Origin of the sequence: Brucella sp. NBRC 12953 (assembly GCF_040369775.1) — a bacterium.
GTDB lineage: Bacteria > Pseudomonadota > Alphaproteobacteria > Rhizobiales > Rhizobiaceae > Brucella > Brucella pseudogrignonensis.
This window is the reverse complement of sequence record NZ_BAABSV010000013.1, coordinates 1-86457: the sequence shown is the minus strand read 5'-3', so window position 1 is coordinate 86457 and position 86457 is coordinate 1. Positions and strand designations below refer to the sequence as shown.

Genomic DNA, 86457 nt, shown 5'->3' with positions numbered 1-86457 from the left:
ACCAGATCACCGGCGCCATTCTTGATGATGCCGCCGCTGCCGGAGATCACGCCGGAATAATCGCCATGCAGATCCTGATTGAGCGTGAGGGTTCCTGCACCAAGCGTGATATTGCCGTCCTGGCCATTGCCATCGACCGGGTTGAGGCCATCAAGGCCACCGATGGTCTGGTTGAGATCGGCCAGATCAAGCGTTGCCCCACTGGCAATCTTCACACGGCCCGACCCAAAGGCATGATCGGCAATGCCGGCCTTTGCGGTGCCTGCTTCAACATTCAACCCGCCCGAGAAACTGTTATCGCCCGAAAAGGTCGTGGTTCCTGCGCCACGCTTGAACACTTCGCCGACGCCAGAGATGGTGTGCGAAAAGCCGATATCGTCGGAGCGATCAAAAATGAGAGCGGCGTCGTCAAAATGGGTGCCGGCGAGAACAACATCGGTGTCGATCGATCCGGCCGCATGACCATCGCCAAGCTGCAGGGTCCCGGCGGCGATCGTCGTCAGACCGCTATATTGCGCATCCCTGGTCAGGATCAGCGTGCCGTTGCCGGTCTTGTGCAGTCCGTCCTGACCGGTCAGAACCGTGTCGATTGTCGCACTCCAGGCCTTGCTGTCGTCGTTGAAATCGCCGACCTGAATGACCGGTGCATTGCCATCGACCTTATCAAGCGCGATGGTGTCTCCGGTGAGATGATAGCCGTCCGACATGAAAATCAGGCCGGTGGTCTTCAGGCTGCCGCCATTTGCAATGGTCACGGTTCCCGCGGTGCCTTCGAAGATCGCCAATCGGTCATTGGTCCAGATCGACACGATGCTGCCGTCTTCATTGGTCCAATTGTTGGTGGTGGTGTTCCAGGTTCCGTCACCGCCATTGATCGTGCCATTGGGTGCGGTATTGGAGCCATTCCAGAAGTTGAACTCCATTCCGGGCGCATGCAGCAGGTTGACCTGATGCGGGGCGGCGGTCTGAACCGACCAGTCGGGATTGCCCGAAACCCCGTCGACGGTGCCAAGCAACAGGCCGTTGCCGTGCAACTGGCCATCATATTGAAAGATGCGATAAAGACCGGGGGTGGGTTGTTGGGGCGTATCGACATTGATGACGCCATTTAACGTCAGGTCACCATTGACATGAAACATTTCATGGGTATCGGGGGCGGCCGCGAGGGTCACATGGATGCTGGAGCCTGCCTGAAGATCAAGATCGGAGCCGAATGTCAGGGTTTTGCCTGAGGCACCGGCAAGGGTGCCACCGCTCTTGACGGTTGTCTTGCCGAGAATGCTGCCTTCGCCACCGAGCACGGACTGGTTGTTGACCAGCACTGCGCCGCCCAGCGTACCGTTGACGATCAGCGTTCCCTGGTTAACCGCCATGTCGCCCGAAAATGTACCGGAGTTTCCGCTCAGGATCAGCCGATCACTGCCGGTCTTTGCCAGGGTGCCGCTGCCGCTGATCGCACCGGCAAGGGTGATGTCCTGGTCGGTCTGGATGGTGCCACCGGCAGTGTCGACAATGATCGGACGGGCAATGGAGAAGGGATTGTTTGCGTCGGCAAGCAGGGTGCCACCGGCAAAGCGCAAGGCGCCGCTGATGGCGCCGAGATCGTCATCGGCGGTCAAGAACAGCGTCCCGCCTGTCAGGGTGGTGCCGCCCGTATAGCTATTCTTGCCGGTCAGAGTGAGGGTGCCTGCGCCGGCCTTGATCAGCGTGCCACTGCCATCGATCGGTCCAGAAAACGTGCTGTTGAAGCCATTGGTGTCGAGGGTTCCGGCAGCGCCGTTCAAATGAACGGCGCGCGGGCTATCCATGGCAGCGAGCAACCGGAGCGTCGACGGGCCGGTGAAGTAAATATCGCTTTTTGGGCCGCCGAGATTGTTGTTGGAACTGATCTGCAGGATACCGCGCTCGATATAGGTGCCACCGGAATATTCATTGTTGCCGGAAAGCGTTGTCATCAGGCCGTTTTGAACCACCTTGCCGGTGCCGGAAATAATCCCGCTTACGACAATATTCTGTCCGGAAAACTGGAGGGTGCCGTGGTTGGTGATCGGGCCATTGATGCTGCCGGTGGCAGAATCGTTTTCGCCGATCTGCAATGTACCGGCATTGATGGTTGTGCCCCCGGTCATTTCGTTGGATCCGGTCAGGATCAGCGTGCCGGTGCCATTCTTGATCAGTTGCCCGCTGCCATAGTGGCGGCCGGCATAGCGCGATGTGTCGCTGCGGTTGAAGGTCAGGGTGCCCAAATTCTGCACGTTACCGACAATGCTGCCCGACGTTCCACCATTGCCGATCTGAACATTGCCGGAAATGCTTGTAAGACCGGTATAGGTGTTGTTGCCGGTCAGCGTGATCTTCCCGCCGCCCTGAGTATACAAGGTGAGCGATCCGCCGCCATCGATCACCCCGGACAGCGTGGTGTTCATATTATCCTGGCTTTGTTGAAATCTGCCGCTCCCCAGCAGATGAATCGAGCGCGCCATATCAAAGGAGGTGCCAAGGACGATCTGGCCGCCGCCTGAGAAAGTGAGATCACCGCTGGCGGCACCGAGATTGGCATTGGCAGTGATATAGACCGCAGAGGTGAGCCTGGTGCCGCCGGTGTAGCTGTTGTTGCCGCTCAGCTGCATCTGATTGCGAATGCTGACCGACCCGGTTCCGCTGATCTGGCCTTTGAAATTGACCGCATCATCGGTGATCGCCAGAGTGCCGGCGGGTGCCGGTGCTGGGGCGGTGTCGGCTTTTCGGTATTGATAAAAATCGAGCACGCCATTATTGACCACATCGCCAGCAATTGCGCCGTAATAGGTGGTTGAATCGCCGGAGCCGGTTCCTGTCAGGTCACCCAATTGCAGCGTACCGCCATTGATATAGGTGGTGCCGGTATAGGTATTCTGCCCCCAGAGTTCGAGGCGGTTGCTGCCATTCTTGATCAATCCGCCGGTGCCGCTGATCACATTCTTATATTCCATGTTGACGGTCTGGCTGAAAGCCACGGCGCCACCATTGTTGACGGTCATATCGTCGGCGACGATCAAACCGGAAAAGTCAAGAATGCCGGCATTCACCACCACACTGCCGACATCAATCCCGTTCTTGATCTTGAGCGTACCCGCACCATCCTTGACCAAGGTGCCGGTGCCGCTGGCGCTGCCAATCTGATCGGTGAGACCGGCGCCCACCGTCAATGTGCCGGTTGAACCGGCAGCAAAGCGGAAGTTGCGGTCGGAGACAAAGCTGGCGGTAAAATTGACAGTGCCGCCGCTACCGGTAAAATTCACCGGGCCTGCCGCGCCAAAATCACTGTCCTGGTTGACGGTGAGCGTGCTGCCATTGGTGATATCAACAGCCTGTGCTGCACCGGTTCCAAGCAGCATCGCCGTCGAGGCGATTGCTATCATCAGCGATGATGCCGAATTACGACAATGATCGCGATGGCGCCTCATCATTCGAACGCAAATCTCGCCCTGGATTGCTGACAGCTGTACCGGCATCACGGCTCCTGTGAGAACGCATGGCGCTTTCAGACCGCGCTAATCGGCTGTTCGTTGAATGCGATCAGGCATTGAGCGACGCGGGTGATGATGTGCAATGCGTTACTTAAGTCATTTGTAATATAAATAATAACAGTTAATTGCTTAGCTTCTTTATAGGGGCAAATCAACAGTAGAAAGCAGTTGTCGTTTCGCTTTAGTAAAGAAGTGTGTGTATAGAGCATCAGATAATATTAGATAAATATAATATAATATTCGCGTTATTGAGCGTCAGGCAGATATGGCGGATGGCGATCGACGGCACCGGCGTTGCGACGGAAGTCCGATTGATGCCAGCGGCTGCTCAACGGGCGCGCAAAGCGCTTGCAACAAGCCGAGAGACCAGGATGATGCGGGCGCGCTGTAGCCGCTCAATCGACGATGAAGTTTATCTGCGGTCGCCGCGCGTCGGCTCGGATGTTTTCGCGGCGGGAGGGGCTGGAAGTGCGAACGGTTTTGCGGCCGCTCTCTGCCGAGAAGCCAAGGCTCGACGGCTGGATGACGCGCCCGTTCGCGCATGGTTCAGCAATCCCGGGGTGACAGGCCCGGCAAGTCTGAACCTTGCCAGCACCATTGTCTGCGGTGTCGGTGTGACAAGCCGGCTGTGCAAAGCGATGGCGCGAAGAGCGACCGGCCGATGTCCGTGCCTTGAGCGGCTTGAGCGGCTTGCGCTGGCAAAGCGCGGTTTGCTCGCCGTTACTTTTTCATCAGATTGGTGCCGCCAAACAGCAGCGCAGTATATTTCAGGGAGATGGGACTGCGTTTGCCATAGACTTGATAAAAGCGATCCTGGCGGCAGCGTCGTTCGATGGTGTCACAAAAGATGCCATTGGAGAAGGTAAATTCGGTGCGCACGAACTGGCCTTGCGCGATGAGGCGTGCGGCGGCTGCCTTGCCGAGATAGTGTGCGGTCAGGCCGTTGGAAATGCCAAGCTTGTCGGCGCAAAAATACTGATCGCAGACAACGCCGCGGGCGGGAGAATGAACCGCGCCTGCTTTTTGCGGCGCGGCGCAGGCTGCGGCGGCCAGCGACGCAATCACAGCAACACCCAATATGCAAAGCACCGCAGCGAGCGTACCGGAAAAGATCGACTTCATCTGACAATTCGCCTTTCAACAGTTTTTTCGCAATGCGTTCTTATCGCCTCAAGCAATGGGCTTGGCGGCCCGCGCTTGGGAAAAGGCTACCATTTGACCCTGAAACCGGCATTGCCCTTCAACACATAGCTATCCCCAAAATGCGTCAGGCCGGTATTGATCGATCCCTCGCCATAAAGCGCATAGGTGTTGTCGGCCCAGCCATAGCTGGTTCCCATGCCGATCCCGCCCCAGCTGCGGTCGTTGTTGGTGTCAAAATCGACGCCGGAGAGACTGACCGTGCTGCCGCCTAACAATTCCTGATAGAGATTGGCAATGCCATAGGCGGAGGCGGTGCTTGTGCGCCCGTTATCATCCTTCCAGGCGGTGGCATATTGCGCGGCCAGGCCAAGACGGCCGAGCAGGCTCGCCCCATCATCGACACTGACCCGCGCATTCCACGCGTCGCGAAACGCATTGGCACTGATCGAAGACCAGGACAGCTGGGCTTGCGGGGTCAGCGACCAGTTTCCATCAAGGGCTATCCGTTTTCCCGTTTCCAGGCTTACGGCATAGCCGGTGGCCGTGCGGCCATGGGCGAGGCTTTGATTGGCGGTCCAGGAATCGAGATCATTGTCAAACCAGCTGACCTGACCCTGGCCATCGAGATAGAATCCGTCATTGCCATACCAGGTGGCAGTCGCTCCCAGGCTCCAGGCGTCGGTTGAAATCGATCCATCCCCATGCAGCGAGGAGACATCGCCTTTGGCGTGTCCATATTGGCCGGTGATCCCGGCGATCAGACGGCCGTTTTCGTTTTCATAAAACTGCCCGTCAATGCCACTTTGCAATTGCAGCGTATTGATGTCCTGTTTCATCCGTGACGTCGAGGTTGCGGGTTCCAGCCGGTTATGCGCGCCTTCGACGCGGGCCCATACGCCCTGAGAGGTAACGCTTGCGCCTTCGCCACGTCCGCCATCCTGCAAGCTCTCGCCGCTTGTGTCAGCGAAGTAACGATTGCCGACACGCTGCTGCAGGCTCGGCAGCTTGTTGAGCATCAGCATGTTCTGCACATAGCCTTCATAGAGCGGCGCCCCGGCGCTGTAGCGCGGGGTCGGCGCACAAGAGTTGCCGTCCGAGCAATCTGGATCGGCCATATGGCTGATCAGATACCAGTCGCCATCATCGGGTGTTTTCACGCCGCCCTGTTGCAGCGTATAGGCAAAGGCGCCACCGACCACGGCCTGCTGGCCATCCTTGGTCTGGTAGCCATTGGCAAGCGTGAAGGTGCCGGCCGCAGTGCCGCCGATATCGACGAGCTTGATGCCATTGACCGTCTGTGCGCCGGAGCCGCCCTGATTGATCACGGTGAGCCGGGTGGCACCGGCGGTGTCTCCCTCGACCTTCAACTGGTCGGTGATGGAATCATCGCCCGCAAGCTCAGTGTTGAGGGTGATAGAACCGCCGCCGCTGTAATTGCCGGTGATCGCCAGTCGGGCGCCGCCGCTGCCGCCAAAACGGATGTCACCCTGATTGTCGAGTGCGGCCATGGTGGTGTTGAAGCCGCCAAGTTGAAGTGTGCCTGAGGCTGCGACCGTATAGATTGATGCCGCACTCAACGCGCCCGCTGCGCCCTGGCGCAGCGTTCCGCCATTGACGGCGGTGGCGCCCAGATAATTGTTTGCGCCCGAAAGCGTGAGAGCCCCACTGCCATTCTTTGCAAGGCCGCCACTGCCCGCAATGGTGCCGGAGAAAACGGTGTCGACGGATTGCGCGAGCGTCAGGCTGCCCGAACCAAGCGCAACGCTACCGGCGCCCGACAGGCCGCCCGTGGTGGTGTTGAAATTGGCAAGATCAGCGGTGGCGCCCGCACTGACACTCAGAATGCCCGAGCCAAAGGCATGATCGATGATACCCGCTTTTGCGGTTCCGGCTTCGACGGAAAGTCCGCCGGAAAAGCTGTTGTCGCCTCTCAGAACCAATGTGCCAGCGCCGCGCTTCCAGAGCCGTCCTGTGCCGCTCATCGGCTGGGTTACGGTGAATGTGTTGCTCAAATCCGCAATGTCGAAGCCACCGCCATTTTCTCCCAGCGTCATGCTGCGATCGGTTTGCTGATAGAGGGTGCCGGTGACCTGCAGCGTGCCGCCATCAAGGGTGAGGCCACCCGAGGCCAGGCCGAGCTTGTCGTCGGCGGCCACCGAAACCGTTCCCGCAGTGATCCGCGTGCCGCCGGAATAGCTGTTGCTGCCGGTGAGCACCAGTGTGCCATTGCCCAGTTTCCAGATCCCGCCCTGGCCGGTCAGGTCCTGGGAAACCGTGAAGCGATTGCCGGCATCGACAATGTCAAAGCCGCCACCGTGACTGCCAATGATCAGATCCCGGCTGGTCTGCGTGTAGGCCGTGCCGGTCACCTGCAGGGTGCCGCCATCGAGGGTGATGCCGCCTGAGGCGAGGCCGAGATTGGCGTCAGCGGCAACCGACAGCGTGCCGGCGCTGATCAAGGTGCCGCCGGAATAGCTGTTTTCGCCGCTCAGCACCGTGGTGCCACTGCCCATCTGCAGCACCGAACCGGTGCCGGAAATCACGGTGTTGAAGGTGACAATGTCCGAGCGGTTGAAGGCCAGGGTGCCGTGATGGCTGGCGTCCGTGCCTGTCGACACATCGACTGCGAGATTGCCGCTTGTGCCGCCATCGCCCAATTGCAAGGTGCCACCGCTGATGGCGACAGCGCCCGCAAACAGGGAATTGTTGCCTGTCAGAACCGTTGTGCCGGCGATCTGGTTGATGGTGCCAATGCCGATGATGCGGGCATGCACGCTGACCGTGTCGGTGGTGTTGAAACTCAGGACGCCGTTGCTGCCGCCCCCGTGACGGTTGAACTCGATCCGATCGACATTGATGATGCCGCCCGCTTGCGCGGCTTGCCCGACACCGCCACCGATGTTCACAATACCGGTGGTTCCCTGGTGATCAGCAATCTCGAGCGCGGAATCGTTGATGGCGCCGCCATTGGAAAGATTGAGCGTCCCGGCGCCCGCCTGTCCGACCCAGATGCCGTCCTCGCCGTTCCAGGCCGAGCCTTGTCCGGTGATGGTGACTGTCCCTGAACCGGATCCGGTATTGCCCAGATAGAGCTGGTCGCCGCTGACCTGACCGCCATCGGCTATTGTCAGGGTGCCGGTCCCGGCACTGCCGACAACGATGATCCCATTGCTTCCGATGCTCGATCCCGGCCCGGTGACCGTGGCCTGCCCATGCGTGCCTTGATCCGATCCAATGGTGAGACCAATAAAACCCGATGTTGAATCGGCCTGGACATGCCCGCCATCACTGACGATCAGCGTGCCGTCGCTGTGTCTGCCGACATAGAGCATGCTGGCCGTTGACACCGTGGTGCCTTGGCCGGCAACAGTCATGGTGCCTGCGCCCCTGGCGCCGATGAGGAGAAATCCGCCGGTCAGTGTGGCGCCGTCATTGACCGAGAGTGAGCCCGCAGCGTTCTGGCCCACCGACATCTGCCGGTCGCTGAAATCATAGATCGGCGCATCGGCCGGCGGCGCGGGATAGACACTGCCACTCACCACATAATAGGGGTCCGCAACCGACGGTGTGCTAGCGGCCGTCTGCGCGAGAACAAGCACCGAGACCGATGCGAGCAGTTTCAAGTGATCAGAGCATTTTCCAGAACTGCGCGCCATCAAGACCTCGGCTTGTCGATCAGGGATCGTGGGTGACGATCCCATGACGAGATTGTAGATTTATGTATTAAGCATGTCTTATATAAGTAAAGCTTAATGAAAGACATGGATTCTGCAGTAGAATACTCGTATAAAATGGTTAATACTATCGTTAGGACTTTGTCAAAATCCCAATATAGCGGGGACTGGACCTCTGGTATCGGAACGGTTGCGATGCTCTGGTTTCCTGGGGCTTGTCCGCAACGGGGAAGCGGATGATTTTCCGGGGGGCAATCGGCTACGCAATGACCACGCGGTCGCCTGGCGGCCCTGTCCGACCCTGCAGCGCGTGATCATCAGAGGACCGGCGATTGGCTGCGACCTGCGACCTGCGACCTGCGACCTGCAAGGGGTGCTCGAAGTCCGCTCTTTGATCATGGAGATCGCGCGCGCCAAAACCAGGGTTTGACCCCCGGCCTTGCCTTTGACGCTGTCTGTCGCTGTTGCATAGTGCCATGAACAGCCGCTATGAACAGGTGCTATGAACAGGCGCCCTGCCGATCCTTTGACATTTGGCTTTGACATTTGGCTTTGCGGCGGCCCGCGACCCTCAATGCAGGGTCTTAAAGACGTCTGAGGGCCTGTATAGCTCTCCGTCAAACACCAGCGCATGATGGGTGACCGAATGCGACGAGCGGTCCGAACACCGATCGCCGCTTTTGATCTGCCAGGTCCCGCTTTCAGAAACAGCAACATCGATATCGTGATAGCCATGGTGATAGGGCTTCAACATCGATAGTTCGGTTTCTTTGGTCGTGCTTTGATCCGTGCACCCGCCATAGCCCATATAGGCCTGACCGCGCACGGTTTCCAGGCGATCGAGCCGGGTTCGGATGTCATGATTCATCACTTCAAACAGCGAAAGCGATTGGACAGTCAGCGGATTGACGCTGGAATTGTTGTCACGTCGAATACGCAGCGCGAAAGCCAGTCGATCGGGGGCAAGTCGATAATTGGCAGTATCAATGCCGATATGCGCGATGCGCAAGTCATCATCCGATACCCAGCCCGGCAGCATTTGGCGGGCTTCAATGGCAAGGTTTCCGCTGTCGAGAACCAAAAGTTCGATATCGCCTTCGCTTGGTTCACCATCCTCGCTGCGGATCAAAGGAACGGCAGCCAGCGTGTATTGGGGATGGGCGGGCCAGACACGACAGACCACCGTCTTGCCGCCGAAGCCGTCGGTCACGGGGATGCTGACATCGCCCATTGCGTAGCCATCGCTGACTGCACGAGCCATTGGATAGACATGCTCGATGATTGCGCCTGCGCGATCGCCGCAATCATATATGTCATTGTCGGCGAGCGCCGCGCCTGCGCTGCAAATCATAAATGTGAGTGCGAGAAAGCTCGCCTTGAGAACGGGTGTGGAAAGCATGAAAGACCTGTTTGAAATGCACTAAGAAAGTTTCTGGACGGGGTTTCGCCAAAAGCGATCGCCCCGGATGGATCATCGCGGCGCGCGGGCCTGCAGGTTCATGCCAAGGCTTTCAATGCCTTCGGGGACCTGCGTGCCATAAAATGTCAGTTAACAGTTCTTTGTGGGGTCCCGCCGCGCCAAGCGGGTGACTGAGCTTCGCCTGATCAAGGAGAGGCGCCATTGGCAGTGCAGGCCCAGAGGGTGGTTGCCAGCAATGCGATGTGCAGGAAGGGTCGACGATGCATGAAGCCAACGATGCCGATGAGTAAGGGACTGCGAAACGGCGGCAAACTACACCCAGCTCTCTCTGAGGGATACTCGCGCATTGTTGGGAGCAGCATTGTAGCGATCCCCCGCCCTCTGCAGCGAACTTCGGAGCGCACACCCGCTGCTTGGCTCTTTCTTTGCGCCATGAGAGAAGGGCGAGGATGAAAAGTAAAACCCGAATGAACGCAAATTAGAAAAGCCAAATATACTTATAGCAGCTTTCCATTCATACTTGCTAATACATACGCGTTAAAACTAAATTAACTATAATCATTAACAGTGCCGCAATGATTTCTTATTCAGGCAGGTTGCAATGCGGCACGATATGATCAATGACAGTTCTGTTCAGAAATTCTCCGAAAAGCGTGCGCGACGCAAACTTGCCGCCACGACGGCGCTTCTGCTGCTCAGCTGCAACCTGTTGCCATTGACGACTGCTCCCGTATTGGCCAATGATTGGACGGGTGCCAATTCCCCCGACTGGTTCGACCCGGCCAATTGGGCGGATGGATCGGTCCCGGTGCCGGGCGAAGACGCGAAGATTTCAGGTTTGCCTCCGTTTTCCTATCCGGTGATTGAGGCCGGTTCCACCCAGATCCGCAATCTGTTTGTCGGTGCGGCAGGCCGCATGGGGACCTTGTCTGTTGAAAATGGCGGACAACTCGAGGTCACCGGTGACAAATTCGAGGTTGCCGGCGACGCAGCCATGCTCACGGTTACCGGAGCCGGCTCGATCCTCACCGCGGAAAATGCTGAACTGTTGCTGGGCGATTACCGCATTCCCGGTTCAAGTGGGTCGTTGCAGGTGCTTGACGGCGGTCAGGCGACCTTGAAGCGGCTTTATACCGATGATGATGCGAGCCGGGTGCTGGTCAGCGGGCAGGGGTCGATCCTGACGCTCAACGAGGTTCTTTCGGCCGGCACCAATGGCAACAATGAGGGGATGACGGTGTCCGAGGGCGGCACTGTGATCGTGCATGGCAGTGCGGATGTGGGTGGAGCGACCGAGATCACCGGCAGTGGCAGCAGGCTCGTTGTCGACAGCGAGAATGGCAGGCGGGGAAGCCTGACGATCACCTCGTTTGACAATGCGGCATCGCCATCGGTTGTCCGGGTGGTCGATGGTGGTGCAATTGCCGTTTCAACGCAAAGCCAGACTTTGGACGCCAGCATCCGGATCGCGGCCACCCATGGCGTTGACACAGCGGAATTGCTGGTTGACGGAGCCGGTTCAACGGTGACGGCCAACAACCGCATCATCGTGGGCGACGGAGGCGACGGCATTCTGACAGTATCGCGGGGCGGGACGGTCACTACGGCGGACGAATTACAGATCGGTCAATTGGACGATGCGATCGGCACGCTCAATATCGGGGCCGCTGAAGGCGATGCGCCCGTGGCTGTCGGAACGGTGACGGCCAAGCAAATTGTGGTGGCAAAGGGATCGCAGATCAATTTCAACCATGACAGCGACAATTTCGAGTTTTCCCAGCTGATCACCGGTGAGGGCAATCTCAATCAGCGTGCCGGAACCACCATTCTTCTCGCCGATAACAGTCTTTCGGGAACTGCGACCATCAGCGGTGGCGTGCTGCGACTGGGCAATGGCGGCGAAACCGGAACTCTGCAGGCGAGCATTGTCAACAATGCCACGCTGGTGTTTGATCATTCCAACCACTTGACCTATGCGCAACAGATCTCCGGCACCGGCCAGCTCCTGCAATACGGAACCGGGATGCTGACCCTGACGGGCGATAACAGCTATCTGGGCGGCACCGTCATTCGCAACACGATCCTGCAGCTTGGTGATGGCGGAACGACCGGCAGCATCATGGGCGATGTCGACAATGACGGCATGCTTTTCCTCAATCGCTCCAACACGCTGCAGCTGGACGGCACCATTTCCGGCACCGGTGGGCTCGTTCAGCAGGGAAGTGGAACGAGCGTTTTGACTGCCGATAACAGCTATAGCGGCGGCACACGGATTGATGCAGGCGCGCTGCAACTGGGCAATGGCGGCAATACCGGCAGCGTGCTGGGTCCCATCGAGAACAATGGCAGCCTGATCTTTGATCGCAGCGATACAGCCTTGCGGATGGACGGCGTCATTGCGGGCAATGGCCGGCTGGTGCAGCAGGGAACCGGCACCACAACATTGACAGCCGAAAACAGTTTCAGCGGCGGCACCGAGATTTCCCGGGGAACCCTGCAGATTGGCAATGGCGGCAACACCGGGAGCATCACCGGCAATGTCACCAACAACGGCACGCTGGTGTTTGATCGCGCGGGTACCGTTGTCCTGTCCGGCGCGATGGACGGCAGCGGTACACTCATTCAGGCGGGCGAGGGCGGACTGGTCCTTTCAGGCGATTCCAGCAGCTTTGTTGGCGAGACCAATGTCAACAGCGGCACCTTGCTGGTGAATGGCGTTCTGGGTGGCGCTGTTCACGTCGGCGGAGGGGCAAGCCTGGGCGGGCAAGGGTCGATTTTGGGCAATACGGATCTCAATGATGGTGCAAGCCTGGTCGGACGCGAGGGCTATAGCCTTAGCTTTGATCACAATCTGAGGCTTGGCGCGCAAAACAACATCAATGTCTATCTCGGCGCCCCCACCACTGATGGCCTGTTTCACGTCAAGGGCGATCTGACCCTGGCGGGAACGGTCAATGTCTATAATCTGGGCAATTTCGGGCCGGGGCTCTATCGGTTGTTCGACTATGACGGCCAGCTTGATGATCAGGGCGTGACCCTCGGCGATGTACCCGGCGGCGATCGCTCTCAAATGCATATTCAGACCGCCGTCGATCATCAGGTCAATCTGATCAACAGCGCCGGCATGACCCTGAATTTCTGGGATGGCGCCCGCCCTGGCGACAAGAACAACGGCCATGTTGATGGCGGCGATGGCGTTTGGGATGCGGTCGCCGAAAACTGGACCGATGCCGATGGCGCGCTCAACAATCGCTGGGACGCCAACCAGTTTGCGGTGTTCTCGGGAGCGCCCGGCACGGTGACGGTTGACAAGAGCAAAGGCGATGTTGTGGCGGCTGGCCTGCAATTTGCGACCGATGGCTATCAGATCGAGGGCGACGCCCTGACGCTTGTGGGTTCGGCCGGTGCCGCGCCGATCATCCGGGTTGGCGCCGATGCGCGCGCAACCATTGCCAATCCACTCAACGGAAGCGAAGGGATCGACAAAACCGATTTCGGGACGCTCATTCTGACCGCCGACAATACCTATACCGGCGGCACCAATGTTCGCGAGGGCACGCTGCAGCTCGGCAATGGCGGCACCACGGGCAGCGTGAAGGGTGATATTACCTTGTCAAAGACCGATTATGACAAAGGCACCCTGGCGCTCGATCGCAGCGATGATGTGGTGCTTGAAAACCGGATCAGCGGGGCGGGCGAGGTGCGCAAGCTTGGCGCAGGCACCACCACCTTTTCCGGGGACAATAGCTTTTCAGGCGGCCTTTCGGTGGAAAGCGGCACAGCGAAGGCTGGTATTGAGCGCAGTGCCTTTGGCAGTGGCCGACTGGCCATTGCAGCGGGCGCAAAGGTCGAGCTCAACAATTTTGACATCACAACCGGCGGCTTGCTCGGCGAGGGTGATGTTGCGCTCGGCAGCGGCTCGCTCACGCTCGATCAGTCGTTTGACAGTCGTTTTGCCGGCGTCATCTCGGGCAGCGGCGGCGTGACCAAGACAGGTACGGGCAGCCTGGAGCTTTCGGGGCGCAACGACTATAGTGGACCAACCATCGTCGATGGCGGCACTGTGCAACAGGTCAGCCAGGACAGTTTGAGCAGCAGTTCTGACTACAGGATCGGTGATAGCGGCCGCATTGATCTGGGTGGCTTTGACACCAGCATGGCTTCGCTTTCCAACGCCGGCACGATCGACTTCGCCTCGCAGGGCGGGACCAAGCTGACGGTGAATGGCAATTACAGTTCGCAGAACGGCACCCTCCTTCTCAATGCGGTGCTTGCCGGCGATGATTCGGTGACGGATCAGCTCAAGGTGACGGGCGATACCAGTGGAAACACCAATCTCAAGATGGTCAATCATGGTGGCAGTGGTGACCAGACGGTCAATGGGATCAAGGTTGTCTCGGTGGAGGGGCAGTCGGGTGCTAGCTTCAATCTGCAGGGCGATTACACAACGCGTCAGGGCGAACAGGCAGTTGTCGCGGGAGCCTATGCCTATACCCTGCATCAGGGTGGTGTCGAAACCCCCAATGATGGCGACTGGTATTTGCGCAGCGACAAGCTGGTCAATCCGGGCGTCCCGGTCTATCAGGCTTATATCGGCAATCTCCGGACATTGAACCGGTTGTCATCCTACCATGATCGCACCGGCAATCGTGATTTTAGCGACGACAGCGCCCAGCCGGTAACCGCCGCACAGGCCACGCCCCAATATATCTGGGCGCGGGTCGAGGGAGCCTATGATCGCCTGCAGCCCAAGACAACGAGCGGTGCCATCAATCAGAACATCAACCGCTACGCGATGCAGGCTGGTATTGACGGGGTATTTTCCGATACGGAAAGCGGTCGGGTCTTCGCTGGCATTGCGGCGCAATATGGACAGGCGCATTCGGCGATCGCATCGCAGAGTGGCGACGGGAAAATTGATACTGCCGCCTGGAGCCTGCGGTCAACCATGACCTGGTCCGGCAACAACGGGCTTTACGTCGATGGTCAGGCGCAGATGAGCTGGTTTGACAGTGATTTACATTCGGATACGGCCAATGAAGATCTGGTCAAGGCTTTGCATGCCAGAGGCTATGCATTGAGTGTCGAGAGCGGCAGAAAGATTGCATTGAACGATCGCTGGTCGTTGACCCCGCAGGCGCAACTTCAGTGGTCGGCGCTGGGTGGCGACAGTTTCAACGATGTCTTCAATGCCGATATTGCCCTCCGTCACACCGACAGTCTGATGGCGCGCCTTGGTCTGGCGGTTAATTATAGCAGCGGCTGGCTGAAAGATGATGGTCGTGCAGCAAGAACCGATCTTTATGGCGTCGCCAATCTCTATCAGGAGTTTCTCGGCGGCACTGCGATCCGGGTATCCGGGGTCGATTTTGACACCGATGATGACCGAACCTGGGCTGGGATCGGGGCGGGTGGCAGCTATAGCTGGGCCGATGACCGTTACGCCATTTACGGATTGGTCAGTGTGAATACCGGCTTGCAGCATTTTGGCGACAGCTTCAGCGTGGCGGCGAATATTGGCTACCGTCAGTATTTCTAATTAAGCCTGTCGTGGCGCATGTCTGTCTTTTTGATGATGCACAGAGATTTGGGTGATAAGAGCGCAGGGTGCGTGCATCGGCAACACAAGCCGGTCCCAGATGGCCCAGTTGATTCAAGCCTGTCGCAGACCACCCCGAATGGATGCGGAAGTCGTGAAGATTTCAAGGGCGGGCGGCAGGTAATGTTCGGGAATTATTGGTTTCCTTGGCCTTCTTTTCCGCCGCAGGCCGGGGCATGCCAGCCAAATCGGGGATCGACGTCCGAGGCGCAGTTGCAGCCAATCTGCCTTTACGCCACAGGCCGCGATGATTTCCGCTGCCTGAGGCAAGGCGCGATGCGCGGCATTGCTCGGTGCAGTCGCCTCGCTTTCGCTCAAGCGGGCTCCAGGATCGACGCATCGCCCTGTTTGGCGTTGTGGTCGCCGAGTCTTGCATTGAACAGGATTAACCGATCAAACGCCTCGAGGGAGAGATGGACGACTTTTCCACCGCGCAGAATGGCTTCGGCGGTCATGGCTTTGATGCGCGCGGCCTGTTCGCTGCTGCGGCCGTGGCAACTGACACTGTCAGGATGGCGTGCATAGGCAAAATGGACTCCGAACCGGTCGAAAGCCACATAGACACCGGGTTGTTCAATCATGTGTCCTCAACAGATAGAATAATACTCAGCAATAAATATTACATTTTAGAGATATGACTGAGAACTCTCTGCCGATTATCTGGCCGCTGCTCCCAAGCTCCAAATTAACTCGCCGGCCTTTATAGAAAAAATTTGACATGAGCAAGTTAAGAGAGGCGATTTTATCAGAAAATACGCGCAATTACTCTCGGTATCGGACTTTACGAACAGATTTAAAGACGCGTTCTGCCGAGCGCGTCTGTTGAATTATTCCAAAAAGTAAAAACTTGCTGGTCGCGCACACAGACGCTTCGGACCAAGTGTTGCAAACGGACATGGGGAATTCAGCGCGCCGTGACGCGGCAGAGGGGGGGCGCGCAACATGGCGAGATTGCCTATTGAGCTGCCCCGGTTTCGAGCAAAGCAGCCGGGCGCGCGGGACCGCATCGGTCAAGCCTGACCCGGTCAGCCGGGCATAACAATCCCGGTGGCAACAGGCGGCAAGTCTGCTTGCCGCCTGTTGTGCTTAAGCCTTGAACCGTTCGACGCCGCCCATCCAGGTTTCGCTGACCTTGATCTGGCCAATCTTGACGTCCGGGGTGGTCGGATCTTGCTCGAGGATTGCAAAATCGGCGAATTTTCCTGCTTCCAGCGATCCGATCTGATCCTCCATATGGCATTGCCAGGCAGCATCAATGGTGACGGCACGCAGGGCCGCGTCGACCGGGATGCATTCTTCAGGAAAGAACACGTCGCCGCCTTCATTCATCACCCGGGTTACCGCATCCTCGACATAGCGCAATGGTTCAATTGGCGTGACATTCCAGTCCGAATGCAGCGAGATCTTGAGTCCGGCTGCCAGAGCGGATGCGCAAGGGTCGTAATGACGGGCACGTTCAGGTCCCAGGATCCGGTCGCGGAATGCCTTACCCCACCACCGGACATGTCCAATCAGGAAGGATGGGGAGATGCCCATTTCTTTCATCCGCTGCATCTGGTCGGGATGCAGGACGCTGCAATGTTCGATGCGGTGGCGCAACGGGCTGTCTGCTGTCTTGCCCAGAACCGCTTGATAGGCGTCGAGCACCATGTCGATGGCGGCATCACCATTGGCATGCACGCCAACCTGCCAGCCACCGGCATTGGCGCGGCGAATGACTTCCGTGACCTGCTCGAGGCTGAAATTGAGCGCGCCGCGGGTGTTGGTGTTGAGATAGTTCTCGCGTTGAAAGCCGGTTTCAGCCTGATTGGAGCCGTCGGCCCAGGCCTTGATACCATCCACCCGAAAGATATCGTCGCCTCGCCCCGGGAGGATGCCCTCTTTCTCCCATTCGTCCATGATGGTGGAGACCAGCATGCCGCGATAGCGCACCGGCGACTGCCCGTCGGCAAACACCGCATCGAGAATCTGCAGATCCTGGGCGCCGGCCATAATGCCGATGCCGCAGTCATGCAGCATGGTGCAACCGACCGAGCTTGCCTGCTTGAGGAAGCGTTGCACGCGATCAACCATATCCTCGCCGCTCGGTGATGGCATGGCCCCGAGAAATTCCTGCTGTGCGGCCATTTCCTCCAGTCGGCCGGTCAGGGCGCCGTCGCTGCTGCGCACGAAACGCGCGCCGGCCGGATTGGAGACATCGCGGTTGATGCCTGCTGCCTTGAAGGCTGCGGAGTTGGCATAGGCAATGTGGCCATTGCTTTCCTGCATGAAAAAGGGATTGTCTGGGGCGAGCGCGTCGAGGTCGGCGAGGGTTGGAATCTTGGCGCCTGCGGTAATGCTGGCGTCGAATTGCTGCGCCCGTACCCATTCGCCGGGCTTTGCCTTCGCAACCCCGTCCTTGAGCTTTGCCCAGACACTGGCAAAGTCTGGCGTGGTGATCGGGCTGACATCGATCCAGTCTTCAAAGGCGGTGAACACGAAATGCATATGCGGATCGATCAGCCCCGGCATCAATGTCCGGCCCTCTAGATCAATCACCCTGGCTCCGGACTGGACCGCCGCTTGAACTTCAGCGCTCGATCCGACCGCGAGAATGCGATTGCCACGCACCGCGACCGCCTCGGCGCGCGCATTGGCGCCGTTCATGGTCAAGATGGGACCACCCTTGAAGATCAAATCACCGGCATCGGCGCTCGGCGCCTGCTGTGCCAGCGCCATACCCGGCGTGGTGCAGGCAAAGGCCGATGTGGCTGCTGCTGCCCCGAGGAACTTCAGGAAATCCCGGCGTGACGCCATCGATTTGAGGTAGGAAACCATACCCGGATTACAGGCTATACACATTCAAACACCCTTTGCGTTCAAAATGCCTCGACGCCGTCGCCGGGCCGCCTAAGCTTCCCGCAAATATATACTTTAATGTTATTATTGAAAGCTGAATATTTTCTATGGTAAATCAATATATATATTAGATGTAACTACTATATTGCATCTTCTCTATCAGTATTATCTGATATTAAGCGGCTTTGCTTGCCCGGCGATCGTCTGCGTTTTGCGTGGGAACGTCAAATGCGTGCCGGACAGGCCAGCCGGGTGGATTAAATCCCGCCTTTTCCAGCCTTTCTACCTCGCAAGGAATTGGTGTTGAAGCCATTCGCTGCGACGTGGATGCTGGCGGCCACCGCTCTTGATCAACATGGGAATGGCCGATCGGCGCCGCCGTTGATCGATTTTCAGAAAGTGATGATGTGAAAATCAAAATCTTAATGGGCCTGTCCTTTTCCGCGTTCTTGTCCACATGTCTGCTGGGCGCGGCTGCCGTGTCGAGTTCGGCGGCGACCTATCATGTCGAGCGCGCGCAGCCGGATCGCTTGCGCATTGCAACTGACCGCGGAAGCGATGCACCGGCCACCATCTTGGCGCTCCGCAGCCGCGACAATGGGATCCGCTCGCAGGTTGAGGATGTGGACTGCGACGGCAGGCAGCTCGCCTTAAAGCGCGCGGGAGAATGGCTGGTTCCTGCGGGTTGTCGTCACCTGAGCTGGGGCGTGCCGTTGGAAGCGTCAGGGACAAGTGATCCCAATGCGCAACGCAGTCAAATGCTTGAGAGTGGAATATTGCTGTCTGAAGCCTCGTCCTTGCCGCGTCTTGCCGATGCGGCCGCACCCGAATATCTGCAGTTTCCGGCCGGTCGAGTTTTCCCCTATGCGGTGGCGGGCAAACTTGCACTCCCGGACAAAGGGCAACCGTTCTTGTTTGCGCTGATGGGAGAGGTGCCGATGCGCGAGACTGCCGATCATGGGATCGGGCTGTTTTACTTTGTCGATCAGCAGGCCGCAAAGGACAAGGTCGCGGATATGAGACAGCACATGGCGGGGCTCAAATGGCTGGCGGCCCGGCTTCACAAGACCGGACCACAGAATTTTTCCGTTCTGTGGCTGGGCGTGTCCGCGGACAGGCTTGCGCTGTCCGGACAGACGGGAGCAGGCTTGTTGCTGGTTAATTACAGCGCGGGCAATGACCAGGAAATGTGGGGCTCGTCGATGCGGCTTTATGTGCCCCTGCACGAAGCGGTGCATCAGATGGCGACTTCAAGCAACCGACGGCCGGTCTGGTATGATGAGAGCCTGGCGAGTTATTTGGCGACGCGTGCAACCCTGTTCGTCACCAACAATGACCCTGGCGCCCTGGCGATGTTTGAGCGCTTCAAATCGGATGGCAAGCATTTTGACAGCGGTCTGATCCCGACTGACCGTCATGTCAGCGAGACGGGCGATGTCAGTGGTGTCGGCGCCTTTTATACCAAGGGCGTTGCTTTCTGGGATGCTGTCAACACTGCGCTGGTTGCGCGCGGCGACAGTCTTGAGAATTATTATGCGGCGCTCGCTCTGACAAGGGAGAGTGACGATGAGAAGCTGCCAGACTTTATTCAGGCCACGCTTCATTTGCCGGTCGCAGTCTGGGAAAGCTTGGAGAAGACCTATCTTCTCTAGGGGCGTGCCGGGTTGCGGGCGGTCGATGTCTTGATCAACGCGCAGACAGCGGCTTCAAGCATCCCCTGACCTTGGCAAGTGCGACCTGGTAAGCAAGACCCTGGTACAAAGACCTGGTACCAAGACCGGGCAGCGCGGCGCGGGACGCGACCCTGCACTGCCGCGGATCACGATGAATGCGCGGCGGGGTCCCTGCGCACGCGCCCCGAACGCGCCCAGGAGGAACAGGGGCATGCAAAGTGCGCTTGGGTCGGCAGGAAAGCGGCGCATGGCAAGGTGCTGCGCGCAGCGGTTGGGAGACTCTGTGAAACGGGATCGGCGGCCAATGCCGGCTTCGGTCAGCTCCGGAAAATGCCGAGCGTTTCATTTGAGGCAGAGTTGAAACGGCGAAACGCCCGGCAAACGTGCTCTGGAAAAAAGCAACCCTGGTGTTTCAGCACGCCGGCTTCATTGCTGCAACTCCAAGGATGAGGGGTGCTCATTAGCAATGACGCCTTCGCCAATGGGCAAGCCGCATTCTGCATCAATTTGCCGATCAATGCACCGACGCGCTCTTATGGCGTAGCCAGCGGCACAGGCTGAGATAGGGGACCAGTGACGTGATCAGCAAGGCCAGGAATGAGGCGAGCACCATGTGAAGCTCGCCAATCCGCACGGTGATTTCCCCGGGCATATCGACATGCGGCAGCATTGTTCGCACATCAATCGCACTGCTCAAGGCGGCGAGCATGATAAGGCCGGCCACCGTCCACAAGGCTGTGAGCCGGTGTCGGATCGACAAGAACACTGCCGACCAGCCAAACAGCATCGGCATGCCGAGATTGCAGAGGAATGTCACCATGCGGCCGATTTGATCGGGGTCGCCGGGTTCGGCCAGGCGCACGACCATGAGCGCTGCCGCAACAAGGCCGAGGATTGCGAGGTGGAGCAAGGCGAGCGGGGCAAGCAGCAGCGTCGTCTTCGGGTATGAGGCAGGCAGCGACCGCAATTTGGGCTGCGAGATCATCGCCTGTAAAAGGTCGCGTGGATGCCCGATGCGCTCAAATGCCAATGTCTCGGCCCGCGACGGACTGTTGCCCTGGTCCTCGAGATGATCGCGAAGATCGTGAAAATGTTGCGTCAATTCGCAAAGATAGCGTTTGACGTAACCGGGCTTGATGCCGGCGGTGAGCAGTTCTTCGCGCAGGGCTTCAAAAGGCGTGATCATTGTTTCCCCCTTGATAGATGGTTGTTTTCGCGGTTCGAATGCGGCGCCCGCCCAGCAATGCGGTCTTTCCGCAGGCTGAAGCTGGATCGGCAGGCACGGTCGGGCGCGGGAGAGGGCGGGCGCGGGAGAGGGCGGGCGATCGCCGGCGCCGGAAACGGTTGTGGACCCAAGATCATTCGCTCGCCTTTCTGGTTTCTCAACACCCGCCTGCACAGGGTTCGACGGCTGCCTGTCATGCAGGGCAAGGCTTGCCATCGGCGTTGCCCTGTGTGCCGCCACGCAGGATGGGACGAAGCATAGGCGCTGAGTGTGAAGCCATGCTGAGCCGATCCTGAAGCGAAACTGATGCCGGCCAGCGGCGATCAAACGGACGCAAAGACGGCATGCGGGCAAATTCTGCCGCCGGTTCTCCCGATAAAGATACCCCCAAGTTGATAGGAGCAACAAAGTTGTGGCCCAAAGTTGCGATGGCTTCCATGGCGGAAACCGTTCATCCTTGTTGGAGTGGCATGAATGTGTCGATGGGGTGGCCTTATAAATGGCTGCGCCCCGCACCAATGCCGCTCGGGATCACGGCGAACCGCGCGATAGACAGGGGTGGCAGGCCTGTCGACCTGGTCGCAACCGCGGCACGCATCAGCTCATTCAAGCCGGCGGCTTGCTGTCTTCCTGCGCAACCGCAGTCTCGCGCCGACGATGGGGTCGGGATCTGGAAATCGGGATATGAAAAGACGTGCGAATATTGCTTGTTGAAGATGACCTGGTGCTCGGTCAGGCCTTATCGACGGCGCTGGAAAAGCGCTCCTATGGCATTGACTGGATGCAGGATGGGGAATCGGCGCTGCAAGCCATGCAGGTGCTGGATTTCAGCCTGGTCATCCTCGATGTGAACCTGCCCGATATTGATGGCATTGCGGTGCTGCGCAGCCTGCGTCTCACCGGGCGCAATATACCGGTCTTGCTGTTGACGGCGCGGGATCTCGCCGCGCAACGCGTTGAGGGGCTCGATGCAGGCGCAGACGACTATCTGGTCAAGCCGTTTGATCTGGAGGAATTGCTGGCCCGCATCCGAGCGCTTCTGCGACGCCAGGAGGGACGGATCGAAACCATTCTGAGATGCCAGAGCCTCGAAGTCGATACCGGCGCGATGATCGCGCGGCTTGGCAACCAGACCGTCGCCCTGCCCGCCAAGGAGTTTCGGGTTCTCAAACTGCTGATGGAGCGTGCCGGGCGTTTTGTCACCAAAAGAGACATTGAATATGCGCTTTACAGCGCCGATGCCGGCGTGGAGAGCAATACGACCGAGGTCATCATCTATAATTTGCGCAAGAAACTGGGTGCTGAGCGCATCACCACGATGCGCGGTGTCGGCTACATGATCGAGCGATGAAGAAGCCGACGCTCGCCTGGTCGCTGATCATCCGGGTTGCCCCGACGATCCTTCTGGCTCTGCTTGCCATTGGACATCTGGCATTCCAAAGCGCCACCTATGAAATCAACCGTATCTATGACGCGCAGCTGATCACCGATGCAAACACGCTGTGGAGCATCCTGCAAAATTACATTCGCAAGAACGACTTTGATCCGCCACGCCAGTTCAATGATCCGGATCTGACCATGGGCGATCAGATGGCCCTCAACAGCAATCTGAAGGATTTCGAGGATGCGCGGATGTTCCGGGTGTGGAAATCCGATCATCTTGCGATCATCTCCGCCAGCGCGTTCAAGCCGGATCAGTCGATGTCCGTGCTCGGGCTGTCAACGGTGATCTATGATGGCAAGCCTTGGCGTGTCTATACGCTCAAGATTGCCACGGCACCGGTGATCATCGAAGTGGCCGAGAAGACGATGCTGCGCCGTCATCTCGTCGCCAAGATCCTGCTCAATCTGATCCTGCCGCTGATCGTGCTGATCCCGATCATCACCCTGCTGATCTGGATCGGAATCCAGAAAGGGCTGGGTACGGTGCATGGCTTTGTCCGGCAAATCCGCAACCGTTCGCCCGATGACCTGTCGCGGATAACCACCGAGACATTGCCGCGCGATCTGTTGCCATTTGGGGAATCGGTCAATGTGCTTTTAAGCAAGCTTGATCGCTCATTGACCGCCGAACGCCAGTTTGCCGATCATGTCGCCCATCAGCTGCGGACGCCTCAGGCCAGCCTGCGGCTGCTGCTTCAGATGCTTCAGCAAGCGGAGCATGAAACGGAGCGGACGATGATTATCACCAATCTTGTCCGCAGCAATGACAAGGCGCTCCGTCTTATCGAGCAGTTGTTGCAGTCCGGGCGCGTGAACCACCAGGACCTGTCGATCAGCACGGTCAATCTCTATGACGTTGCCGCGTCGATCCTTGCGGATCTCGGTGAGACGATCAGGACCAAGGCGCAGGATGTGGTGCTGTCGGGCTGCGAGAAGGCCTGGGTGGAAACCGATGAATCGCTGTTACGCCTGCTGCTGGAGAATATATTTGAAAATGCCGTCAAATATTCCCCCACTTCCGGCCAGATCCAGGTGATGATCAGTCGCGACAGCGCCGACACTTGGTTGGTACGGGTCTGCGATACCGGGCCCGGCATCCCCGCTCAGCATGCCGAGGCGGTGTTTCAGCGGTTCTTCCGCATCCCGGGATCGAACCGGCCCGATGGCACCGGCCTTGGGCTGGCGATTGCGGCGGATGCTGCAGGACGGCTCGCGGCCGCGATCACCTTTGGAGTTCCCCCTTATGGGAGTGGTCTGCAGGCCGATATTCGGCTGGCGCGTCTGGTGAGTCTCAAAGACATCTGATCGACTTCAGCAGGCAAAGCCGGATCGATCAAAATGCTTTTGCTTTGATAACGCTCAAAAGCGCGCCTTTGTGCAACAGGCTTAAACGGTGCTTTCTTCGCTATCGGCTTGTTAATGCGGCGCTGTCCACGCAACAGGAACAGCGCGCGCTGCAGCCAGCAAAGCATGTCGCTTGTCTTGGAGTTTAAAAGCGCAGCTATTGGGCGCTGGTTTGCATCCCCGGCGGCACAACAAGGGAATATTGCTTGAACTTTAGGCGTGCAAGCAGTATCAAGTCTCTATATTTATAATATTAGGTCTTCATAATGTTTTATTCTATTAGAATTGCAGCGTCGCGCGCCGTTGTTTTCTCCTATTACCAGAATATCCAATCCTGGCCCGTCTGGGACAAGGAATGCGCGGCGGTATCTTTGCCGGATGGTCTTCGCTTGGGCTCGGAGGGCTGGCTGAAGCCAAGCAAGGGTCCGAAGGCCAAAATCCGCATCAGCGAATATGAGAAGAATAGTGCCTTCGTGGTTGAAAGCAAGTTGCCCTTCTGCACGATGTATTTCGGGCATCGTCTGGAAAAAGCCGGCACCGCAACCATTGCCAACCATTGGGTTCAGTTCAAGGGACCGTGTGCGTTTCTGTTTAAGCTATTGATCGGCAGAAAGATCAATGCCGGCTTGCCCGATACGATGCAGGGGCTGAAGGCGATCTGCGAAGCGCCGGCTGCCACCTGAAACTTGATGAGTAAAGAAGCTGATCGCTTGTTGGAAGCGGTGTTATAAGCAAATGTGACGGTGTTATCGTTTGCGTCCTGCTGCGTCGGATGTCATTGGCCGTAGGGCGCGATCGGTAGACATGGGTGAGCTGCGGCATAGTCCGACTTTCATGACAACGGCGCGCTGCCAGCCGCGACGGATAGGCATTTGAGCGGCCGGCGTAAAGGATAGTCTGACCAAGTCAAGCGACCGTTGCCACGGTAACGTCGCAATGCTGCACCCATTGGCAAGAAAGCGCAGCTCAAGCGCGTTTCGATCTGATTGGATCAGATCGGCGCTCTAATGATCTGTTTTCACGCGCATCGTTGTCCGAAAACCGTTTCACACTTTTCGGGATGCGAAGGCTCATGCCTTATCGATTGGACTGATCGCCCGCACGATCATTTTTTCCAACCGCGTATTCTCGGCCCGCAGCTTCTTTGCCAACAATTGTTTGAGGTGGTTATTCTCGCTTTCAAGCGCTGCAAGATCATCTGGCCCCGGCGCGGGTCGGTGATAAAAAAGCCTGTCGGGCGCGTTGGACCGCGGCGCCGGCTGTGGCTTTGAAGAATGCAGATGGGTTGCAGCAGGCAATTTGCCGGCGCGCGCAGGCTTCATGCGTCGCGGGAGCGAGGTTGCAGCGGGTTGGGTTGCACGGCCTTCATGGGACGGCGCCGGCGCAGGACCTGATCCATGCGACGGTGTTTGCGCGACGGCTGCGGCTTGTTGCAGGATCGAAGGCTCGACCAGTGCCTTCCGAGCACGACCCTCGTGCTTGGTTGCAACGGGCGCCGAGGTCGGCGCATCGGCAGCGGCTTGAGAAGGCTCAAGCGCAAAAGGCTTCAGCGTTTCAGGGCTTGGCGTTGGCTCTGTCGGCTTGTTGCTCGGCTCAGAGCCTTTCGGATTCTGTGAAGCTTTCGGGCGTTGTAAAACCGGCGCTTGCTTTGATTGCGTCGGATGCTGCACTTGACGTGCGGCGTCGGAATTCGGCTCTTGCACCGTCGACAGGATACGACCGCTCGTCCTTGCGGCGGCCGGTTGGTCGCCCGTGACCTTCCCCGTTACCTTATTCGTTGGCGTGTTGTTGGTCTTGTCCGCTGGGCGGGCGGCTTCTGGGAGTTGTGCGGCTGGCAGTTCGGACTTCTGAGCGGCGGGCATCGTCGTGTCATCGTCGACGGCGCGCGCGATTTCCTTGATGTTGATATCCCCCCACAGTGATTTCACATTCTTGCGCGCACGACGATTCTTATACTCGATGATCAAACGTTTGCCGGGGAATTTCATAGGGTCGCTTCAATCCTGCAACAGAAAAGAAAAAGTATTTGCCCTCCCAATTTACGCGCAGTGGGTTTTGGATTCAACCCTGCGGCTTACGGGGTGGGTGTTTGTTGAGGTGTTTGTTGAGATGTTTGTTGAGGTGTTTGTTGAGTCTGGCCGCAGCCATCATGTGCAGAAGCCAAGAAGTGCTGTTGCTATGGGACGGCAAGCAGCGTTTCGGCTCCAATAGGGGAAAGACCAGACTTGACCAAATGGCCCTGAAGTCCAGGCCATAAGCGGCGGCACCGGCTCCGGGCATCGCGTCAAATCCCGATCTGCCGATCAAAACGGGAGTGGCAAGGTTGGAAGGGGAGAGAATTGGGTAATTATCGCTTTCCAACCTTGCCGGAGGAGGGTAGTGCAGTCTGCGCTCCATCCATGAAGAAGTGCGCCAGAACATCATAGAGTATTACTATACATTATTCAATATTGAACATGGATGCATTAAATATGATGAAACAATAATATAAGTGAATACTTGAATTGGCATTTTATCGCCCCTGATTGCTTCTAATAGGGTGTTTTCCTGAAGCAAGGTTTCAGCAACACCACCCTGAGTCAGCCACACCACCGTGCTTTCACTGGCTTGTGCTGGCAGCCTTTGGAAAGAACGCGAAGGCTGCAATCTGTGCATCGATTTTCAGACGATCCATCGCGAGGTGCTCCTGCTCGCGGTTTCTCAGCCATTTGGCAATCTGAACCGGTGTTTCTCCTTGGGCGCCTTCCGCTTTTTGTTGTGCGAACTGCTTGAACAATTCATCGAGGCTTTGCTGCACCTCAAGGGGCGCGGTTCCGCGTAATTCGCACAGGATCGCAATGGCTGCACAAGCGAGTTTTTCGGTCGCCTCCACGCGCGCCACCAGATTGAAGATCATCTGTTGATGCAACTGTTCTGTCGATGTCATCCCTATTCTCTTTTCGGTTTGTATCGGTCCGGTTGAATGATGTCGCAAAGCCGGTCGCCCCAGGGGCGCTGACAGGGGATTGAATCGCTAACCACAACCCTATGAGGGCTGTGGGCGCTGGAGAGGGCCTGACTGCGCCGGCGCCAAAAGGGTGCGCCTGCTGATATCAGTCGAAGCTTTGTTGCCGCCCGTCACCATATTTCACGGAACGCAGGCAGACGCTGGCTTTGACTTGCTTGCGCAGGTGGTAGAGCGTTTCCATCTCGGTAATGGTCGCTTGAAATCCATGGGTCTCGTGCGGTGCAACTGTCAAACCCCGATCAATATAGGAGGAGAACAACATGTCTCCTGCGGCATCTTCGAAGACAATGGATGCGTTCAAAACGGTAATTTTTTGGGCGGCATTGGACTGAATAATCGTGGCGAGACGCGCAGTGTGGGCTCCTGCCGGGACGATTGACCAGTCTTTGACGATGAGAATATCTGTGTTGCAGGCCTGCGCAGATCCCCCTGCAATCAGCACAGAAACGGCTATCGCGGCGGGCAAGGATTTGAGGAAAGAATTCATAAAGCGATCTCTCTGAAATTTGCGGCCACACTATGCCGAGAGCCCGCCGAAAAAACATCCCAACTAATCGCGAGCGAGTTGGAGTGTTCCATGGCGTTTGCAGGGGGAAGGAAAGCCCCTGGTGGCGCTCACAAATACTGTTTGACGCTTGCTGATCAATGGGGTAGCGACACGCCTCGCGTGCTCGGAGAAGCCTGTTGAGCGGGGGTGAGGGCCGCTGTGCACGGCTGTGGTTGGCAAACCACCCCGCCGCAGACCTTCTGCAAACCTGGCAATCTCAACAAGAGACGCAGCACGTTGTCCTGTCTGGCGATGCATCCGCAACAACGGCGAGGTTATGGCCGGTGAACCTGAGAGAAGGGGTTGTTTGCGAAAAGCTCCGATCGTCCAATGCGCACCTGCTCCGAGGGGAAGACGGCGCTGAACAAGTCTCCGGGAAAGCGGGATGCAGACACAGGACATAGCGCAAGAAAGACATATTGAAACCCGAACCGCCAACGCTATCTAGCGCTCAGAGAAAGACAAAAGGTGGCACTATGAAACTCAGACTAATCGCGGTGGCGTCTCTGGTTGCTCTGGTCGGTTGCGCGGGTTACGCCAAGTCGCTGACACGGCAGGCGGGCATAACGCCGGTTCGTCATTTTGATTCCACCCGCTATCTGGGCAAATGGTATGAGCTTGGCCGCATTGAGAACCGCTTTGAACGCGGGATGACCGACACAACAGCCCACTATACGCTCAACCGGGACGGCACGATCAAGGTCGTCAATGCTGGTTACGATCCGGCCAAGGGCAAACATCGTGAAGCGGTAGGGAAGGCGAAATTCGTTGAGGGCAAGGATGTCGGAGCCCTGAAGGTCTCGTTCTTTCCGCCCTTTTATGGCGGCTACAATATTGTTGCGCTCGACGAGGATTATCAATGGGCCATTGTCGTGGGTCCCAATCCCGGCAAGTATTTCTGGGTGTTGTCTCGACAGTCCAAATTAACGCAAAGCCTCAAGAACGAAGCTATCAGGGTCGCGCGCGATTTGAATGTGGACGCAAGCAAGATTCTCTGGGTGCCACAGCAGAGCTCTGGCCGGTCGGCCGCGCATTAGCGGCGCGCCGCAAAACACCGCTTGCCGCTCTGCATCCATGCATGAGCGGCGCTGCTGCTTCATTTTTGTGGGCGTCGAGGGGATTGGTTTGGGGTCATCGCCTCGGCGAGGCCAACATCAGATATTGGAGGTCGAAGCCGGCTCCGGCTTTACAAAGCAAGGGCGGGAAGTCGCGCTTTGGCGCGTGCCTCCCGCCCGCTCAATATGGATAGAAGTTAGTGCCGGTTCTAGCGACGGCATCGACCCAGCAACATGCCCGCCAGAACACCGATAATACCGACGGTGGCGAGGGTGGCGGTTGTCGCGCCGGGATTTTCGCGGGCCGCATTCAGCACCCGTTCACCGTGATAGCGTGCACTCGAAGCGACATCATCAAAGGCGGACGAGGCGGAGGAGAGCGCATTGTCAGCCTTGTCGGTTGCAGTTCCCAGACGATCGGCCAGCTGCGATGACAGACTGCTCAGCTGGCTACGAAGTTCGCTGATTTGATTGGCGACCGTGTTTTCTGGTTCGTTTGCCATTGAGACACTTCCTTGTAAGATTATTGATGTGCAGGCGAAACTGCGATGCACGATGACAACGTATGCGGATGCATTTGGTTTCAAAATGGCGGCAAGAAAAGCAGCGCCAAGCCAGGCAGCGGGGTTGCGTGGAAACCCAGCACGAACCGCTCACTGGTGCTCGGCTGAGCAGTCGGGCTCGAAAGACAATGGTCTGTGGTGGGGAAACGGCCGGGTCGGGTGTCAATGCACGGACGGATGAAGCTGTCAGGCCACAATGAAAAAGCACATGAAAAAGTGACGGAACAAATAACGGAAAAATGGGCGGAGCCTTGAGTCCGCCCAGCAGGGTCTAGCGGCAGCGTGCCGTGTAGATACGACCGTGACGATCACGATATTGGCAGTTGCCATTGCGCAGATTGCGCACGAGAAGCCCTCCGACTGCGCCGGCACCAGCCCCAATCAGCGCGCCGCGGCCGCCACCAGCAATACCGCCAATTGCGGCACCAGCGACTGTTCCCACGCTGAGATCCTTTTCGGTTGATGTACATCCGGAGATTGCCATCAGTGCAATCAAGCACAGTCCAATTTTACGCATATGAAGTCCCTCCAATCCACGGAATGTGAATGACGAGTGAGATAAGGAGGATGATCGCCCTGTCAAGAAACGATCGCCAAAATAAGGCTGGCTATTCGTTCGCCCAACAAGCATTGGCACCGCAACGCTCAAGGGAGCGCCTTGTCAGCCTGCTTGGCCGGGTGGCAACGATTTGCGTGCCATGCCGATCAGAGGGGCGCCGCTCGGCGATGATGGCAGCGATCTTGATCGCGGTTTACACAATTCAGGCGCATCGATAGCGCCATCACGCAAGCAAGCGCAATGGCCGGCTCTCAATTGAACGAATGAGTGTCATTCGCTGTGCGCAAAGATCGCGTTGGCTAGCGCAACGGCTTTTTCATGATCAGAGGACCGTCGGCGCTTTGCTCGGTGTAGCGCAACACCACGCGAATGGTCCGCGACTGGACACGCGTCTGAGCCGCACATTGCACAATCGCATCCTGCGCTGCAACTGCGAACGCTTCCCCTGCCTTGCGCACCGGTTGAAACTCGACCGTAATAATGCGGACAAGTTTGCCGCTTGCGTCGTAGCTCACTTCAAACGTTGCAGAAGCGCGGCGGTAGGTGGGATCCTGCGGTAAGGTGAGGCATTTGCTCGCCAGTTCGGTCACCACTTCGCCATCAGTTGCTGCCGGGGCCGGTGTTGGCAGCATTGCCATCAAAGCAGTTCCTATGAGCAAAAATCTTGGCATTTCTCTCCCGGGTCGCACAAACCTTTTTAAGAGAAGATAGGGATTTCCGCGATAAGCTGCAAACAACAAACGTGATTTCGTCTGGCCGTCCGACGCAAACGGCTGAACTTGCGCGGCCATATAGGCTTTCAAACACCCAGGTTGGCGCTTGATAAAACCGTCTAACGGACTTGGTGATCGAGCGTTCGTTCACAGCTTGCCAGGCGGCAGCGGGCGGCAAGGCCAGAGGGCCATCGCAAGCGTTTGCTGCTTGACGGGTCAACCTGCCATCAATGGGGTAACCACCACAGCAAAAAGCACGCGAGAGCGGTGGCAATAATCGCCCCGGCGACAAGCAAGCTCTGATCTGAGACTGTCACGTCGAAAATCATCATCTACGCCGCTGCTCCGAAATCACCATGAATACAATCAACACGACGAGCGCTGTGGAGAGCGCTGCAATGAACCAACCCATTGTTCCTTCCTCCCGTCAATTAACTCGGAATGCGGGAGAAAGTTTCAAGGACCCTTATAAGGAGAGGCAGGTCACCGCACGGTAAAAATCGCGGGGTAAAAAGGCGCCCGCGATGGTCGGTCCAAGCAAATGCGGTTGTTCTCTTGATGGGGTGTCTTCAGGCACGGAATGCGGGCGGACTTTCCTTTCCGATGATCGTTTGATAAGCCATCAAAGATGGGCAATGCAGCTGGATGTTGAACTTTATGGGACCTTTCCTGAAACGACACATGTCAGGTTTGCTGGCCTTTATTTGTGGTTTGCTGCTGTTGCCGTGGATTTTGGGCGTTCCAGGAAACCCGACGCCCAAAGGTGCAGCCGCATGGAGCTTGGGTCTTGTGGCCATTCTTTCCTATCTGGTGCTGTATCAATGCGTGCGTTCATCGCAAGATCATGCCTTCTTCAAAAAGCCATCGATCCGCAGGCGACTGAATGGCGCGCTGTTGGCTGCCGCAGTTGTTGTGGTTCCAATCCTGGTTGGGGCCTTGCTTTTCCTGGTATTCGGGGCCAGTTGAGCGGCGGTCGTCGTGCTCCCGACCGGTCTCTGGACGTCGAGCGCGAGAGGCATATTGGCGCGGAAACAGGGGCGGGATGGCACATCGAGGAGGCCCTCAGGCACCAGGATGGCAGCAGGATGAGGGGAAGGAGCTGCATTCCGCCAGACGCCGCCGTTTTACCTTTGCTAAGAGCAGGTCTGCGACGGGCCTTTTTCTGCGGGAACAATTTCGAAGATGTTTGGTTAGCGCAGAGAGGGTTGAGAAGAGAGGCTGAGACGATGAAAGCGACCAATTCCGGCTCGATCATGACTGTGATCACCATGGCGACACTTCTTTCCTTTTCTGGCGCAGTTTTCGCCCAGGAATCCGGATCGCCCAATCAATCGGGGGGGCAGGAGCCCGAGGTGCCGGGGACATCGTCCTCCACGCCGCACAAACCCGTGCAGCCCGACAGCGACAGCTCGCCAAAAACGCAACGTGAGAAGGACAAAGAGAGGGAGTTCCGGGCGCAAAAGCAGCGGAAATGCGCGCCCGGCAAGGACGCCAAGGCTTGCCGGGAACACGGTGTGAAGAAAAGACAGAACTAAGCATCGTCCTGTGCACCGCACTGAAACCAAACGCCCTTGCTGAGAAGGATTCAGCGTCAGCAGCTCATTGGCGCTGTTGAGACGCATGCAGGCTTCTCAGCGCCGCTGCCCATTGTTCCTGCAACAACCAGAGAGCCGGCAAGGGCAAGGCTGTCACGAGGCACGCGCATACCCCGCAAGGCAGATCGGTCTGCGCCGCGCCGCGCGGCTCAGGATTTGTGAGCAGGCTTTCCTTTTTGTTTGCTTGAAGCGAGCTCTTTGAGTTGCTTTTCACTCATCGAATCCTCCATCTGTTTGGAGGCCCCGCGCAATTCACGCTTCGGCTTGTCGCCGCGCTTGGCAGCAAGAGCAGCCCCGGCTGCTTGTTGTTGGGCTTTTGATTTTGCGGGCATTTCTGGCTTCCTTCCTGTCCGGGATATGTTGCAAATTGCCTGCAGCTTCAGACCCTGGCTATGCCGATAAGGCCTCGAAGGTATCCGGCGACCAGTTCTTGTGCCAGTTCGTGTGGCAGTTCTGGTGTCTGGCGCGTGCTCGGCAGGCTTTAAACACCCCAACCGCCGCTGAACGGGTTTGTTCCCAGACGTTTTCAGAGCATTGCAGTTGCAAAGCAACAGCGATAGGGTTGGTGCGCTGAATGTCGACAGCCCGATAGCAATGAAGCGATCGCAGCCAGGACTTTGTGTGACGGAAGAAAACCAGAATTTTTTTGACGCTTTTTTCGCACGCGATGCGAGCATCGTGGCTCCGGAGCTGCTTGGATGGCAGCTTTTTATCGATGGGATCGGTGGAACAATAGTCGAAACGGAAGCCTATAACCGGTTTGATCCGGCTTCGCACAGCTTCCGCGGACAGAACCGCCGAAACCGATCGATGTTTGGTCCGCCGGCTTGTGCCTATGTTTACCGAATTTACGGCTTGCACTGGTGCTTGAACGTCGTTTGTTTGGACGGTTCTGCGGTTCTCTTGCGTGCTCTCGCGCCTTTACGCGGCGTTGCGGCGATGCAGCAACGCCGTCGGCGGATCGCCCTTGTGGATCTGTGTTCAGGCCCTGCAAAGCTCGCCCAGGCACTCGCGGTGACCGACCAGCTCGATGGCGCATCGCTGTCTCAAATCCCTTTTGATTTGGTCCGCTCAAAGCCAGCCGATAGCATCGAAGCTGGTCCACGCATCGGGATCAGCCGCGGACAGGATGTCGCCTGGCGGTTTTGGCTTGCCGATAGTCCTTATGTCAGCCGGCTAAAGTCACCGCTATCCTCGCGCAGATAAAGCCGGTGACGTTCGAGCGCTATTGTTGATCTTCGATCGCAGCGGCCCATTTTGCGGCGCGTAGCTGTGCCCCGCCGTTTAGCCTTCGCCATTGCGGTGCCGGAACATCGAAACCCTCGGCCTTACGAAAGCGCGTGCGCTTGTTTGCGCTCTGCGATGACAAAAGCTTGCCGCGCATCGGTCGCCATCGCTTGGTTTCGCATCAAGCCACGGGTGCAAAGCATAGCAAAGCTTAAGACCGCATCCTGGCGCGCAGAAGCGACGGGTCGCAGGGCGAGTGGAAGCCGGGATAGGGTTGCGCGCGCAAAGCAGCTGCAAGATGCACGCAATTGCTCACCAACAATTTGGTGGCGTTCACCACGGCGTCAGGTATTTCTGAAAGATCAACGAAATTGGTTGATTGCATCGCCTCACTGACCCAGTAGGTAACCGCGTTTGCGGGGACGGTGAAGCCGACATCATTGAGGGCCTGAAGCAGCTCGGCCGACACGTGATGTGCCCCGTCTTCGTTACCCACCACCGCGACCGCTGCAACGCGCCCGTAAGAAGGCATCCGATTTTTGCCATCGGTTTCCGATAGGAATGCGTCCATCCGTTCCAAAGCCCGTTTGCAGACCCTGGATGGCTGGCCCAGCCAGATCGGCGTGCCTATCAAAACAATGTCGGCCTCGATAATCTTTTGGCGCAGCTGCGGCCATTCATCGTCGCCAGCTTCATCCGGCTGCACACCGGGCGCGATGTTGAAGGCGGACAGCAGGACATGTTCGGTTAAAACGCCGAACGGACGCAGTTCGCTCTCGACATAAGACAGCAAACGCTTCGTCGAGGACTGCTGCTGAGATGTCTTCAACGTTGCATTAAGCGCCAGTGCTTTGAGCGGCTTTTGCGATGGGCTGGTCATGGTTGATCCTTTGTTGGATATTGGGACACGGCGGCCTTAGCGCGGCATGAATGGCTTCAGCAGGCAAACGACCGAGTCTGATCCTCAGCCGGTGGTGCAGCAATTGCTAGTTCTCTCGCTCCGGCTATGCGTTGACACCGTCGCGGCTTTCCCAACCAGCCAGGCTCAAAAATGTTTCCAAGTCGGTGCTGCAGGCCTGCAACGATGCCCGAGCACCATCAAACCCTGGTCGGAGAGAGAAAAAGACTGGCGGTTTGACTGTGAGAGCCGGGAACTTTGAACCGATCGGCTGGTTAGGCGCGCAGAATCTTCAAGGGAGACGAGCGATGCCAGCCAAAAAAAACCAGCCAGCAACCGCCAGAATTCATGACCAGCAGCTTGCAAGAGGGGCAGGAGGAGAGCTTCATCAAACCGCTGATGACGGAAAGGCGCGCCTAACAACAGCGCAGGGCGTTCCGATCGCAGACGATCAGAACAGTCTCAAGATCGGAGCAAAAGGCCCGGTTCTGATGGAGGATTTTCATTTCAGGGAGAAAATCTTTCACTTTGATCATGAGCGCATTCCAGAGCGTGTGGTTCATGCCCGTGGCTATGGCGCGCATGGCTATTTTGAGAATTATGCGTCGCTGGCAGCCTATACGCGGGCGGACATTTTCCAGCGCGCGGGAGAAAAGACCCCGGTCTTTGTCCGCTTTTCCACTGTTGCCGGCTCAAAAGGCTCGTTTGACCTGGCGCGGGATGTCCGCGGCTTCGCGGTCAAATTTTATACAAAAGAAGGAAACTGGGACCTTGTGGGCAACAATATCCCGGTGTTCTTCATTCAGGATGCCATCAAATTCCCCGACATTATTCACGCGGTGAAGCCGGAACCGGACCGCGGCTTTCCGCAGGCACAGTCGGCGCATGACAATTTTTGGGATTTCATCAGTCTTACGCCGGAAGCCATGCACATGATCATGTGGGTGATGTCGGATCGTGCAATTCCGCGGTCCTTCCGTTTCATGGAAGGATTTGGGGTGCATACGTTCCGCCTGGTCAACGCGAAAGGCGAATCGACATTCGTCAAATTCATCTGGAAGCCAAAGCTTGGCCTGCAATCGGTGATGTGGAATGAGGCGGTCAAGATCAACGGGGCTGATCCGGATTTTCATCGTCGCGACCTGTGGAATGCCATTCAGGCTGGCGATTTCCCGGAATGGGAACTCAATCTGCAAATCTTCGATCAGGAATTTGCCGACAATTTCGATTTCGATGTGCTTGATCCCACCAAGCTTATCCCGGAAGAAGTCCTTGCACCGATACCGGTTGGCCGGCTTGTTCTTGATCGCATGGTGGATAATTTCTTCGCTGAAACCGAGCAGGTTGCATTCATGACCCAGAATGTGCCGCCTGGGATCGATTTTTCCAATGACCCGCTGCTTCAGGGCCGCAATTTCTCCTATCTCGACACCCAACTCAAGCGGTTGGGCAGCACGAATTTCACGCATTTGCCGATCAATGCCCCCAAATGTCCGTTTCATCATTTTCAGCAGGATGGACACATGGCGATGCGCAACCCGGTGGGTCGGGTCAATTATCAGCCCAATTCGTGGCAGGAGGAGCCACGGGAAGATCCACAGACCGGCTTTACCAGCTTTGAAGCCGAGGAAAGCGGTAGCAAGCAGCGTCTTCGGCCGGAAAGTTTTGCTGATCATTACAGTCAGGCGCGCCAGTTTTTCATCAGCCAGACCGAAACGGAACAACATCATATTGCCGCAGCGCTGACATTTGAATTGAGCCGCTGCGAGACCGTGGCGATCCGTGAGCGGATGGTGTCACACCTTTTCAATATTGATGAGGGACTGGCGACCAATGTGGCGGACAAGCTTGGCATGCAGGCTCTGCCGGCCCCGGCGGATGTTGCCATCACGCCGCGGCAGGATCTTCCAGCGTCACCGGCACTCAGCATTTTGCAAAACGGCCCTGCTGACTTCGCCGGCCGCAAACTCGGGGTGCTGGTCGGCCCGGGAAGCGATGGAGATCTGTTGAACGGGCTCAGAGCGCAGTTTGAAGGCATGAGCGCCATGGTTGAGGTCGTCGCGCCGCGGGTTGGCGGGGTTGAGGCCCGCGATGGCGGTTTCATAAGCGCCGATTATATGATTGATGGTGGACCCTCGGTGCTGTTTGACGCGGTGGCCCTTGTGCTTTCGCAACCGGCCGCCGAGCGACTGTGTGGCGAAGCGACGGCGCGCGATTTTGTGGCTGATGCGTTTGCGCATTGCAAATTCATTGGATTTACCAAGGGCGCATTGCCGTTGCTTGAGCGTGCTGGCATCGATCCGGATCTGGATGACGGCCTGATCCTGCTCGAGGATGAGGCGCAGCTCAGCACATTTTATACGGCCTGCGGCAAGCTGCGGCTGTGGGCCCGTGAACGGGCTGTCAAACTGTGAATTGTCGGGCGGGTCGGCCGATTTGCCGGCCGCCCGGCGTCCCCTGCGGGCGAGGCTACAGCGTTTTCGGGTCCGTCGAACCCGCGCGCAAAGCCATAGCGCAACAGACACCCGTCCTTGATCGGCGAACCGTTGAGATCGTGACAATGATCTGCAACAGATTTTGCCTTACCATGGCTGTTGCATCCGTCAGGGGCGAGACTGGCTTTTGCTGAAGTCTTGGCGTGCAAGCGCTTTGTCATTGCGAGGTGTGGCGGCACCATAAAAATATCTCTGGGTAAAAATATCTCTGGAACGAAAAAATTGCAGGAAAACATGTGTTTCCGGCTCAAAAACTTAAACGACAAAACCGAAACCAGCACGCTTGGCATTCGGATAGTCTATAGGCCTTATCTAGCGCTGCGATCTCGGGATGGAGAGAAACGACCGGCATTGCTCATCAAACTCGAAGGCAATCACACCGCCCTCTGCCTCGACCGGCCGTGTATCGAGCTGCTCGACGCGATAAAGCCTTTCGTCGCGAAAGGCAGACATTTGGGTGACAGCTGCCTTTTGGATCTGGCGGGTTTTCTTCTGGGACTCGGATTGCGCGGCCACCAGTCTTGCATCGGCGGCAGATTTTGCGGCAACCAGTCGCCCGCCTGTCAATGGTGCGCGATCCTGCGATTGCGCACCTTCGTGTGGCAGCAGGGCGAACAGAAACATCGTGCTGGATGGATCGGCGGCGACGCCCGGATCGGGCGTTTCGCCCCAGCCATCCGGGGGATTGATATCGCGATAGCGCATGAAGGGACCCTACTGTTTTGCGGATGATCTCGCACACCGAACCCTGCTTTCTGACCCTTGTTCCCAAAGCGAGCACAATTGTCGAACCCGCCAGACTCAAACGAGCAGTTGGCCGTCTCACAGCTCCGGCTGATGAAACATGGCAATGGTAGCGAGGAGGGCCGAGCCTCGGGCTGAAAATCGTGCCGGCGTTCAGCAAACCAATCGTCGCAAGGGACAGACTTACAAAGGCGCTCACCTGGCACGGCACTGGCGATATACGCCGTGAGGAGGTCGACAATCCCATCATTGAAGATGGTGATGCGATCATCAGGGTGACAAGCTGTGCGATTCATGGCTCTGACATGCATCTTTACGGCGGCTTTGTCCCAGTTATGCACGCGGGTGACATGAGGGACCACCAGACCAGGGGTGAGGTGGTGGAGGTCGGTAAGGCAACCCGCAAATTAAAGGACGGCGACCGCATTGTCGTCCCCTTTACCCTTTCCTGCGGCGGTGACGGATGTGCGCCGCTGGTCCTTGATGCGCTTTGTGAGCGCTGCAATCCAAAGGCAAATACCGGCAACGCAAATCGGCTATCCGACGGCGGGATTATTTGAGCATCTGGAGCTTTACCGACGTTTTCATGGTGGCAAGGCGCAATATTTGCGGGTTTCCTTCGTCGATGTCGGCTCAGTTGTGATCCGGGACAGACTGTGGCGTGGTTGGCTGTGGCCCTGTCGGGGTGATGGAGACATTGCAGTCAGGTCTCACCGCGACCGCCCTTGGGGCCGTGATGGGCAAGGATCTGAAAGCCGGACAGACGCTTTTGCAGCGCTATTTAGCCACTGTTGCAACTGATCCTTGGGGAGGGACCCGAAGCCTGTCAACGGCTTCGGGTCATAAGTGACGGCTGCGTCAAACGGGTGATCGGTCCCAATGGTTAAGGGGCGAACGGCTGAGCGCGCAGCACAGATGAGCTATGCAATCCGAGCCGGCTGCGCGAACAAATGTTCCGCGTGCTTTCATGAAGCGCGGCGGCGATCGCAGTCTGCAGCGGTCGCAGAGGGCAGGCCGGACATCGTTGCTCCATGGACCCCCCAGTTCTAGCCCTTCATTTCAACGGGGTGCATTGCGCGGCAACCTTCAGGCGATACCCTTGCCACCGGTTGCGCCATAGATTTCGCCATTGATGAAGCTTGCTTCATTGGAGGCAAGAAACACATAGATAGGGCTGAGCTCGACAGGTTGGCCGGGCCGGCCGAAATCACTGTCTTCACCAAAATGCATGACCTTCTCGTCGGGTTGGCCGCCAGAGGGTTGCAGCACCGTCCACACTGGACCGGGGGCGACGGCATTCACCCGAATGCCCTGCTTTATAAACTGCTTGGCGAGCGCCTTGGTATAGGCGACGATGCCGGCCTTGGTCGTTGCGTAGTCGAGCAGGATTTCCGAGGGCTGATAGGCCTGGATGGATGCGGTGGTGATGACTGAGGCGCCAACAGGGAGCAGCGGGGCCGCGGTTTGCGCGATCCAGTGCAAAGCATAGAGATTGGTCTTCATGGTTTTGTCGAAATCTGCGCTGGACAGCGCCGAAATATCGTCGCGAAACTGCTGTCGACCAGCATTGATGACCAGAATGTCGAGGCCACCGAGCTGTTGGGCTGCCTGTTCGACCATTTCACGGCACCAGGTCTCTTCGCTGATATCGCCGGGCAAGGCAACAGCTTTGCGGCCTTCCGCGCCAATCAGGGCGATGACCGATTCCGCGTCTTCCTCTTCCTCGGGAAGATAGGAAATGGCGACATCGGCGCCTTCGCGGGCAAAAGCGATCGCCGCAGCGCGACCGATGCCGGAATCGCCGCCGGTGATCAAGGCGCGTCGGCCCGCAAGACGATTGTTGCCGCGATAGCTCTCTTCACCATGATCGGGTGGGGGTTGCATCTTTTCGGCAATGCCGGGCCTTGCCTGGCGTTGTTGCGGAAACGGCGGCGCCGGATAAAGCGTACGGGGATCGTGAAGCGTCGGTTTGTCTGACATATGGTCTTCCTTTCGCAACGAGGAAGAAAGGGACATTGAATGCTCTTCTTCCCTTGAGAAAAGAGCGGGCTTTCACCCGCTCTTTTGACTTAGAGGTAACGACTGCGTTCGCGCTCGACTTCCTCGGGAGTATATGGATCGGCATCCGCATCAAAGCGCTGCCAGCCTTCTTCGGTGTAAAGCTTGCGACGGGTAGCCACATCCACTCTGTTGGTGCCAGCTAAAATAGCGTCGGCTTCGGCGTAGCGTTCGTCCTCAACGCGCGCTGTCACCAAGGTGCCGCCACGGCGCACGCTTTCGGCATAGACATGGGCATCTTCTTCCGAAACGCCGCTTTCTGTGAGTGCACCGATCAGGCCACCCGCGACACCGCCAAGAACGGCTCCGCCTACAGCACCGGCCAGCGTGGCTGCAAGCCAACCCGCAGCGACCACCGGACCCACGCCAGGGATCGCCATTACGCCGAGGCCTGTCAGCAGGCCGCCTGCGCCACCCACAGCGGCACCAAGGCCAGCGCCGACACCTGCGCCTGCACCGGCATTGCTTTCCTTTTCATTGTGATGGGAGACGATCGAAATATCGTCAGACGGAAAGCCCGCGCTCTCCAGGCGTGCAACAGCGTCCTGCGCTGCGGAATAACTATCGAAAAGTCCTGTTACAGTGCGCATATTTTTCTCCCTGTTCCTATAATTGATCTGTCAAGACGGCGCAAAAGCCGGATTACATCGCCTTTTTGGTGACGTTGCCCTGATAGTCGAGCTGGACTTCGAGCTTTTCGGTACCCTTCATCGCAGACGCTTCCCAGATGCCATCGTCGCGCAGTTTCAGCGCGGTGACGTCTTTATAACCAGCCTCTTCAATACGGGTTTTGGCCTGATCTTCCGTGAAACTATTGGCACCCTTCACCGGTGCGTCCGGGTTATTGTTGTCAGGGGTTGCGACAGCTGGAGTTTCCGGTGATGTGGCACCACTGTCCTGAGCAAAGGCAATCGAGGGCGCAACAAGGAAAGCGCCAGCAAGCGCTAAAACGCTGATTTTCATGGTTTTTCTCCAGTGATGTAATATCTACACTTACCGAACTCCCGCATGGAGCTTAAGTTCCAAAAAACTTTATCGCAGCAAACAGAATTGTCGCGCCCGGCCTCGGCGAAGCGGGAACCTGTTGCGGTCGTCATGGTTTGAGACATTATCTGCTAGTCTTGATGAGGGTTTAGCCGTGGGTACCACTTCTCGACGTCGTTCCTCCAATATCCACCCCGACTTCTTTACCGGTATCGCGCGCGGTCTGGGCGGTGCCTTGCTGTTTGCACTGCCGATGCTGATGACGATGGAAATGTGGGAATTGGGACTTTATGCCAATCCGCTGCGGCTGTTGTTGCTGTGCGTGTTGAACATCCCTTTGTTGATCGGTCTCGCCTATCGGATCGGCTTCGAGCGGATGACGACCTGGCCGCAGACGCTGCGCGATGCAGCGATTGCCTTTGCGCTCGGCATTGTGCTGAGCGGGATGATCCTCTGGCTTTTTGGTCTTTTGAACCCCGCTTTACCCCTCAGGCACAGCGTTGCGATGATTGCCCTGCAAGCCGTCCCCGCCAGCATTGGCGCGTTGTTGGGGCGCAGTCAGCTCGGCATGCGATCGGAACACAATGATCAAGAGGAGGGCGACTATGATGGAGAGTCCGGCTATTTCAACGAGCTGTTCATGATGGTGGTTGGAGCACTGTTCTTGGGTTTGAATGTTGCGCCCACGGAGGAAATGATTCTGATCGCCTATAAGATTGTACCCGTTCAGACGGTGTTGATCCTGCTTCTATCGATCGCCATCATGCATGGTTTCGTCTACAGCATTCACTTCAAAGGCGGGCATCAGGTGAAGGAAGGGGCACCGTGGTGGAGTTCGCTGATCCGTTTCACCTTGCCAGGTTATATCCTGGCCTTTGCGACCAGTGCTTACACATTGTGGACCTTCGAACGGCTGGATGACGCTTCTTTATTGCAAATGCTGACAACGATTGTTGTGCTGTCGTTTCCGGCGGCGATTGGTGCGGCATCCGCCCGACTGGTTTTATGAGACAAAGCCCGACTGGCTTTAGGAGGCAAAGAATGAACAGGAAAACAAATCCGAAAAAGTCTAACTCCGATATGGCCAGGGTTCACTGGAGCGAGTGGCTTGCTGGTGCTCTCTCGGGTCTGCTCATCCTGGTACTGCTCGGCTGGTTGGCCTATCAAAGTTACCAATATGCTGCAGATGAGGCCGATTTTCGTGTTGAGGTCAGCGAACCCGAAGCAGTGAAGAACGGCTACCGGGTTGCATTCACGGTGTTCAATCTGAGCCAATCAAGCGCGGCGCAGGTCCGCGTGGTTGGGGTGCTGGATGTGGAGCAAGGACAAACGGAACAGGCGACCACGACATTTGACTATGTCGCATCGGAGGCGCGATCTTCGGGTGCGTTGTTCTTTAAAAATGATCCACGCGCGCATGCGTTCAAGCTCAGCGTGGCGAGCTACATTGATCCCTGATCCCTGATCGGGAGAGTTGGGTACCTGCTGCTGCCGAGCGCAAGCTGGTCCGGCTATACACTCTGAGGCTGCGGCGCGGGCGATGCTGATCGGTTCGCGGAACAAAGCGGTTGCTGGCGGGTTGGAAAAGCGATGAACCGAGGAGCCAGTCATGAAAAACCAAGCCGTCGCGCATTCTTTGCCTGAACGTTCTGATTCTTCGACGCCGGGCAAGCCGTCAGAAGTTCCTGATGTCCCGCCGGCCACGGTGCCGGAGCAGCAGCCGGATATTCTTCCAGAGCCGTTGGGTCCTGACATTCCCGATCAGACCGATCCCGCCCCTGATATCCCGCAGCCCGACGAAATTCCCCCGCAACCTGTCAATCCGGGACAATTGTAGGGCGCTCGCGATCAAGCCAACAAAGGGACGATGTCTATCCCTGGCAATAGGCTAGAGGCTGCAGACTGCAGCTTAGCCCGGTGCCGATGCCCGCAAGCGGTTGAAGGCGCGGTGGTTATTTATCTTTGTTGCGCAGCAGTCAGGCTTTGAGCGCGCTACAGAGGTTTTTCATTTCAAACATGCTCCCGCTGTTGAGCAGCATCAAGGGTGGTGGATTGGTAAAGCCTTCTAACGCAGCATGATGAGCTGTGTGTTGCATTGCATGTTTATCTTGCCTCAGTCCGTGACAGTCACCATGCCTCAACGACCTCTCGGGTGGTCGCCAGTTAAAGTTGTTCGGCCAGTCGCTGACGACAGGGGGCGAGGACCGTGTGAATGGGTTTCGTGTCGAGGAGTTTTTGCAGCGCGCCTTGCGTCCACGGCGAGTAAACAGCCTTGTCTAAAACGGTTGCCTGAGGCACGAAACGCTGCAAGGCTTCAACAATCTCAAGCAGATCGGGGTTCAGTTGCTCGAGCGTCACGTTTTGCCATTTGCGGTAATAGCGTTTCCAGGTCCCGCAGGCGTGGTCGGCAGATTGCGGGGGAATGAAGCGTGTGAAGATTGTTTTGTCGGCGCAGCGCTCGCATAACCGCACAATATTGGGCAACACGGCTTCTGAGGACGGGACATGCCAGGCTGCGCCCGGACCAAACAGCCTCTGCATGTCGATGCAAAGATGCATGCTTCCTGCGCGCAGCTTACCCTTGGTGATCCCGATTTCAGGCCGCATCCTGTGACCTCACAATTTCTGTTAGCGCTCCGGCATTGTGCCAGGCCCGGTTTTTCCGGCGACGGCCGGCCGGGTTTCAAACCCCGAACTCTACCCCACCGGCTTCGTTCCTTTTTGAGCCTTGCAATTATCGCGATCATTTTTGAGCCGAAAGGCAGTTCAGTCTGCTGCGCCAGGCGCGTACGCTACCGTACACTTTCGGAGGGTACTGGAACCAAAGCGGCGTTCGCGGCTTGAATCTCTCGCGGGGCAGGAGAGAGACGATGTTATCAAAGCCTAAATTCGACGACGAGTTGATGCGGCTTCTGCCGGCACTCACCCAGTTTGCGCGATCTTTATGTCGCCAGCCCGCTGACGCTGAAGACCTGGTCCAGGAAACCTTAGTCAAGGCACTGAAGAACCGCGACAAATATCAACCTTATGGTTCCCTGAAATCCTGGTTGTTCACAATCATGAAGAACAGCTTTTGCAGTCGATTTAAACGCGCGCGTCGGGAAACACAGCTTGGCGAGGAACCGGGTCCAGTGATTCATGCGCCGCAGGAAATGGCGATCGAACTTCAGGATGTCGGTCGCGCTTATACCAAGCTGTCGGCCAGCCACCGCAATGTTATCGATATGGTGGTATTTCACGGGCTGAGCTATGAGCATGCAGCCACCCAAACCGGCTGTACGATCGGCACGATCAAAAGCCGGCTGTGTCGCGCCCGGATGCAGCTGGAGTCTGATCTGAACCGGGCTTTGTAGCGCTCTGCTTATTTACAGAGACGGTCGGCTGCAGGCGCGCCATTGCAATTTGCTGCGCTTGCATCGCTGGTTTGGCTGCCTTTGCTGGTAAGACGGCTGGCAAGATCCGAGATGGTTGCGGCGTCCCGTAGCCCGCTTTCATAAAGGCGAAGCACGCGCTCGGCCAGCAGGCTCTCCTGGAGCTGCGTGCTGTCGAGTTTTTCAGAAGCGAGCGCAACGCAACGTCGAAGAAAATCAATTTCATCTGGCGCGTATATTCTGCTTGCTTCGTTAAAAAGGGGCACGGCAATCTCCTTTGCGTCGACGATCAGCCTCATGGTGATCAACAAGTAGCATAGCCCATATCGAGCAGCGGTCCGATTTGGTCTGCTAGCGTACGGTTCCTGGTCTTGCGCCTTCAGCCCTTGGCCGCGCGAGCAGGAGAGCGGGAACAAAATCCAGGTCGTTTTGTTTTTGATGGGTGGTGCGCAAAACGAGGCAGAGTTTCGATGACATTTCCCCAGCTCCAGAATATGGAAAACCGGCTTTTGTCGCTGCTGTCGCAGACTGATTATGATGCGATTGCCGGGCATGCGCGCTTTCTCGAACTCCCCCGCGGTCATATTCTGGCGCGAGCGGGCCAGGAAATAGAGACTGTTTACTTTCTGACGGCTGGCATTGGCTCGGTGATTGTGACGACCAGGGAAGGCCACCGCGCGGAGGCCGGGCTTTTTGGCCTTGATGGATATGTGCCGACTTCGGCTGTCGCCGGTGTCGAGACGAGTTCCTATGATGTGACAATGCAGGTGGCGGGGCAGGGATACGCCGTTGCCTATGATCGCTTCCGTGCGCAGATGGAGACAAGCCGCAGCTTCGCAAAGGTGATGATCCGGGCGATTGAAGCGTTCTCGGTTCAGCTGGCCTCGACCGCTGTGACCAATGCCGTTCATGAAATCAATCAGCGTCTGGCGCGCTGGCTTTTGATGTGTGATGACCGCATTGCGGGCTCTGAAATCGCACTGACACACGAATTTCTTTCCGTCATGCTGGCGGTGCGCCGCCCCAGCGTGACCACCTCCCTGCATGTTTTGGAGGGTCTCGGGCTGATCCGCTCCTTGCGCAACAACATCATCATACGCGACCGCAAGGCGCTTGAGGCCTATGCTGGCGGCGCTTATGGGTGGGCGGAACAGGAATATCGCCGGCTGATGCAGGACCTGCGCACGGAAAGCCGCGTTCAGCCTGCATGAGCAATGGGGTAGGAGGCAGACACAGCGCGGGTTTTGTCGATGTTGCCGGGCAAGCGCTGTTGCCCACGCCAGAATGATCGAGCAGAGCCTGACGAGCCAGGTTGACCGCGTTGGCCACGCATGGACGAGGATGGTAAAGCTTGTCTCGCAAGCGCTGCGGTCGAGCCAGCCCGCGAGCTGGCTCAAGGCGCAGCCAAACCGCGTTATCCAAGCAACGCTGTAGGTTTGGCGGAGCCTTTTGCCTCGTGACGTTTACCAAGGCGGAAGGCGGGGCAGAGAGCAGTTGTGCGGGGATGGGGTTTCATTTTCGCGGCGTTCTCGGACAGGCACGCAGCCGCAGGCTTCGCCCACGCCTGCGCTAGAGATGGGTGCCAAAAAGCTGACAATATTCCTCCTCCGGTTTGCCATAGGCTTCACCGGCAAATTCCTCCAAACCCTTTCGATCGCGGATGGTAATACGGCCGCGTTCGGAGCGGATGAGTTTCTTTCCTTCCAGCATATGCAGTCCGGTTGTAATACTGGGCCGTCGGACTCCGAGCATCAGTGCGATAAAATCATGGGTCAGGATGATTTCATCGCCATCGGTCCTGTCATGGGACATCAGCAGCCAGCGGGCCAGCCGTTCGTGGATATTCAGGTTGACATTGGCCCAGACGGTGTAGGAGACCTGCGAAGAAAAACTCTGCAGATAGCGGGCGAGAAGAGTGGCGAACAGGCGGTGTCGTTCGATATGGGTGCGCGCCGCTTTGGCTGTGATGCGATGGCCGTATCCACCAACCTGCATGACAATCTGATGGATGCTTTTGCTGGCACCCACCGCAAGTGATGTCGGACCGAAGCCTTCGCGTCCGACCATGCCGGCTTCCGCCAGCAGTCCGCTTGCGGAGACTGTGATGACAGAGCCGATGCCATTGCACAGAAAATAGAGATAGTCGATCGGCTGGCCTGCGGTAACGAGGACCTGGCCGCGTTCCAGCGTTACGGGTTCCAGAGACGGTAGAATGGCGCTAAATATGTCGGGAGGCAGGCTGTTGAGTATCCGGTTCTGCACGTGTCTGATGCCGTCCATGTATCCTACTTTTGGGCATTGGACGCGCTTCGCACGGCGTCGCCCCCTCGATTCTCTTTGACGAGCAACAATCTATAACACCCTGATCCGCCATTGTTTTTCTGTACGATAGCAGACATAATTGCCGCGAGCACCGCGCCGGGGTGGCGCGAGATAAAAACAAAGCCCGCAAGCGTTGGAAGCGCGGTTGCGGATCGGTGTGAAAATCGGAGATATTGCAGGGTCTACCTGTCGCAGGGAACGTTTATTGGACCCGGTGGCGCTGTCCGAACAAGGCGGTAGCGATTGTTGCCAGATCATCGTCGAGGGCGCTCAGTATAAATCCGGCAAAGCGTTGTCCATCCAGACTTGGATTGCTGGAAACGGCGAAAATAAAAGGGATATCGTGATGCTCGAGCGCCGAGACAACCTGAAGGACGGCCTCCGGTTCGATCGCAACATCGAAGATCACGGCATCGACCGGTTGAGTGCGTACGTAGCGGAGGGCGCGATCTGCGGTACTGACGGGACCGAGAATGTGCGTACCCCATTGCACAAGTTTCTGATGCGCTTCCTCTGACAGGAGGAAGCCATCTTCAAAAATGAGTATTTTTTTGTCGCCAAAAAGATGCGACATGCCACGGATTGAATGAACCATTACAGAGAGTTGGCCATGGTTGGACGAAAATTACAAGGCGCGCACCCATCGTTTTTGCGCAGGGCGCCTTTTTCTAGCGCTCAGCGTCAACGATGGCGTGCAATTTGTGGCGAGCGCGATGCAGCCTGCTCTTCACCGTGCCGATCGAGCATGCGCAGAGTGCGGCAGTTCGTTCATAGGATTTGCCTTCAAACACCACCAGAGCGAGAACGCGCTTGTATTTATCCGGCAAGGTTTCGATCGCCAATCGAACCTCATGTGCTTCGAGCGCGTCGTGCTGTGAAGCCTTGCTGACAAGGTCCTGCGAAACACAGTCCGCCAGACCTGGTGCCTCACGGGTCTGCATGCGGATTCGCGTACAGAACGTGTTGCGCATGATCGTGAACAACCAGGATTTCAATGGCGCGTAGGGCGCGTATTTGCTGCGATTGGCGATCGCCTTGACGAGCGTTTCCTGGACCAGATCCTCGGCGTCCTCCTTTTGGTTGTAAAATCTGCGCGCAAATGCACGCAGGGCTGGGATCATCGCCACGAGATGGTCCGGCTCCAACACATAATCGGGGACGTAATCGGGCGCGATATCGGGTGGGGACCTGCTATCCATTGCTGTAGCCTTTCTGGACATGGCCCGGCTCAGGCAGCCAAAACTGCGCGAGAGAAATCGGTGTATTGTCGGGCATGACAAAAGCTTAACCGCGAGGCTGTTGCGATGTTCCGAACTGACCCCTGTAATATCGTTCACGATTTGTCGGCTTGTCGGAACACCCGCTGTCGGGTGTCGCCATCGCGCCTGCGGGAAAGGGCAGGCTACGGGAAATATGGCGTTGGAATACAAGCGTGTTTGATCTGCGTGCGTTGACCGCGTTGGGCAGCGAACAGGTCCGAGAGCCAACGCATTCCCGCTGCTGCCGCCACTGTGCAGAACGCCTGGGAGATTGATTGCCGCAACTCTGGCTGCGGCGGAAAAAGGCTGAGCGCCGAGGCACGCGGCCGCTGTCTTGTCAGCGTGTTGACGGCTTGAAGGCGGGCTATCCTGCAGGGCGATCTGAGGGCCGATCCTGCCGCTTTGAGTGAACGCATTAAGCCGCTCCTTGCTTGTCCTTTTACGGCCATGCGCTCGACAGCGATGGGTTGAAGCCTGCCAGAACCTTCACAGGGCTCTCGCGTTCTCTATTGACGCCCGGTGGCCGAGGGCGGGGGTTGAGAGGGCGAAGAAGCCGGCGGCTTTTCCGCGTCATCCATCAAACCGCTGCCCGGAAGCATCTGGCCATAGAACGCGACTGCGCCCCAGACGAGCATGGCAAGGATCAGACTGACCACCAGGACGAGCAGAACCGGCCTGCCTCGGGGTCCTTGGCGCGCTTGGTTGGGATCGATCTTTTTCATCAACCAGCTCCTCTGATGCGGCGATCGCGTTCGATCTCTTCGAGGGTGAGGGGTGGCATGGTGCGATCAAAGGCGATCCAGCCCTCGGCAACATAGAGATCGCGGCGTTCGTCAATTTTAACACTGCCCCACTCGTCCAACAGGGCTTCGACCTTCCCGACGGCTTCATTTGAACAGCGAACCTGCAGCAGCGTGCTGCCGCGGCGCAGCGCTTCGCTGTATGTTTCAGCGTCGCGCTCGCTAATGTCGCTTTGTTGCAATGTGGTGGCGAGGCTTAACGGCTGCGAACCACTGCGTGCCGAGCCTGCGACGCCGACCAGGGACGCGGTCACCCAGCCGAGCGCCGCCACCGCGCCAATACCGGGAAGCGTCATGATACCGAGAGCTTCGACCACAGAACTTTCCTGGGGCGCGGAACGCGGATCACCTTGGGCTACCGGCGATGGCTTAGGTGTGGTCGCACAGAGACTGGCCTGGCGGCATGTCTCAAAAACTGTATGGTTGGTGACAAGGCCTACATCCGCAGGGTCAATCCCGGCTTCGCTAAGAGCTGCCATCGCATCGAAGGCCTCGTCATAGCTGTCAAAAAGTCCGCTTACACAAGCCATCTTGCTTTCCTTGCTGCTCTGCCGATCGCGTCGCTGTTTTCAAGGTTTGACCCATTGCCTGCGCGTCCTGTAAAAAATGCGTTCCAACACGCGCGGCGACAATGAAGCACACGACCCGGACGGCAAAGCGCCCGGGTCGAAGCGCTCCCTCAGGCAGCTTGTGCGGTGGCGTTTGCCGAGGTTTCCGCAAGTGAGGTCAGATCCTTGTCGGTCTGGCCTTCCTCCTGCAATGTCGCATCGAGAAGCTTGGCAATGTCCTTGTGGCCCAGCGTCTCCGCCCAGCGTTTGAGGGTGCCGTAGCGGGTGATTTCATAATGCTCAACTGCCTGTGCCGAGGAGATCAGGCCGGCATCAAGGGCTGGACTGTCGGAGAATTCCTCGATGATCTCTTCGCCTTCGGCGATGATGCCTTCAATGGCATCGCAGGTTTTGCCCTGCGCGCGTTTCCCGAGCAGTTCAAAACACTGTTGCAGGCGTTCGACATGGGTTTCTGTCTGATCGCGGTGGGTTTCGAACGCGGCTTTCAGCTTTTGATCGCTGGCAGCGCGCGCCATTTTGGGCAGCGTCTTTAGAATCTTGCGTTCGGCGTAGTAGATATCCTTCAGGGTATCATAAAACAGATCATCGAGATTGCGTTGCTTTGCCTTGGCCATTTGGGGCTCCTCCTTAGAATTCTGTGTCGATGCGGCATGCTTCTTTGCAAGCGCACGGGGACCGAACCTCCAAGGGTGGGCTTTGTTTCATGTCACCTGTGTTTTTTTAAAGAAAGATCGGATGCTTCGGCTTTGCCGAGAACCGAGGGCGTGCAGGAATGAGGTGTTCGCCGGGGACGAGCGGAAATCGCGGCGCTGGTTGGGCGTCATTGATCCGTTAATTTTCACGGGTGGCGAGATCTGTGCGTTTGGCGCTGAACTCCGTCAGGAAATCACCCTTGCACGACTGCGGGAAGAATTGACCGTGTCGCAAAAGCAACTGGCCGCTGCACTCGGCCTTAGCCAGCCTGCTGTCGTGAAGCTGGAAAAGGCTGAGAACGACCCGATAGTCTCCACGTTTAAGCGTTATGTTGCAGCGTCGGGGGCGGTGAGCTTGCGTTAGATGTCACTCTACCAGAGGGCAAGCGTATTGCGATCGATCTGTAATACTGGCTGGTGCCGCTGGGGTGCTGAGTGGCTGAAGGAGGGGCTAGCTGAAAAAATTCGCTTAGAAAGCCCTTTAGGTTTATTAAGAAAAGCCGGGAACCGTTCATATAGCTATCTCTTGCGATTTAAGCCGAGCGAGAGGCCAGCTGCGCTCAGACGGGCGCGGAGCCTTTGGGCGTATTCAGACCCCTGCCTCTGAGATGGATGGGTGGCAGCTGTCTTGATTGAGCAAGTTCCTCGGCGACCAGAATATCATCTTCCGTGATGACTGGAACGGGGTCGGCCAGGATGGCGCGCAATGTCTCGATGTTGACGCTATCGTTCTGAAGTGCGGCCTCCAGCGCGCCACGGGTTTCGCGTTCAGCGCGCAGCAATGCTGCAAGAGCCAGGATCAGACGATCCTTCCTATCGACATTCCTCATCAAAGCCTCCAACTGCCGCAATTTTGTGCCGCGAGTTTTTTCTAAACGACCAGATCACGCCTTCGTTCCCTCGTCTCGCTTGTGTGAGAATAGCACTCGATGGATGCAGCGACCACTCAGGCAAGGGATAGAGCTGTCCAAACAGGGGAGGTCCATGGAGGAAAGGTTTAAAGAGAAAGCAGCCGTTTGACTCGGCAGGCGTCTCAAAACGGCGTCCGCACGATCGCATGGGCTGGGTGTCGCGAGGCGGGCGCCTATGCTTTTTAGTGCGCAAACGGGTCGGGTTTTTTAGTGCGCAAACGGGTCGGGTTTTGCGGCGCATGCGGAACCATTTTTCCGGCAACGGGTTGTTCTGGCAATCACGTCGGCGGGCCTTCATCGGCTGTCGTCTTATCATAGCCTGTCACAGCCAAGGGAGGCGTCGCTATGGGATGGTTATTATTCTGGATCGTGCTGCTCGGTCTGCCGGTGTTGCTGGGCGCTGGATTTGTCCTTGAGCGCGTCTTAAAGCGTATGGGTGGCAGAGCGTCGCACGAGGATGGAGCGTGAAGATGGCTCCGCGGGCAAATTGGAAGGGACAGATCAAGATCGACGAGCTTTTGTGTCCAGTTGCCCTTTATACGGCAGCTTCCACGGCAGAGCGTGTGTCTTTTCACCTGATCAATCGCAAGACCGGCAACCGGCTCAACCGCGAATTTGTTGACAGCGATACGGGCAAGCCGGTGGCGCGCGAGGACCAGGTCAAGGGATATGAAATCGCTTCCGGCAGCTATGTCAGCTTCTCCGACGAGGACATCGCAGCCGCGGTTCCCGAGAGTGACAAGACGCTCAATGTGCTGTGTTTTGTTGCCTGCGATGCCATTGATGACGTCTATCTGGACCGCCCCTATTACCTCGCCCCCACCGATGACGATCAGGAAGCGTTTACCTTGCTGCGCGAGGCGATGAAGTTGCAAAAGGTTGCAGCGATCGCCGAAGCGGTGTTGTTTCGACGCGCCCGCAAGCTACTGATCCGCGCCTATGACGACGGACTTTTGGCCACCACACTGAATTTCGATTACGAAGTGCGCTCGGCAAAGGAGGCTTTCTCTGACATCGGCAATTTCAAATTCGACAAGGAAATGCTGGAGCTTGCCCAACATATCATTACCACCAAGATGGGGAGCTTTGATCCGGCAGGCTTTGATGATCGTTATGATGCGGCACTTGCAGATCTGATCAAGGCGAAAATTGCCGGCAAGCCATTCAAGAAGCCGGCGCAGCCAAAATCGGCGCAGGTGATTGATTTGAAGGAAGCGCTGCGCAAAAGTGCTGGCCTGGATTCCAGCGGCAAGAAATCTGCGCCTCCCAAGGCGGGTGCAAAAAAGCCTGTTGCTAAAAAGGGCAGTGCCAGGAAGGCAAGTTAGAAAGGCCTTCGGAAAAACACGGCGCGCTTGAGGCGATCGCGTTCGGAGGGTCATGGGATCGTCGTCTGCTGGGATTGATGCAGGTCTTATCGCTCAGGCGGCCCCAGTCGATCAGCAAAGCGCGCTTCTGCGGTTTGGTCTGATCGACGGCTGCGGCTTGGCAAGCGCCGGCCGCTTTCAGATGGCTGGCAGCTCCTATTTTCGTGCAAGGCGGGATGATTAATTCTTAAGATCCGCCTTAAGGCTTTTGCGAAGCGCCTCCATAATATCAATCACATTCCCGCTCTCCGGCGTTTTGGTCTGACGCTTGCTTTCGGCTTGGGGTTTGGTCTTCTTTTTCTTGGCAGCGATCATGCGCTTCAAGTTTTTCTGCACCGGATCGGTCAGCAAGTCTTCGTTCCAGTCTTGCGTCTTCTCTTTGATGAGACTGCGCAGCATGGTGAGCGTTTTCGTGTCCGGTTTGGCCGTATCGACTGTGGCGAAGTATTCCTTTTCATCGCGCACTTCATCGCCATAGCGCAGCGTCCAGAGCACAATGCCCTTATCGCGCGGTTCAAGCAGGACGGCGCGCTCACGGCGATACATGACAAGACGTGCAAGGCCGGAGACGGCTGAGCGCGTCATGGCTTCCCGGATGACTGCAAAAGCTTCCGCACCCACTTTGTCGGCGGGGGAGAGAAAATGCGGTTTATCATACCAGATCCAGCCAATGCTGTCCTGCGGCACAAATCGGTCAATATCAATGGTTCGGGTGCTTTCGAGCGCAACCGCTTCCAGCTCCTCGTCCTCAAGCAGGATATAGCCGCCCTCCGCCTTCTCAAACCCTTTTGCCTGGTCTTGGTCGCGCACCGGTTTCTTATTCTGTTGATCGACATACCGACTGACCACCCGATTTCCGGTCTTTTCGTTGAGTGTATGAAAGCGCACGCGCTCGCTGTCGCTGGTGGCCGGGCGCAATTCAACCGCGCAGGTGACGAGCGAGAGTTTGAGATAGCCTTTCCAAAATGCACTGGGCACGGCCTTTTTCCTTGTCGATTGCAGCCCGGCTGAAGGGCCTCGCTTAACACCCTGATTGGAGGATTGAACTCTTTATTCGGGGGTTGGTTCCCCGCGGGCCTGATCGATGGGAACCCAGCTGGCTTGATCCGCGTTAGTGGCTGCAGGTCTTAGCTGTGCCAACCGTGCGAGGTGTTTCTTGCTTACCAGATCGACCGCTTCTGCTCCCGAACAAGCCCCAATGGGCGCGCGCGGCCTGCGTTATGTCAGCGACAGCGACCCCGGCATTGAGCGACTGCGCGTAGAAGAGGGCTTCGCCTATCAGCGCAGCGGCGGCGGCAAGGTTTCCGCAAAGATTGAGCAGCGCATCGCAGCGCTGGCAATTCCGCCCGCCTGGGACGATGTCTGGATATGTCCCTATTCTAATGGCCATATTCAGGCAACGGGCAGGGACGCCCGCGGTCGCAAGCAATATCGTTATCATACCGATTGGTCAGCCCTGCAGGGTGAGACAAAATTCTCCAATCTCGGCGCCTTTGCGAGCGTGTTGAGCAGTCTGCGTCGACAGGTCGATGCGGATATGCGGCGGCGCGCATTTTGCCGCGAGAAAGTGATTGCCACCATCGTCTGGCTGATGGACCGGTTGCTGCTGCGCGTTGGCAGTCCGGACTATGCGCGCTCCAATAAGAGCTTCGGTGTGACGACCCTGCGCAACCGGCACCTGAAGAATGATGGCACGGGACTTCGTTTGATTTTCAAGGGCAAATCCGGAAAAGACTGGAACCTGAAGATTTCCGACAAGCGGATCGCAAAGATCATTCGCTCGCTGCACGAACTCCCCGGTCAGCACCTGTTTCAGTATCTCGATGAAGACGGGCAGCGCCACACGATCACCTCGCAGGATATCAATACCTATCTTCGGGCGGTCACCCAGGCAGATTTTACCTCCAAGCATTTTCGGACCTGGGCGGCAACTGCCTCGGCGCTGAAGGGCTTGGCGGATGTGCCGCGGCCTGAAACTGTGGCTGCGACCAAACGGGCCTTGAATGCCGAAATCGACAGGATCGCGCAACGGCTTTGCAATACCCGTGCGGTCTGTCGCCGTTCCTATATTCATCCGCTTGTTGTCGAGCAATGGCAAGAGGGTGAGCTGGCTGCGACGATCAAAGCGGCCACCCGTCTGCGTGTGGTTGCGCCTCAGCTCGACCCCGATGAGCGGATCGCTTTGAAGTGGTTGCGCCATGTCGGTGCCGAGAGTGCGTGAGGCTGTTGCTCAGACGCTGGTTTTCAGACGAACACGCGCGGGATATTCACGGCTGTTTGTAAATGGCCCGCAAGATCAGGACCCAACGTGAAACGCGCCGGGCGGCAGCACCGTGGTATTTTTTCTGCTACCGCGTCTAGCCGGTTCTGGGTTGAGGGGCGAATGGCGCTCAGCTTTCCGCTTTGAAATTCTTGGCTTCTTCAAGCAATTTTTCCCGATCGCGGCCAAATTTCTCAATCAGTGCCTTGGCCTGAAGCGGTGATAGATCGGAATTTTCAGCCAGAAACTTGATGTCTTCATCCTGGGTGAGGGGATCGGTGTGGTTAGCGGTCATGTTGCTACTCCCGTTGAAATCCTACAGTTTTGCCGGGTAATCGACGCCTGGCTTCCCCGCTTGGCGGACACAGAGCCGTTGGCGCCTTCCAGAGGCCGATAGGCCAACTGCTGCCGCGGCTCTGAAGGGTAACCGTGTCGCGTCCGGATTGTTCCGTGCGCTTTTTCGTCAAGTTGGCGCTGCAGGTCGCTGCCAGCCAGCGGGCAGCGTCACGCGTCAGCGAAAGGCAAACAGCGCTGCGTCCTTGTCTTGTTTTCCGGCAAGCGCCTTGGCAAGGATTTCTGCTGCAATCTTGCTGAAAGTGATGCCATTGCCGCCGTAGCCCATCGCGGCATAGACATTGGGATGGCCTTGGACCGCTCCGATCATCGGCGTACCGGTTGGCGTCGACCCAAAGGCCGCCGACCATTGATAGGCTGGCTTGCCGACATCACAGCCGATCAGCGCGCTGATTTTTCGGGCGATTTTTTGGCTTTTGGCCGCGGCTTTCTCCGGGTCCTCGAACGCATCTGCGGACGCCTCATCCTCACCGCCGGCGATCAGCCTGCCATCACTGGCCGTGCGAAAATAAAGATAGGGATCGGAAGCCTCCCAGACCAGATAGTCCTTGAGCCAGGCAGGAGGAGCCGCCTGCTTGCGACCAGCGATTGCCCAGGTCGAGATGATCTGGTGATTTTTATGCGCCAGGACTTTCAGGAACTGGTAGCCGGTGCAGAACACAACCGCGCCGGCACTGAGCACTGCGCCTTGCGCGGTTGCAAGCGCGACCTGATCGTTGAGACTGAGAAAATCGGTGATCTCGGTGTCGCGAATGATTTCGACCCCACCTTTGACGCAGTGACGCAACAGGCCGGCTGTCAACTGGGCGGGGTTGGCCGAGGCTGACAGATCGCTTTCAATTGCAGCCGTCCTTTCGATCGAAAACCGTTGTTTCAATGTGTGGGCGCCAAGAAATTCCGCACGAAGACCAATCGCCTGCCGCGCTTCGACTTCCTGGCTCAGCGCGCGTGCGCCATAGGTGTCACCCGCCAGATAAAGCGCCTTCTTGCGCTGCATGGAGCAGGAAATACCGAGATCATGGGTCAGTTTGATCAAGGCCTCGACACTGTCCGCCGAGCGCAGCCAGATGCGCTCGGCATGCGCTGCTGGCAAACGCGACTTGAGCTTGAACAGCGGGACATCGATCTCATGCTGCAGCATGGCGGTGCTGGCCATCGTACTGCCGAACACCGGCTGGCGACGGTCAAAGATTGCGATTTTTCGTTTCCCGTCCATCAATGCCTGCGCAATCAATGCACCACTGACGCCGGCGCCGACAATGACCACATCATAGACTTTGCGCGCAGGCTTCTGTCGGGTCGTAACGGTAATTCTGGGAGTCTGTTGCCAATAGGGTTTGGACTGCCGCACTTGGCGGTTCTGCGTTGCTGTCTGCTGCGTCAAATTCAATTTCCTTCGCGCAAGATTCTCAATGCTTCAACGCGCGCCGGGGCAATTGGTTCGATGGGCCTGTGGATTCTGTTGGGCTGCTTTTGACCGCCCAAAAGGCTGGGCGAAGCTGTTCCGGCAGCAGGACTGCCGGAACGAAAGCGGCCGTTACACTTTGGCCGCCTCAGCAAAACGCGGATCAAAGGTCTGTGCGAATGTGATCTTCGAATTGGCCAGTTCCGGATCCAGCGCCTTGAGCATGTTCATCATGCTGTCGAAGCCATCGGCGGCGATGATGCCTTTTTCGGAATACATGGCGCGTGATTTCTCGAAGCCGGTCTTATAGAGCGCGCGGTCGCCGAGCAGATATTCTTCCGGCACTGTATCGGCGACGTCGTCGGCTGATGCCTGATGAATCCAATTGAGCGATTTGACGAAAGCATTGACAACGCGCTGGGTGGTAATGGGGTTGGCGTCGATAAAGCTCTGTTGGACATAGGTGATGGCGGCAGGGTTTGTGCCACCAAACAAAGCGCGGGTTCCGGCTTCGGTTCGCGTATCGAGAAGGATCGAAATGTCGCCGTCCACTTCGAGGCGGGTGATGACCGGATCGAGGTGCACAAGGGCAGCGATTTCCCCCTTCTTGACCGCTGCGACGGCGCTGGCACCACCCCCCACGCCAATGATGGATACGTCGTCGGGTGAAAGGCCGTTCTTGATCAAAGCATATTGCAAAAACAGCGACGTCGATGATCCCGGTGCCGTTACCCCGACATTCTGTCCCTTGAGATCGGCGATGGTTTTAATCTCGCCGGCCAGGTCTTTTCGTACGGCGATGCAGATGCCGGGAAACTGACCAAGCTCGCAGATTGCCTTGATATCCTGCCCGCGATTTTGCATGCGGATGGTGTGTTCATAAGCCCCGGTGACCACATCGACCGAACCGCCGATCAAGGCTTGCAGCGATTTTGCGCCACCGCCAAAATCATTGACGGTGACCGCAAGGCCTTCCTCCTTGAAGAAGCCCTTGCGCTCGGCAATGGTCAGTGGCAGGTAATAAAATAGCGGCTTGCCACCGACCCCAAACATCAGTTCTGGTTTTTCCGGGGTTGCCGACGCGTCCTGGGCATAGGCGGGCAGACGTGCTGCGAGGCCGGCAATCCCCATCGCTGCTGCGCCGAGCAACAGGTCTCTGCGGGTAAAATTCATGGCTTTCCTCCTTGAAATATGTTGTAAGCGCCCGGTTTCAGGCGCCATGCGCGCCTGCCGTTTTGGGACGCCAGATCAGAAGCCGCTCTTCGGCCAGGGAAACCACCCAGTCGATCAACAGCACAAAAGCGGTCAGCACGAACATGCCGGCAAAGACGCCGGTGACATCGAACACGCCTTCCGCCTGATGAATGAGATAGCCGAGACCGGCTGATGAGCCGAGATATTCACCGACCACGGCGCCGACCACAGCAAATCCGACGGCGGTGTGCAGGCTTGAGAACATCCAGGACAAAGCGGATGGCAGATAGACATTGCGCAGCAGCTGACGTTCGTTCATGCCGAGCATGCGGGCGTTCGACAAAACGGTCTGGTTCACTTCCTTGACGCCCTGATAGACATTGAAGAATACGATGAAGAATACCAGCGATACGCCAAGCGCAACCTTGGACCAGATGCCAAGGCCAAGCCACAGGGCAAAAATCGGTGCCAGAACAACGCGGGGCAATGAATTGGCGGCTTTTACGTAGGGATCGAATATTGCGGCCAGAACCGGCTTTCGCGCAAACCAGAAACCAATCAGCACACCACCGGCCGAACCGATAAAGAATGCCAGCATGGCTTCCAGCAGGGTGATGCCGAGATGATACCAGATCGTGCCCTCGACGAACCATTTATAGATGCGCGCGGCCACATCGAGCGGCGTTGAAAAGAAAAACTGGCTTTTGGCCGGATTGCCGAGCAGATGGGTTGCTGTGAACACATGCCAGATCACCAGCAGAACGAGCGCGACGCTGAGCTGCGCCAGAAATAATGCCGGCTTTTTCATGTGGGTGCTCCGCTTGTCTGCTGATAGGCCTTGAGAACTTCCTCTTTCAGAGCGTTCCAGATTTCGCGATGGATTTCATGGAATTTGTCGTGCAGGCGAATTTCTGAAATTTCGCGCGGACGCGCCAATGGGATCGGATATTCAGCGAGGATGCGGGCGCGCGGACCCGCCGACATGATCACCACCCGATCCGCAAGGGCGATCGCTTCTTCGAGATCGTGGGTGACAAACATCACAGCCTTCTTGTCCTGAGACCACAGATCCAGCAGAAGATCGCCCATGATCACCCGGGTTTGCGCATCCAGCGGCCCGAATGGTTCATCCATCAGCAGATATTTTGGATTGCGGATCAGCACCTGGGCCAAGCCGACCCGCTTGCGCTGACCACCGGAAAGCATATGCGGATAGCGATCGCCAAAATTGGCCAGTCCAACCTTGCTGAGCCATTGTTCCGCCTTTCGACGGGCCTCGGCCTTTGCCGTGCCCGCGACCTCGAGGCCGATTGCCACATTCTCGAGCACAGTTTTCCACGGCATCAATGCATCCTGCTGAAACAGATAGCCGGCCTTGCGATTGAGACCACGCAGTGGTTGGCCCTCAATCTCGACACTGCCCTGTGCCGGCACTAACAGACCCGCGACGGCATTGAGCAAGGTCGACTTGCCACAGCCGGTCGGCCCGACAATGGCGACGAATTCATTATCGGCAACCTGCAGATTGCTTTCCGCGACGGCGTCGAAGCGACCGCCATTGGCGAGCGAAAAGGAGATTTGCACGTCTTTGAGATTGATGGCGGGGGCGCTTTGCGTGGGTTGCCTGTGCGCGATCGGGCTCTTATCCATGTCGGCCCTGGCCGGTCTTAAGTTCGAGGGGGATGCGTATTTTTCTCATAAACGTTCCTCCAGGCGCACGAAGCGGGGGGACTGCAGAACCGTCACTGTTCCTTTGCCATCGTCGCGCGCACGGCATTGACTGAAAGCCCTTCCTATACCGATCCGGCAATAAACTGCAATGCGTTGGCGCGAAGGCTTTTCGTTTTTTCTTAAGATCCACGCTGTTGCGACAGGAAATTGCGCAGTAAACGGCGGGGCCGCATGGCGCTGTGCCGCCGGGACCGCCTGCGTTCCGCGCAAAGGTGAGCGCGCAAAGGGCGATATGGATCGGGGAAATGGTGAAGGGTCTGCACGGGGCCGGTGCGCAAACCAGGCGAGGTCCGCGCCGGACATTTCTGGATGCGCGGGAGAAGGCGTGCGATCAAAAGAGTGACTGCAAAAAAATAACCTCGCCCGATGACATCTCATGGGGCGAGGCCTGATGGGATGACTTGGTCCCGGAAGGCTTAGTAGTGCACCGACAAAGCGTCGAGGGAAACGGTTTTTGGTGGCGCGAACTTCGTCAGATCGATGCCTTCGACAGCTGCTTTGTATTCCTCAGCGCTTGGGGTGCGGCCAAGAATGGCCGAGAGAACCACGACTGGTGTGGAAGCGAGCAGCGATTCTCCCTTTTTGTCGGCGGCATCTTCGACAACGCGGCCTTGAAACAGCCGGGTGGATGTCGCCAGAACAGTATCGCCCTTCTCGGCCTTTTCCTGATTGCCCATGCACAGATTGCAGCCTGGACGTTCGAGATAGAGAATATTCTCATATTCGGTGCGCGCCGCAGCTTTTGGCATCAGGTCATCGAATTCGAAGCCTGAATAGCGCTGCAGGATTTCCCAATCGCCTTCCGCTTTCAATTCATCAATGATGTTATAGGTCGGTGCGGCGACGACAAGCGGGGCCTTGAACGAAACCTTGCCTTCGTTTTTCTCAATATTTTTGAGCATTTGTGCGACAATCTTCATGTCGCCCTTATGCACCATGCACGAGCCAACGAAGCCGAGATCGACTTTTTTGGTGCCGCCATAATAAGACACCGGGCGAATGGTGTCATGGGTATAGCGCTTGGAGACATCGGCATTGTTGACGTCGGGATCCGCAATCATCGGTTCATCGATCAGATCGAGATCGACCACCACCTCGGCGAAATAGCGAGCATTGGCATCGGGTGCCAAAGCGGGCTTCTCGCCGGAACGGATTTCGGCAATGCGGGCGTCGGCCTTGGCGATCAGTCCGCGCAGCGTTCCCGCGGCGTTTTCCATGCCTTTTTCGATCATGATCTGAATGCGCGACTTGGCGATCTCGAGTGACTGGATCAGCGTCTCGTCTTCGGAGATGCAGATCGAGGCCTTGGCCTTCATTTCAGCCGTCCAGTCGGTGAAGGTGAACGCCTGGTCGGCAAGCAAGGTGCCGATATGGACTTCGATGATCCGGCCCTGGAAGACATTGTCACCGCATTGCTTGAGCATCTGCGCCTGGGTTGCGTGTACGACGTCACGGAAGTCCATATGCGGCTGCATGCTGCCCTTGAACGTCACCTTGACCGATTGCGGGATTGGCATTGTCGCTTCCCCGGTGGCAAGCGCCAGCGCGACCGTGCCGGAATCTGCACCAAAGGCCACGCCTTTCGACATACGGGTATGGCTGTCGCCGCCGATGATGATGGCCCAGTCGTCGACAGTGATATCGTTGAGCACCTTGTGGATGACGTCGGTCATGGAATGATAGACGCCTTTTGGATCGCGGGCAGTAATGAGCCCGAAATTGTTCATGAAGCTCATCAGCTTTGGGATATTGGCCTGAGCTTTCTTATCCCAGACCGAAGCCGTGTGGCAGCCGGACTGGTAGGCACCGTCAACTAGCGGCGAGATCACGGTCGCTGCCATGGCTTCGAGTTCCTGGGCGGTCATCAGGCCGGTTGTGTCCTGCGAGCCGACGATATTGACCTTGACGCGAACATCCGAGCCCGCATGCAGGATCTTGCCCGGCGTGACTCCGACCGCATTGCGATTGAAGATTTTTTCAACCGCGGTCAGGCCCTGGCCCTCGACCGTGATTTCCTTGTTGGCAGCAAAGACCGGCGTGACATCGACGCCGAGGGTCTGGGCGGCAAATGTCTGAAGCTTCTTGCCGAACACGATGGCGTAGGAACTGCCGGCCTTCATGAATTCCATTTTCTGTGGCGTGAAAGCGGAACTGACATCGACCAGCGCATTGCCCTGTTCGTCACAGAGCGCCTTGTCTTTGACATTGATCTTCAGCACGGTTCCGGTGTCGACCGAGAATTGTTGTTCGAGGATCGGGTTGCCATCATTGTTGAGGATTGGTTTTCCGTCGTCACCGGTCTTTTTGGTCCAGTTTTTCAGATTGATACCGATGCCGCCGGTCACATCGACGGTGGTCGCAAAAATCGGCGAAATACCGTTAGTCCCGGCGACAATCGGTGCAAAATTGACGAAGGGCACGTAGGGGCTTGCCGGCTTGCCGGTCCAAAGCGCAACATTGTTGACGCCGGACATGCGCGATGAGCCGACGCCCATGGTTCCCTTTTCGGCAATCATCATCACACGCTTGTCGGGATGCTGCTTCTGCAGCGCGACGATTTCCTGCTGGGCTTCAGGCGTGATCATGCACTGGCCGTGCAACTGACGATCCGAGCGCGAATGGGCCTGATTACCGGGCGAAAGCAGATCGGTGGAAATATCACCTTCGGCAGCGATGAAGGTCACCACCTTGATCTCGTCATCCACTTCGGGAAGCTTGGTAAAGAATTCGGCCTTGGCGTAGCTCTCAAGGACATCCTTTGCAATGGCGTTGCCGGCTTCAAAAGCGTCGCGCAGGCGGAACATGTCGGCGTCGTAAAGGAAGACCTGTGTCTTGAGGACTTCGCCGGCCCTGACGGCGAGGGCCGCATCATCGCCGAGCGCGATGTCGAGAAGCACGCGGATCGACGGGCCGCCCTTCATGTGGGAGAGAAGTTCGAGCGCGAAGTCTGGCGAAATCTCCGCGACGGTCTTTTCACCCTGAATGATCTGTTTGAGAAACGCGGCCTTGACTGCGGCTGCCGCCGTGGTTCCTGGCAGCGTGTTGTAGATGAAGAATTTCAGGGCATCGGCGCGGAGCGGATTTTCGGTGTCTTCGATCAGAGCAATGATTTCCGCAACGAGCCCGCCATCATCGATCGGCTTTGGATCAAGACCTTGCGGTTGTCTGCTTTTGATCTCAGCCAGGTAATCCATGTAAAGGGTCATTGTGATCTCGACGCTCTATTTGAAGGGGCGCGAAAAGACTGCGCACCGCGTGATTGTTGCAGGTTTGCGGTTTTCATAAGCCTTTGAGCCATGGCAATCAACACTGTTGTTGTGCACAGCCATCGTAGCCACAGCGGTTGTGATGTCGCAGCTGGCACATTACCGGATTTGACGGCCGCCAGTACACCAGACGACGCATGGAGCATGATCGAAGGGAAATCGATGTCCAGATTTAAAGAGGATAGGCTTATCCTGTTGTGCGTCTGGATACGGCACTGCTGTTGCTAGGTGCGGGGGTATTGCGCCATCGCTCTGACTCGAATTTTTGTGCTTTGAGATGGCGTATCACTATAATCTGCCAGATTACACACGAACAAGTTAAGGATATTGTGTCCAGTCTGATTGATGGATCTTCCAATTTAGCTTGTCGATTGACAAGCTAATAGAGCAGGGTCTATATTTATGCCCTGAAAGAAGCACAGGTCGAAGGAAATTGAGGGTGTTCTGCAGGAGCTTGAAAAGCTCGGGTGGAATCTGATCGAGGGAAAAGGGCATTGCTGGGGTATCCTGCGATGCCCTGCCAATGATCTGGATTGTCGCTGTGGTGAGTTTTGCCAGATGTCGGTCTGGTCGACACCAAAAAACCCTCAGCAACACGCGAAGAAGCTCCGTCAGAAGGCTCTTGCCTGCGTGAAACTTAAGGAAAATGACCAAGGTGGTGTCGATGGCTGAAGAATTCGAATTCGAGTTGGTCTTCGCGCTCCCTGACGGGGAGCAGGATCCATTTGTGTTGTCAGATTCCATCTTCGAAGCTGGCTTCGAGGACGCTTTGGTGGGGACTGGTACCGCAGGCTTGCTGGGCGTCGAGTTGGAGGCCGAAGGTGATGACGCAGAGAGCGTGATTCTGAATGCGGCACGGTCGCTGATCAAAACGCTCCCCGAAGGCACCACCCTTCGCGAGGTCCGGCCTGATCTGGTAAGTCTGGCTGACGTTGCTGAAAAGCTTCAAGTGCAGCGGCAGGCGCTCCAGCAGCGGAAAATGCCTTATCCTGTCGCTGGCGGACTCTATCGGATCGATGAGATCGTTGAGGTTGTGACAGAGGCATCAAAGCCTCAGGAGGGGCGTCGGCGCCCGCGTTTCAATATGGCCGCAGCATCGAAGTGGTTCCGCGCTGGCGCGGCGGCGCGGCGAGTGAATGCCCTCCTGACTATGAAAGAGATCGACCCATTTACGATCGAGTTGAGGCCGCGGCAGCAACGCTAAGAGCACAATACGCCGATGAGAAAGACCGACGCTCGGGTCGGTCTATTCGATCGGATCTCTCCGAGACATTAAGTTTCAAGGTGGGCACCGGAGAAGTTTCAAGATCCTGGTTCCGCTAAAGGTCGACGGAGACGACGTGACAGAAGGTCTGAAGGCTCGCTAGAACTCGCGAATATCTGTCTGTACCTATGGCAATGATGAGGCATTGGCACAATCGGCAGCTTCGCGCCCCTATTTCGACCATCCGTCAACCTGTCGAACTCGTCAGGGAGCGGTCTGTGCTCGAGCCCTCCTGCATATGTTGAGTGTTAATCGAAATTGGGAGGGGACGCAGCTCGCAGCGTATTGTCCGACGACCCAATATCGTTGGATCAGATTCCTCGCAGAGCGCGGTTTTAGTATGTATTCCTAGTTAATGAATGCCAGAAACACCAGTGTCAATTGGGCGAGCTTAACGCATCTTGGCAGGCCAGAGATCCTGTGCTGCAGCTGTCAGGTCATCCGGCTTTGGCCCGAGATTTGACGATATTACCTTTATGCTCGTTGGATCAGTCAGCGTTTCTATCCGTGGTATTATTTTAGCATGAGCGCTCAACAGGGACCGCTGATCTATCTCCCCATTGCTTGCAATTGGCCTTGCTCCCTCCAGCCTGTAATTCGGTATCAGAGCAGCGATCCACAGGGCTTTTTGAGGCACAGCGGAGGAATAAAGTTTTTCTAAAGGTTTTGCCGGTTCCGTTGGATGTTGTGCTCGCACAAGGTCGATGCTCGTAAGGCCAGACTGCGTATTGCGTTTGACCGGTACGTGAACGTGGAGGGATGGTGACCACCCAAGCCAGCGGCTAGAAAGATAACCTCCAACAAAGGCAGAAGTTGAGGATTCCAGGAAGAAGTTCTGCGCCGTGGCGGCGATGACATTTTTCGGGGGCTGAATGACTTCGACAGCATAATCAATTTGAGTATCGGCCCTGGAACGCAGAAGGGTGGCCAATGTCGAAGCCTGACAACAACGGATTTCTGGACCAATCATAAATCTTTTTCAAGGAATAAATTTCTCATGCAATCCAAATTCAAACTCGTTCTCCCTTTAGTGTTTGCTTCTGTACTCAGTGGATGCTGGGATTCCTTGCCTGAAATGTCTGACACACAGATTTTGCAGCTTTTCGCTGGCGGGTCTCTCTTCTCATCATCAGACGTCTTACCAACAGTTTCAAAAGGCACAGAAGAATGTGTCCGGCTGATTTCTGGGATAGACAAGGAAATCTACAGGGATATGCCGGAACAAATTGCGGGGCCGATGAAGACGGGGTGCCGAAAGGATATTACCGCGCGGCTATCCGATCCTAAACTGAACCCGATGAAACTCACCCTCCAGCAAGTTGAAACCATTGCGTTTGCGGAGCGGCTCACGAAAATTCGAGCAGACGCTGAAGTAGCGGCAAAGGAAGCAGCGGAAGCGAAGCAGAAGCGCGAGAAAGCCGAGCAGCTGCAAAAAAAGCAAGCGGCATTAGATCAGATAAAGACGAAGCTTGCCCAAACGAAGTCTCGCCTCGAGGGCCTTCTGAACACCGCAGCTACACTATGTGCACAATCGAAAGCAGAAGAAAGCGATCTTGAAAAGTCCAGCAAGCGTGCTGACGTTCCTTCTTTCTGGACGCCTCTTTGCGCCAGCGACTTCACGGATCGTGCACGCCAGGCACTTGCGGGTGTGGAAGAGAACATTTCCAAGATGGAGGTTGATGGAGACAGCTGGCACTTCCCTAGTGATCCATATTACGGAAATGCTGATACTCAGATGATCGACGATGAATTAGCAAAATTGACAGCGCATATCAAAGCTATGGAGGCTTTGTAACATCGCTGCCTCAGCTGGCGGGTATTCGCAGTGCATGCCAACGCTGCCGCCAGCATTGCAACTCGTTGATCCATCGACCAAACCTCCAGATACAAAAATAAAACGCTTTAATAAAGAAAGCGTAGTCGGCACGGGCTCCGCTCTTCACCACTCAATAAGGGACAGGGAACTCCTGTTTGCAAAGTTTTTGAGTGGGTAAAGAGCGGTAAACGGCCATCCTAGAAACGTTAAGCCCGATAGTAACAGCTGCTGTAGTTGCTCCCGGCGACACCCAAATTATGCATTCCTAAGTCATCAACATCTTCGTTTAAAACCTTGTTTGGTCCCATTGATTTCCGTATCTATCGCGGATCTTTTCCTGTCATTAATAGACTTGTTCTCCATGACGCTCACCATCCGCCCCCGCCTATTATGGTTGTGAAATTGTGTTCGAGGCAATGTTGGGATGCGAGAGGACAAGGGATAGCTCCTGTTTTCATTTCGCGTTGTATTGCAACGCGTCACACATTTAAGCTTTTGCCGAAATGCTTGAGTTTTTGTGCGCCAGTCATCTTGCCATACATGATGAGTTGCTCGCTCGCGACTGGCTGGCAGCCAGGTGCAGTGGCGTGGGGTGAAGAATGGAAAAAGCAACTCGGTTCAATTTTAGGTGCGACTTTCTAGGATGGTATCGTCTGAATATTATTGAAAGTACAGGAGCGATGATACGATTTCTATGTGATGCAATTCTCATAGCTTAAAGCATACGGTAAGCCTGGCAGAAACAGGTTCTCCGCTCATTTATTATGCATGCGAGCTCAGAAATGAAATGACTGAAATAATAGTAGAAACATTAGATATAAAGATTGATATGAAGAAATTTGACTATTCAGTTACTGGTGAAGAACACGGCGTAACTATGTGAATTTTACAGACTTATTATTCAAATTTAATTCTTGAGGTCTGCGATAATTGAGCAAGTGCTTCATCGAAATTTGGTCCATCATTCAACAAAGACGCCACGCTGTCGGGCGAAATCAGCGGAGGCTGCGCATAGGTTGACATACCGCCAACACGGTTCTGCCGCAGATTCCTGTGAACGGCACCTGCCGAAATTTGACATTGTGATGATCGTCGGACAGGGTCGACGCGGACGGGTTTCTCTCTGTTTTAAAGAGGCAGGTTATGCAGGTCTCCAGACCAAAATCAGCATTAACAACCTTCATTTTGATCATTATTGCAATTCTGGGCGCGTTTTCTCTCGGTTTCATCGCGCTCAACCGCGACGAGCCAATCAATGCGATGTGGATCGTCATTGCCGCGGTCTGCATCTATTTCATTGCCTACAGGCTTTACGGGATCTTCATCCTCAATTCCGTGCTGCGGGCCGATTCAACCCGCATGACCCCCGCCTTTCGGCACAATGACGGTTTGGATTACGTTCCAACCGACAAGCATATTCTTTACGGGCATCATTTTGCGGCCATTGCCGGCGCCGGTCCGCTGGTTGGTCCGGTCCTGGCGGCGCAGATGGGCTATCTGCCGGGCATGCTGTGGATTTTGGCGGGCTGTGTTCTGGCAGGGGCCGTGCAGGATTTCATGATCCTGTTCATATCCACCCGTCGCGATGGCCGTTCTTTGGGCGAACTGGTGCGTGAAGAAATGGGCAACACGGCGGGGGTGATCGCGCTTGTGGCCTGTTTCATGATCATGATCATCATTCTTGGCGTCCTGGCCATGGTGGTGGTTAAGGCGCTGGCTGAAAGCCCTTGGGGTACCTATACGGTCGGGTTCACGATCCCGCTGGCTTTGTTCATGGGGGTGTATCTGCGCTATATCCGGCCGGGCCACGTCGGTGAGGTTTCGCTGATCGGGGTCGTGCTGCTGTTATTTGCGATCGTGTCGGGCGGATGGATCAAGGACAGCGCCTATGCGTCCTGGTTCACCTTTGAAGCCACCACGCTGACCGGCATTATCATTGTCTATGGCTTTGTGGCGGCGGTGTTGCCGGTTTGGCTGTTGCTGGCGCCGCGTGATTACTTGTCGACTTTTTTGAAGATCGGCACCATCATTGCGCTGGCGATTGGCATTGTCATCCTGCGCCCTGTGCTGGAAATGCCGGCATTGACGCGTTTTACCGACGGCAGCGGACCGGTATGGAGTGGGGATATCTTCCCGTTCCTGTTCATCACGATTGCCTGTGGTGCGGTGTCCGGCTTTCACGCGCTGATTTCGTCTGGGACCACGCCCAAGATGTTGGCGAATGAAGATCAGAGCTGCTACATCGGCTATGGCGGCATGCTGATGGAATCCTTTGTCGCGATCATGGCGCTGATTGGTGCCTGCGTCATCAATCCGGGCATTTATTTTGCCATGAACACGCCGCTGGCGGTCCTGGCGCCGGACGGCACCCAGGACGTTCTGCAATCGGCGGCGACTGTGGTCAGCAATTGGGGTTTCCACATCACCCCGGAAGCCTTGCAGGCCATCGCCCAGGATGTTGGCGAAACCTCCATTGTTGCCAAGGCGGGCGGTGCGCCGACGCTGGCTGTGGGCATTGCGCACATTCTGCACAATGCGCTTGGCAGCTGGCTCGATATGTCGTTCTGGTACCATTTTGCCATCCTGTTCGAGGCGCTGTTCATCCTGACCGCCGTGGATGCCGGCACGCGATCGGCCCGTTTCATGCTGCAGGATCTGTTGGGCATGATGCATCCCAATCTCCGCAAAACCGACAGTCTGTTTGCCAATGTTCTGGCAACAGGCCTGGTGGTTCTGTGCTGGGGATATTTCGTTTATCAGGGCGCCATTGATCCAAAAGGCGGCATCTACACGCTGTGGCCGCTGTTTGGCATTGCCAATCAGATGCTGGCGGGTATGGCTTTGATGCTGTGTGCGGTGGTTCTGGTGAAGATGAAGCGGGAGCGTTATGTCTGGGTGGCTCTGTTGCCGGCGATCTGGTTGTTTGTCTGCACAATGACGGCGGGCTGGCAAAAAATCTTCAGCGACAAGATTGGTTTTTTTGCTGCTGCGCGCAATGCAAAGACCTCCCATGATGCACTCAATAACACCATCAATGGGACATTGACGGCATTCTTCATGGTGGTGGTTGTTGTGCTTGCGATCTTTTCCATCAGGACTGCAATGGCTGCGTTAAAGAAGAAGGAACCGAGTATCCGCGAAGTGCCTTACGAGCCGCTGCCTGCAAACTGGCAGGAACAATTGGTGCGCGGTCATTGAGCCGGCATCCGGTTTCTCGTCGCAGTTCAGCGAAGAAGAAGGAGAGATGAGATGTTTGCAACCGTGCTGCGCGCCGGAAAATGCGTGTGTCAGACCGCCAAATTGATGATTGGGGTGCCTGACTACGACAATTATGTCCAGCATTTTCGTCTCAACCATCCAGAGCAGACGCCGATGAGCTATGCGGAGTTTTTCCGCGAGCGGCAAGAGGCACGCTATGGCGGAAAAGGCAGTTTTAAATGTTGCTAGTCTGAACAGAAAGCCAGCTCCGGAACCGGGGCTGGCTTTCGGCTTTATGGGTCTGACGGTGCGGACTGGGGAACAGGATTGCAGCGGCTGCAGGAAACAGGCCTGGCTCAACCGGGCTTATGGGAGGGAGCATGCAGGAGAGTTTCAAGGCATTGGCGCAGCGTGTGCGGTCGCGGATTGTCGCTCAGGCACGACCGGTCACAACCATCGAAACCTTCTATTGTCTGTTTCTTTCGATGAGTGATGGCAACGCGCGCGCCGTCACCGTGAAGGCTTGCGCAGCAACCATCGAAGCCTGCTGGTCGGCTTTGGTTGCAGAGGCGGAAGACCATCTCGCAGCCACGCCATTCCCCGTGAAATGGCTTCGCATTGAATGGGTTGATCAGGCGAGCGGGCTTTCCTGGAAGGCGCTGAAAACAAAAATTGCGGCGAGCAAGCGCAATTATTTTCGTGAGGGCATTGCCTTTGACTCAAAATTTTCCGCAGCCTTGCTCGAAATGGAGATCAACGCCAATGCGCTTGCTTATGGCGATGCGCAGCAAAGCCACGCCGTCATCAGCCTCGAAAAAGTCAATCAATATCTCAAGCGCAAAGGCGGATCGGAGCCTGCCAGCCCGACCGAGGACTGTGTGGTCTATCGTTTCACAACCCGAGGGGTGTTTGTCGAGGGCGGGCTGGCGGCAATTCATACGCTTGAGCAAGCAGGTCGCAACAGCGGTCGCCGGGTGATCGAAGCGCTTGATGGCGATGAACTGGATGGATTGATCATGCGCGGCAGTCTCTATCTTGCGTCGCAGGTCGATGAAACCGGTCGCTTCAATTATGGCTGGTATCCGTGCTTTGATCGCCCAATCCAAGGCTATAACAGCCTGCGGCATGCCAGTTCTCTTTACGCGATGATTGAAGCCTATGAGGTGACCCGCGATAAGCAGCTCAAAGATGCGATTGAACGCGGGCTCACCTATCTCACTGACCGGCTGATCAAACGGGTCGAACATCATGGCGCGACGGTGGCGGTGCTGGTCGATGCCCAGGACGAGGTCAAGCTCGGAGGCAATGCGGTCTGCCTGCTGGCGCTGGTTAAATATAGCGAGGTTCATCAAACCGCGCGCTATCACGTGTTGCTGGAGCAACTGGCCGCCGCCATTTGTTTGATGCAGGATCCTGAAAGCGGCGGTTTTTCGCATGTCCTGCACTATCCCGCGCTCACGCTGAAGGCGCAGTTTCGCACCATTTATTATGATGGCGAGGCGGCATTCGGTTTGTTGCGACTTTATGCGCTGACCGGAAACCAGCGATGGCTGGACACGGTCGAGCGGGCGTTTGAAGCCTTCATCAGCCAGGAGCATTGGAAAGCGCATGATCATTGGCTGGCCTATGCGGTCAATGAATTGACCCGCTACCGGCCCGAGCGGCGCTATTATCGCTTTGGTCTGAAGAATTTCGCCGACCATCTCGATTTTGTCACTCATCGGATCACCACTTTTCCGACCTTGCTGGAACTGATGATGGCCGCGCAGCAGATGCTGGAGCGGCTTGAAGCGGATGGTGCATTTGATGATCTGCTTGATGACGTTGACCGGGCAAAATTCTACCAGGCGCTTGAGACCCGTGCGCATTATCTTCTGAACGGGCATTTCTGGCCGGAACTGGCGATGTTTTTTGCCAATCCGAAGCGGATTGTCGGCAGTTTCTTCATTCGTCATCATGGGTTTCGCGCGCGCATCGACGATGTCGAGCACTATCTGTCGGGCTTGATCGCCTATCGGAACTACCGTCTGACACAGAGTGCGCGCAGCAAGCCCACGTCTGTGGTCGAGGCAGCCCCCCTTATGGACGAATACGAAGCCCGCGGACCGCTGGTGGCCTGGGGCGGGGATGTCAATCTCGGGCGGCGGCAGCATTATCGGACTGCCGAACTGGGGGTCGAAAATGTCCTGCAGATCCCTGCCTTGAAAAGAGCCGATCTCCGGATCGTCAATCTGGAATGCGTGGTGACGACGCTTGGCGAGCAAGGGATCAACAAGGGCGAAGGTGGACCCTATTATTACAGGGCGCGACCGGAAATGCTCGAAATACTAACCCGTTCCGGCATTGATATTGTTGCGACCGCCAACAATCACAGTGGCGATTACGGAAGTGCTGCGGTTCTCGACCAGACTGCCTGGCTGAAAGCTGCGGGGATCGGGTCGGTTGGCACCGGTGAGGACAGGGAGACCGCTTTCAGGCCGTTGTTTAGGCAGCTCGCTGACTTGCGGCTCGCCGTGTTCAATATCGACGCCACCCAGCATCGTTTTGCGGCTGGTTCTGACACTGCCGGTTCCGCCTATCTTCCGCTCGAGGCCCCTGCAATTTGGCTTGAGACGCTGACGCCCCGCATTGCCGAGGCGCGGCTGCAGGCGGATGTGGTGCTGGTCGCGGTGCATTGGGGTGATAATTTGGTCGCTCATCCCTCTGCGCAGAAGAGAGCCGCCGGTCAGGCAATCATTGACGCTGGTGCGGACGCTGTTCTTGGCGCTTCTGCCCACCTTCTGCAGGGGATTGAGGTTTATAAGGATCGTCCGATCCTGCATGATGCGGGCGACCTCCTGTTTGATGCGATCGGTAATGGCCCGGTCGCCACCGGGTTGTTTTCGCTCGAATTGAGCAGGGATGGGGTGAGGACGGTGCTGTTTACTCCGCTCAAGGGTGGTTTTGCGACGACCATTCAGCTGGAGGGAGCGGCGGCGATCCAAGCAAGTCGTGACTTTGCCAGCCGCTGCGAAGCTCTTGGGACGCGAATGGTGGTGACGGCATCGGGTGAAGGGGTGTTGCAGCTTGCGCCCCCTGCGCGGCCGCAGCGCGGGGCGTTTGGCCCGACGATGGAGCCTCCTGCATCACAGTTTGAAGGAAGGAGCATCGGACCAGCCCGTCAGGCTGCAATTGCGCCGGTCTGGACCCCGGCCGATGTCCCGGAGGATGCCCGTATTGCGCCGCAACTGTTTGGACCGCTCAGTTTGATGGGGGTCAGGGTCTGGCCACAGCAGTTGACCGAGCGGCAGATGCTATGGGTTGAGACATTCTGGATGTCAGACCGGCGGATGGACGAGGATATCCGCATCGATATCAAGGCAGTGCCGGTCCGACCCGGCAAAATGCGCGCCTGGGGCCGGGCAATGGATCACGATCCCTGTGACTGGCTGGTGCCGACCCGGGCCTTCAGACCCGGACAGCTTTATCGCGATCTTTACGGGTTGCGCCCGCCTTATCTCAAAGACTGGGAGAATGGAGAGCTTGCGGTTGAGATCGGCATTGTCTCAAAGCAGCATGAGGCACCGGCGATCCGGCTGCCTGCACGGGTTGCCTTGTCGATCGCTGGCAGGCCGCGGCCTGCGCAGTCTTCACAGGCTCAGCGAGCCATTGACGCACGAGCCTATCGCGAGACGTTCCCTCCGGAGATTGACGCCTGTATCAAAGGTCAGACATGGACCGCCGATCAGCTCGCCGCAGTGACCGGTGGCCATTGGCTGGTGGCGCCGAAGCCGGATTGGTTCGTGCGTTCGGTCATTCGCGGCCTGTCGCATCGCCAATTCACCGATGCACCAACGCTTTATGTCGCCTCGGAATTTGACCATTTGGCACGTCATGAACAATATTCCACCGCCCGCACGGGAATGGACACCCATGGCCTGATTGCAAAAAATCAGCATGTGCTGGCCGGGGCGATTGTCACAAAGCCGGTAGAGGGCTTGTCGGAAGATTTCCCGTTGCTGCAGGTGAAAGATCCGATCAAGGCGTTGATCGAATTGGGAATTGCGGCCAGAAGCCGCTTTGGTGGCGATGTGGTCGCGGTCACCGGAACTGCCGGCAAATCCACAACCGCAGCAATGATCCGGGCCATGCTGGGTCAGAACCGGAATGTCATTTCCAGTTATGACAATTACAATTCGCGGGTCGGCGCACCAGCCCTTCTGGCCAGTCTGTCCCCGCATCATGACGCTGCCATTGTTGAAATCGCACAAAGTGCACTTTGGATGCAGCGTGGCCCGGTCACCCGTCTGATCCGGCCGACCATTGCGCTGATTACCGAAATCGGTTGGTCGCAGACCGATCGCCGGGTGCGTTCGGTGGCAGATGTTGCAGAGTTCAAGTCGCGTATTTTTGACGGGTTGAGTGGCAAAGCAGTGGCGATTCTTGGCGATCATCTGCCCTGTTTTGACAGCGTAGCCGCAAAAGCGCGTGCGCATGCGCAGACACTGCTGGTGTTTGGCGAGGGGCCGCTGGCGACAATGCGCATTTTAGAACGCGAAATGCGCGCGGATGGCAGCGCGATCACGTTTCAGACGCCGGACGGATTGAACGGCCGGCTCAATGTTCCGTTGCCCGGCGATGGCATGATCCACAATGCGATGGCGGCGCTCACAGTTTTGTATGCGATGGGACATGACGTCACCCAATTAAAGGAGGGACTTGTGGATATGGCGCCGCAACCAGGCCGCCTGCAACGCTTTTCGCTTCGGCTTGCCGATGGCGAGGCAACCTTGATTGATGACAGCTGGAATGCGGAAATTCATTCCATGCTCAATGCCATTGCGGTGATGCGGCAAAGTGTTGTAGAGCGCCGAGGCCGCAGGATCGCGGTTTTGGGCCGCATCGTTCATCTGGGTGACATGAGCAAGGCGTTGCATCAAAGCCTTGCTGAACCGCTTGTGGAAGCGCGCCCGGATCTCGTGGTCACCCATGGCGACGAGATGCGCTATTTGCGCGAGAAACTGCCCAAGCAGCTGTTGGGGCCGCATTTTTCCAAAGCGGCGGATCTGGTCGATTTCCTCTCGGAGAGCATCAGGGCTGACGACGTCATTCTGGTAAAAGGCTCAAGACGGGATTCGGACTTCGGCGCGGTCTGCGACCTTCTCAAACAGCGTGTCGGATCCGTCAGCAGGCAAAAGATCCTGTCTTCCTCGCTCGGTGAAGTGCGGCAATTGCTCGGAGCAGATTGTGGCTTGAATCCGGCTGTGGACGATATGATGTTTGATGCCGTCGCCTTTTCTGTTGAGACGCTGAAACAGCGCTCCATCGCTGCGGTCAAAAGCGGTGCCGGAACGATGGGGCTGAGCAAGGGGGAATTGCAAAGACATCGATCGGCGATTGTTGCCACGATTGGCAGCGATCGGCACCCGCCTTTGTCTGACCGTCCGCATCTGCATGATACGAACTGGACACGGACCAGCAAGGCGATCGCAACGCTGCGGCGCAGCGCTTTTTCGGGGCGCATTTTTGCGGTGACGGGCAGCGCTGGAAAGTCGAGCGTCAACAGCATGTTGATGACCGTCTTACAAAAGATGCACGGATCGCAGGCGGTTCTGGCGACTACGGGAAATCAGAACATGTTCATGGGCGTCATGCACAGCTTGACCGCGTTGCAGCCGACGCATCGCTATTTGGTTCAGGAAGTGGCCGTCGGCCATGCGACCCGTTCGGCACCGATCCTCCGACCGCATATTGCCATTGTGACAAATATATCGGAGGCGCATCTGGAAGGATTTCATACGCTTGAAGGCATTGCGGACGCCAAATCGGCTGTTTTGCGGGCGCTGGAATCCGGTGGTCATGCAGTGATCTGCCGGGATGCGCAACTTTATGAGCGGGTGCGCGATCATGCGCTGCGCAAAGACGTTTCGATCATCACCTATGGCATGCATCAGGATGCGCAGTGGCGGCTGGCTGAATTTTGCAGCCAGACGGGCGCAGCCGACTATCAGACGCCCTATGGAAGGCTGCGTATGGTTTTGCTTCCCGGTGCACGCCATCAGGCGATCAATGCTGTGGGCTGCCTGGCCTGTCTTGATGCGGCGGGTGAGGATTGGCGCCGCGCAGCCATGCTGTTGCAGGACTGGTCGCCGCCGGCTGGGCGGGGGCTGGCTTTTTATGTTGCAGCTTCACCGAGCGGCCAGGCGATGGTTGTCGATGATGCTTTTAATGCGGCACCCATTGCAATGGCGGCAGCGGCGCAATCGCTGGCGTCCACGCAGTGCACGGGCAGACGGGTGTTGGTATTGGGTGAAATGTTGGAACTGGGTGAGAATTCACGCGCCATCCACCGCCGGTTGGCCGAGGCGATTGCCTGTCTCGCCATTGATGAGGTGCACGCGGTCGGCGAGGCATATTGCGACTTCTGGAGCGCTTTGCCGGTCCATCAGCGCGGGTCTTATCATCGGCGACGCGAGGATTTGCAGCAGGACCTGCAACACCGCATGCGCGATGGCGATGTCTGGTGGTTCAAGGGCGCGCATGGCAGCGGATTGCATCGGACGGTCGCAGCCCTGCGTGAGCGCGCGATCGGCCATCACAGAAATGCCGGATAGACAAAGCGGTGCAACGCAACCGCCAGCGCCGCAGGGTCTTTCGGCTTTTCAAGAGGGGGCGGGCTCACGGGGCGCGGGTTGTTGAGTCGCGCAGGATCAGCTCCGGTGTCCACAATTCACAACAGGTGTCTGCGGCTTTCTTATCGAGAATATCCATCAGCATGGAGGCGCATCTTTTGCCGGCCAGACGCATGGAGGATCGGGTGGCGGTGAGCGAGGGCACCATGTTTTCGGCACTGAGGAAAGAAATCACGTCGTCATGGGCAATCACCGACAGATCCTTGCCAATGGTGAGGCCGAAGGCGCGCGCCGCACGATAGATCCCAAGTGCCGTCATCATGGAGCCAGCGACAAAGGCGGTGGGCCTGATGGCACGGCTGAGCAATTTATGGGCGTGCTTGTATCCGATGTCATCGGTAAAATCGCCATGCGCCACCAGCTCAGGGTCAAAGGGGATGTGCTTTTCCTCCAGCGCTCTGCGATAGCCTTCATCCCGATGCAATGAAAAAGTAAAGCCCGAGCGGCCATTAATCATGGCGATCTGGCGATGACCGAGATCGATGAGATGGGCGGTCGAGCGATAGACAGCGAATTCATTGTCGATATCAAGCCATGGATGCGGGATGTCGATGTCCGAGCGACCGTGAACCACAAAGGGCATGCCCAGCTCGTGCAGAATCCGGATCCGCGGGTCATTCGGCTTGGGCGAGGTGACGATGATCGCGTCGACGCGTCGGCTGGTGGCCAGACGGCGACAGAGCTCGACTTCGTCATCGGAACCATTGTTGGCGATCGGGCTGACCAGAATATCGACTTCGTCGAGACAGAGCCGCTCGGCCATGCCGCGCATGAATTCGGCAAAATGAAACTCGCTGTTGCGCCCCATGACCACCCCAATGGCGCCAGCTCGGCCGGTGACAAGGCGCACCGCATTGATGTTGGGCTGGTAACCCAGGCGAAAGGCCTCCTGGATCACCCGGCGGCGGGTGGATTCGGCCACTTCGGGATAGCCGCTCAGAGCACGACTGACGGTTGTGGCGGAGAGGCCTAACTGTTTGGCAAATTCACGGAGTTTCATTGGGTCTAACGATTTGAGGGGCCGCAGCTCTGCGCAGTATAGCGGTTCTTCGCGGATAAACAATTCGCGGGATATTGTGAGGGATATCCAGGCCTTGCAGATGACAGAGAGCCAAACCGATTTCAATTTATCCGCCGTTTCACGCATGTACCCTCCAGATAATGACCAGCTTTTTGTTGGTGCTGGGTCGCAATGGCCGGACCCAGGCATGCCAGATGGGCTCCAATCTTTGGGATCGCGTTCAGTCGGTCGTCTGAACTGCGGCTTGACAGCGCGCCCGGCTTCTGCAAGGCTTTCGCAACCAAACCGTTTTCGAATTATACAGACCGCTTCCTGAGCGGATGGGAGGAGGAAATGATGAAGGCATTTCAGGGGGCCGTCGGCGCCTTTGTGGCTTTGGGCTTTGCAAGTGGGATGGCGCAAGCGGCGGAGATCGCGATCGCCGCCAATTCGACCGGCAACAATATCCAGTTTCTGCAGGCGCAGATCGATAAGTTCGAGCAGCAGAGTGGCCACAAGGTCCGTATTGTTGCGATGCCTCCCTCGAGCAGCGAGCAGTTCAGTCAATATCGCTTGTGGCTGGCGGCGGGCAATGCGGATATCGATGTCTACCAGACCGATGTGGTCTGGGCGCCGCAGCTTGCCGATCAGTTCATCGATCTGACCGACGCTGCCAAGGACGTCGTGGCCACGCATTTTCCCTCCATCATCGCGTCGCAGACGGTGAACGGAAAACTGGTGGCGCTGCCGTTTTACACCGACGCGCCAGCCCTTTTTTACCGCAAGGATCTGCTGCAGAAATATGGCAAGGCCGTGCCAAAAACCTGGGATGAGATGAGGACCACGGCGCGCGCGATCATGGAAAAGGAGCGCGCGCAAGGTCAGAGAGATCTTTGGGGCTATGTCTTTCAGGGCAATGCCTATGAGGGTCTGACATGCAATGCCCTGGAGTGGATCAATTCATCGGGCGGCGGCCAGATTGTCGAGGCGGATGGAACGATTTCCGTCAATAATGCAGCGGCGGCTGCAGCCCTTGATCGGGCGAAAGACTGGATCGGCACGATCGCGCCGCAGGGTGTTCTGGCCTATCAGGAAGAGGAAGCGCGCGGCGTTTGGCAGACCGGGAATGCCGTTTTCATGCGCAATTGGCCTTATGCCTATGCGCTTGGAAACAATGATGACAGTGCGGTGAAGGGAAAATTCGATGTCGCACCGCTTCCGGCCGGCAAGGCGGGGGCAGCACCGGCCTCGGCGCTCGGCGGCTGGAACCTCGCTGTCTCGACTTATTCCACCAAGCAGGATGCGGCGATCGCGCTGGTGAAGTATCTGGCATCCGCCGAGGTTCAAAAGGTGCAGGCCATCGAGATATCGCGCCTGCCAACGATTGCAGCACTTTACGACGATCCGGACATTATCGCGGCGCAGCCGTTCATGGCGCATTGGAAGCCGATCTTTGAGAACGCAGTTCCACGGCCTTCAGCGGCGACCAAGATCAAATATAACGAGGTTTCGGCAAAATTCTGGACTGCGGTGCACAACACCCTTTCGGGGCAGGGAACGGCTGCTGACAATCTCGAAATGCTTGAAGTCGAGCTGACGGAACTGGAGGGGTCCGGCTGGTAGCCGCGCATCGCTCGGCGTTTGGACGGTTGAGCGCACTGGATTAGGGAGCAAGCGGGAGGAGGACGATGGCAGAGATTTTGGTTGAGGTTTCGCCCCGGCACAGGCGCCGCCGCCCGCAGTCCGATTTGAAACGCGCGCGCGTCCGCGCCGCCTGGGTGTTCCTGGCGCCGACCCTTGTAGTGCTGGCGCTTGTGGCAGGATGGCCGCTGCTGAGAACCATTTATTTCAGCTTCACAAATGCATCGCTGACAAATCTCGCGGGCGCCGAATTTGTCGGCTTCAAAAACTACCTCTCCTGGGTGACGCTGAAGAGCGGACGCACGGTCTATCGTGGGCTTCTCGCGGATCCGGCCTGGTGGGGTGCGGTGTGGAACACAATCCGCTTTACTTTTTTTTCGGTCAGTCTGGAAACCGCTTTCGGCTTGATCGTGGCATTGGTGCTCAATGCGCGCTTTCCGGGACGCGGTCTGGTGAGAGCAGCTATCCTGATCCCTTGGGCGATACCGACCATCGTCTCGGCAAAAATGTGGGGATGGATGCTCAATGATCAGTTCGGCATCTTGAACGATATCCTGCTCGGCCTTGGGCTGATCAGCCAGAAAATCGCCTGGACCGCCCATCCGGACACCGCGATGATCGCCATTCTTATCGTGGATGTCTGGAAGACAACGCCTTTCATGGCGCTGTTGATCCTTGCTGGTCTGCAGATGATTCCATCCGATATCTATGAGGCGGCCCGCGTCGATGGGGTGCATCCGCTCAAGGTGTTTTGGCGCGTTACACTGCCGCTGATCCGGCCGGCCCTGATGGTGGCTGTCATCTTCCGAATGCTCGACGCCTTACGGATTTTCGATTTGATCTATGTGCTGACCCCTAACAATGCCCAGACAAAGACAATGTCGGTGTTTGCGCGCGAGAACCTGTTCGACTTTGACAAATTTGCCTATGGCGCGACGGCCTCCACGATGTTGTTCGTGATCATCGCGGCGATCACCTTGCTTTACATGTTCTTCGGGCGCGTAAGCATCGCCAGTCGGGGGGAATGATGATGCGGGCGCTGAAGTTTATAGGATTTTATCTGGTTGTTGCGGTCATCATCGTGGTCGCTGTGTTTCCCTTCTACTACGCAATTCTGACCAGTTTCAAATCCGGTACCGCGCTGTTTACGGTTGATTTGTGGCCGCGCAGCTTTTCGCTTGATAATTATGCATCGGTGCTGGCGAAAGGCGGCTTCCTGCGCAGCCTGGGAAACTCACTTCTGGTGGCGACAGTGGTGGTTGCCCTGTCACTTTTGCTGGCGGTTTCAGCCGCCTATGCGCTGGCCCGGGTTCATTTTCGTGGTCGTGGGCTGCTGTTGCTCACCATTCTGTCGGTTTCTATGTTTCCGCAGATCGCGGTTCTGGCCGGTCTGTTCGAGCTCATCCGCTTTCTCGGTATCTTCAACACGCCGCTGGCGCTGATTTTCTCCTATATGATCTTCACGCTTCCCTTCACCGTCTGGGTCTTGACGACTTTCATGCGCGATCTTCCGGTGGAAATAGAGGAGGCAGCGATTGTTGACGGCGCCACACCGTTTGTCATCATTACAAGAGTGTTCATGCCGCTGATGTGGCCAGCGCTGGTGACGACGGGGCTCCTCGCATTCATTTCCGCTTGGAATGAATTCCTGTTTGCACTGACCTTCACGGCCTCTGCCGGCCAGCGCACGGTTCCCGTGGCGATCGCCTTGCTGTCGGGGAGTTCGCAGTTCGAAATCCCCTGGGGCAATATCATGGCGGCATCGGTGATCGTGACCGTGCCGCTTGTCATCCTTGTTCTCATCTTTCAGCGGCGGATCGTATCAGGTCTGACGGCCGGTGGCGTGAAAGGATAGAAAATTACATGGCTGAACTGCAATTGCGTAATCTGCGCAAGTCATTTGGGACCTTCGAGGTCATCAAAGGCGTCGACATGGATATCCGTGCCGGCGAATTCATGGTGTTCGTCGGTCCGTCGGGATGTGGCAAGTCGACCCTGTTGCGGTTGATCGCCGGGCTCGAAGATATCACCTCCGGCAGCCTTTTGATCAATGGGGTTGAGGTCAATGGTCTGAGTCCATCCAAACGCGGTGTGGCGATGGTTTTTCAGTCCTATGCGCTTTATCCGCATATGACGGTCTATCAAAACATGGCGTTCGGCATGCAGCTTGCCGGCAGCAGCACACAGGCTTGCAAGCGGCGTATTGCGCAGGCTGCCGAGATGTTGCAGTTGACCCCCTATCTTAACCGATTGCCGCGCCAGCTTTCTGGTGGTCAAAGGCAACGGGTTGCAATCGGTCGCGCGATTGTCCGCGACCCGAAACTGTTTTTGTTTGATGAGCCGCTCTCCAATCTCGATGCGGCGTTGCGCGTTGCGACGCGGCTGGAAATTGCAAAGCTGCACCACAGCATGGCGGGAACCACTATGATCTATGTCACTCATGACCAGGTCGAGGCGATGACCCTTGCCGACCGGATCTGTGTTTTGCGTGACGGGCGGGTTGAACAGATCGGAACGCCGCTTGAATTGTATCAACATCCCAATTCGACCTTTGTCGCATCCTTCATTGGTTCGCCAAAAATGAATCTGCTTTCCGGCCAGCATGCCGCGCGGTTTGGAGCGCCGTTGGTTGGGATCCGTCCCGAACATCTGCTATTTGTCGGCGGGGATGGTTGTTGGAACGGTCGGGTCATCCATTCGGAAATTCTGGGTTCTGACAGCTATGTCTATGTTGATCTGGGGCTGGATGAGCCGCTTGTGGTCCGGGAAAGCGGCGTTTCGCTGTTAGAATCCGGAGCGCCTGTATCGATCCAGCCGATGGCCGCGCATATGCACTGGTTTGATCAGGATGGGCGGGCGCTTGTTAAAGCTGATGAACCAAAGGATGAAGAAATTCAGGAACAATCCGCGGCGCGATTGGGTTTTCCTGTCTGAAGTGTTCTCCCGAACGAAAATGAAACGGCGGCGATGGCGTCGCGATAAAAGGAGAAATCAGGTGTCGATACGGACAATCGTCTGGGGTGAGAATATCCATGAGCAGAGCAATGAAACCGTGCGTCAACTTTATCCTGAAGGGATGCATCACACGATCGCCGCAGCGTTGAATGCAGACAATGCGATTGCGGCCTCCACAGCCACATTGCAGGAAGCCGACCATGGTCTGACCGAAGAGCGGCTTGCTGAAACGGATGTTCTGGTCTGGTGGGGGCATCAGGACCATGGCGGTGTCAGGGACGATGTGGTGGAACGGGTCGCGCGGCGGGTGTTTGAAGGCATGGGGCTGATAGTTCTGCACTCGGGACATTTCTCGAAGATCTTCAAGCGACTGATGGGGACACCCTGCGCGCTGAAGTGGCGGGAGGCCGGTGAGCGCGAGCGTGTATGGGTGGTCAATAAGGGTCATCCGATCGCGCAGGGGCTTGGCGAGAACTTCGTGCTGGAAAACGAGGAAATGTATGGCGAGCAGTTTTCGGTCCCCGAGCCGCTGGAGACGGTGTTCATTTCCTGGTTTGCAGGCGGCGAAGTGTTCCGCTCCGGCATGACCTGGCGTCGCGGGGCGGGCAATGTGTTTTATTTCCGGCCCGGGCATGAAACCTACCCGACCTATCATGATGAGAATGTCCATCTGGTTCTGCGCAACGCCGTCAAATGGGCCCATAATCCGCAGCCGGCTTTTACGGCCATTCACACCGCGCCCAATGTTGCAGTCGAACAGGCTCTGGAGCCGATCGTTGAGCGCGGACCCAAACTGCATAAGCCGGGCGAAGCCGGCTATCGTTGAGGTGAAGCATGCGTCTTCTCATTCTTGGAACAGGCGGCATGGCGAGAAATCATGTCGAGGCCTTCGCGGCGATCGATGGCGTTGAAGTTGTAGCGGCCTGCGATGTGTCGGCGGAGCGCGTCGATGCCTTTTCGGAAAATCACGGCATTCATAATCGTTTCACCCGGCTTGAGGATGCGCTTGACTGGGACCGTTTTGACGCGGTCGCCAATGTCACGCCTGATGCTATCCATCACCCGACATCAGTGGCGTTGGCCGGTGTGGGCAAGCACATTTTCTGCGAGAAGCCGCTGGCGGAAAGCTATCACAAGGCCGCTGAAATGGCGGATGCGGCCGAACAGGCTTCGATTGTGAATATGGTTAATCTGACCTATCGCAATGTGGCGCCGCTGCAGAAGGCGCGACAGCTTGTGATGGCGGGCGAGATCGGGCAGATCCGCCATTTTGAAGCCTCCTATCTGCAAAGCTGGCTGGTTTCCAAGACCTGGGGGGACTGGAAGTCGGAAAGCAAATGGCTGTGGCGCCTTTCAACCCGGCATGGTTCCAATGGCGTGCTGGGGGACGTCGGCATTCATATTCTGGATTTCGCATCCTATGCCATCGGCAGTGACGTGGAACGCGCTTCCGCGCGGCTCAAGACCTTTGACAAGGCGGAGAACGACCATATCGGCGAATATGTGCTGGATGCCAATGACAGCTTCGTCATGATGGCGGAATATGGCAATGGCGCACTCGGCGTCATTCATGCCAGTCGCTGGGCGACGGGCCATCTCAATGAGCTGCGTCTGCGCATCCATGGCGACAAGGGGGCGCTGGAAGTCATTCACACGCCGATCGGCTCAAGCCTGCGCGGCTCGATCGGTGCCGACATTGAAGTTCCATCTTGGCGTGACATAGAGGTGGAGGCGGTGGAGACAAATTACCAGCGCTTTGCCCGCGCCGTTGCTGATGGTGTTGGACTGGAGCCGAATTTCCGCCATGCTGCCAATCTGCAACGTGTGCTGGATCACGCGCTGAGCGGGGACGCCCCGTTACCGCCGGTTGGAGCAAATTGAACAGCCTGTCGGTCTGTCGGCTCGGCGGCTAATGACTGCTGTCATGGCAGATTTGCATCAGCGCGCGTGGGCAGTGCCCTTCGCGGCGGCTGACCGGCTGGCGTTTGCTCGCCGCATGCCTTCCTTGAAGGATCGTTTGCCGTCACTTTGACAACGCCTGCGCGTCTGCCGCCAGGGCAGATTGAACGGGCTCGGTAAAGTGGAGACACGACTTTGCGCTCTGGGCTGATTTGGCTCAACTGGCGGCGAAGGCCGTTGGCTTGAGAATGGGACGCAGCGGCTGGGGTGCTACACAGAGATAGCCGGCCAGCAGACGCGTCACATGTTCAACGGCATCATCTTCGTCTGTCATGACCTGTCCACAGTCGTTGATGATCAGGGCATGGGTCAGGCTTTCAACCGTCGTCACGCAGATAAAGGCCGCGGTATCAAGATCCTGTAACAGGATTTCGTGCTGGCAGAGTTGCATGAAGCTTTTCACAAGTTCAAGCGTATCCTTGCGGATTGCCTCCACTTCCGCAAGTCTGCCAATGCGGGGGACTTCCTCTTTAAAGATGCGGTGAAGCTCTGGGTCAATGCGGTGTGCTGCGAGCATGGCGCGGACCAGCTCTCGCATCACATCAACGAGGGTGGCATGTGCGCATTGGCGCATCGCCTTTTCGAGAAGGTCCAGGATTTCTCGATTGTGCCGGGCGACCAGTGCTGCAATCAATGCCTGCTTGTTGGGGAAATACTGGTAAAGGGAACCAATGCTGACACCGGCCACCGCGGCGATGCGATTGGTGCTGGCACGCGCATAGCCTTCCTGTGTCAAAACGCGAGCAGTCGCGTCCAGTATGGCTGAGACGGTGACGCGCGAGCGCTGCTGGGATGCCGATTTTCGGGGATTTGTCAGGACTTGCAGGGTCACGGTTCTAAATTCCAAAAGCGAGTAGACAATGTGAGTATATGCTCACATATTTAGTATAGTTCGTCAACAAGCTAGTTAGATGACGCCTTTCTGCAATCAAATTGCAGAATAGGAGCTTTTTGACTTTATTTTTCAGAAACAAGAAAAGACCGTTCCAGAATGCGTAAAGTAATCGTGATCGTGATGATGATTTTTCCTTCAATTGTTTTGTCTGCCTGCGGCAATATGGGGGCCCGTTCGACCCTTGGAGCTGGATCCTGTGGCTCGGCAATCGAGAATTCGACATCGGCTCGAGGATGCGTTCAGCCGAAACTCGGCTGGAAAGGGGCGAGCGGCAGTGGCTATCGCATTGGCGGGTAAGGCATTGCGCGTTGGCCTTTACAGCGTGCGGCGATCAACCGGAAGTGTCCTCGCAACGCAGATTTGAAAGCGTCTGACAGCCGGATCCCGATCGCCAACAGCCATGCCGTTCCCATCCTCAGAGCCATGGCGGGTTCCGGGCGTTTCAATCAACTGTCTTTCAGCTCGATCGACGCGCGGCGGTTGCGCGTCGGTGCTGTATGAATCGGCTGCCGCCGGCCACACGCTTCATCGGGCTGCCATGACGATTTACACTGCCAGGAGAATCATTTCTTTTGCGTTTTTTTGAAAGGAATTTTTACGTTGAAGATTGAAGAACTGATTGGCGTCGAATGTTTGAAGGCGATCCTGGAATATAAGGGAAAAATTCTGCTTGAGTTTGATTTTCCGGACGACATGGAGACGGGCCGTGTTCACATGGAGCTGGATTCCGACAATGCCCGCAAGGTTGCGCAGTTTCTGTTGCGCGCCGCAGACGGCATCGATGGGGTTATCAACCACACCCTCAATTGAGAGCAGACCGAAGCGCGTTTTGTCGGCTGCTGAAAGCCATAAGCCATTTCAGGCGAGACGGGTCGATACCAAGTGAATGGCGAGAGAGGGGGCTCTCGCCATTCTTTGACTGCGTCGGTTGAGCTTGGGTATTGTGCAGTCAAAATTCGTGACATGCAGACGGATCCCGCTGTATGTTTTGAACGAGGCATTGCTATGCTGATTGCGAGGCTCAGCAAAGTTTCATACCGTTCGTAACGGCGACACCAACAAGTGTGCTGGCGTTGGCGGAACCCGTTACGCCACCATGGTGTTCATTTCTGGTGCAGGAAGGCCCGGGGCTTTTGCGCGCATGAGCTGCTTGGAACAAGCAAAGCGGTCGACGGGTTGCCAGATGCATCCAGGGATTTGCTGGCGACAAGACAAGGTGTGCGTAAGACAGCCTCAACGCTACGTCGTCACAATTGAACTCTGCAATGATGCGTGCAGGGACGGTCTGAAACTCAACAATCCTTGGCGATCTTCGACGAGGAACGCTGTTTACCGGCGTCGGTCGATCGCATCAAATCTATTCAATCGCTGCCACTGCCGCCGAAAGCCCTCGCGTCGGTGCATTGAGCACGACAGAGCCGCGGTGGCTGGAGCGATAAGATACGCCGACAGGGGCATTATTCTCGATCTGCTTTCGAATGATGGGAACAAGTGAAACGAATGCAGTACAGGCCAGACCATCGCAAGCTCCAATCTTGATGGAGAGGGTCTGCTTCTGTGCATCGAACCGCAGTGTGATCCGATCCTCAACAATGATATCTGCTGGTACACGCAATATCAGCATCGGTTTTCCTGCTTCCGTTGCGGCCAGTGACCAGCTGAACACGAAGGCGCCTTTGTCATCCTCTATCGTTTGGGTGACATTGCAGATCTTGTTCATTGCTTTGAGGTCTTCGTCACAAATCAGATCCCAGTTCTGGAATGGACGAATGACCCTTCGATAGCTCCCTTGTTCGGCTCCGGCAGGTAAGGCCACGATGGAAGGCTTGACCTTGAACGCCTCGATTGGGACTTGATTGGACCAAGCGGGTTGCCCCCCGCAAACAATTATGGACCACAGGACAAAGAGGATCTTGCGCACGCCACTCACCTCAATTCAGTGTAAAACTGATACCGCCGCCCATGCCAAGGTACCCACCACTGGACGTCGCGGTCAGGTTAGCACGCACATTGCTATTCTCATTTGTGTAGCCAAGCCCAAAGGCGGCAGCGCCGTGTCCCCGCCATGCCCCGCCACCAAACGCCAAGCTTAATTTGCCCGGTCGGTCGTCAAATCTCAAAGAGGCGGCTGCGAGTCCGATTGCTGCGGCCCGTCGCGCTTCACCACGGACGTCGCGAATTTCGGAACTCAACTGCCCAAGACCCTGATCGAGCCTATTTGATAAAGCGCCCACATCCTGTGACACCTGAGAAAATTTCTTGTCCGTATAGTTTGTTGAGGACATGAGGGCCTGGGTTCCGATTTCGTCCGTGTAAGCCATGCCTTGATCCAAAATTGCCTTGTCCGCCTGATCGGCATAAACCTTGGATTGATGCGCATAATCGGCGTTCTGTGCCGCGATATCCTGCTTGGCTTGGTTCAGTTGTCGCAGATTGACACTATCTTGCGCGTCAATACCGTCAGCAACGTTTTTCAAAAGCACGGGTGCGCTGGGATCGCCGCCGAGCAGTGTAACCGCATTGGTGCGGCCACCGCCTGGTGCCGTATCGTAGGAAATATCGTTGGCCTGTGCCGATGCAAGGTCGCTCACGCGGTCATTGACGGTGCCGATATTTGTGTCAAGCGCTGCCACAGCTGCACCGACATTGTTATGGATATCGGCCGTCTCAGCAACACGCCCATCGCGATCAATCGCTGCAACAGTGTATTCTGGCGCTGTGATGCGGCCATCCGTGTTTGTGGTTGATCCACCACCCAAGGCGCTTGCAGTTGCCTTTCCGGCGTCTTCGATCCGACCCAGAACAGTTTCGTCAGCGCCAATGCCTGCCAGTTGCGCACCAGCCTTGTCGGCTGCTGTGCGTGCTTTGTCTGCGCTATCCTGTGCAGCGTTTGCAGTGGTCTGTGCGTTATCGGCTGACGCCTGTGCGGTATTGGCTGTCGACTGCGCATGATCGGCCGCTGTCCTGACACTGTCCGCGGCGGTTTGTGCTGTGCTGGCAGCCGCTGCCACGGTTTGCAACTGGCCAAGATTGACAGCATCCTTCACAAGCACACCATCGGCGATGTTGGAAATCCTGCTGGTTTCCGATGATCCGTGGCGCGCATCGAACGCACTGGCGGTCTCGTTCCACAGCAATGCATCCTCACCAAGACGATCGGCCTTGGTCGCAAGGTCGCTCACGCGGTCATTGACGGTGCCGATATTTGTGTCAAGCGCTGCCACAGCTGCACCGACATTGTTATGGA

74 protein-coding genes are annotated in these 86457 nt (G+C 56.9%); 34 read left to right on the top strand and 40 right to left on the bottom strand.

Annotated features, from left to right (window positions below):
* The 4 genes from ABWV94_RS22265 to ABWV94_RS22250 form a co-directional block, all read right to left on the bottom strand.
* The coding region (locus ABWV94_RS22265) for a beta strand repeat-containing protein (protein WP_353415381.1) at positions 1-3494 on the bottom strand (3494 nt) is incomplete at its 3' end.
* A gap of 735 nt (positions 3495-4229) precedes the next feature.
* Positions 4230-4631, bottom strand: a complete 402-nt coding sequence (locus tag ABWV94_RS22260; RefSeq protein ID WP_353415380.1) for a YcgJ family protein — start codon at positions 4629-4631, stop codon at positions 4230-4232.
* Positions 4632-4717: 86 nt separating this feature from the next.
* The gene (locus ABWV94_RS22255) at positions 4718-8308 is read right to left on the bottom strand and encodes an autotransporter outer membrane beta-barrel domain-containing protein (protein ID WP_353415379.1); all 3591 of its coding nucleotides are present in this window, start codon (positions 8306-8308) and stop codon (positions 4718-4720) included.
* A 589-nt stretch (positions 8309-8897) separates the two neighbouring features.
* The gene (locus ABWV94_RS22250) at positions 8898-9725 is read right to left on the bottom strand and encodes a PA3715 family protein (RefSeq protein WP_353415378.1); all 828 of its coding nucleotides are present in this window, start codon (positions 9723-9725) and stop codon (positions 8898-8900) included.
* 622 nt (positions 9726-10347) lie between these two features.
* Between ABWV94_RS22250 and ABWV94_RS22245 the strand changes: the two genes are divergently transcribed.
* Entirely contained in the window at positions 10348-15285 is a 4938-nt protein-coding gene (locus ABWV94_RS22245) for an autotransporter outer membrane beta-barrel domain-containing protein (RefSeq protein WP_353415377.1), read from the top strand.
* 374 nt (positions 15286-15659) lie between these two features.
* Here the strand turns inward: ABWV94_RS22245 and ABWV94_RS22240 are convergent, their stop codons facing one another.
* Together ABWV94_RS22240 and ABWV94_RS22235 are read right to left on the bottom strand one after the other, a co-directional pair.
* Entirely contained in the window at positions 15660-15926 is a 267-nt protein-coding gene (locus ABWV94_RS22240; protein WP_353415376.1) for a hypothetical protein, read from the bottom strand.
* A gap of 505 nt (positions 15927-16431) precedes the next feature.
* Positions 16432-18186 carry an amidohydrolase gene (locus tag ABWV94_RS22235; protein WP_353415375.1) on the bottom strand — a complete coding sequence of 585 codons (1755 nt, stop codon included), beginning with the start codon at positions 18184-18186 and terminating at the stop codon, positions 16432-16434.
* A gap of 476 nt (positions 18187-18662) precedes the next feature.
* On the opposite strand from ABWV94_RS22235, the gene ABWV94_RS22230 reads away from it, so the two are divergent.
* Positions 18663-19835, top strand: coding sequence for a hypothetical protein (locus tag ABWV94_RS22230; protein ID WP_353415374.1), 1173 nt, complete (start codon positions 18663-18665; stop codon positions 19833-19835).
* Positions 19836-20370: 535 nt separating this feature from the next.
* Here ABWV94_RS22230 and ABWV94_RS22225 read toward each other — a convergent pair.
* On the bottom strand, positions 20371-21042 hold the full coding sequence (locus ABWV94_RS22225) for a hypothetical protein (protein ID WP_353415373.1): 672 nt from the start codon (positions 21040-21042) through the stop codon (positions 20371-20373).
* Positions 21043-21775: 733 nt separating this feature from the next.
* On the opposite strand from ABWV94_RS22225, the gene ABWV94_RS22220 reads away from it, so the two are divergent.
* From ABWV94_RS22220 to ABWV94_RS22210, 3 genes are all read left to right on the top strand, one after another.
* Positions 21776-22432 (top strand): response regulator, encoded by a 657-nt coding sequence (locus ABWV94_RS22220; RefSeq protein WP_353415372.1) that lies wholly within the window; start codon positions 21776-21778, stop codon positions 22430-22432.
* Complete coding sequence (locus tag ABWV94_RS22215) at positions 22429-23829, top strand: sensor histidine kinase (protein WP_353415371.1); 1401 nt, start codon at positions 22429-22431, stop codon at positions 23827-23829. The genes ABWV94_RS22220 and ABWV94_RS22215 overlap by 4 nt, the downstream gene beginning before the upstream one ends.
* Positions 23830-24134: 305 nt before the next feature.
* Positions 24135-24551, top strand: a complete 417-nt coding sequence (locus ABWV94_RS22210) for an SRPBCC family protein (RefSeq protein ID WP_353415370.1) — start codon at positions 24135-24137, stop codon at positions 24549-24551.
* A gap of 387 nt (positions 24552-24938) precedes the next feature.
* Here the strand turns inward: ABWV94_RS22210 and ABWV94_RS22205 are convergent, their stop codons facing one another.
* The 3 genes from ABWV94_RS22205 to ABWV94_RS22195 form a co-directional block, all read right to left on the bottom strand.
* Positions 24939-25856, bottom strand: coding sequence for a hypothetical protein (locus ABWV94_RS22205; RefSeq protein WP_353415369.1), 918 nt, complete (start codon positions 25854-25856; stop codon positions 24939-24941).
* Between the two features lie 611 nt (positions 25857-26467).
* On the bottom strand, positions 26468-26794 hold the full coding sequence (locus tag ABWV94_RS22200) for a hypothetical protein (protein ID WP_353415367.1): 327 nt from the start codon (positions 26792-26794) through the stop codon (positions 26468-26470).
* A 166-nt stretch (positions 26795-26960) separates the two neighbouring features.
* On the bottom strand, positions 26961-27362 hold the full coding sequence (locus tag ABWV94_RS22195; RefSeq protein WP_113496529.1) for a hypothetical protein: 402 nt from the start codon (positions 27360-27362) through the stop codon (positions 26961-26963).
* Positions 27363-27898: 536 nt separating this feature from the next.
* On the opposite strand from ABWV94_RS22195, the gene ABWV94_RS22190 reads away from it, so the two are divergent.
* Positions 27899-28459 carry a lipocalin family protein gene (locus ABWV94_RS22190; protein ID WP_353415366.1) on the top strand — a complete coding sequence of 187 codons (561 nt, stop codon included), beginning with the start codon at positions 27899-27901 and terminating at the stop codon, positions 28457-28459.
* A gap of 227 nt (positions 28460-28686) precedes the next feature.
* Here the strand turns inward: ABWV94_RS22190 and ABWV94_RS22185 are convergent, their stop codons facing one another.
* The 3 genes from ABWV94_RS22185 to ABWV94_RS22175 form a co-directional block, all read right to left on the bottom strand.
* Positions 28687-28980: a hypothetical protein gene (locus ABWV94_RS22185; RefSeq protein WP_113490675.1), complete on the bottom strand. Its 294-nt coding sequence runs from the start codon at positions 28978-28980 to the stop codon at positions 28687-28689.
* A 331-nt stretch (positions 28981-29311) separates the two neighbouring features.
* Positions 29312-29557 carry a YMGG-like glycine zipper-containing protein gene (locus ABWV94_RS22180; protein ID WP_112814727.1) on the bottom strand — a complete coding sequence of 82 codons (246 nt, stop codon included), beginning with the start codon at positions 29555-29557 and terminating at the stop codon, positions 29312-29314.
* A gap of 341 nt (positions 29558-29898) precedes the next feature.
* The gene (locus ABWV94_RS22175; RefSeq protein WP_353415365.1) at positions 29899-30237 is read right to left on the bottom strand and encodes a hypothetical protein; all 339 of its coding nucleotides are present in this window, start codon (positions 30235-30237) and stop codon (positions 29899-29901) included.
* Between the two features lie 756 nt (positions 30238-30993).
* On the opposite strand from ABWV94_RS22175, the gene ABWV94_RS22170 reads away from it, so the two are divergent.
* Complete coding sequence (locus tag ABWV94_RS22170) at positions 30994-31278, top strand: hypothetical protein (protein ID WP_353415364.1); 285 nt, start codon at positions 30994-30996, stop codon at positions 31276-31278.
* A 260-nt stretch (positions 31279-31538) separates the two neighbouring features.
* Positions 31539-31847, top strand: coding sequence for a hypothetical protein (locus ABWV94_RS22165; RefSeq protein WP_162761650.1), 309 nt, complete (start codon positions 31539-31541; stop codon positions 31845-31847).
* A 209-nt stretch (positions 31848-32056) separates the two neighbouring features.
* Here ABWV94_RS22165 and ABWV94_RS22160 read toward each other — a convergent pair whose 3' ends face one another.
* The gene (locus ABWV94_RS22160; RefSeq protein ID WP_353415363.1) at positions 32057-32239 is read right to left on the bottom strand and encodes a DUF3008 family protein; all 183 of its coding nucleotides are present in this window, start codon (positions 32237-32239) and stop codon (positions 32057-32059) included.
* A gap of 289 nt (positions 32240-32528) precedes the next feature.
* Here ABWV94_RS22160 and ABWV94_RS22155 point away from each other — a divergent pair, with 289 nt between their 5' ends.
* Positions 32529-33113, top strand: coding sequence for a DNA-3-methyladenine glycosylase (locus ABWV94_RS22155; RefSeq protein ID WP_353415362.1), 585 nt, complete (start codon positions 32529-32531; stop codon positions 33111-33113).
* A gap of 232 nt (positions 33114-33345) precedes the next feature.
* On the opposite strand, the gene ABWV94_RS22150 is transcribed toward ABWV94_RS22155, so the two are convergent.
* Entirely contained in the window at positions 33346-34014 is a 669-nt protein-coding gene (locus ABWV94_RS22150) for a flavodoxin family protein (RefSeq protein WP_353415361.1), read from the bottom strand.
* A gap of 326 nt (positions 34015-34340) precedes the next feature.
* Between ABWV94_RS22150 and katE the strand changes: the two genes are divergently transcribed.
* Positions 34341-36446 carry a catalase gene (katE, locus tag ABWV94_RS22145; protein WP_353415360.1) on the top strand — a complete coding sequence of 702 codons (2106 nt, stop codon included), beginning with the start codon at positions 34341-34343 and terminating at the stop codon, positions 36444-36446.
* Between the two features lie 393 nt (positions 36447-36839).
* On the opposite strand, the gene ABWV94_RS22140 is transcribed toward katE, so the two are convergent.
* On the bottom strand, positions 36840-37232 hold the full coding sequence (locus ABWV94_RS22140) for a hypothetical protein (RefSeq protein ID WP_353415359.1): 393 nt from the start codon (positions 37230-37232) through the stop codon (positions 36840-36842).
* A 182-nt stretch (positions 37233-37414) separates the two neighbouring features.
* On the opposite strand from ABWV94_RS22140, the gene ABWV94_RS22135 reads away from it, so the two are divergent.
* Together ABWV94_RS22135 and ABWV94_RS22130 are read left to right on the top strand one after the other, a co-directional pair.
* Positions 37415-37831 (top strand): alcohol dehydrogenase catalytic domain-containing protein, encoded by a 417-nt coding sequence (locus ABWV94_RS22135; protein ID WP_353415358.1) that lies wholly within the window; start codon positions 37415-37417, stop codon positions 37829-37831.
* A gap of 101 nt (positions 37832-37932) precedes the next feature.
* The gene (locus tag ABWV94_RS22130; protein ID WP_353415357.1) at positions 37933-38121 is read left to right on the top strand and encodes a hypothetical protein; all 189 of its coding nucleotides are present in this window, start codon (positions 37933-37935) and stop codon (positions 38119-38121) included.
* Between the two features lie 236 nt (positions 38122-38357).
* Here ABWV94_RS22130 and ABWV94_RS22125 read toward each other — a convergent pair whose 3' ends face one another.
* The 3 genes from ABWV94_RS22125 to ABWV94_RS22115 all read right to left on the bottom strand — a co-directional run bounded on the left by ABWV94_RS22125 (position 38358) and on the right by ABWV94_RS22115 (position 40292).
* Positions 38358-39251 (bottom strand): SDR family oxidoreductase, encoded by an 894-nt coding sequence (locus ABWV94_RS22125; protein ID WP_353415356.1) that lies wholly within the window; start codon positions 39249-39251, stop codon positions 38358-38360.
* 89 nt (positions 39252-39340) lie between these two features.
* Entirely contained in the window at positions 39341-39919 is a 579-nt protein-coding gene (locus ABWV94_RS22120; protein WP_353415355.1) for a general stress protein, read from the bottom strand.
* A gap of 52 nt (positions 39920-39971) precedes the next feature.
* Positions 39972-40292, bottom strand: coding sequence for a PepSY domain-containing protein (locus tag ABWV94_RS22115; protein ID WP_113496518.1), 321 nt, complete (start codon positions 40290-40292; stop codon positions 39972-39974).
* A gap of 175 nt (positions 40293-40467) precedes the next feature.
* On the opposite strand from ABWV94_RS22115, the gene ABWV94_RS22110 reads away from it, so the two are divergent.
* The 3 genes from ABWV94_RS22110 (at position 40468) to ABWV94_RS22100 (ending at position 42150) form a co-directional block, all read left to right on the top strand.
* On the top strand, positions 40468-41322 hold the full coding sequence (locus ABWV94_RS22110; protein WP_353415384.1) for a TIGR02587 family membrane protein: 855 nt from the start codon (positions 40468-40470) through the stop codon (positions 41320-41322).
* A gap of 32 nt (positions 41323-41354) precedes the next feature.
* A complete protein-coding gene (locus ABWV94_RS22105; protein WP_353415354.1) occupies positions 41355-41771 on the top strand; it encodes a TIGR02588 family protein in 417 nt (138 codons plus the stop codon).
* Positions 41772-41922: 151 nt separating this feature from the next.
* A complete protein-coding gene (locus ABWV94_RS22100) occupies positions 41923-42150 on the top strand; it encodes a hypothetical protein (protein WP_113496515.1) in 228 nt (75 codons plus the stop codon).
* 326 nt (positions 42151-42476) lie between these two features.
* On the opposite strand, the gene ABWV94_RS22095 is transcribed toward ABWV94_RS22100, so the two are convergent.
* The gene (locus ABWV94_RS22095; protein ID WP_353415353.1) at positions 42477-42920 is read right to left on the bottom strand and encodes a cysteine hydrolase family protein; all 444 of its coding nucleotides are present in this window, start codon (positions 42918-42920) and stop codon (positions 42477-42479) included.
* Between the two features lie 263 nt (positions 42921-43183).
* On the opposite strand from ABWV94_RS22095, the gene ABWV94_RS22090 reads away from it, so the two are divergent.
* Positions 43184-43666, top strand: a complete 483-nt coding sequence (locus ABWV94_RS22090; RefSeq protein ID WP_113496513.1) for a sigma-70 family RNA polymerase sigma factor — start codon at positions 43184-43186, stop codon at positions 43664-43666.
* An 8-nt stretch (positions 43667-43674) separates the two neighbouring features.
* On the opposite strand, the gene ABWV94_RS22085 is transcribed toward ABWV94_RS22090, so the two are convergent.
* Positions 43675-43995 (bottom strand): hypothetical protein, encoded by a 321-nt coding sequence (locus tag ABWV94_RS22085; protein ID WP_353415352.1) that lies wholly within the window; start codon positions 43993-43995, stop codon positions 43675-43677.
* 159 nt (positions 43996-44154) lie between these two features.
* Between ABWV94_RS22085 and ABWV94_RS22080 the strand changes: the two genes are divergently transcribed.
* Positions 44155-44895 carry a Crp/Fnr family transcriptional regulator gene (locus ABWV94_RS22080; protein ID WP_113496511.1) on the top strand — a complete coding sequence of 247 codons (741 nt, stop codon included), beginning with the start codon at positions 44155-44157 and terminating at the stop codon, positions 44893-44895.
* Between the two features lie 358 nt (positions 44896-45253).
* On the opposite strand, the gene ABWV94_RS22075 is transcribed toward ABWV94_RS22080, so the two are convergent.
* The 6 genes from ABWV94_RS22075 to ABWV94_RS22050 form a co-directional block, all read right to left on the bottom strand.
* A complete protein-coding gene (locus ABWV94_RS22075; protein WP_162761648.1) occupies positions 45254-45964 on the bottom strand; it encodes a Crp/Fnr family transcriptional regulator in 711 nt (236 codons plus the stop codon).
* A 244-nt stretch (positions 45965-46208) separates the two neighbouring features.
* A complete protein-coding gene (locus ABWV94_RS22070; RefSeq protein WP_113496664.1) occupies positions 46209-46580 on the bottom strand; it encodes a response regulator in 372 nt (123 codons plus the stop codon).
* Between the two features lie 94 nt (positions 46581-46674).
* Positions 46675-47205, bottom strand: coding sequence for an RNA polymerase sigma factor (locus tag ABWV94_RS22065; protein ID WP_113496510.1), 531 nt, complete (start codon positions 47203-47205; stop codon positions 46675-46677).
* 566 nt (positions 47206-47771) lie between these two features.
* Complete coding sequence (locus ABWV94_RS22060; protein ID WP_353415351.1) at positions 47772-47987, bottom strand: hypothetical protein; 216 nt, start codon at positions 47985-47987, stop codon at positions 47772-47774.
* Complete coding sequence (locus ABWV94_RS22055; RefSeq protein WP_113496507.1) at positions 47987-48595, bottom strand: hypothetical protein; 609 nt, start codon at positions 48593-48595, stop codon at positions 47987-47989. Before ABWV94_RS22055 ends, ABWV94_RS22060 begins: the two co-directional genes overlap by 1 nt.
* Positions 48596-48744: 149 nt before the next feature.
* A complete protein-coding gene (locus ABWV94_RS22050; RefSeq protein WP_113496506.1) occupies positions 48745-49248 on the bottom strand; it encodes a YciE/YciF ferroxidase family protein in 504 nt (167 codons plus the stop codon).
* Between the two features lie 163 nt (positions 49249-49411).
* On the opposite strand from ABWV94_RS22050, the gene ABWV94_RS22045 reads away from it, so the two are divergent.
* The gene (locus tag ABWV94_RS22045; protein WP_353415350.1) at positions 49412-49690 is read left to right on the top strand and encodes a helix-turn-helix domain-containing protein; all 279 of its coding nucleotides are present in this window, start codon (positions 49412-49414) and stop codon (positions 49688-49690) included.
* A 196-nt stretch (positions 49691-49886) separates the two neighbouring features.
* Here the strand turns inward: ABWV94_RS22045 and ABWV94_RS22040 are convergent, their stop codons facing one another.
* Positions 49887-50156, bottom strand: a complete 270-nt coding sequence (locus tag ABWV94_RS22040; protein WP_353415349.1) for a hypothetical protein — start codon at positions 50154-50156, stop codon at positions 49887-49889.
* A 426-nt stretch (positions 50157-50582) separates the two neighbouring features.
* Here ABWV94_RS22040 and ABWV94_RS22035 point away from each other — a divergent pair, with 426 nt between their 5' ends.
* From ABWV94_RS22035 to ABWV94_RS22025, 3 genes are read left to right on the top strand one after another with little or no spacing between them, the layout of a single operon-like run.
* Positions 50583-50705, top strand: a complete 123-nt coding sequence (locus ABWV94_RS22035; RefSeq protein ID WP_353415348.1) for a hypothetical protein — start codon at positions 50583-50585, stop codon at positions 50703-50705.
* A gap of 2 nt (positions 50706-50707) precedes the next feature.
* Positions 50708-51562, top strand: coding sequence for a non-homologous end joining protein Ku (gene ku / locus ABWV94_RS22030; protein WP_353415347.1), 855 nt, complete (start codon positions 50708-50710; stop codon positions 51560-51562).
* Positions 51563-51614: 52 nt separating this feature from the next.
* On the top strand, positions 51615-51785 hold the full coding sequence (locus ABWV94_RS22025; RefSeq protein ID WP_162761647.1) for a hypothetical protein: 171 nt from the start codon (positions 51615-51617) through the stop codon (positions 51783-51785).
* Here ABWV94_RS22025 and ku (ABWV94_RS22020) read toward each other — a convergent pair.
* Positions 51782-52579, bottom strand: a complete 798-nt coding sequence (gene ku / locus ABWV94_RS22020; protein ID WP_353415346.1) for a non-homologous end joining protein Ku — start codon at positions 52577-52579, stop codon at positions 51782-51784. The genes ABWV94_RS22025 and ku (ABWV94_RS22020) overlap by 4 nt on opposite strands.
* A gap of 178 nt (positions 52580-52757) precedes the next feature.
* Here ku (ABWV94_RS22020) and ABWV94_RS22015 point away from each other — a divergent pair, with 178 nt between their 5' ends.
* Entirely contained in the window at positions 52758-53822 is a 1065-nt protein-coding gene (locus tag ABWV94_RS22015; RefSeq protein WP_353415345.1) for a DNA topoisomerase IB, read from the top strand.
* A gap of 169 nt (positions 53823-53991) precedes the next feature.
* Here ABWV94_RS22015 and ABWV94_RS22010 read toward each other — a convergent pair whose 3' ends face one another.
* The 6 genes from ABWV94_RS22010 to ABWV94_RS21985 all read right to left on the bottom strand — a co-directional run bounded on the left by ABWV94_RS22010 (position 53992) and on the right by ABWV94_RS21985 (position 61751).
* Positions 53992-54156: a hypothetical protein gene (locus ABWV94_RS22010; protein ID WP_353415344.1), complete on the bottom strand. Its 165-nt coding sequence runs from the start codon at positions 54154-54156 to the stop codon at positions 53992-53994.
* A gap of 216 nt (positions 54157-54372) precedes the next feature.
* Positions 54373-55599, bottom strand: a complete 1227-nt coding sequence (locus tag ABWV94_RS22005) for an NAD(P)/FAD-dependent oxidoreductase (protein WP_113496500.1) — start codon at positions 55597-55599, stop codon at positions 54373-54375.
* Positions 55600-55752: 153 nt separating this feature from the next.
* Positions 55753-56793, bottom strand: coding sequence for an ABC transporter substrate-binding protein (locus tag ABWV94_RS22000; RefSeq protein WP_353415343.1), 1041 nt, complete (start codon positions 56791-56793; stop codon positions 55753-55755).
* Positions 56794-56830: 37 nt separating this feature from the next.
* On the bottom strand, positions 56831-57622 hold the full coding sequence (locus ABWV94_RS21995; RefSeq protein WP_113496498.1) for an ABC transporter permease: 792 nt from the start codon (positions 57620-57622) through the stop codon (positions 56831-56833).
* Positions 57619-58464, bottom strand: a complete 846-nt coding sequence (locus tag ABWV94_RS21990) for an ABC transporter ATP-binding protein (RefSeq protein ID WP_113496497.1) — start codon at positions 58462-58464, stop codon at positions 57619-57621. Before ABWV94_RS21990 ends, ABWV94_RS21995 begins: the two co-directional genes overlap by 4 nt.
* Positions 58465-58961: 497 nt before the next feature.
* Positions 58962-61751: a bifunctional aconitate hydratase 2/2-methylisocitrate dehydratase gene (locus tag ABWV94_RS21985; protein WP_353415341.1), complete on the bottom strand. Its 2790-nt coding sequence runs from the start codon at positions 61749-61751 to the stop codon at positions 58962-58964.
* A 724-nt stretch (positions 61752-62475) separates the two neighbouring features.
* Between ABWV94_RS21985 and ABWV94_RS21980 the strand changes: the two genes are divergently transcribed.
* Positions 62476-63015: a hypothetical protein gene (locus ABWV94_RS21980; protein ID WP_113496494.1), complete on the top strand. Its 540-nt coding sequence runs from the start codon at positions 62476-62478 to the stop codon at positions 63013-63015.
* 451 nt (positions 63016-63466) lie between these two features.
* Here ABWV94_RS21980 and ABWV94_RS21975 read toward each other — a convergent pair whose 3' ends face one another.
* Entirely contained in the window at positions 63467-64045 is a 579-nt protein-coding gene (locus tag ABWV94_RS21975) for a hypothetical protein (protein WP_353415340.1), read from the bottom strand.
* A gap of 27 nt (positions 64046-64072) precedes the next feature.
* Here ABWV94_RS21975 and ABWV94_RS21970 point away from each other — a divergent pair, with 27 nt between their 5' ends.
* From ABWV94_RS21970 to ABWV94_RS21955, 4 genes are all read left to right on the top strand, one after another.
* Positions 64073-64870 carry a hypothetical protein gene (locus tag ABWV94_RS21970; RefSeq protein WP_353415339.1) on the top strand — a complete coding sequence of 266 codons (798 nt, stop codon included), beginning with the start codon at positions 64073-64075 and terminating at the stop codon, positions 64868-64870.
* A 1164-nt stretch (positions 64871-66034) separates the two neighbouring features.
* Complete coding sequence (locus tag ABWV94_RS21965) at positions 66035-68089, top strand: carbon starvation CstA family protein (RefSeq protein ID WP_113496492.1); 2055 nt, start codon at positions 66035-66037, stop codon at positions 68087-68089.
* Between the two features lie 51 nt (positions 68090-68140).
* Positions 68141-68338 (top strand): YbdD/YjiX family protein, encoded by a 198-nt coding sequence (locus ABWV94_RS21960; protein ID WP_113496491.1) that lies wholly within the window; start codon positions 68141-68143, stop codon positions 68336-68338.
* 131 nt (positions 68339-68469) lie between these two features.
* On the top strand, positions 68470-74682 hold the full coding sequence (locus tag ABWV94_RS21955; RefSeq protein WP_353415337.1) for a Mur ligase family protein: 6213 nt from the start codon (positions 68470-68472) through the stop codon (positions 74680-74682).
* A gap of 64 nt (positions 74683-74746) precedes the next feature.
* Here the strand turns inward: ABWV94_RS21955 and ABWV94_RS21950 are convergent, their stop codons facing one another.
* Positions 74747-75760 (bottom strand): LacI family DNA-binding transcriptional regulator, encoded by a 1014-nt coding sequence (locus ABWV94_RS21950; protein ID WP_353415383.1) that lies wholly within the window; start codon positions 75758-75760, stop codon positions 74747-74749.
* Between the two features lie 357 nt (positions 75761-76117).
* Between ABWV94_RS21950 and ABWV94_RS21945 the strand changes: the two genes are divergently transcribed.
* The 6 genes from ABWV94_RS21945 to ABWV94_RS21920 all read left to right on the top strand — a co-directional run bounded on the left by ABWV94_RS21945 (position 76118) and on the right by ABWV94_RS21920 (position 82237).
* Positions 76118-77383 (top strand): ABC transporter substrate-binding protein, encoded by a 1266-nt coding sequence (locus ABWV94_RS21945; RefSeq protein WP_353415382.1) that lies wholly within the window; start codon positions 76118-76120, stop codon positions 77381-77383.
* Positions 77384-77448: 65 nt separating this feature from the next.
* Complete coding sequence (locus ABWV94_RS21940; protein WP_502905208.1) at positions 77449-78429, top strand: carbohydrate ABC transporter permease; 981 nt, start codon at positions 77449-77451, stop codon at positions 78427-78429.
* A 2-nt stretch (positions 78430-78431) separates the two neighbouring features.
* Positions 78432-79256: a carbohydrate ABC transporter permease gene (locus ABWV94_RS21935; RefSeq protein ID WP_502905207.1), complete on the top strand. Its 825-nt coding sequence runs from the start codon at positions 78432-78434 to the stop codon at positions 79254-79256.
* Between the two features lie 8 nt (positions 79257-79264).
* Positions 79265-80335: an ABC transporter ATP-binding protein gene (locus ABWV94_RS21930; RefSeq protein WP_353415335.1), complete on the top strand. Its 1071-nt coding sequence runs from the start codon at positions 79265-79267 to the stop codon at positions 80333-80335.
* A gap of 61 nt (positions 80336-80396) precedes the next feature.
* The gene (locus ABWV94_RS21925; protein ID WP_162761646.1) at positions 80397-81182 is read left to right on the top strand and encodes a ThuA domain-containing protein; all 786 of its coding nucleotides are present in this window, start codon (positions 80397-80399) and stop codon (positions 81180-81182) included.
* 8 nt (positions 81183-81190) lie between these two features.
* A complete protein-coding gene (locus tag ABWV94_RS21920) occupies positions 81191-82237 on the top strand; it encodes a Gfo/Idh/MocA family protein (RefSeq protein WP_113496485.1) in 1047 nt (348 codons plus the stop codon).
* Positions 82238-82472: 235 nt separating this feature from the next.
* Here the strand turns inward: ABWV94_RS21920 and ABWV94_RS21915 are convergent, their stop codons facing one another.
* Positions 82473-83147, bottom strand: a complete 675-nt coding sequence (locus tag ABWV94_RS21915) for a TetR/AcrR family transcriptional regulator (protein WP_113496484.1) — start codon at positions 83145-83147, stop codon at positions 82473-82475.
* 663 nt (positions 83148-83810) lie between these two features.
* On the opposite strand from ABWV94_RS21915, the gene ABWV94_RS21910 reads away from it, so the two are divergent.
* Positions 83811-84020: a hypothetical protein gene (locus ABWV94_RS21910; protein ID WP_039861170.1), complete on the top strand. Its 210-nt coding sequence runs from the start codon at positions 83811-83813 to the stop codon at positions 84018-84020.
* Positions 84021-84567: 547 nt separating this feature from the next.
* Here ABWV94_RS21910 and ABWV94_RS21905 read toward each other — a convergent pair.
* Positions 84568-85131 (bottom strand): invasion associated locus B family protein, encoded by a 564-nt coding sequence (locus tag ABWV94_RS21905; RefSeq protein WP_113496482.1) that lies wholly within the window; start codon positions 85129-85131, stop codon positions 84568-84570.
* A gap of 10 nt (positions 85132-85141) precedes the next feature.
* A partial coding sequence (locus tag ABWV94_RS21900) for a YadA-like family protein (RefSeq protein WP_353415334.1) occupies positions 85142-86457 on the bottom strand: 1316 nt, incomplete at its 5' end.

Coding starts and splice junctions, on each gene's coding strand:
- ABWV94_RS21970 (WP_353415339.1), top strand. CDS start 64,073: ATGCAATCCAAATTCAAACTCGTTCTCCCTTTAGTGTTTGCTTCTGTA.
- ABWV94_RS22065 (WP_113496510.1), bottom strand. CDS start 47,205: ATGGATAGCAGGTCCCCACCCGATATCGCGCCCGATTACGTCCCCGAT.
- ABWV94_RS21955 (WP_353415337.1), top strand. CDS start 68,470: ATGCAGGAGAGTTTCAAGGCATTGGCGCAGCGTGTGCGGTCGCGGATT.
- ABWV94_RS22240 (WP_353415376.1), bottom strand. CDS start 15,926: ATGATTGAACAACCCGGTGTCTATGTGGCTTTCGACCGGTTCGGAGTC.
- ABWV94_RS21985 (WP_353415341.1), bottom strand. CDS start 61,751: ATGACCCTTTACATGGATTACCTGGCTGAGATCAAAAGCAGACAACCG.
- ABWV94_RS22055 (WP_113496507.1), bottom strand. CDS start 48,595: ATGGCTTGTGTAAGCGGACTTTTTGACAGCTATGACGAGGCCTTCGAT.
- ABWV94_RS22120 (WP_353415355.1), bottom strand. CDS start 39,919: ATGCGCACTGTAACAGGACTTTTCGATAGTTATTCCGCAGCGCAGGAC.
- ABWV94_RS21975 (WP_353415340.1), bottom strand. CDS start 64,045: ATGATTGGTCCAGAAATCCGTTGTTGTCAGGCTTCGACATTGGCCACC.
- ABWV94_RS21930 (WP_353415335.1), top strand. CDS start 79,265: ATGGCTGAACTGCAATTGCGTAATCTGCGCAAGTCATTTGGGACCTTC.
- ABWV94_RS21950 (WP_353415383.1), bottom strand. CDS start 75,760: ATGAAACTCCGTGAATTTGCCAAACAGTTAGGCCTCTCCGCCACAACC.
- ABWV94_RS21960 (WP_113496491.1), top strand. CDS start 68,141: ATGTTTGCAACCGTGCTGCGCGCCGGAAAATGCGTGTGTCAGACCGCC.
- ABWV94_RS22255 (WP_353415379.1), bottom strand. CDS start 8,308: ATGGCGCGCAGTTCTGGAAAATGCTCTGATCACTTGAAACTGCTCGCA.
- ABWV94_RS22140 (WP_353415359.1), bottom strand. CDS start 37,232: ATGCGCTATCGCGATATCAATCCCCCGGATGGCTGGGGCGAAACGCCC.
- ABWV94_RS21945 (WP_353415382.1), top strand. CDS start 76,118: ATGAAGGCATTTCAGGGGGCCGTCGGCGCCTTTGTGGCTTTGGGCTTT.
- ABWV94_RS22125 (WP_353415356.1), bottom strand. CDS start 39,251: ATGTCAGACAAACCGACGCTTCACGATCCCCGTACGCTTTATCCGGCG.
- ABWV94_RS22260 (WP_353415380.1), bottom strand. CDS start 4,631: ATGAAGTCGATCTTTTCCGGTACGCTCGCTGCGGTGCTTTGCATATTG.
- ABWV94_RS21980 (WP_113496494.1), top strand. CDS start 62,476: ATGGCTGAAGAATTCGAATTCGAGTTGGTCTTCGCGCTCCCTGACGGG.
- ABWV94_RS22115 (WP_113496518.1), bottom strand. CDS start 40,292: ATGAAAATCAGCGTTTTAGCGCTTGCTGGCGCTTTCCTTGTTGCGCCC.
- ABWV94_RS22100 (WP_113496515.1), top strand. CDS start 41,923: ATGAAAAACCAAGCCGTCGCGCATTCTTTGCCTGAACGTTCTGATTCT.
- ABWV94_RS22245 (WP_353415377.1), top strand. CDS start 10,348: ATGCGGCACGATATGATCAATGACAGTTCTGTTCAGAAATTCTCCGAA.
- ABWV94_RS22035 (WP_353415348.1), top strand. CDS start 50,583: ATGGGATGGTTATTATTCTGGATCGTGCTGCTCGGTCTGCCGGTGTTG.
- ABWV94_RS22235 (WP_353415375.1), bottom strand. CDS start 18,186: ATGTGTATAGCCTGTAATCCGGGTATGGTTTCCTACCTCAAATCGATG.
- ABWV94_RS22050 (WP_113496506.1), bottom strand. CDS start 49,248: ATGGCCAAGGCAAAGCAACGCAATCTCGATGATCTGTTTTATGATACC.
- ABWV94_RS22215 (WP_353415371.1), top strand. CDS start 22,429: ATGAAGAAGCCGACGCTCGCCTGGTCGCTGATCATCCGGGTTGCCCCG.
- ABWV94_RS21920 (WP_113496485.1), top strand. CDS start 81,191: ATGCGTCTTCTCATTCTTGGAACAGGCGGCATGGCGAGAAATCATGTC.
- ABWV94_RS22090 (WP_113496513.1), top strand. CDS start 43,184: ATGTTATCAAAGCCTAAATTCGACGACGAGTTGATGCGGCTTCTGCCG.
- ABWV94_RS21990 (WP_113496497.1), bottom strand. CDS start 58,464: ATGGATAAGAGCCCGATCGCGCACAGGCAACCCACGCAAAGCGCCCCC.
- ABWV94_RS22025 (WP_162761647.1), top strand. CDS start 51,615: ATGGGATCGTCGTCTGCTGGGATTGATGCAGGTCTTATCGCTCAGGCG.
- ABWV94_RS21940 (WP_502905208.1), top strand. CDS start 77,449: ATGGCAGAGATTTTGGTTGAGGTTTCGCCCCGGCACAGGCGCCGCCGC.
- ABWV94_RS22225 (WP_353415373.1), bottom strand. CDS start 21,042: ATGATCACGCCTTTTGAAGCCCTGCGCGAAGAACTGCTCACCGCCGGC.
- ABWV94_RS22195 (WP_113496529.1), bottom strand. CDS start 27,362: ATGAATTCTTTCCTCAAATCCTTGCCCGCCGCGATAGCCGTTTCTGTG.
- ABWV94_RS22060 (WP_353415351.1), bottom strand. CDS start 47,987: ATGAAAAAGATCGATCCCAACCAAGCGCGCCAAGGACCCCGAGGCAGG.
- ABWV94_RS22075 (WP_162761648.1), bottom strand. CDS start 45,964: ATGGACGGCATCAGACACGTGCAGAACCGGATACTCAACAGCCTGCCT.
- ku (WP_353415347.1), top strand. CDS start 50,708: ATGGCTCCGCGGGCAAATTGGAAGGGACAGATCAAGATCGACGAGCTT.
- ABWV94_RS22095 (WP_353415353.1), bottom strand. CDS start 42,920: ATGCGGCCTGAAATCGGGATCACCAAGGGTAAGCTGCGCGCAGGAAGC.
- ABWV94_RS21995 (WP_113496498.1), bottom strand. CDS start 57,622: ATGAAAAAGCCGGCATTATTTCTGGCGCAGCTCAGCGTCGCGCTCGTT.
- ABWV94_RS22010 (WP_353415344.1), bottom strand. CDS start 54,156: ATGACCGCTAACCACACCGATCCCCTCACCCAGGATGAAGACATCAAG.
- katE (WP_353415360.1), top strand. CDS start 34,341: ATGCCAGCCAAAAAAAACCAGCCAGCAACCGCCAGAATTCATGACCAG.
- ABWV94_RS22205 (WP_353415369.1), bottom strand. CDS start 25,856: ATGAAATTCCCCGGCAAACGTTTGATCATCGAGTATAAGAATCGTCGT.
- ABWV94_RS22160 (WP_353415363.1), bottom strand. CDS start 32,239: ATGCCCGCAAAATCAAAAGCCCAACAACAAGCAGCCGGGGCTGCTCTT.
- ABWV94_RS22190 (WP_353415366.1), top strand. CDS start 27,899: ATGAAACTCAGACTAATCGCGGTGGCGTCTCTGGTTGCTCTGGTCGGT.
- ABWV94_RS22150 (WP_353415361.1), bottom strand. CDS start 34,014: ATGACCAGCCCATCGCAAAAGCCGCTCAAAGCACTGGCGCTTAATGCA.
- ABWV94_RS21965 (WP_113496492.1), top strand. CDS start 66,035: ATGCAGGTCTCCAGACCAAAATCAGCATTAACAACCTTCATTTTGATC.
- ABWV94_RS22180 (WP_112814727.1), bottom strand. CDS start 29,557: ATGCGTAAAATTGGACTGTGCTTGATTGCACTGATGGCAATCTCCGGA.
- ABWV94_RS22000 (WP_353415343.1), bottom strand. CDS start 56,793: ATGAATTTTACCCGCAGAGACCTGTTGCTCGGCGCAGCAGCGATGGGG.
- ABWV94_RS22210 (WP_353415370.1), top strand. CDS start 24,135: ATGTTTTATTCTATTAGAATTGCAGCGTCGCGCGCCGTTGTTTTCTCC.
- ABWV94_RS22040 (WP_353415349.1), bottom strand. CDS start 50,156: ATGAGGAATGTCGATAGGAAGGATCGTCTGATCCTGGCTCTTGCAGCA.
- ABWV94_RS22175 (WP_353415365.1), bottom strand. CDS start 30,237: ATGGCAATGCTGCCAACACCGGCCCCGGCAGCAACTGATGGCGAAGTG.
- ABWV94_RS21935 (WP_502905207.1), top strand. CDS start 78,432: ATGCGGGCGCTGAAGTTTATAGGATTTTATCTGGTTGTTGCGGTCATC.
- ABWV94_RS22165 (WP_162761650.1), top strand. CDS start 31,539: ATGAAAGCGACCAATTCCGGCTCGATCATGACTGTGATCACCATGGCG.
- ABWV94_RS22170 (WP_353415364.1), top strand. CDS start 30,994: ATGTCAGGTTTGCTGGCCTTTATTTGTGGTTTGCTGCTGTTGCCGTGG.
- ABWV94_RS22070 (WP_113496664.1), bottom strand. CDS start 46,580: ATGTCGCATCTTTTTGGCGACAAAAAAATACTCATTTTTGAAGATGGC.
- ABWV94_RS22200 (WP_353415367.1), bottom strand. CDS start 26,794: ATGACATCGACAGAACAGTTGCATCAACAGATGATCTTCAATCTGGTG.
- ABWV94_RS22185 (WP_113490675.1), bottom strand. CDS start 28,980: ATGGCAAACGAACCAGAAAACACGGTCGCCAATCAAATCAGCGAACTT.
- ABWV94_RS22080 (WP_113496511.1), top strand. CDS start 44,155: ATGACATTTCCCCAGCTCCAGAATATGGAAAACCGGCTTTTGTCGCTG.
- ABWV94_RS22250 (WP_353415378.1), bottom strand. CDS start 9,725: ATGCTTTCCACACCCGTTCTCAAGGCGAGCTTTCTCGCACTCACATTT.
- ABWV94_RS22105 (WP_353415354.1), top strand. CDS start 41,355: ATGAACAGGAAAACAAATCCGAAAAAGTCTAACTCCGATATGGCCAGG.